This is a genomic window from Shewanella scandinavica (assembly GCF_031932065.1).
GTDB lineage: Bacteria > Pseudomonadota > Gammaproteobacteria > Enterobacterales > Shewanellaceae > Shewanella > Shewanella baltica.
Genome location: NZ_JAUOES010000013.1, coordinates 1 through 115343, shown reverse-complemented (window position 1 = coordinate 115343; position 115343 = coordinate 1). Strand labels below are relative to the sequence as shown.

Annotated in this window: 93 protein-coding genes (1 of these 93 running past the window's edge); 56 read left to right on the top strand and 37 right to left on the bottom strand. The window is 45.9% G+C overall.

The genetic code is table 11. The features are described 5' to 3' along the window. Positions 1–528, top strand: the 3' portion of a protein-coding gene (locus Q4Q50_RS13070) for a M23 family metallopeptidase (protein WP_311899664.1). 336 nt of this gene lie to the left of the window's left edge; 528 of the gene's 864 nt are visible here — the last part of the coding sequence; the start codon falls outside the window, past its left edge; the stop codon is at positions 526–528. A 152-nt stretch (positions 529–680) separates the two neighbouring features. Here the strand turns inward: Q4Q50_RS13070 and Q4Q50_RS13065 are convergent, their stop codons facing one another. The 3 genes from Q4Q50_RS13065 to Q4Q50_RS13055 form a co-directional block, all read right to left on the bottom strand. Then, positions 681–941 (bottom strand): DUF5062 family protein, encoded by a 261-nt coding sequence (locus tag Q4Q50_RS13065; RefSeq protein ID WP_106650770.1) that lies wholly within the window; start codon positions 939–941, stop codon positions 681–683. 353 nt (positions 942–1294) lie between these two features. Then, entirely contained in the window at positions 1295–1960 is a 666-nt protein-coding gene (locus tag Q4Q50_RS13060) for a VOC family protein (protein ID WP_311899650.1), read from the bottom strand. A gap of 173 nt (positions 1961–2133) precedes the next feature. Continuing rightward, positions 2134–2646: a L,D-transpeptidase family protein gene (locus Q4Q50_RS13055; protein ID WP_106651838.1), complete on the bottom strand. Its 513-nt coding sequence runs from the start codon at positions 2644–2646 to the stop codon at positions 2134–2136. A 172-nt stretch (positions 2647–2818) separates the two neighbouring features. Between Q4Q50_RS13055 and Q4Q50_RS13050 the strand changes: the two genes are divergently transcribed. After that, positions 2819–3673 carry an ion transporter gene (locus tag Q4Q50_RS13050; protein WP_311899649.1) on the top strand — a complete coding sequence of 285 codons (855 nt, stop codon included), beginning with the start codon at positions 2819–2821 and terminating at the stop codon, positions 3671–3673. A 47-nt stretch (positions 3674–3720) separates the two neighbouring features. Further along, positions 3721–5268, top strand: coding sequence for an MATE family efflux transporter (locus Q4Q50_RS13045; RefSeq protein WP_311899648.1), 1548 nt, complete (start codon positions 3721–3723; stop codon positions 5266–5268). Positions 5269–5517: 249 nt separating this feature from the next. On the opposite strand, the gene Q4Q50_RS13040 is transcribed toward Q4Q50_RS13045, so the two are convergent. After that, positions 5518–5715 (bottom strand): DUF2986 domain-containing protein, encoded by a 198-nt coding sequence (locus tag Q4Q50_RS13040; protein WP_311890368.1) that lies wholly within the window; start codon positions 5713–5715, stop codon positions 5518–5520. A 352-nt stretch (positions 5716–6067) separates the two neighbouring features. Between Q4Q50_RS13040 and yqfB the strand changes: the two genes are divergently transcribed. Beyond that, positions 6068–6385, top strand: a complete 318-nt coding sequence (gene yqfB, locus Q4Q50_RS13035; protein ID WP_311899647.1) for a N(4)-acetylcytidine aminohydrolase — start codon at positions 6068–6070, stop codon at positions 6383–6385. A 142-nt stretch (positions 6386–6527) separates the two neighbouring features. On the opposite strand, the gene Q4Q50_RS13030 is transcribed toward yqfB, so the two are convergent. From Q4Q50_RS13030 to Q4Q50_RS13015, 4 genes are all read right to left on the bottom strand, one after another. Beyond that, the gene (locus tag Q4Q50_RS13030; protein WP_311899646.1) at positions 6528–9575 is read right to left on the bottom strand and encodes an efflux RND transporter permease subunit; all 3048 of its coding nucleotides are present in this window, start codon (positions 9573–9575) and stop codon (positions 6528–6530) included. Next, positions 9572–12829, bottom strand: coding sequence for an efflux RND transporter permease subunit (locus Q4Q50_RS13025; RefSeq protein WP_311899645.1), 3258 nt, complete (start codon positions 12827–12829; stop codon positions 9572–9574). Before Q4Q50_RS13025 ends, Q4Q50_RS13030 begins: the two co-directional genes overlap by 4 nt. A 12-nt stretch (positions 12830–12841) precedes the next feature. Beyond that, positions 12842–13906, bottom strand: coding sequence for an efflux RND transporter periplasmic adaptor subunit (locus tag Q4Q50_RS13020; RefSeq protein ID WP_259570304.1), 1065 nt, complete (start codon positions 13904–13906; stop codon positions 12842–12844). 298 nt (positions 13907–14204) lie between these two features. Further along, complete coding sequence (locus Q4Q50_RS13015) at positions 14205–15491, bottom strand: citrate synthase (RefSeq protein WP_006081983.1); 1287 nt, start codon at positions 15489–15491, stop codon at positions 14205–14207. 415 nt (positions 15492–15906) lie between these two features. On the opposite strand from Q4Q50_RS13015, the gene sdhC reads away from it, so the two are divergent. The 10 genes from sdhC to Q4Q50_RS12965 all read left to right on the top strand — a co-directional run bounded on the left by sdhC (position 15907) and on the right by Q4Q50_RS12965 (position 26924). Further along, positions 15907–16302: a succinate dehydrogenase cytochrome b556 subunit gene (gene sdhC / locus Q4Q50_RS13010; RefSeq protein WP_006081982.1), complete on the top strand. Its 396-nt coding sequence runs from the start codon at positions 15907–15909 to the stop codon at positions 16300–16302. Further along, positions 16296–16643: a succinate dehydrogenase, hydrophobic membrane anchor protein gene (gene sdhD / locus Q4Q50_RS13005; RefSeq protein ID WP_006081981.1), complete on the top strand. Its 348-nt coding sequence runs from the start codon at positions 16296–16298 to the stop codon at positions 16641–16643. The genes sdhC and sdhD overlap by 7 nt, the downstream gene beginning before the upstream one ends. Continuing rightward, complete coding sequence (sdhA, locus tag Q4Q50_RS13000) at positions 16644–18410, top strand: succinate dehydrogenase flavoprotein subunit (protein ID WP_106650760.1); 1767 nt, start codon at positions 16644–16646, stop codon at positions 18408–18410. A gap of 11 nt (positions 18411–18421) precedes the next feature. Beyond that, positions 18422–19129: a succinate dehydrogenase iron-sulfur subunit gene (locus tag Q4Q50_RS12995; protein ID WP_106650759.1), complete on the top strand. Its 708-nt coding sequence runs from the start codon at positions 18422–18424 to the stop codon at positions 19127–19129. 214 nt (positions 19130–19343) lie between these two features. Then, a complete protein-coding gene (locus Q4Q50_RS12990) occupies positions 19344–22175 on the top strand; it encodes a 2-oxoglutarate dehydrogenase E1 component (RefSeq protein WP_220590443.1) in 2832 nt (943 codons plus the stop codon). Between the two features lie 31 nt (positions 22176–22206). Further along, complete coding sequence (gene odhB, locus Q4Q50_RS12985) at positions 22207–23397, top strand: 2-oxoglutarate dehydrogenase complex dihydrolipoyllysine-residue succinyltransferase (RefSeq protein WP_106650757.1); 1191 nt, start codon at positions 22207–22209, stop codon at positions 23395–23397. 105 nt (positions 23398–23502) lie between these two features. After that, the gene (sucC, locus tag Q4Q50_RS12980) at positions 23503–24669 is read left to right on the top strand and encodes an ADP-forming succinate--CoA ligase subunit beta (protein WP_107947894.1); all 1167 of its coding nucleotides are present in this window, start codon (positions 23503–23505) and stop codon (positions 24667–24669) included. Further along, positions 24669–25541, top strand: a complete 873-nt coding sequence (gene sucD / locus Q4Q50_RS12975) for a succinate--CoA ligase subunit alpha (RefSeq protein ID WP_220590441.1) — start codon at positions 24669–24671, stop codon at positions 25539–25541. Before sucC ends, sucD begins: the two co-directional genes overlap by 1 nt. Positions 25542–25921: 380 nt before the next feature. Then, positions 25922–26329, top strand: a complete 408-nt coding sequence (gene rnk, locus Q4Q50_RS12970; RefSeq protein ID WP_220590440.1) for a nucleoside diphosphate kinase regulator — start codon at positions 25922–25924, stop codon at positions 26327–26329. A gap of 97 nt (positions 26330–26426) precedes the next feature. Then, a complete protein-coding gene (locus Q4Q50_RS12965) occupies positions 26427–26924 on the top strand; it encodes a GNAT family N-acetyltransferase (RefSeq protein ID WP_106650753.1) in 498 nt (165 codons plus the stop codon). A gap of 82 nt (positions 26925–27006) precedes the next feature. Here the strand turns inward: Q4Q50_RS12965 and fur are convergent, their stop codons facing one another. Continuing rightward, a complete protein-coding gene (gene fur, locus Q4Q50_RS12960) occupies positions 27007–27438 on the bottom strand; it encodes a ferric iron uptake transcriptional regulator (protein WP_106650752.1) in 432 nt (143 codons plus the stop codon). Between the two features lie 257 nt (positions 27439–27695). On the opposite strand from fur, the gene cobB reads away from it, so the two are divergent. From cobB to corA, 4 genes are all read left to right on the top strand, one after another. Further along, complete coding sequence (gene cobB / locus Q4Q50_RS12955) at positions 27696–28427, top strand: Sir2 family NAD+-dependent deacetylase (protein WP_220590439.1); 732 nt, start codon at positions 27696–27698, stop codon at positions 28425–28427. Beyond that, entirely contained in the window at positions 28424–28873 is a 450-nt protein-coding gene (locus tag Q4Q50_RS12950) for an ATP-binding protein (RefSeq protein ID WP_220590438.1), read from the top strand. The genes cobB and Q4Q50_RS12950 overlap by 4 nt, the downstream gene beginning before the upstream one ends. A 364-nt stretch (positions 28874–29237) precedes the next feature. Continuing rightward, on the top strand, positions 29238–29609 hold the full coding sequence (locus Q4Q50_RS12945; RefSeq protein WP_261273131.1) for a hypothetical protein: 372 nt from the start codon (positions 29238–29240) through the stop codon (positions 29607–29609). A 126-nt stretch (positions 29610–29735) separates the two neighbouring features. Then, positions 29736–30683: a magnesium/cobalt transporter CorA gene (gene corA / locus Q4Q50_RS12940; RefSeq protein WP_106650748.1), complete on the top strand. Its 948-nt coding sequence runs from the start codon at positions 29736–29738 to the stop codon at positions 30681–30683. A gap of 210 nt (positions 30684–30893) precedes the next feature. On the opposite strand, the gene Q4Q50_RS12935 is transcribed toward corA, so the two are convergent. After that, entirely contained in the window at positions 30894–32156 is a 1263-nt protein-coding gene (locus Q4Q50_RS12935; RefSeq protein WP_311899642.1) for an HD-GYP domain-containing protein, read from the bottom strand. Positions 32157–32274: 118 nt separating this feature from the next. On the opposite strand from Q4Q50_RS12935, the gene Q4Q50_RS12930 reads away from it, so the two are divergent. Next, on the top strand, positions 32275–32970 hold the full coding sequence (locus tag Q4Q50_RS12930; protein WP_311899640.1) for a 2OG-Fe(II) oxygenase: 696 nt from the start codon (positions 32275–32277) through the stop codon (positions 32968–32970). A gap of 60 nt (positions 32971–33030) precedes the next feature. On the opposite strand, the gene Q4Q50_RS12925 is transcribed toward Q4Q50_RS12930, so the two are convergent. The 3 genes from Q4Q50_RS12925 to Q4Q50_RS12915 form a co-directional block, all read right to left on the bottom strand. Further along, on the bottom strand, positions 33031–34380 hold the full coding sequence (locus tag Q4Q50_RS12925) for an ATP-binding protein (protein WP_106650746.1): 1350 nt from the start codon (positions 34378–34380) through the stop codon (positions 33031–33033). Then, entirely contained in the window at positions 34371–35045 is a 675-nt protein-coding gene (locus Q4Q50_RS12920; protein ID WP_106650745.1) for a response regulator, read from the bottom strand. Before Q4Q50_RS12920 ends, Q4Q50_RS12925 begins: the two co-directional genes overlap by 10 nt. Before the next feature lie 246 nt (positions 35046–35291). Continuing rightward, positions 35292–36614 (bottom strand): dicarboxylate/amino acid:cation symporter, encoded by a 1323-nt coding sequence (locus Q4Q50_RS12915; RefSeq protein WP_311899639.1) that lies wholly within the window; start codon positions 36612–36614, stop codon positions 35292–35294. Between the two features lie 222 nt (positions 36615–36836). Here Q4Q50_RS12915 and Q4Q50_RS12910 point away from each other — a divergent pair, with 222 nt between their 5' ends. Continuing rightward, entirely contained in the window at positions 36837–40466 is a 3630-nt protein-coding gene (locus Q4Q50_RS12910; RefSeq protein ID WP_311899637.1) for an invasin, read from the top strand. A 100-nt stretch (positions 40467–40566) separates the two neighbouring features. Here Q4Q50_RS12910 and astB read toward each other — a convergent pair whose 3' ends face one another. Continuing rightward, complete coding sequence (gene astB, locus Q4Q50_RS12905; RefSeq protein ID WP_311899635.1) at positions 40567–41901, bottom strand: N-succinylarginine dihydrolase; 1335 nt, start codon at positions 41899–41901, stop codon at positions 40567–40569. Between the two features lie 330 nt (positions 41902–42231). Here astB and topA point away from each other — a divergent pair, with 330 nt between their 5' ends. Beyond that, positions 42232–44874, top strand: coding sequence for a type I DNA topoisomerase (gene topA, locus Q4Q50_RS12900; RefSeq protein ID WP_311899633.1), 2643 nt, complete (start codon positions 42232–42234; stop codon positions 44872–44874). A 224-nt stretch (positions 44875–45098) separates the two neighbouring features. Here the strand turns inward: topA and zomB are convergent, their stop codons facing one another. Continuing rightward, a complete protein-coding gene (gene zomB, locus Q4Q50_RS12895; RefSeq protein ID WP_311899631.1) occupies positions 45099–45878 on the bottom strand; it encodes a flagellar motor control protein ZomB in 780 nt (259 codons plus the stop codon). 228 nt (positions 45879–46106) lie between these two features. Here zomB and cysB point away from each other — a divergent pair, with 228 nt between their 5' ends. Continuing rightward, positions 46107–47090: an HTH-type transcriptional regulator CysB gene (gene cysB, locus Q4Q50_RS12890; protein WP_106650738.1), complete on the top strand. Its 984-nt coding sequence runs from the start codon at positions 46107–46109 to the stop codon at positions 47088–47090. 64 nt (positions 47091–47154) lie between these two features. On the opposite strand, the gene Q4Q50_RS12885 is transcribed toward cysB, so the two are convergent. The 4 genes from Q4Q50_RS12885 to ppsR form a co-directional block, all read right to left on the bottom strand. Further along, the gene (locus tag Q4Q50_RS12885; protein WP_106650737.1) at positions 47155–47817 is read right to left on the bottom strand and encodes a response regulator transcription factor; all 663 of its coding nucleotides are present in this window, start codon (positions 47815–47817) and stop codon (positions 47155–47157) included. A 219-nt stretch (positions 47818–48036) separates the two neighbouring features. Continuing rightward, complete coding sequence (locus Q4Q50_RS12880; protein ID WP_006081955.1) at positions 48037–48501, bottom strand: acyl-CoA thioesterase; 465 nt, start codon at positions 48499–48501, stop codon at positions 48037–48039. A 199-nt stretch (positions 48502–48700) separates the two neighbouring features. Beyond that, complete coding sequence (locus tag Q4Q50_RS12875; RefSeq protein ID WP_311899627.1) at positions 48701–49765, bottom strand: 3-deoxy-7-phosphoheptulonate synthase; 1065 nt, start codon at positions 49763–49765, stop codon at positions 48701–48703. Between the two features lie 182 nt (positions 49766–49947). Beyond that, positions 49948–50760 (bottom strand): posphoenolpyruvate synthetase regulatory kinase/phosphorylase PpsR, encoded by an 813-nt coding sequence (gene ppsR / locus Q4Q50_RS12870; protein ID WP_106650736.1) that lies wholly within the window; start codon positions 50758–50760, stop codon positions 49948–49950. Between the two features lie 124 nt (positions 50761–50884). On the opposite strand from ppsR, the gene ppsA reads away from it, so the two are divergent. From ppsA to Q4Q50_RS12850, 4 genes are all read left to right on the top strand, one after another. After that, positions 50885–53254, top strand: a complete 2370-nt coding sequence (gene ppsA / locus Q4Q50_RS12865) for a phosphoenolpyruvate synthase (RefSeq protein WP_311899625.1) — start codon at positions 50885–50887, stop codon at positions 53252–53254. A 98-nt stretch (positions 53255–53352) separates the two neighbouring features. Beyond that, positions 53353–56394, top strand: coding sequence for a D-2-hydroxyglutarate dehydrogenase YdiJ (gene ydiJ / locus Q4Q50_RS12860; protein ID WP_311899624.1), 3042 nt, complete (start codon positions 53353–53355; stop codon positions 56392–56394). Positions 56395–56512: 118 nt separating this feature from the next. Continuing rightward, a complete protein-coding gene (locus Q4Q50_RS12855; RefSeq protein WP_311899623.1) occupies positions 56513–56986 on the top strand; it encodes a DUF1285 domain-containing protein in 474 nt (157 codons plus the stop codon). Between the two features lie 145 nt (positions 56987–57131). Beyond that, entirely contained in the window at positions 57132–57548 is a 417-nt protein-coding gene (locus tag Q4Q50_RS12850; RefSeq protein WP_006081948.1) for a MarR family winged helix-turn-helix transcriptional regulator, read from the top strand. 138 nt (positions 57549–57686) lie between these two features. Here the strand turns inward: Q4Q50_RS12850 and Q4Q50_RS12845 are convergent, their stop codons facing one another. Together Q4Q50_RS12845 and Q4Q50_RS12840 are read right to left on the bottom strand one after the other, a co-directional pair. Continuing rightward, positions 57687–58031: a hypothetical protein gene (locus Q4Q50_RS12845; RefSeq protein ID WP_006081947.1), complete on the bottom strand. Its 345-nt coding sequence runs from the start codon at positions 58029–58031 to the stop codon at positions 57687–57689. Positions 58032–58223: 192 nt separating this feature from the next. Next, positions 58224–59258, bottom strand: a complete 1035-nt coding sequence (locus Q4Q50_RS12840; RefSeq protein WP_311899622.1) for a Glu/Leu/Phe/Val dehydrogenase dimerization domain-containing protein — start codon at positions 59256–59258, stop codon at positions 58224–58226. A 280-nt stretch (positions 59259–59538) separates the two neighbouring features. Here Q4Q50_RS12840 and Q4Q50_RS12835 point away from each other — a divergent pair, with 280 nt between their 5' ends. Further along, complete coding sequence (locus tag Q4Q50_RS12835) at positions 59539–59988, top strand: DUF4826 family protein (protein WP_106650731.1); 450 nt, start codon at positions 59539–59541, stop codon at positions 59986–59988. 151 nt (positions 59989–60139) lie between these two features. Here the strand turns inward: Q4Q50_RS12835 and Q4Q50_RS12830 are convergent, their stop codons facing one another. From Q4Q50_RS12830 to Q4Q50_RS12805, 6 genes are all read right to left on the bottom strand, one after another. After that, complete coding sequence (locus Q4Q50_RS12830) at positions 60140–61279, bottom strand: ribosomal protein uL16 3-hydroxylase (protein ID WP_311899620.1); 1140 nt, start codon at positions 61277–61279, stop codon at positions 60140–60142. 134 nt (positions 61280–61413) lie between these two features. After that, complete coding sequence (gene purB, locus Q4Q50_RS12825) at positions 61414–62784, bottom strand: adenylosuccinate lyase (protein ID WP_311899618.1); 1371 nt, start codon at positions 62782–62784, stop codon at positions 61414–61416. A 29-nt stretch (positions 62785–62813) separates the two neighbouring features. Then, positions 62814–63431 (bottom strand): high frequency lysogenization protein HflD, encoded by a 618-nt coding sequence (gene hflD / locus Q4Q50_RS12820; RefSeq protein ID WP_311899617.1) that lies wholly within the window; start codon positions 63429–63431, stop codon positions 62814–62816. A gap of 3 nt (positions 63432–63434) precedes the next feature. After that, entirely contained in the window at positions 63435–64553 is a 1119-nt protein-coding gene (mnmA, locus tag Q4Q50_RS12815) for a tRNA 2-thiouridine(34) synthase MnmA (RefSeq protein WP_311899615.1), read from the bottom strand. 281 nt (positions 64554–64834) lie between these two features. Then, complete coding sequence (locus Q4Q50_RS12810; protein ID WP_311899613.1) at positions 64835–65329, bottom strand: NUDIX hydrolase; 495 nt, start codon at positions 65327–65329, stop codon at positions 64835–64837. A 67-nt stretch (positions 65330–65396) separates the two neighbouring features. After that, positions 65397–66182 (bottom strand): rRNA large subunit pseudouridine synthase E, encoded by a 786-nt coding sequence (locus Q4Q50_RS12805; RefSeq protein ID WP_311899611.1) that lies wholly within the window; start codon positions 66180–66182, stop codon positions 65397–65399. 343 nt (positions 66183–66525) lie between these two features. Here Q4Q50_RS12805 and Q4Q50_RS12800 point away from each other — a divergent pair, with 343 nt between their 5' ends. After that, complete coding sequence (locus tag Q4Q50_RS12800) at positions 66526–68751, top strand: NADP-dependent isocitrate dehydrogenase (protein ID WP_311899609.1); 2226 nt, start codon at positions 66526–66528, stop codon at positions 68749–68751. A gap of 322 nt (positions 68752–69073) precedes the next feature. Here Q4Q50_RS12800 and cspD read toward each other — a convergent pair whose 3' ends face one another. Further along, the gene (gene cspD / locus Q4Q50_RS12795) at positions 69074–69280 is read right to left on the bottom strand and encodes a cold shock domain-containing protein CspD (RefSeq protein ID WP_006081937.1); all 207 of its coding nucleotides are present in this window, start codon (positions 69278–69280) and stop codon (positions 69074–69076) included. A 194-nt stretch (positions 69281–69474) separates the two neighbouring features. Here cspD and clpS point away from each other — a divergent pair, with 194 nt between their 5' ends. Both clpS and clpA read left to right on the top strand, forming a co-directional pair. Next, a complete protein-coding gene (clpS, locus tag Q4Q50_RS12790) occupies positions 69475–69783 on the top strand; it encodes an ATP-dependent Clp protease adapter ClpS (RefSeq protein ID WP_006081936.1) in 309 nt (102 codons plus the stop codon). A 43-nt stretch (positions 69784–69826) separates the two neighbouring features. Next, a complete protein-coding gene (gene clpA / locus Q4Q50_RS12785; protein WP_259482253.1) occupies positions 69827–72094 on the top strand; it encodes an ATP-dependent Clp protease ATP-binding subunit ClpA in 2268 nt (755 codons plus the stop codon). Positions 72095–72210: 116 nt separating this feature from the next. Here the strand turns inward: clpA and infA are convergent, their stop codons facing one another. The 3 genes from infA to aat form a co-directional block, all read right to left on the bottom strand. Next, complete coding sequence (infA, locus tag Q4Q50_RS12780) at positions 72211–72429, bottom strand: translation initiation factor IF-1 (RefSeq protein ID WP_006081934.1); 219 nt, start codon at positions 72427–72429, stop codon at positions 72211–72213. An 82-nt stretch (positions 72430–72511) separates the two neighbouring features. Next, positions 72512–73222 (bottom strand): arginyltransferase, encoded by a 711-nt coding sequence (locus tag Q4Q50_RS12775; protein WP_006081933.1) that lies wholly within the window; start codon positions 73220–73222, stop codon positions 72512–72514. Beyond that, positions 73209–73922 (bottom strand): leucyl/phenylalanyl-tRNA--protein transferase, encoded by a 714-nt coding sequence (aat, locus tag Q4Q50_RS12770; protein WP_259561226.1) that lies wholly within the window; start codon positions 73920–73922, stop codon positions 73209–73211. Before aat ends, Q4Q50_RS12775 begins: the two co-directional genes overlap by 14 nt. 54 nt (positions 73923–73976) lie before the next feature. Here aat and Q4Q50_RS12765 point away from each other — a divergent pair, with 54 nt between their 5' ends. Together Q4Q50_RS12765 and Q4Q50_RS12760 are read left to right on the top strand one after the other, a co-directional pair. Beyond that, positions 73977–74447: an outer membrane lipoprotein gene (locus tag Q4Q50_RS12765; RefSeq protein ID WP_006081931.1), complete on the top strand. Its 471-nt coding sequence runs from the start codon at positions 73977–73979 to the stop codon at positions 74445–74447. A gap of 70 nt (positions 74448–74517) precedes the next feature. Then, complete coding sequence (locus Q4Q50_RS12760; protein WP_107404397.1) at positions 74518–75270, top strand: Nif3-like dinuclear metal center hexameric protein; 753 nt, start codon at positions 74518–74520, stop codon at positions 75268–75270. Positions 75271–75421: 151 nt separating this feature from the next. Here Q4Q50_RS12760 and Q4Q50_RS12755 read toward each other — a convergent pair whose 3' ends face one another. Together Q4Q50_RS12755 and metG are read right to left on the bottom strand one after the other, a co-directional pair. Continuing rightward, on the bottom strand, positions 75422–76378 hold the full coding sequence (locus tag Q4Q50_RS12755; protein ID WP_311899606.1) for an AEC family transporter: 957 nt from the start codon (positions 76376–76378) through the stop codon (positions 75422–75424). Between the two features lie 322 nt (positions 76379–76700). Next, entirely contained in the window at positions 76701–78770 is a 2070-nt protein-coding gene (gene metG / locus Q4Q50_RS12750; protein WP_311899605.1) for a methionine--tRNA ligase, read from the bottom strand. Positions 78771–78930: 160 nt separating this feature from the next. Here metG and apbC point away from each other — a divergent pair, with 160 nt between their 5' ends. From apbC to Q4Q50_RS12705, 9 genes are all read left to right on the top strand, one after another. Beyond that, positions 78931–80046 carry an iron-sulfur cluster carrier protein ApbC gene (gene apbC, locus Q4Q50_RS12745; RefSeq protein WP_012089389.1) on the top strand — a complete coding sequence of 372 codons (1116 nt, stop codon included), beginning with the start codon at positions 78931–78933 and terminating at the stop codon, positions 80044–80046. 11 nt (positions 80047–80057) lie between these two features. Beyond that, entirely contained in the window at positions 80058–80696 is a 639-nt protein-coding gene (gene udk, locus Q4Q50_RS12740; RefSeq protein ID WP_006081926.1) for a uridine kinase, read from the top strand. A gap of 31 nt (positions 80697–80727) precedes the next feature. Continuing rightward, positions 80728–81309: a dCTP deaminase gene (dcd, locus tag Q4Q50_RS12735; RefSeq protein ID WP_006081925.1), complete on the top strand. Its 582-nt coding sequence runs from the start codon at positions 80728–80730 to the stop codon at positions 81307–81309. Between the two features lie 5 nt (positions 81310–81314). Then, the gene (gene pabC / locus Q4Q50_RS12730) at positions 81315–82124 is read left to right on the top strand and encodes an aminodeoxychorismate lyase (RefSeq protein ID WP_311899602.1); all 810 of its coding nucleotides are present in this window, start codon (positions 81315–81317) and stop codon (positions 82122–82124) included. Beyond that, on the top strand, positions 82121–83158 hold the full coding sequence (gene mltG / locus Q4Q50_RS12725; protein WP_259514201.1) for an endolytic transglycosylase MltG: 1038 nt from the start codon (positions 82121–82123) through the stop codon (positions 83156–83158). The genes pabC and mltG overlap by 4 nt, the downstream gene beginning before the upstream one ends. A 22-nt stretch (positions 83159–83180) precedes the next feature. Beyond that, a complete protein-coding gene (gene tmk / locus Q4Q50_RS12720; RefSeq protein ID WP_311899599.1) occupies positions 83181–83807 on the top strand; it encodes a dTMP kinase in 627 nt (208 codons plus the stop codon). After that, entirely contained in the window at positions 83801–84757 is a 957-nt protein-coding gene (holB, locus tag Q4Q50_RS12715) for a DNA polymerase III subunit delta' (RefSeq protein WP_311899598.1), read from the top strand. The genes tmk and holB overlap by 7 nt, the downstream gene beginning before the upstream one ends. A 6-nt stretch (positions 84758–84763) precedes the next feature. Further along, positions 84764–85090 (top strand): PilZ domain-containing protein, encoded by a 327-nt coding sequence (locus tag Q4Q50_RS12710; RefSeq protein WP_006081920.1) that lies wholly within the window; start codon positions 84764–84766, stop codon positions 85088–85090. Positions 85091–85227: 137 nt separating this feature from the next. After that, complete coding sequence (locus Q4Q50_RS12705; protein ID WP_311899597.1) at positions 85228–86016, top strand: TatD family hydrolase; 789 nt, start codon at positions 85228–85230, stop codon at positions 86014–86016. Between the two features lie 242 nt (positions 86017–86258). Here Q4Q50_RS12705 and rsmF read toward each other — a convergent pair whose 3' ends face one another. Further along, positions 86259–87719, bottom strand: coding sequence for a 16S rRNA (cytosine(1407)-C(5))-methyltransferase RsmF (rsmF, locus tag Q4Q50_RS12700; RefSeq protein ID WP_311899595.1), 1461 nt, complete (start codon positions 87717–87719; stop codon positions 86259–86261). 223 nt (positions 87720–87942) lie between these two features. Between rsmF and Q4Q50_RS12695 the strand changes: the two genes are divergently transcribed. Then, positions 87943–89169: a spore maturation protein gene (locus Q4Q50_RS12695; protein ID WP_259528833.1), complete on the top strand. Its 1227-nt coding sequence runs from the start codon at positions 87943–87945 to the stop codon at positions 89167–89169. Positions 89170–89310: 141 nt separating this feature from the next. Here Q4Q50_RS12695 and Q4Q50_RS12690 read toward each other — a convergent pair whose 3' ends face one another. Genes Q4Q50_RS12690 through Q4Q50_RS12680 form a run of 3 tightly spaced genes read right to left on the bottom strand, consistent with a single transcriptional unit; the run spans position 89311 to position 93188 of the window. Further along, on the bottom strand, positions 89311–91950 hold the full coding sequence (locus tag Q4Q50_RS12690) for a PqiB family protein (RefSeq protein WP_311899594.1): 2640 nt from the start codon (positions 91948–91950) through the stop codon (positions 89311–89313). Further along, complete coding sequence (locus Q4Q50_RS12685; RefSeq protein ID WP_311899593.1) at positions 91937–92554, bottom strand: paraquat-inducible protein A; 618 nt, start codon at positions 92552–92554, stop codon at positions 91937–91939. Before Q4Q50_RS12685 ends, Q4Q50_RS12690 begins: the two co-directional genes overlap by 14 nt. Before the next feature lies 1 nt (position 92555). Beyond that, positions 92556–93188 carry a paraquat-inducible protein A gene (locus Q4Q50_RS12680; protein WP_006081914.1) on the bottom strand — a complete coding sequence of 211 codons (633 nt, stop codon included), beginning with the start codon at positions 93186–93188 and terminating at the stop codon, positions 92556–92558. Positions 93189–93395: 207 nt separating this feature from the next. Here Q4Q50_RS12680 and Q4Q50_RS12675 point away from each other — a divergent pair, with 207 nt between their 5' ends. From Q4Q50_RS12675 to Q4Q50_RS12610, 14 genes are all read left to right on the top strand, one after another. Next, positions 93396–93695, top strand: a complete 300-nt coding sequence (locus Q4Q50_RS12675) for a YebG family protein (RefSeq protein WP_006081913.1) — start codon at positions 93396–93398, stop codon at positions 93693–93695. Positions 93696–93712: 17 nt separating this feature from the next. After that, entirely contained in the window at positions 93713–94171 is a 459-nt protein-coding gene (gene msrC / locus Q4Q50_RS12670; protein ID WP_311899590.1) for a free L-methionine (R)-S-oxide reductase MsrC, read from the top strand. A 282-nt stretch (positions 94172–94453) separates the two neighbouring features. After that, positions 94454–95080, top strand: a complete 627-nt coding sequence (gene proQ / locus Q4Q50_RS12665; protein ID WP_311899589.1) for an RNA chaperone ProQ — start codon at positions 94454–94456, stop codon at positions 95078–95080. Positions 95081–95108: 28 nt separating this feature from the next. Further along, positions 95109–97154 carry a carboxy terminal-processing peptidase gene (gene prc / locus Q4Q50_RS12660; protein WP_311899587.1) on the top strand — a complete coding sequence of 682 codons (2046 nt, stop codon included), beginning with the start codon at positions 95109–95111 and terminating at the stop codon, positions 97152–97154. Positions 97155–97238: 84 nt separating this feature from the next. Continuing rightward, positions 97239–99788, top strand: coding sequence for an aminopeptidase N (pepN, locus tag Q4Q50_RS12655; protein ID WP_311899585.1), 2550 nt, complete (start codon positions 97239–97241; stop codon positions 99786–99788). A gap of 43 nt (positions 99789–99831) precedes the next feature. Beyond that, on the top strand, positions 99832–100047 hold the full coding sequence (locus tag Q4Q50_RS12650) for a DUF2835 domain-containing protein (RefSeq protein ID WP_006086278.1): 216 nt from the start codon (positions 99832–99834) through the stop codon (positions 100045–100047). Between the two features lie 338 nt (positions 100048–100385). Then, positions 100386–102428 (top strand): DUF1302 domain-containing protein, encoded by a 2043-nt coding sequence (locus Q4Q50_RS12645; protein ID WP_006086279.1) that lies wholly within the window; start codon positions 100386–100388, stop codon positions 102426–102428. Positions 102429–102441: 13 nt separating this feature from the next. Continuing rightward, on the top strand, positions 102442–103806 hold the full coding sequence (locus Q4Q50_RS12640) for a DUF1329 domain-containing protein (RefSeq protein WP_006081906.1): 1365 nt from the start codon (positions 102442–102444) through the stop codon (positions 103804–103806). A 54-nt stretch (positions 103807–103860) separates the two neighbouring features. Beyond that, positions 103861–104877 (top strand): YCF48-related protein, encoded by a 1017-nt coding sequence (locus tag Q4Q50_RS12635; RefSeq protein WP_006081905.1) that lies wholly within the window; start codon positions 103861–103863, stop codon positions 104875–104877. 32 nt (positions 104878–104909) lie between these two features. Beyond that, entirely contained in the window at positions 104910–107225 is a 2316-nt protein-coding gene (locus tag Q4Q50_RS12630) for an efflux RND transporter permease subunit (RefSeq protein ID WP_006081904.1), read from the top strand. A gap of 264 nt (positions 107226–107489) precedes the next feature. Further along, positions 107490–112334 (top strand): NAD-glutamate dehydrogenase, encoded by a 4845-nt coding sequence (locus Q4Q50_RS12625; protein ID WP_311899582.1) that lies wholly within the window; start codon positions 107490–107492, stop codon positions 112332–112334. Between the two features lie 63 nt (positions 112335–112397). Then, a complete protein-coding gene (gene pyrD / locus Q4Q50_RS12620) occupies positions 112398–113417 on the top strand; it encodes a quinone-dependent dihydroorotate dehydrogenase (RefSeq protein WP_311899580.1) in 1020 nt (339 codons plus the stop codon). Between the two features lie 200 nt (positions 113418–113617). Beyond that, positions 113618–114151 carry a cell division protein ZapC gene (locus tag Q4Q50_RS12615; protein ID WP_006081901.1) on the top strand — a complete coding sequence of 178 codons (534 nt, stop codon included), beginning with the start codon at positions 113618–113620 and terminating at the stop codon, positions 114149–114151. A 730-nt stretch (positions 114152–114881) separates the two neighbouring features. Continuing rightward, positions 114882–115343, top strand: a 462-nt coding sequence (locus tag Q4Q50_RS12610; RefSeq protein ID WP_311899578.1) for a hypothetical protein, incomplete at its 3' end; no start/stop codon positions are given.

Here is a 115343-nt window from a genome sequence, read left to right as displayed (position 1 = left end):
GATCCCGTCGCGCAGGAAAGAGCGGCGAAAGACACGGCGCAGGTCAAAGCGGCACGGGCCACATTTAGCGAGCAAACGGCCTTTTTACAGGAGTTTATTTGGCCTCTGACTGGGCGTATTTCCGGTGTTTACGGCAGCCAACGTATTTATAATGACGTACCCGGTAATCCGCACTTTGGTGTGGATGTGGCGGCAAAAACGGGCACTGTAGTGGTCGCCCCTGCCGATGGTGTGATCAGCCTGTCTGTTCCCGACATGTTTTATTCGGGTGGAACTATGGTGATCGATCATGGTTACGGCGTGAGCTCAAGCTTTTTGCACTTGAGTAAGCTGTACGTCAACGCGGGTGAAGCGGTTAAGCAAGGTCAAGCCGTGGCAGAGGTGGGTTCGACAGGCCGTGCTAATGGCCCGCATTTAGATTGGCGAGTGAACTGGTATCAAATGCGCCTCGATCCCACAACCATAGTGCCACCCATGGCAACAGTGTTAGCGAATGAGAAAGCCAGTAAAGCGGCTAAAAAGGGCTAGGTTCGATATCCAGCACTGGCTCAATTAAATGGCGCTATGATGCGCCATTTTTTATGATTCTTATCCTTAGCACTCAGTGAGTTGGATTGTTCTAGACTCGTTTCAACTGTCCGCTTGCAGATGATCTGTTTCAACCGCTTAGCTTAAAAAGATTACTTCAACAATGGATGATCGGCGGGGAGCTGGCGGGTGATCCACAAAATCAGTTTGTGTTTCATGTTTGGCCCATCTTCTTTATCTTTGGCCAGTGGCTGGATTAAGTTGTCGGTGACCAGTAAACGGTAAATACATTCCACTTTGTCTTTGGGCGAGATGCCCTTGTCGAAGTCCGCATATCCGCGTTTTTTGGCATAGCCAATACCGATTTCCATGGCGAACTTCAATATTTGCGCTTCGTTCTTGTGTGGCTTCATTGGCGATCCTCTGTTTGCACATCGAATCCATCAAGTGGACTCGATAATGTATGCCTGATGGCATCTGCGAGTTATACGTCCTAAGTTACGCTAAATATGCTGTTTTCGAGATTTAATTTTGGCAATTTTTGACAAAACCACCAAAAAACGGGCCTAAAAATAGTCTGAACACTGAGTCTGATTAAATAGTCATCAGCTCAGGTCATCACTTAGGCATTATCTTCGGTTTTAACTTAGTTTTTGACTAAGTTTTTAATTCAGGTATTCGCTAAGGCGAGTGCGGCAAGTGCCAATGGAAATCTAAGCTCAGTGTTCTCTTCTTTCAGATTTTAAGCCTGCCTAAAACATTCCCGCTACGTTTGCTCGCTGGCGATCACTGCCTTTATGCCATGGGGATGCACTTTAATGCACACATCATCGCGTTTAAAGGCGATAGTCGGATTGGCTAAACGCTCTTTATCCCCTTTGGGCGAGCTCATCTTAATTTTTATCCCAGCAAGGGATGCTAAGCCTTGTGAACTTAAGCCTAGTGAGCTTGACGGAACAGGCTCAGCAGCCTGTTCTGATGGTAGCAAAGCGCTGAGTTTGGGACACAGGGCGAGCAAGTCTCGGCTCAGGGTATCGCACTCTGTCGCTTTTGAATCAATAACTAGCTCAATGTGTTCCCAGCCTTCCTGCGGATAGACTTTGTCGCTGGGGTAGGGAAGTTCGACACAGGCAATGCTAAATTGACCCAGCGTAAGTGGGATATCCAGTTCGATAATCAGAATCGTACGACCATTGATGATATTGTCTGAAATGATCTTACCGACGCGGCTAAAGGCATAGCGCAGCGCATCGGCACTGGCGATGGAATTGACGCGCAGCGCGACATGATCGCAAACCAGTGCTTTATCCGCTAAGTCTAAGGTTTCAAGCAAGGCTAAAATTTGTGCTTCGAAGGCGGGCCAGCTTTGGGTTAATTGCTCATAGCTGATGCTTGTGCTCTGCGGCGTGGCAGCTTCATTGGATGATGACATATAGGCTCCAAGGCATGTGTATTACCGTTAGTTTTTATCCCTTACACAATCACGGGGATAATACAGCTAACGATATGATGTAAATGGCTAAATAAAAACGCCCATTAAGCTGGGCGTGTTTGATGTTGTGACATTATCTAATCGGCGTGTTGCCATGGCTAAGTAGGCTAAGGTTACGGCCAAATCTCAATTGGTGTTCCTTCATCGACCACTTTCCACACTTCATCCATTTCGGCGTTGGTTATCGCAATACAACCGTCGGTCCAGTTGTATTGCTGAGCTTGTTCTGGCGGCAGCGGCGACTTAGGGTTCTGACCGTGGATCATGATCATGCCTCCGGGTCTAATGCCTAAGGCTTTGGCTCTGAGTTTATCTTCTTCATTGGGATAGGAAATATGGATCGATTTATAATAGGCACTGTCGGGCTTTTTATAATCTAGGGTATAACGCCCCTGTGGTGTGCGTTGATCGCCTTCCTTTAATTTATGTCCTGCGGGCAAGTCGCCCATAGCAATGCGATATTGTTTGAGTATTTTGCCATCGCGCAATAAAGCCATACTGGATTCGGATTTTGTGATCACCACAAGATCCACTTTACCCATGCCTGAGGCATGTAATCCGGGTGAAACGAGTGCCGCGATAGTCACAGTGAGGGTGGTCAATGTGGAAAGTAGGGTGGCGCGCATGAATTCCTCGAAAATTAACACTAGTTGTTGGCTTTTTTCGGCATCATACCGCAATTTTATCCTGCTGTGAGTAGATAATTTTGAGCTGAATGCAATTGCATGGCAGACTCGTGGGATATTTATGATGTAATCCCTGAGTTACTCAGTTTGTTGCAAGGAAGTCAAAGTTTGTATGTCTGAAAATATCGAATCCGAAAGCCCACTGAAACGTCAATTACGCACCATTATTTTTGGTACTGATACTCCCGCTGGCCGCTATTTTGATATCGCCTTAATGGTGTGCATTGTGCTGAGTGTCGCTCTAGTGTTTCTCGATACGGTAGAAGTGTTTCATCGTGAATACGGGCAGATTATTCGCGTCTTGGAGTGGGTCTTTACGATTATATTCACCCTTGAATATGGCCTACGTTTGTATTGTGCGACTCATCCCGTGTTATATGCCCGCAGCTTTTATGGCATAGTCGATTTGTTATCTGTATTGCCAAGTTATCTGGCGTTACTGATCCCTGGCGCTAACTTTACCTTAGTCATCCGAATTCTCAGGTTATTCAGGATTTTCCGCGTACTCAAATTACTGCGTTATTTGAGTGAAGGGAATGTGTTGCTTAGAGCCATGATGCAGTCGAGTCGTAAGGTCTTTATATTTTTCTTCTCGGTCAGTTTGATCGTTATGGTGCTCAGTGCGGTAATGTATGTGGTTGAAGGGCCTGATAATGGATTTAGTTCAATTCCTAAATCTGTCTACTGGACAATTGTGACTATTACCACTGTCGGTTACGGCGACATTACCCCTAAAACGGGATTAGGTCAGGCGATTGCCGCTTTTACTATGTTGATTGGTTACTCGATTATCGCGATCCCTACGGGGATTTTAACCGCGGAGATATCCCAAGAAGTGGGGCGCCATCGAGATTTACGCTCGTGCAATCAATGTCATAAAACCGGCCACGATCTTGATGCCATGTACTGTAGCCGCTGCGGATGCGAGTTAGATAGCTTAGATGTCCCCGTTGAAAATGACGCTTAGTCATTGTTTTAGCAAACACTTATTATTTTTGCAGGTAACACACACGTATGACGCAAGCCAAGTTTGTTGAAGGCCCCATATTACGTCACATCTTAGTGATGAGTTCGACTGCTGCTGTGGGGATTTCTGCCTTATTTGTGGTGGATTTACTGGATATCTTTTTCCTGAGTTTATTGGGGGAGCATGAGCTTGCAGCGGCTGTGGGTTATGCTGGCAGCATCTCCTTTTTCACGACATCCATTGGGATAGGCTTATCAATTGCTTTAGGCGCTTTAGTGTCTCGCTCGATTGGCGCAAAAGATGTGGTGTTAGCAAAGCGGCTATTGCTCAATAGCGCTGTTGTGACAACGCTGATTAGCGTGCTGGTGGCCGGCGTGGTCACTACTTTCATCCCTGAGTTGGTTGCCTTAGTGGGCGCAAGTGGCCATACGGCTGAGCTCGCTGCCAGCTACTTGTATATCTTAGTGCCTTCCTTGCCCTTTATTTGTCTTGCGATGGCGCTCGGCGGGGCTTTGCGCGCCGTGGGTGATGCTAAGTTATCCATGATGTCGACCTTAGCGGGCGGCGGCGTTAATGCTGTACTCGACCCGATTTTTATCTTCTTGTTCGCCATGGGGATAGAAGGTGCGGCATTGGCATCCGTTTTAGCGCGGGTGGCGGTATTTTTAATTGCTGGCCGCGGCGTTGTGGTTAAGCATAAGTTGTTAGGTCATTTCGATAAGGCGCACTTTATCGCCGATCTAAAACCTATCTTTGCCATTGCGGGACCCGCGATGTTAACTAATGTGGCAACGCCTATCGGTAATGCCTTTGTGACCCGAGCCATTGCCGATTTCGGTGACGCTTATGTGGCGGGCTGGGCGGTATTAGGGCGTTTGATCCCTGTGACCTTTGGGATGATCTTTGCGCTCTCGGGCGCGATTGGCCCTATTGTTGGGCAAAACTTTGGTGCGGGGCAGTTTGACCGAGTGCGCGAGAGTTTAACCCGCGCCATCCAGTTTTGTGCTGTGTATGTGCTGGTAATGTCTCTGTTGCTGTTTGCGCTTAAGTCACATTTGGTCAATGTGTTTGATATGAAGGGCGATAGCGCCGACCTTATCCACTTTTTCTGTAGTTATATTGCGGTTTTCTTTATCTTTTCGGGGATTTTATTCGTGGCTAATGCGTCCTTTAATAACCTCGGTAAGGCTAAATATTCCACCTTGTTTAATGTTGGTAAAGCCACCTTAGGCACAGTGCCCTTTGTGTATTTGGGTGCACTTTGGGGCGGGGTTTATGGCGTGTTGATTGGGCAAGTTTTAGGGTCTATTTTGTTTGGTACTTTAGGTGTGTGGGTTGCCTACCGTTTAGTGGATAAAGTGGCGGCGCAGGCCCAGTTGTCCGCGATGGCGAATGTTGGCGGCATCAATGCCGCTCCCCGTAATGTTGCGCTGACTGAGGAAGAAGAAATCGCGAACTGTGTGGCGGAGAACCTGCCGAGTGCGACCAATCCACTTTCATCTTCTTGCGTGCAGATGGCGCAATTAACCGAGGAGCAAGAGAGTGAGTCGGTATTGCCAATAACGTATTTAGAAGAAGGCAAAAAGCCGAACTGACTTTATCAGTTAATAGTTCACTTGTTTTAGTGACGCTCCAAACTGTCAAATAACGTTATTGAATCAAACATAAATACTCCAGCTGCTTCACCGCGCACCGTTAGGAATACTGAAAAACAAAATGCCACAAGTTTGCTTGTGGCATTTTTGTTTTAAGCGGCGTTTGCAGTTAATCGAGTCGGGTTAACAATGCAAAAATAGGCCGCTAGAAAGCGTTATTCTGCGGTACTGCTTATTCTTCAGTACTACTTATTCTTCAATAATTGGCGCGTCTTGTTGGCCTTCGACTTGTTCAGTCGTGGCTTCTAATGCCGCCATTTTTGCGCGTTCGGCCTTAGAGATGTAACCTGATTTTGCTGGCGAGCCGATAGTCACTGGGTCGACTTTATTCAGTCTGGCCTTAGCGCGTTTAGCAATTTTCTTGATGATCTTTTGTTTCTTGTTCATGACGTCTCTAATTTCGTTTCGCACCCGCTATGCGCAGGAATATGAGGCCAAGGGCTCAATTGAGGGCGGATTCTAACTCAATCTGAGCGAACTGACCATGTTTTACTGAAAGCTGTCGAAAAGAACTGCAACTTTTGGGCGTCTAATAATTGGTAGTCAATTCGGCAATAGCGCGTTTGTACGGGAGTTTGACTCAATGGGCAGTACAGGGATGAGTGCAATCGATGCCGAGTATTTACCGCTATATGCTGTCAGTAGGCGTTAAAAGCCATTATATTGCCCCGCATGATTCGTTCGATAAACTGACGCCAATGTCATTTTTTATTGCTTATGTACAATCTGAGGAAAAGCTGTGTTACTCACTAAAATCACTTTTTTCGAGCGTTTTGAACACGATATCCTAAGTGGTTCGAAAACCATTACCCTGCGCGATGAAGCCGAGTCCCATGTGATAGCGGGGCAAATTCTACCTGTGTCCACCTTCGAAACGGACCGCTGGTTTTGTGATATCCAGATTATCGATGTCACGCCAGTAAAGTTAACTGAGCTCACCAAAGTGCATGCCAAACAAGAGAATATGACTCTGCCACAGTTACGCGATGTGATTGCCGAGATTTACCCCGGTCTTGAGCAATTGTTTATGATCCGTTTTAGGATTTTGCCGCAGTAATTTGTCGCCGTAGTATGTCGCAGCAATGAGTGTTGTAAGATATTCTGGTTCGATTCATAAATAGAAAAGGCTGCGCTGCAGCCTTTTGGTTCATTGTTTTAATGTCATTTGCTTCAAAAGCAAATTCAGTTGTGCCGGCTGACTACACTGTCCAAGGTAGCATTTTTTGAGCTACGCGGTCGGCTTGGCCTAAACGAATAGCGGCACGATGGCGCATTCGATACAAGGCTTGGTAGCACAAAGGCACTAAGTACAAGCTAGTCAATGTCGAGAACGACAAGCCACCAATAATGGCGATTGCCATGGGGTAATATGGCGGGCCGCCGCCACCAATTTGGGTATCACCCATCGCCAGTGGAACTAAGCCCAACACTGTGGTGCCCACTGTCATCAATACTGGGCGCAAACGCGTGATACACACATCTCGAATGGTGGCGGACAATTTGTCGAGATCCGGCGTCATCTGGTTAATTTGATCCACCAGAACTATGCCGTTATTCACCACAATTCCCATTAAAATCAAAATGCCTATCATGGCCATCACAGAAATAGGCGTGCCCGTGATAAACAGCGCCCAGAATACACCTGTGATCGAAAATAGGATTGAAGTGATAATCGCCGTCGGTAATAACAGCGATTCAAACAGCGCCGCCATGACGATATAAATCATCGCGACAGCCAATAGCATATTGGTTGCCATCACATTCTGATCTTCATCTTGACGCTCAAATCCACCGCGTAATGAATAGTCGTAACCATTAGGGAAATGGATATTTTCCATCACTTGCTTGATCTTAGTTTGCGCCTCTTCCGTGGTGAGGTTTTCTAAGTTAGCGCCAATCGACAAAGAGGTTTGGCGATTAAAGTGCTTGATCGTATCGAAGCGAGGTTGGATTTCAATCTTCGCTAAGTTATCCAAGGTGTACACCCTTTGGTCGATGCGCACTATTGGTAACTGCTTGAGTTTTTCGAGCGACTTTTGCCACTCTTTCTCATAGGCCATTTCGATGCGCAGTTCGCCATTAGGATCGTGACGGAACGATCGCAGCGGTGAACCGCGCAGTGCCATAGAGATACTCGAAGCGATTTCATTGAGTTTTAAATCTAACCGCGCCGCCATTTGCCTATCGATGCGGATAACCACTTCCTGTTGCGCACCGTTAAGCTCAGAGCGAACATCTTGCATTCCTTTGATATTTTGCAGTAAAGGGATTACTTGTTCGCTTAAGTTAATCAGCTCAGAGGTTGAGCGACCTGTGAGCGTCACGCGCACACCAGAGTTGTCATTACCCCAACCAAATTGCGGTTTGGCGATCGAATACTTAGGGAAGCCGCTGCGGATTTTCTTTTTCAACTCATCCAGTGGCATAGGCAAGTCTTTTTTCAGCAAGATCACCGATGAACCATCGTCGGATGAATAGTAGCTGTAGACAGAATCAATATGAAATTCCTCTTTATTTTTATAAAGATACTCTTCCATTTGATTGACCATTGCCTCAGTGACATTGAGATTATGCCGACCTTCCACTTGATAGTTGATGTAAATCCGTTCCTTGCTCTGGCTGTCTTCTTGATCTTGTTTGACCATAGACAGCGGCAGGGCGGTAGACGCGAGAATGGCCACCGCAATAAAGCCTGAACGCCAAGGCCTCAGCAATACCCAGTTAAGCGTATTGTTGTAGAAGCGCTGTAACTTACCGGCATCCTTCTCGGGCGCGATGTCAAAGTGGAACTTAGTCAACATCAAAGGGATCAAGGTTTTAGCAACCAGTAGCGATGCCGCAAGCGAGATACAAATCGCGATGGCAACATGCTCGAGGAAAATCGTCAGCTCCACTTTCACGCCAAAAATATTGGGTAAAAATACGATGGCAGTGGTCATAGTGCCCGCCAATACGGCGAGGGACACTTTATCGACCCCAGTCATCACTGACTCTTCATTATCCTTGGGTGATTTGCCTTGTTTCTCCTGCAGCACGCTCTCGGTCACCACCACAGCGTTATCAATTAACATACCAATGGCGAGCAAGAGTCCCATCATAGACAGGATATTCAAGCTGTAACCGAGTAAATACATGGCGGCGAGCGTCATACCGATGGAAATCGGCACAGACGACACGACCACTAAGGTCATTTTCAGATTACGCAGGAACAAGTACAGCACCACAAAGGACAGCAGGGCGCCGATTAAACCCGAAAACAGTAAGTCCATCAGGGATGATTTAACCCCAGAGGCTTGATCTTCCATGATAAACAGCCGAATACCTTGGAACTGTTGATCTTGCTTCGCTAGTTCGATGACTTTTAGTACACGTTCAGACACTTCGACTAAGTTAGCACCTGATTCCTTAAACACATCTAAACCGACAGCATAGTGCTGATCTAAATGGCGACCTTCGATACGCTCTGGCAAGGCAAACTGCACATCTGCAATATCGCCTAAGGTCAATCCTGGGATCAGCACCAGTGCTTTGATATCTTCAAGGTTTCTAAACTCGCCCTTAGGCGACACTTGGTAAACGATGTTACTGGCCCTGAGCGTGCCAGCGCTAATCACAAAGTTTTCTCTGCCGAGGCGGGCTTGCAAGTCGGTGGCTGAAAATCCACTGGCGGCAAGACGGTCGGCATTGATGCGCACTTCAATTTGCTTTTGTTCAACGCCGTACAGGCTGACCTTAGAGACACCTTCAACACGTTCAAGCGGACGCTTGAGCTGTTTATCGAGTAAATCGAATGCGCCAGACAGCTCGCGGTCGCTCGATATACGTATCGTGAGCACAGGCATGTCGGCGGTGGAGAATTGGCGGATAAAGACTCGCTCAACATCCTTGGGCAATAAATGCCGCACCGCATCGATTTTTTCCCGCGCTTCTAGGCTCTTAGTGGCAACGTTTTCACCCCACTTCATGTTGATTTCGATTTCAGAACCTTCCTGGGAAGATTCAGATTCGAGCTCATCAATCCCACCCATAGTGGCGAGGGATTCCTCCAGCACTTTAGTGATATCGCGCTCCACTTCAGCGGGGGTTGAGCCCTTGTAGGGCACTTGCACCACAATCTGCGGAATATCGATACCGGGGAACATTTCCAGCGGTAACAAACGACTCGAGGCGAGACCAAATAGCAAGATAGCAAAGAAGAACATGCTGGTGGTCACGGGACGCTTAATGGCTAAACGGGTGAGGTTCATGGGCGAGCCTCCTCAACGTCATGCGCGATATCTGTGGCTGCAACGTCATACACTTTACGGTCGAACAGGGCATAGAGCACTGGTAGCACAATTAAGGTCAGTAAAGTGGATAAACTCAGACCAAAGATCACCGTAATCGCCATAGGTGCACGCACCTCAGAACCATCGCCTAACCCCAGCGCCATCGGCAATAAGCCTAAGGTGGTGGTGAGCGTTGTCATCATAATCGGGCGTAGGCGCGATTTAGCGGCGGCGCGAATAGCATCGAGTTTTTCAACGCCTTCACTGCGCAGTTGGTTGATGCGATCCACAAGCACAATCGCGTTGTTCACCACTATACCCGCCAACATGATAAGGCCGATAAACACCACCACACTCAGATGGGTTTGGGTGATATACAGGCCCAGCACGCTACCCGCCAATGCCATGGGTACGGCAAAGAGGATAAGCAAGGGATGTAGCAGTGACTCAAACTGACTCGCCATCACTAAATACACTAAGAAAATCGCTAAGATAAGGGCAATTTTGAGTGACTGGAATGAGTGCTCCATTTCCTCATTTTGACCACCAAAGCGGGCTTGAACCGATGCCGGTAGCACCTGTTGCGACAGTATTTGCTGCGCCTGTGCCACCGCATCGCTTAAGTCACCGTAGGCGAGGTTAGCCGACACCAGTGCCACACGTTGCTGGCTGATACGGTTAATCGCCGAGGGGCCTAATTGTAATGACACTTCGGCAACCGCACTTAAAGCAATAGGTTGATTGCTGTTCGGGTTGATAATTAAGGCATCGATATCGCTGATTTGATCGCGCTCGGCGAGTTCACTGCGCACCAGAATATCAATCTTACGATCACGTACCGTGTATTGGCTGGCAATAGTACCGCCAACGCGCTGAGCAATGCGGTTCGCAACTGTTGGCGCATCCATTCCGAGCGCTGCTAACCTAGCATGATCGAAACGGATACTCAGCTCAGGTTGACCATCGCGCAGACTGGTATTTACGTCAGCAAAACGATCTGATGCGGATAATGCTTTGACTAGACTATCGGCACTGCGCTTGAGCAAGTTCAAATCGTAACCCGTGAGCTCAATCTCCAGTGGCGTTTTAAAGCTGAATAGCTCAGGTTGCTCAATTTTTGCTTCAAGTTCAGGAATGCGGCGTGCGGTATCACGCAGCACTTGAGTGATCGCGTTATAGGCACTGTGATCTGTCAGCACCACTTGTAAGCGGCCCCAGTTTTCACCACCGCGAGCAGTATCCGAGGTCATCAAACCACCGCTACCAGCTTGGCTATAGGCATGTTTAACTTCGGCTCTGTCCTTGATAGACAAAGCGAGTTGTTGCAATACCTTATCGGTTTCGCTCACTGCAGTACCCGGTGGCAGTAGGATTTCTACATAGAATTCGCCCTGATTCATCGGTGGAATAAGCTCCATACCTAGGCGAGGTAACAGGCTAATACACGCGCCCGTTATCGCAATGGTGAGCAGCAGCGTGGTCATTTGTTGACGCAGCGCCGAGGCCAGCAGCTTGTGATAAACCTTCTCGATACTGTGATAGACAAAGTTAAATCCAGAACTCAAAGGACGCATGATAAGACCGATGAGCCAGGAGAAAAAGCGACCTAAAATCAGCACTAAGGTCAACAATGCACTTGGTAAGTAACTAAAAATCAATAGAATAGGGAAGGAGAACACAGTCGCGCTATAGTGTTTAAACTTACCCATTTTAGTGGTGGGTTTATCTTTGGGCGTGGTTTTTATCAGTGCGGGTAAGGTTTTAAAGCCTTCGCGCGATGCCAGCATAGGGATAGAGGTTAAGGCGACTAATAGCGAGGCCAACAGGGCAAACGTGACTGTTAGCGCTTGGTCAGAGAACAGAGCGCCGGCAATCCCATCGACAAAGACTAAGGGCACAAACACCGCAAGGGTCGTCAGTGTGGAGGCGAAAATCGCGCCAGCTACTTCTTTTGTGCCTGTGACTGCGGCGTCTAACTTACTCATGCCTTCGCTGCGACAGCGGTCAATGTTCTCTAATACCACAATGGCGTTATCGACTAATAGACCAATGGCCAGCGCGATACCGCCTAATGACATGATGTTTAAGCTGATATCGGCAAAATACATCATGTTAAAGGTGGCGATAACCGAGAAGGGAATCGAGATGGAAATAATCAGCGTTGGGATGATGTTACGCAGGAACAGGTAAATCACTAGCATAGACAATAAGCTGCCCATAAGCGCCGAAGAGGTGACTTCACTGACCGCACTTTCGATAAACTCGGATTGATCGTAAATCACTTCGAGTTTGTTTTGCTTAGGATCTTGATTGATTTTGACAAGCTCATCGCGCAGTTTTTTGGCGACGGCGACAGTGTTAGCATCACCTTCTTTATAAATCGCCAGTTCAATCGATTCTTGGCTACCGATACGGGTGATATCACTGCGCTCTTTATAGGCATCCGTAATCGTAGCGACCTCGAACAAACGCACTAAGGTTTGCTCGTCGCGATAGACGATCACTTGGCCCAGTTCTTCCAATGAATTGAATTGGTTAAGTGTGCGCACTAAGTATTCGCGATCACCTTGGATCACTTTACCGGCAGAGAGGTTAATGTTTTCCTCATTAATGCGACGTTTAATGTCGTCGGCATTGAGGTTAAGTTGCGATAGTTTTTCTTGATTGAGCTGAATGTGTACTTCTTGCTCTAAACCACCGGATAAACGCACGGCGGCGACCCCAGAAAGCGCTTCTAAGCGACGCTTAAGCTCTTCTTCTGCGTAGGTGCGCATTTGCTTAAGATCGGCTTCTGAGGCATTGGGCACAGACAACGCGAGACGCATGATTGGGTCAAGGTTGGGGTTAAAGCGCAGTAATAATGGCTTTTTAACATCCAAAGGCAGGGCGATAGTGTCGAGTTTTTCGCGCACATCTAAACTCGCCATGTCCATTGTGGTGCCCCATTCAAACTCGAGCACTACATCTGACATGCCTGAGCGCGAAATAGAGCTGATTTTACGTAAGCCTTTGACCACGCCAACGGCTTCTTCAATCGGTTTAGAGACGAGCTGTTCAACTTCTACTGGCGCCGCACCGTCATACATAGTGCGAATGGTTAATGTGGGATAGCTTAAGTCTGGCAGTAACTTCACCGCTAAGCGGGAAAATCCCACCATACCGAATAAAATCACCGCCAGCATGAACATCCATACCGTGACTGGCCGTTTAACGGAAGTGCTGATAATTGACATGAAAGGCTCCTATCAGTTCTTAGCGGAAGCAAGATCGAGTGGGGTGATCACTTCGACTAAGGATTGGTCTTTCAAGTTTTGCTGGCCACGGGTCACGACTTGTTCACCTGGGTTAATGCCTGCAATCACTTCTACAGAGTCACCTTCACGGTAGCCAATTTCGACTTCACGGCGATTAGCATTAGTGCCATCGATAACATACAGAGCTTGCCTGTTATCTTGATTAATCAGGGCGCTATAGGGAACCGTAATCACGTTTTCATGGGTGTCATACTTAAGCTCAACACGGGTAAACATCCCTGCTTTTAGGCGCGCCTCTTGATTCGGTACGGCTAATGTCACTTTAAACGTGCCGCTTTGTGGGTCAACAATCGGGCTTATCCGCAGCACTTTGGCATGGATAGCAATTTTACTTTGTTGATTGCTGAACACTTGTGCTTCTTGGCCGAGTTTTAAGCTGGCAAGTTGTTGCTCTGGCAGATGGACTATACCGTGGAGTTCATCTTGATTAACGATATAAAACAAGTCGCCAAATTCCTTCGCCATGTTGCCTGCTTTCACATAACGTTTAGCGACGACACCGCTAATAGGGGACAGTACGCGGCTTTCTCTAACTTGTAGCTCGGCAAGATCTTTCTTAGCGATGGCGGCTTGCAAGTTATATTCAAGTTTGGCCATCGAATCTGCGCTGATAAATTCTTTGTTGCCCATTTTCTTCAGACGATTCAATTCCTGCTCAATGATTTTAACTTCGGCTTCTGAGCGGTCTAAATCGTATTGCTGTCTTTTGGCATCGATAACGGCGAGCACTTGGCCCTTTTGTACGCGGTCACCTTCTTCAACGGCCAATGATTCAATGAGTCCAGAAATGCGGCTGACGACATTGGCTTCTTGAGGTGCTTCTAAGGTGGCTGTTGTGCTGTAGAAAGATGAAACGTTTCCTTGCATCACTGTGGTGGTTTCGACGGGAATTGCATATTTTTCTTCTTTTTTAGCCACTTCTTCCTTACCACAGGCTGCTAGCATTGAAATCATTAGCAGGGGTAGGGCGAATTTAGCAATGTTTGACTTTTCCATAAGTGTGTTACCTGTTGTCTTTATTGTGATGCCATTTGATAGCAGAAACCGTGCCAACATTAAATATAGCTTAATTTCATATAGTTAAGCTATTCTTAAGTTAAGGCTAATGTGCAAATTTCACTAAATGTAGCTAAAAAGTTTAAAAAGTGATGAGAATAACTAAAGGCGGTTAACAGCGGTTACGCAAGTAGGCAATTGCAACAATGTATTTTGTCTAATAAGGGGAGTGTCAAAGGGGATTGTTTGATATGAAAAAAGCGCCCTCAGGCGCTTTTTAATGCGTAAGTCGTGGGACTTAGCGTTTGTCTTGTGCGACGAAATCACGCGCAGTTTCGCCAGTGTATAACTGACGTGGACGGCTGATTTTGTGGCCTGGTTGATCTAACATTTCTTTCCAGTGTGCAATCCAGCCTACAGTACGTGCCAGTGCGAACAGCACAGTGAACATACTGGTTGGAATACCAATGGCTTTCATGATGATGCCAGAGTAGAAGTCGACGTTTGGATACAGCTTCTTAGAAATGAAGTATTCGTCCTCAAGCGCAATGCGCTCAAGCTCCATTGCCACATCCAATAGTGGATCCTTAACTTTCAGTTCTTTCAGCACTTCGTGACAGGTTTCACGCATAACTTTGGCACGTGGGTCAAAGTTTTTGTAAACACGGTGTCCAAAGCCCATCAGACGGAATGGGTCGTTCTTGTCTTTAGCACGTTCAATGAATTCAGGAATGCGGTCAACTGAACCGATTTCTTCTAACATTTGCAAACAGGCTTCGTTAGCGCCGCCGTGTGCAGGGCCCCAAAGAGACGCGATACCCGCTGCGATACACGCAAATGGGTTAGCACCTGAAGAACCGGCTAAACGTACGGTTGAAGTCGATGCGTTTTGTTCATGATCCGCATGTAAAATGAAGATCCTGTCCATTGCACGTTCAACGATAGGGTTAACTATGTATTCTTCACATGGCACAGCAAACATCATGCTTAAGAAGTTGCCCGCATAGCTTAAGTCATTACGTGGGTACACGAATGGCTGGCCTGAAGAATACTTGTAGCACATGGCTGCTATCGTAGGCATTTTTGAGACTAAGCGATAAGCGGCGATTTCGCGGTGACGTGGATCGTTAACATCCAGAGAGTCTTGGTAAAATGCAGATAATGCACCCGTCACACCACATAACATGGCCATAGGATGAGCATCACGACGGAAACCTCTAAAGAAGAAGGCTAGCTGCTCGTGAACCATAGTGTGGGTTTTAACTGTATGTACAAACTCAGTATATTGCGCTTTTGTCGGCAGTTCACCGTAAAGCAGCAGATAACACAGGTCTAGGTAATCGGAGTCAACGGCGAGTTGATCGATTGGATAGCCACGGTGTAACAATATACCCAGATCACCATCAATATAGGTAATTGCAGATTCACAGGAGGCAGTCGCAAGAAAACCTGGATCAAAAGTGAAGTAACCTTTGCTGCCAAGTTTACTGATGTCGATTACGTCAAAACCAGCGGTTCCCTGCTTTACTGGCAATTCTATCGAGTCGTTCCCTGGTAATTCTAATTTGGCTTTTAAATCAGCCATACCCCGTTCTCCTTACTTAGTTCTTATCTGTGAGTGCGGCATGTCAAACCGCCATTACTTTACAGCCATTCTAGATCACATTTCAATTTAAATAAGCGTTTAAATTTGTTAGACCATGGTATAAATGCCTTTACTTTCCCATGCGGAACTGGCACTTACAGTAAAAATTCGTCAAAAAAACATAATTTGCATTCTGTGATGTTTGTATTTGACATTTGCCGCGAGTATACTTGCCTCGCCCAATAAGGGCCGCAAACAACGATTATAAAGCACCCTTTGTTTACATGTTAAATGAGTGCGTGCTCAGATAGTTAACTGTTTGTTTAAACTTTGCTTTTGTGTTTACTTTTGCCGTGATTCACATCCCAGTTTAAAGTTTGTACAAAAGCGGTTCACATAACAAAAAAAATGCTCAATGGAGCTGAGTGAGCAGAACGTGAAAAAGCAAAGACCTGTCCATTTAGATCTGCAGACCATTCGCTTTCCTGCAACAGCGATTGTGTCAATTCTTCACCGTGTTTCCGGTGTCATCATGCTGTTCGCAGTTGGCATTCTCATTTGGTTGCTAAATTCATCTTTAGCATCAGCTGAAAGTTTCGCTGGCGTACAATCTCTATTCGATAACTTCGTTATGAAGTTCATCATGTGGGGCATTATGACTGCACTGGCGTATCACTTGTTTGGTGGCCTGCGCCACTTAGTAATGGATACCGGTCGTTGGGAAGAATTGTCATCGGGTGCCGCATCAGCGAAAGCTGTATTTGCCTTAACGGTAGCCTTTTCAATCATAGCGGGGATTTGGGTATGGTAACCAATGCAGCAAGTTTTGGACGCAGTGGTGTTCATGACTATATTCTACTACGCGCTAGTGCAGTGATCCTCGCCTGTTACACCATTTTCTTGGTTGGCTTTATTGCATGTAGTTCCCCTCTCACCTACGACGTCTGGCATAGCCTTTTTAGCGCTCTGCCGATGAAAGTGTTTACACTTCTGGCGCTGGTAGCATTATTAGTACACGCTTGGATTGGTGTATGGCAAGTGCTGACAGATTACGTCAAGTGCACGTCGTTACGTGGTGTTTTACAGTTCACCTTTGTCGTTACCGTATTTTGTTATTTAGCGGCCGGCATTGTTATTGTGTGGGGTGTCTAAGTGAGTATTCCAGTACGCGAATTTGATGCTGTAGTGATCGGTGCCGGTGGCGCTGGTATGCGTGCAGCGCTGCAGATTTCCAAAGAAGGTAAAAGCTGTGCGCTTTTATCAAAAGTATTCCCAACTCGTTCTCATACCGTATCTGCGCAGGGTGGTATCACCGTTGCGTTAGGTAACGCCCATGAAGATCATTGGGAACAGCATATGTACGATACTGTGAAGGGTTCCGATTTTATCGGTGACCAAGAAGCGATTGAATTCATGTGTAAAACCGGTCCTGAAGCCGTTATTGAACTTGAGCAAATGGGTTTGCCTTTCTCTCGTTTCGAAAATGGCACGATTTACCAACGTCCGTTTGGTGGTCAATCTAAGAACTTTGGTGGCGAGCAGGCTGCACGTACTGCGGCAGCTGCCGACCGTACTGGTCATGCTTTGCTGCACTGTTTATACCAACAAAACGTTAAGCATAAGACGCAAGTATTCTCAGAATGGTATGCATTAGATCTCGTTAAAAACGATGATGGCGCCGTTGTGGGTTGTACTGCGATTGAAATTGAAACAGGCGATATCGTTTATTTCAAAGCCAAAGCAACGATTTTAGCGACAGGTGGAGCAGGGCGTATTTACGCTTCGACCACTAACGCACATATCAACACCGGTGACGGCGTCGGTATGGCAATGCGTGCTGGCGTGCAAATGCAAGACATGGAAATGTGGCAATTCCACCCAACTGGCATCGCCGGCGCGGGTGTACTTGTGACTGAAGGTTGTCGTGGTGAAGGCGGTTATCTGCTGAACAAAGACGGCGAGCGCTTCATGGAGCGTTATGCCCCTAACGCGAAAGATTTGGCATCACGCGACGTGGTAGCACGTTCAATGATGACTGAAATCCGCGAAGGTCGTGGTTTAGACGGTCCACTAGGTCCACACTGTTTACTCAAGCTTGATCACTTAGGTAAAGAAACATTAGAAGCACGTTTACCAGGCGTGTGTGAATTGTCTCGTACCTTTGCCCATATCGATCCGGCCGATGGTCCAATCCCAGTATTACCAACCTGTCACTACATGATGGGCGGTCTGCCAACTAAGGTCAGTGGTCAAGTTATTCGTAAGAATGAAGACGGCACTGAACAAGATGTGATCGGTCTGTTCGCTGTGGGTGAGATTGCCTGTGTATCTGTTCACGGTGCAAACCGCTTAGGTGGTAACTCATTGCTCGACTTAGTGGTCTTTGGCCGCGCAGCGGGTCAGCATTTAGGTAAAGCTTTGGATGAGACTGACGATCCAAAAGACGCAAGCGATGCGGATATTCAAGCATCTCTGGCGCGTCTGAATCGTTGGGAAAGCAACAAAGATGGCGAAGATCCAGCGCAAATCCGTAAGGATCTGCAACTGTGTATGCAATTAAACTTCTCTGTATTCCGTCGTGGCGATGCTATGGCTGAAGGTTTAGAGCAGTTGAAAGTCATCCGCGAACGTCTTGCAAAGGCGAAGTTGTCTGATAACTCTCGTGAATTCAACACTCAACGTATTGAATGTTTAGAGTTAGATAACCTAATGGCAACAGCAATCGCTACGGCCTATGCTGCTAACTTCCGTACTGAAAGTCGCGGTGCTCACTCACGTGAAGATTATTTAGAGCGTGATGATGAGAACTGGTTATGCCACAGCTTATTTGACCCTGTGACTGAAACGATGGATCGTCGTGCAGTGAACATGGCACCTAAGTTACGTGAAGCATTCCCACCGAAGAAACGTACCTACTAGGAGTTGCAAAGATGAAATTGACATTTGCAGTTTATCGCTACAATCCTGACGTAGATACTAAACCGTATATGCAGGATTACAGCTTAGAAGTAGCTGACGGCTCTGACATGATGGTGCTCGATGCACTGATTAAGTTGAAAGAGCAAGATCCGACTCTGTCATTCCGTCGCTCATGCCGTGAAGGTGTGTGTGGTTCTGACGGTGTGAACATGAATGGTAAAAATGGTCTGGCGTGTATTACCCCAATTTCAACCTTCAAAGGCAAGAAATTAGAAATACGCCCATTACCAGGTATGCCAGTTGTTCGTGACTTAGTTGTTGATTTAACTCAGTTCTATAAGCAGTATGAGAAGATCAAGCCTTACCTCATCAATGATGAGAAAGCACCAGCCCGTGAACACTTACAATCACCTGAAGAGCGTGCTCATTTAGATGGTCTGTACGAATGTATCATGTGTGCCTGTTGTTCTACGGCTTGCCCATCATTCTGGTGGAATCCTGATAAGTTTATCGGTCCAAGCGGTCTGCTTCACGCATATCGTTTCTTGATCGACAGTCGCGATACAGCAACAGAAGAACGTCTTTCTGAGCTGGACGACGCCTATAGCGTGTTCCGTTGCCACGGCATCATGAACTGCGTTGACGTGTGTCCAAAAGGTCTTAATCCGACTAAAGCAATTGGTCATATTAAGTCCATGCTGTTGAAGCGAGCAGTGTAATGCGAGAACCCGAGCTGAAACCAATAATAATATAGCTCTTGAAGAGTCACTTTCTGGTAGCAGAAGGTGACTCTTTTGCGTATGTAATGGAAGACAACGCGCCGTATATCTGGACATCTAGGGGCGGCAGAAATTATGCGTCGAAGGTAATCTCTACAGACTGCATATTTAATACTATGGCTAAGCACGTGTATAAAGTTTGAAAGGAATAGAAATGCACCAAGGCATCATGAAAGCCTGGCTCGAATCATCTCACTTAAGTGGTGCAAATTCGACCTACGTAGAAGAGATGTATGAAGCCTATCAAGAAAACCCACAGTCAGTCGCTGATGATTGGCGTGCGGTATTTGATAATCTCCCTCCTGTGAACGGTGCCTCTGTTGATGCGCCTGAAGCTGCTCACTCAAAAGTACGTGATTATTTTCGCAGTTTAGCGTTAGAAGGACGCCATAAGAGCTCTGCTCGTGTGACGGATCCTGAACTGGATGCTAAGCAAGTTAAAGTCCTGCAGTTAATTAACGCCCATCGTTTCCGTGGTCATCAAGGTGCTAACCTTGACCCCCTAGAACTGTGGAAACGCGAACCTGTGGCCGATTTAGATCCTGCCTTCCACGGCCTGACTAAAGAAGACATGGATCGTGAGTTTAATACTGGTTCTTTTGCTCATGGTGGCGAAACCATGAAGCTTGCGGATTTGGTAAAAGCACTGAAAGCCACTTATTGTGGTTCTATCGGTGCTGAATATATGCACATTACCGATACCGATGAGAAACGCTGGATCCAACAACGTCTCGAACCTTCCTTAGGTAAAGCTAACTACGATAAAAGTGTTAAGACACGCATTCTTGAAGGCTTAAACGCCGCAGAAGGCATTGAAAAATACTTAGGTGCTAAATTCCCTGGTGCGAAACGTTTCTCGTTAGAAGGCGGCGATGCGTTAGTGCCTATGATGCGCGAAATTATTTATCGTGCAGGTGAAGCGGGTACTAAAGAAATCGTCGTTGGTATGGCTCACCGTGGTCGTCTAAACGTACTGGTTAACGTATTAGGTAAGCGTCCTGCTGAACTGTTTGATGAGTTCGCGGGTAAGCATGCTGATACCCACGGTTCGGGTGACGTTAAGTACCACCAAGGTTTCTCCTCTGATTTCGAAACGCCGGGCGGCAATGTGCATTTAGCACTAGCCTTTAACCCATCGCACCTTGAAATCGTTAACCCTGTGGTCATTGGTTCGGTACGTGCCCGCCAAGACCGTCGCGGTTGTAAGGATGGCTTACAAGTCATGCCTATTACTATTCACGGTGACTCAGCCATTGCGGGTCAAGGGATAGTACAAGAGACATTCAACATGTCTCAAACCCGCGGTTTTAAAGTGGGCGGCAGTATTCGCATCGTAGTGAACAACCAAGTGGGTTTCACTACGTCTAACCATGCGGACGTGCGTTCAACTGAATATTGTACTGACATCGCTAAGATGGTTCAGGCGCCGATTTTCCACGTTAACTCTGACGATCCAGAAGCGGTTGCATTTGTATCGCAGTTAGCCGTTGACTATCGTAACGAGTTCAAACGTGATGTAGTGGTTGAATTAGTCTGTTATCGCCGTCATGGCCATAACGAAGCCGATGAGCCAAGTGCAACTCAACCGCTGATGTATGCCAAGATCAAGAAACACCCAACGCCACGTAAGATTTATGCAGACAAGTTAATCGCTGAAAACGTGATTGCTGCCGATGAGGTGACTGGTCTTATCAATAATTACCGTGACGCATTAGATCAGGGTGATTGTGTGGTGAAAGAATGGCGTCCAATGACGCTGCATTCTGTTGACTGGACACCTTATATTGGTCGTGAGTGGGACGAAGCGTTCGAATCTGCGATGTCGGCAGAACGTTTACAAAACCTTGCGGACAAATTGAGCTACGTTCCTGAAAGCCATCCATTACAATCCCGTGTTGCTAAGATCTATGGCGACCGTGTTGCTATGGCAAAAGGTGAGAAACCACTCGATTGGGGCTTTGCAGAAACTTTGGCTTATGCCTCGATTCTGGAAGACAACAAGCGCGTTCGTATCACAGGTCAAGATTCTGGCCGTGGCACTTTCTTCCATCGTCATGCTGTGTTGCACAATCAAAACGATGGCACGACTTACATGCCACTACGCAACATTGCCGATGAGCAAGGTCCGATTGATATTACTGACTCAGTGTTATCTGAAGCCTCAGTATTGGCATTTGAATACGGCTATGCGACGGCAGAACCTGGCGGCCTGACCATTTGGGAAGCCCAGTTTGGTGACTTTGCCAACTGTGCGCAAGTGGTTATTGATCAGTTCTTGTCATCGGGTGAACAAAAGTGGGGCCGTTTATGTGGTCTGACTATGTTGTTGCCCCATGGTTATGAAGGTCAAGGCCCAGAGCACTCAAGCGCCCGTTTAGAGCGTTTCTTGCAAATGTGTGCTAACCACAACATGCAAGTGTGTGTGCCTTCAACACCTGCACAGGTTTACCATATGTTGCGCCGTCAAGTGGTGCGCCCAATGCGTCGACCACTTATCGTGATGTCGCCTAAATCATTGCTGCGTCATCCATTAGCCGTGTCGAGTTTGGAAGAATTGGCCAATGGTAGTTTCCAAAATGTGATCGGTGAAATCGATACCTTGGAAGCAAGCAAAGTGGATCGCGTTGTTTTCTGTAGTGGTAAAGTTTACTTCGAACTACTGGAAAAACGTCGTAAAGAAAACATCACTAACGTAGCGTTAATTCGTGTTGAACAGTTATATCCGTTCCCACATGATGAAATGATCGTTGCTTTGGCTGATTACCAACATGTTAAAGATTTTGTTTGGTGTCAGGAAGAGCCACAGAACCAAGGTGCTTGGTACTCGAGTCAACACCATTTCTGGGCCGCGATTCCTGCAGGTGCACAGTTAACTTATGCCGGCCGTGAAGCGTCAGCTGCGCCAGCATGTGGTTACCCTGAGTTGCATACACATCAGCAAGAATCTTTAGTGAACAGTGCCCTGAAACTTACAATCACACTGTAGTAATAGACATTTTATAAAAGGATAGTTTTTCATGAGTATCGAAATCAAGGTACCTGTACTACCAGAATCTGTTGCCGATGCCACGATTGCCACTTGGCATGTGAAAGTGGGCGAGCAAGTTTCTCGTGATCAAAACCTGGTTGATATTGAAACCGATAAAGTGGTTCTTGAAGTGGTTGCGCCAGAAGATGGCCACATTGGCGAGTTTTTGTTTGAAGAAGGCGCCACTGTTCTAGGTGAACAAGTGATCGCTAAGTTCATCGCTGGTGCAGTGTCTGGCCAAGAAGTGACTAAAGCTGAAGCAGAAGCGGCAACGCCAGCAGCTGCGACAAGTGACGAATCTAACGATGCGTTAAGCCCATCAGTACGCCGTTTACTGGCCGAGCACAATGTTGATGCTAGCAAAGTAAAAGGCACGGGTGTGGGTGGTCGTATTACGAAAGAAGACGTTGAAGCTTTTGTTAAGTCTGCCCCTAAAGCAGCGGCGCCAGCAGCACCTGCTGTGGCTCCGTTAGCGGCTGGCCGTAGCGAGAAGCGCGTGCCAATGACACGTCTGCGTAAGACAATCGCTAACCGCTTGTTAGAAGCGAAAAACTCTACCGCTATGCTCACGACATTTAACGAAGTGAACATGAAGCCCATCATGGATATCCGTAAGCAATACCAAGATATCTTTGAAAAGCGCCACGGTATCCGTTTAGGCTTTATGTCTTTCTACATCAAAGCTGTGACTGAAGCACTGAAACGTTTCCCAGAAGTCAACGCGTCTATTGATGGCGATGATATCGTTTATCACAACTACTTCGACATCAGCATCGCAGTATCAACACCACGTGGTCTGGTAACACCAGTGTTACGTGACACAGATACCATGAACTTAGCTGAAATCGAAAAAGCAGTTCGTGACTTAGCCCTTAAAGGCCGTGACGGTAAGCTGACTGTGGCTGACATGACTGGCGGTAACTTCACTGTGACTAACGGTGGTGTTTTCGGTTCACTGATGTCTACACCGATCCTTAACCTGCCACAAAGTGCGATTTTAGGCATGCATGCCATTAAAGATCGCCCAATGGCAGTCAATGGTCAGGTTGAAATCCTGCCCATGATGTACCTAGCACTCTCATATGACCATCGTATTGTTGATGGCCGTGAGTCTGTTGGTTTCTTGGTTGCGATTAAAGACTTCCTAGAAGACCCAACTCGTCTGCTGCTTGATCTGTAACACAACTCGATAAGAGATTGCGCTTAAAGAAATAGCCAGACATACCCTCGTGACTGGCCCAAACGGGCCAGTTGGATTTGATTAGAAGTATACGGATAGATCATCATGAATTTGCATGAGTATCAGGCAAAATCCTTATTTGCCGAATATGGTTTACCAGTGTCAGAAGGTTTTGCATGTGATACAGCCCAAGAAGCTGTAGAAGCGGCAGGCCATATTGGCGGAAATTTATGGGTTGTTAAGTGTCAAGTGCACGCAGGCGGCCGCGGTAAAGCGGGTGGCGTTAAAGTCACTGGCGATAAAGAAGAAATCAGAGCCTTTGCCGAACACTGGTTAGGCAAAAATCTGGTGACTTATCAAACTGATGAGAAAGGTCAGCCAGTTGCTAAAATTTTAGTAGAAAGCTGTACCGACATCGCTAACGAACTGTACCTTGGTGCCGTTGTTGACCGCGCGACTCGTCGCGTTGTGTTCATGGCGTCGACTGAAGGTGGTGTTGAAATTGAGAAAGTGGCAGAAGAAACGCCAGAACTCATCCACACTGCAATCATCGATCCTTTGACTGGCCCACAAGGTTATCAAGCTCGCGATCTTGGCTTCAAGTTAGGTTTAAACCCAACGCAAATGAAGCAGTTCACTAAGATTTTTATGGGTCTGGCGACTATGTTCGTTGATCATGATTTCGCACTATTAGAAATCAACCCACTGGTTATTACCACTGAAGGCAACCTACACTGCCTAGATGGTAAAATCGGTATCGACGGTAACGCACTGTTCCGTCAACCAAAAATCAAAGGCATGCACGATCCATCACAGGATGACGCGCGTGAAGCTCACGCGGCTAAGTTCGAACTGAACTACGTAGCATTAGACGGTAACGTTGGCTGTATGGTGAACGGTGCTGGTCTGGCTATGGGTACTATGGATATCGTTAACTTGCACGGTGGCAAGCCAGCGAACTTCCTAGACGTAGGCGGCGGCGCGACTAAAGAACGTGTAGCAGAAGCGTTTAAAATCATTCTGTCTGACAGCAATGTGAAAGCGGTTCTGGTTAACATTTTCGGCGGTATCGTACGTTGTGACATGATCGCAGAAGGTATTATCGGCGCTGTTAAAGAAGTGGGCGTTAAAGTACCTGTTGTGGTTCGTTTAGAAGGTACTAACGCTGAACTTGGCCGTGAAGTATTAGCTAAATCAGGTCTTGATATCATTGCAGCTACCAGTCTGACTGACGCGGCTGAGCAAGTAGTTAAAGCTGCGGAGGGCAAATAATGTCTGTCTTAATCAATAAAGATACCAAGGTAATTTGCCAAGGTTTCACTGGCGGTCAAGGTACATTCCACTCACAACAAGCTATCGATTACGGTACGCAAATGGTGGGTGGTGTGTCTCCTGGTAAAGGTGGCCAAACTCACTTAGGTCTGCCAGTGTTTAACACGGTAAAAGACGCTGTTGCTGCAACTGGCGCAACGGCAACTGTGATCTATGTACCGGCACCATTTTGTAAAGACGCCATCCTTGAAGCTATCGACGGTGGCATCGAGCTTATCGTTTGTATCACTGAAGGCATTCCTACACTGGACATGCTGCAAGTTAAAGTGAAGCTTGAAGAAACTGGCGTTCGCATGATTGGCCCTAACTGCCCAGGTGTTATCACCCCAGGTGAATGTAAGATCGGCATCATGCCAGGTCACATCCACTTAAAAGGCAAAGTGGGTATCGTTTCACGTTCAGGTACTCTGACCTATGAAGCGGTTAAGCAAACGACTGATGAAGGTTTCGGCCAATCTACTTGCGTAGGTATCGGTGGTGACCCAATCCCAGGTACTAACTTCATCGACGTATTGGAAATGTTCCAAAACGATCCACAGACTGAAGCGATTGTAATGATCGGTGAAATCGGTGGTAACGCTGAAGAAGATGCGGCTGCTTACATCAAAGCACACGTAACTAAGCCTGTTGTGTCTTACATTGCTGGTGTAACTGCACCTGCTGGTAAGCGTATGGGCCACGCTGGCGCGATCATCGCTGGCGGTAAAGGTACTGCAGAAGACAAATTTGCTGCATTAGAAGCAGCTGGCGTGACAACTGTCCGCTCGCTAGCTGATATCGGCAAAGCGCTGCGTACTCGTACTGGTTGGTAAGCTAAACCGTTCGATACTAAAAGGCGCCTAAGGCGCCTTTTTTATTGGCTGTATAAGACAGGAATGGGATTGAGCTAACACCATGAAGACTAGATATTTTTTCTTCTACGGGTTAGATTGATGCTTCTCTACTCAGCAGTCGCCTGCGCCATGGGCGAGCATAGCGTGATGAGAGCCATTAACCATGAGCTAAGTGCTTATGGCTTCAGTGCTGTTTCTGCAAAATATCTTGAATTCAAATTTTTATCACACGGTTGCAGCCTATCGCTGCGAGCGTATTTGTATTATGGGGCTTACTGCATTGGGGGAGGGTAAGCCACTGAGTCGATGTTAGCCTGAGTCACGGCTTGAACATCACGTTTCTTTACGAGGGAAAGACTGTGAAAACACCTAAAATCATTATTTCGGAAATCGATTTAGAAAGACTAGAGCGATTATTGGAGTCACTGCCGGCAAATGCGTTTCCGGGCAAAGCGGCATTGGAGGCTGAATTAGACAGGGCCGATATCGTGCCTGCATCTCAGATGCCAGCAAATGTGGTGACCATGAATTCGGAAGTGAAGTTTAGCGTTTCATCCAGTAATGAAACCTTCTGTTTACGGTTAGTGTATCCAAAAGACATCAATGGCGCGGGCACGATTTCTATTTTGGCGCCGGTGGGGAGTGCATTATTAGGGTTGTCTCAAGGCGATGAGATTGAATGGCCAGGCCCTGGTGGTTCCATGGTAAAAGTGCGAATTGAAGAAATCCTGTATCAGCCTGAGCGCAGTGGTGATTACCACCGTTAAGCTTAAGGTTCTGGCGTAGTGTCGTTGACGTTACGCCAATAGTAACCATTTATCGATAGGCTGATGTATTAAGCGATCCATTTTTGAAGGAGTAAAGATGATAACCCAAACTGAACGATTAATTATTCGGCCATTTACTGAGCAAGATTGTGAAGCCCTGTATTTGATGAACAGTAATCCGGCGATGCTGAAATACATTCCCACTGCTGCTTTTACGTCTCGTGAGCAGGCGGTTGAGTTATTTCATCAGGTGATCCAAGCCGATTATCAGCAACATGGTTTTGGTCGCTGGGCGGTAGAGCATAAAGCCGATAAACGTGTGATCGGTTTTTGTGGCCCGAAATTCATTGCAGAATTTAATGAAGTCGAACTGGGTTATCGTTATTTCCCTGAGTATTGGGGCACAGGGATTGGCACTGAGGCCGCATCTGCTGCATTAGCCGAATTTAAGCGTTTTGGCATAGAGCAGACAATCGCACTTATCTTAGAAGGGAATCTCGGTTCAGAAGGCGTGGCTAAGCGAGTGGGGATGCACTGGCGCGAGCAAAATGAGTTTATGGGCCATAAAGTGAATATTTACGCCAAGCTATTATAACGATTTGCCGATTAACATCATCCAATAAAAAAACCAGCCTAAAGCTGGTTTTTTGTGTCTCTGCGATGGAAGCTGAAGTCGACTAAGCGTCGTTATGCTCACAGGTATCATTGGTGCAAGTGCCGTACAAATATAAGCTGTGATTCGTCAGCTTAATGTTGTGTTTCATGGCAATTTCATCTTGACGACGTTCGATAACTTCATCTGAAAACTCAATCACTTTGCCACATGACAGGCAAACTAAGTGATCATGGTGATGCTGAGTTGAGAGTTCGAAAACAGCTTTACCGCTTTCAAAATGGTGACGACTGACAATGCCAGCATCATCAAATTGGTTTAACACACGGTAGACGGTGGCTAGACCAATTTCTTCACCCAAATCCAGCAGCTTCTTGTACAAATCTTCTGCACTGATATGTTGGTTTTCAGGTCCTTGCATCAGTTCTAGGATCTTGACTCGTGGCAGGGTAATTTTCAAACCCGCTTTTTTTAGCGCTTGATTTCCATCTGTCATTGCTAATCTCTTGATTGCAGAACCAATAGGTTCATCCGTGGATAGTGTTTGCCATTATAGGGGCTCAGGTTGAAAACTTAAACCTTTGTTCTGGCTTTATAGCGCGATATGCAGATAAATTGTGTCAATAGGCGTTAAATCACAATATTTTGCGGCAATTCAAGCATAGTTTTTGTATGGTTATACCAAGGAATAATATTCACGGCTGCCAAAGTCAGTAAGAATAATTCAAATAAATAAAATAATAAGGAATCGGCATGTACCAGCAAATTGTGGTGTTAACCGGCGCGGGGATCTCTGCGGAATCGGGATTACGCACCTTTCGCGATCAAGATGGTTTGTGGGAAGAACATCATATTGAAGACGTTGCCACACCTGAAGGGTATGAACGTGATGCTGAACTTGTGGAACGCTTTTACAATAGTCGTTGGCAGCAATTGCATAGTGGTACGGTTGAGCCCAATGCCGCGCACCTTGCCTTGGCAAAGTTAGAGGCAGAATTTCAAGGTCAGTTATTGGTCGTGACCCAAAATATTGATGATCTGCATGAGCGTGCGGGTTCACGTCGATTGCTGCACATGCATGGCGAGCTATCCAAAGGTCGCTGCCCGCGCTCACGTCAGACCTTTATTCTGCGTGAGCCTTTTGGTGCCGATAACTGTTGTACCTGCTGTATTCCTGCCCAGCGTTTGCGCCCCCATGTGGTGTGGTTCGGTGAAATGCCCTTAGGAATGGATCGAATTCACGATGCGCTCGATAACTGCGACTTGTTTATTGCCATTGGCACCTCTGGTACTGTTTATCCTGCCGCAGGCTTTGTCGATACAGCTAATCATCACGGCGCGCAAACGGTTGAAGTGAATATGATGGCACCCGATAGACACAGTCAGTTCCAGTATCATCTGACGGGCAAAGCGGGGGAGTTAGTGCCTCAGTTGGTCGAGACTATTTTAGCGGGTAGAGTGATTGGCAGTGAGTCGAACGCATGAGTGATAAAATCGCGATTATTATGCGTGGCTTACCGGGCAGTGGTAAGTCACATTGGGTTGAAACTTATATTCTTTCCCTTGCTTTAGAAAAAGCCATTGGCGTGCGCCAACGCGGTGTCTTTTCGACCGATAGCTTTTTCTACCATCAAGATGAATACCGTTTTGATGCTAAGAGGTTGCCTGAGTATCATCAATGTAATCTGACGGGGTTTATTCAGGCACTGTCTTCAGGCGAGCCCGTGGTGATTTGCGACAACACTAATCTGTGCCGCTGGGAATACATGGCCTATGAAGCGGCGGCAAAAGCCTTAGGTTATCAAGTTAGAATTGTGCTTGTGGGCGAACCGAGTAATCCTGCCCATCAGTTGGAATGCGCCAAACGGAATCGCCATGGCGTACCTTTGGCGCAAATTCAACGAATGGCAAAGGTATTTGAGGATTTTTAATCTAAGTGGCTGAGTCATCATGAGTGTTGTGACGCTTTTGTCGCGGTAAATCTGATTAGGCCTTTGCCTTTTATTTTACCTATGGCCCGCGATGTTTTCGTCCTGTCATTTTTCGTCCTGTAACAAGGCTGTTGTACGCTGTTTCAAACCACTGCTTTTGCATACTGTTACTCGCCATTTTCCTTATCTCTTTAGCTGTGAGCTTTAAGCTTGATCCCAAAGACAGTTTATCCACTTAAGTCAGCGTATGATGGTCAATGTATAATGCGCGAACTTATGTGTGGCATTGACGAGTTAATACTCGATTGTAGTTGGCATTATATTAATTATTGCGCGCAGGCTAAGTACATCAAAGGAAGGGGCCATGCTCACTAAAATTTTACTGACAGTCTTAGTCATTGCTGGCGCTTGGTTTTTGCTGATGAAGCGCCAGCGACAAATTGTGCCTCAGGCCGCGAATATCAGCACTAAACGTTTAAATGAACCCCTGTGGCGTCGTTATTTACTCACAGGCGTGTTTGTGGTGCTCGGACTGAGTGTGCTCAGTTATAGTGTTTGGTATTGGCGCGATCAGCACAAAATAGTCACGGTAAGAATCGTGTCACCCAATGCTGACAACAATGGTGAGTATCGCGTGCGTAAGGGAGATATTTCAGATTCTAAAATGGTGACGCTCGATGGCATCCATATTCGCTTTTCGACCCAAGAACGGCTGACGATCATCGAGACCGATTAAGGCATATTTATTTTACTAAATTATCCTTCGCGCCTTTTCATTGCCAACTTATGCGGTAAACTAGCGACAATTTTTTAGCCTGCACTTAAGTGGGATCGTTAACTTAAGTTTTTTTCAGGAGGACAAATGATTACTGCTTATGTGTATGAAAATCGTCACCTTACTGTGACAGAGCTCGGCATACTGGACAGTATTCCCGCGTCGACCATTTGGTTAGATCTGTATAAACCCGATGATGCGGAGCGAGAATGGTTAAGTCATTTTTCTGTTGAAGAAGTGCCTGACGAAGAAGATATCAATGAAATTGAGGCCTCTGCACGTTTTTATCAAAACAGCGATGGCTTGCACATCAATTCGTTATTTCCCCAGCGTGTCGGCCAAGATGTGCGTGGTGTTAACGTGTCCTTCAACCTTCGGGCCAATTTTTTACTGACAATCCGTGAAGAAGACGTCGGTCTTATCCGCTTGCTACGTAACTATTTACGTCTGGGCCGGTTAGACGTGTCGACGCCGCAGGAATTATTTCTCGAATTATTTAATCTGAAAGTGGATTATCTGTCTGACTTAATCGAAGATGTTTACACAGTTCTCGAAAATGTCGGTGAGCAAGTGTTTGATAACGATGAGCTTGACGATGTATTTAAGCTCATCACTCTGCAAGAAGACTCCAATGGTAAAATCCGTTTGAGTTTGCTCGATACCCAGCGTTCACTGCGTTATATGCAGCGTTACTATCGTGGTCAGCTATCCGATGAGCACTTGAAGGATTTGCGGGAAATGTTATCGGATATCGAGTCGCTGATGCCCCACAGTCAATTTATTTTCGATAAATTAAACTTCTTGCTTGATGCGGCCATGGGTTTCAGTGGCCTGCAACAGAACAAAATCATTAAAATCTTCTCGGTTGCCGCTGTGGTGTTTCTGCCACCAACCTTGATTGCCAGTAGTTATGGGATGAACTTTACCAGTATGCCTGAGCTTGAGTGGCAATACGGTTACCCTATGGCGATTGTGATGATGTTAGCCAGTGCCGCCGGTACTTACTTCTTCTTTAAACGTAAACATTGGTTATAAGTTAGCCGCTAGACGCGTTGGTTTTGTCGAATAAAAAAATAAGGGTCGAATATAATATTCGACCCTTATTCTTATCACTGCGATTGTATCACTGTGATTTAATCACTTCACTTGATTTAATGAGCTTTATGCCACGACTCTAACTCTATGACTTTGATTAAATCAGTGCCGCTAGTTATGCACCAATTGTACGGCTACTTGACTCAGCCATTATTTACGACTGTCACCACCAAAGTAGTAACTCACTCGCTCGCGGGGATTCAAGTACTCGTGGACTTTTTCAGGAAGCGCCGCAGGGGGTAAGCAGCGCACTATGCTGATCCCTTCAATCTCTAAATCAACGATAGGCGCTTGATCTTTAGGCACTAACGCATCGTAAACCAATATCTTAGGGCATAGCAATTTAGTTAAGTTAACCGACATCACCATGGCATATTGACCGCTGGATAATTCCACCACACTGCCGGGAGGATAAATGCCGAGCATCTTGATCATCTTGCCAATGTATTCTTGATTGAGCTTAGTCTTGTATTGCTTGTACAAATGCCCCAGAGCGGCATAGGGCATTCTGGCTTTGCCCTGTTGGCTTGGGTAACACAGGGAATCATATTCGTTCACTACCGCAATCAGTTGCGATACTTTGTCTAACGCCTCTTCCTTTAAGCCTTTGGGATAACCACTGCCATCGAGACACTCGTGGTGATTGGTGATGGGAGCCAATGCCGCTTGGGGGAAATTATCGGCTAATTTGAGCAGTTCTATCCCAAGTAACGGATGCTGCTTGATGAAATTAAGCTCTGGCGCTGACCAAGGGGTCGATTTTTTAAGAATTTGTGGTGGGACTTTTAATTTACCCACGTCGTGGAATAGGGCACTGAGACCCACTGTTTCAATCTCACTTCTATCCCATTCGAGTTCTTTGGCGATTAACATAGAAAGAATCGCGACGTTCAAAGAATGGTAGTAAATGCTTTCATCTTGCTTAGCATCGCTCATTAAGTGCAGCACTAAGTTATCTGAGTTGAGCAGCTGCTCGACTATGGTATGGACCAAATCTTTGGCGTCATCGACTGCATTTAAGGGGCGATTACGCAGCTTAGAAATGAGGCTGCGCATCATGGCGACCGAGCGGGTAAAGTTTTGCTCGGTTTTATGAATGTCGCGGCGTAATTTCTTTTGCACTTCGATTTGTTCAGCTTTGTACTGATCCATGTCGTTTTTAAGCACATTGATCTCAGCACTTGGCGGTAGTTTGATTGGGTTGACCGCATCTGCATGTATCGGGGCGACGTCACTGCGCTCTAAATCGACAATGACATGCTCGATGCCCAGATTTTTAATCAACTCGATTTGCGCAGCTTGTTTAATATGAAAGCTACTGAATAAAAAGGGATGATCTTTCCAAGCCACGGGCAAACGCACAAAGTTGCCGACTTGAAGTTGATGGACTGAGACTTTACAGCTTTTTTTCATATTCTTGTTATCGTGAAGCCTAATGTGGGTTATTTTATCTCAATGATGCTGCTTTACAATTACTTAACTAACATGTCAGCATAGTAAGCCTAGAAAGTAGCCAATCCATTGAGGAAGTATGGACTTTATTGAAGTATACCCTAATGCGTTGCCAAACGACTTGTGTGACCGTCTCATTCTGGCATTTGAGCAACATGCTGGCGTTGTCGACGGACAAACGGGCAATGGCGTTGATCTGGAGAAGAAGGTCAGCCGCGATTTGACCTTAGATAGTTTCGCCGACCTGCAGCCCCTCAGAAACGAACTCTTAGGTTATACCTTAAAGGGCGCGGTAGATTATTTCACAAAGTATTCAATGGCGTTAATGGGCGCGGTCGCTGTGTCTGTGAGTGATGAACAAGGCCAACCTGTAACGCTAACCCCTGCTAATTTTGCAGCGCTGGGTGCGCCTAGAGCCGATGGTTTAGTCAAGTATTTGTATCGCAGTGGCAGTATTAATGTTCAAAAGTATCAGCAGAATAAAGGCGGTTATCCCCACTGGCATTCGGAGCAATTCCCGCAGAATGGCCACAATGAAGCCTTACATCGCGTCGTACTTTATATGTTTTATTTAAATGATGTGGAAGAGGGCGGTGAAACCGAATTTTATTATCAGCAGCGTAAAATTTCCCCGAAAAAAGGCACTATGGTGATAGCACCTGCGGGATTCACTCATACGCATAGGGGCAATAAACCCTTGAGTGGTGACAAATACATTGCTACCTCTTGGATCATGTTCAATCGAGCTGAGCAGTTATACGCTGTGATTGCCTGATAAAGTCCAGCATCCAGTCCAGATGCTTGTCAATATCTTTGTATTGAGCTATCCCTGTTGTTAAACAGGGATACGGATCCTGAAGAGTGCACCTTCTAAGTGGCTTTCTTCAATCTTTAAACTGCCACCGTAGCTGTGAACAATTTCATCACACACAGCTAATCCGATACCTTGTCCTGGTGACTGAGTATCTGCCCGAACGCCGCGTTGGATAATCTTTTGTCTTAGGTTTTCTTCAACACCCGGGCCATCATCCTCAACGATAAGTTCAAATTCGCCATGCGAATTAATTTGAGCTGAGACATGCACTTGACTGATACACAAGCGGAAAGCGTTTTCCATTAGGTTGCCACACAGTTCCATCAAGTCGCCCTTGTTGCCAGGGAACATTAAGGCGGGAGGAATGTTTGCTGAGAACTGCACTTGCTTGTCGCGATAAATTTTAAACAACATTTGCGCTAATTGATCGACTAAGGGCGCAATCACAGTCTGTTCTTGCTTCAGGCCTTGGCGGCCTAACATGGCGCGTTTTAATTGATATTTGACCAGCTGATCCATCTGACTGACCTGTTCCATGATCTTTTCGCTCGCCGATTGTTTACTCAAACTGGCGTCATCTGTGATGGCATGCACAGCCGCTAAGCGGGTCTTGAGACTGTGTGCTAAGTCGTTCATGGCATTTTGATAGCGCTGTTGTTGGGCGCTCGATTGTTGCAGCATTTGGTTGAGTGCTTGGGTTACCCCTTCGAGTTCAACAGGATAGCCTTCTGAAAGTGATTTACTCTTACCTTGGTTAATCGATTGCAGTTCATTCTGCATCCGTACTAAGGGTCGCATTCCCCAATAGGCGGCGCTGACCAATAGAATTAGCGCTAAGGCTAATACCATGGCGAGTCGAATATAAGTGCGTTTACTGAACTTACTGTATTCCTGCTCGAGTTTGGCGGCATCTTTGAGGACGAGCAAATTGTAATGTACGCTAGCAATTTCCACCGCGAGCAAATAGACGAAGTAACCTCTGTCATCGGCCATAGTAAGATAATAGGGCGGAGAATCGTTGCGAATTTCGTTAAAACGCTCGCAAGTATCAAATAAGCCACGGTCTACTGCGAGGGATGAAGTCCAAACTTGTTTGAATTTTTCATCACAACTCGCAATCACATAGCGTTCTTGCTTATTATTTTCCTCTAGCCACGCACTGGTATCTGGGATGAGATCGTGCTCCCGTAATTCGGCGGCGACTTGGGGAATTTCGGCAATGAGTTGTGCGGTTTCTTCGTTATAACTATTCTGCGCATGCAGGATATTGACCATCCATGCGAGCCCAAAACCCACTAAGGCAATAATCGATAGTGAGGTGAGAAACATCCGCGTCAGCAGACGTTTCTTAAATTTTAATCTTAATTGCATGGCAGGTTAAATTTATATCCTTGGCCGCGAATGGTGACGATGGGATTATCAATGCCATCGCGGGTCAGTTTTTTGCGCAGGCGGCTGACCATGACTTCAATGGTGTTTGGATCGCCTTCTTTATCGCCATATATCACATCGAGCAAACGTTGTTTGGCAACAACTTCGTGGCAATGACGCATTAAATATTCGAGGATTAAATATTCAAAGGCCGTGACTTCCATGATTTCATCACTCAAGGTGACTTGTTTGGCGGCGAGATCGAGCTTCAATTCCCCACTGCAAATTACCGGCTTAACAAATCCTGCACTGCGGCGCACTAAGGCATCTAACCTAGCGACGAGTTCTTCTTTTTGAAAGGGCTTAACTAAATAGTCATCGGCTCCGGCATTTAGGCCTTCGACCTTATCCTGCCAATTGACACGTGCGGTGAGGATTAATATCGGCGCTTTAAGATCGGCTTCTCTGAGTTGTTCAATTAAGCTAATGCCATCTTGATCGGGTAATCCTAAATCGACAATTGCGACATCGATCGGGTAATTTGTGGCCTGATAGAAACCTTCTTTGGCTGTGAGCGCCACTTGAACTTGATTGCCGAGATCGCTTAATTGCACTTTTAAGTGGTGGGATAAAATAGGATCGTCTTCAACAACCAAAATTCTCATAATATACATGCCTTAATGTGGATGATCTAAGCCTTAGCAAAGCAGTCTACGCAAAATCACACTGATAACCAAATAGAGTCTTAGCATATCTTAGTCGAACTTAACCTTTGCTGACCGAGCGGAACTTGTGGTCAAAATAAGAACTTATTTATTGTCATCCCAAAACCACCGCCAGAGGCGGTGGTTTTGGGATGACAATAAAAACGCCCAACACAGAGGCTGGGCGTGATGGGTATTTAACTAAGGCTAGTTAGATTTATCTGAATGATGAACTTGCTCATCAAAACTTCTAGCAGCCTTACCCGCTTGTGTGTTGTTAAACACTTGCTCGTTAAATTCACCTTCAGATTTCGCAATAATCACTGTTGCGACACAGTCACCCGTCACGTTAACTGCGGTACGTACCATGTCGAGTAGGCGATCAACACCGATAATCAATGCAATACCTTCAACCGGTAATCCAACTTGATTCAAAACCATGGCCAGCATGATAAGTCCTACACCCGGAACGCCAGCTGTACCAATGGATGCCAATGTTGCTGTCACAACAACAGCGGCATAATCGGTGAGCGAGAGTTCAATGCCAAAAACCTGGGCGATAAATACAGTGGCCACGCCTTGCATAATTGCAGTGCCATCCATGTTAATGGTCGCACCTAAGGGGAGCGTGAAGGCAGCAATCTTATTATCGACCCCTAATCTATGCTCAGAGGCTTCTATGGTAATAGGTAAAGTGGCATTTGAACTTGCTGTTGAGAAGGCAAACAATTGCACATCGCGCATTTTACGAATAAATATTAATGGATTGAGGCCTGAGAAGAGTTTTAGAAGTGTCGGATAAACAATAAACGCATGGACCAGTAATACACCGAGAACTACGAAGAAATATTTAACTACGCTACCAAAGGTCTCTAAACCAAGCGTTAATGCTAGTTTTGCCATCAGCGCAAACACACCATAAGGTGCCAATTGCATAATCAGTGTCACGACGCGCATGATGACTTCATTTAAATCTTCAAACAAAGCCGCAACTCGTTTACCTCGTTCACCAATATGGGCAATAGCAAAGCCAAAAATAACCGCAAAAATAATGATTTGCAGCATATTGCCTTCACTCAATGCCTGCATCGGATTGGTGGGGACTATATTGATAATCACGCTTGAAAGACTGGGCGCTTCTTTGGCAATGTATTCCATTTTTTCTGAAGCGAGTGAAGCGTTCCCTGGATGTATAAGTACGGCACTGACAATCGCAACTACGAGAGCAATTGCGGTGGTGAATAAATAGAAAGCAAGGGTTTTGCCCCCTAAACGGCCTAATTTTGAAGGCTCACTCAGTGAGCAAGTGCCACAAACTAATGAAATAAAGACTAAAGGAACAACTAACATTTTTAAGCTGGAGATGAAAATGGTACCGATAACATGTAAAAAACCTTCGGTAATATAGTCTTTTACGATATCGCTTTCTGGAAAGGCATTGCGGAGTATGAGACCTAAGACAATACCTGTTCCCATACCGATCAGAATTTTACTTGTAAGGCCGAGTTTATTTTTTATCGAAATTGCCATGGGGAGTCCTGTGTGTTTTTTATACATTCTATTTTTTGGCGCTCACAAGACTAGCAAGAAAACGGCGAAGATGAAATGACAAATAGCGTTAAAGTATTTGTGTTATTTGTGAAATAAAATAAGGTTGTAGCGAGTAAAATTGGTGAAAATTGTGTAATGTTAGCCTATAAGTAATAAGCGTCTAGCTTAAGTATCATCATCAGAGTAACAGGGAGCCTGACAATGAAGTCAGCGTATAAGGTTTTTCTCGCAGGATTGTGTTCACTTTTTTTAATTGCATGTGGTGGTGGAGGCAGTATCTCCGATGATGGAGGGACAACGCCTACACCGGGTGTTGTTACTGTCACTCTCAGTATTTCTAATAGCGATAGTGTTTCTGTCGCTACCCCTGCGGAAGTAAAAGCAACGGTTGTGGATTCTAAGACTGGACCTCTAGCAGGTGTAGTTGTTTCATTTAAATTAGATAACGACGCTTTAGGCTCATTTACTCCCTCAACTGGGACGCAATTAACGGACTCATCTGGCGTTGCAACGGTTAAGCTAGATACTGCAATTTTAGCTGGTGCTGGAAATGTAACGGCGAGTGTTGCGAGTGGGGCCTCCGTAACCAAGGGTTTTTATTCAAAAGGTGATGGTGTAGTTCAGCCTGGAACGGGCAATAAACTTAAACTATCATTACAAAATGCCCAAGGACAAACTATAACAAAAATTAGTTCTGCGGTACCTGGTACCGTTAGTGCCATATATACTAATGGTTTAGATGAACCATTAGTTGGGAAGGTGATAACTTTCACTTCAAACTTAGGTAAATTTTCACCGCTATCAGGCACTGCACTTACCAATGCTCAAGGACTTGCTAAAATAGAAATTACAGCTGGTTCAGTTGCTGGAGCTGGTAATATTATTGCTAAAGTTGATGAAAATACTGAATCGCTTGGATTTGAGACATCGGGTGATGAAGTTGTTATTAAGCCAATTGATGCGTATAGCATTGCGCTAACAATTTCTGATTCACAGGGCCAAGAGTTAAGAAATATCAGCCATGTTGTTCCAGGAACTGTAATTGCGACTTTATTGAAAGACGGTATTCCGACAAGCTATCAAACAGTCGTATTCAATTTGACTGGACAAGGTACATTAAATCCTTCTTCAGGAACGGCATTAACAGACCTAAATGGTCATGCATCTGTAACGTTAATTACTGGAACAAATGCTGGTGCTGGAACGGTTACAGCTAGCTTCTCCCTTGATAATGAAACAATAACGGATAGCTTTAACTTTGAAGTCGCTGGCGATGCACCTGGTGGAAATGGCGAGGCTAATTCCTTATCAATTCAATTGACAAATAGCCAGACGGGATTACCAACTACTAATGTCAGTGCGGCACAACCGAGCAAAGTAACAGTTACTTTAGTTGATAAAGATACCACTCCATTAGTTGGTAAAGTAGTGAGCTTTAGTAGTTCCTTGGGTAACTTCCTTCCAACGAAAGGAACTGCTTTAACAGATTCAATTGGCCGAGCTTCTATTACCTTAACTGCTGGTAGTGTTGAAGGTGCAGGTGAAGTCACTGCAAGTTATGGTACTGCGAAGGCTATTGTCGGTTTTGTAACCGCTGGTGATGATATAGACCCTATAGAAGCAAGCCCAGAAATCAGTTTTGATATATATGATTGTAATGGTGTGGTTGCATGGGATAAGGCACTAAAGAACTTTGAAGTTTGTAAGATAACAGACAATATTACAAACGATAAACCCGGTATTATTGGTGTTAAAGTTACGCGTTCTGGTAGTACGCAAGCTCTACAGCAAGTACTTGTTACTGCCGCAACAACCTTAGGAGCTATTAGCCCTAATTCGGGGACCGCCATCACGAATGCTGATGGTAAAGCTATTCTTGATTTGTACGCAAATGGTAACGTAGGGGCTGGCGAAGTCTCTTTAAAAGTGAAAGATGCTACCTCAACTAAAGCGTTTGAAATTGGTAGAGTAAATATTAGCCTCGATATAAAAACAAGTGTAGGCAATAACTCTTTACCAGCAGGTGGGTCTACCATTGTCGAAGTTACGGTTTTCAATCCTGATGGTTCATTATCGACAGGTCAACCTTTCACTCTAGAATTTTCATCAGAATGTGTTGCTGCTGGTAAAGCTGTCATTGATTCGCCTATAGTCACTAATGCTGGTAAAGGTTATTCGACTTATCGTTCAACAGGATGTAGTGGATTAGATACAATATCTGTTTCAGCTGTTACTGGTGGCGGCTCAGTGTCTAAGACAACTCAAATTACAGTTGATACAGTAAAAGTTGGAGCTATTGAGTTTATTTCTGCAACACCTAATCAGTTGGCACTGAGTGGCACTGGTGGAATTGCAGGAGTAGGCGCACGTAGTGAGACGTCTGTTGTTCAATTCAAGTTATTAAATGAAATTGGTCAACCTGCTAGCCAGCAAAGATTTTGTTTTGAATTGAGTACCGAAGTAGGAGGTATGACGTTATCACCATCACCTCTTGCTGAGGATTATTTGGCATGTAGCAATATGCCTCAACCTGGAGATGCTGAGTACCCTTCAGACCTGAGTTTACCTAATAAATATGCAGTGGCTTACACGGATGCATTTGGTCAAGTTTCTGTTACGGTAAAAGCTGGTGATATTCCTACACCTGTAAAAGTATTTGCTTTATGGTCTGGTAGTACTGGCAACGGTCATGATGCAACTATTTCTAATATTTCAGATGAGTTAGTTGTATCTACAGGACTTGCTGATAATGATAGTTTCTCTTTATCTGCAACTATTCTTAATCCTGAAGGATGGGATCACGACAATGAGCAATCAATAATTAATGTTTTAGCTGCAGATCATTTTAACAACCTTGTTCCTTCTGGTACTCGAATCAGTTTTAGAACGGAGGGAGGTGGTATTGATAGTTCATGTGTTACTGGCTCCAAGGATAATGGTGCAGGTATATTAATTCCTAATGGCGGTTGCTCTGTGACTTGGCGAAGTCAAGATTCACGTCCTTTCAAAGGGACTACAGTGATTTGCCCTAATGGTGGGTTTAATGGAATTATCACTCCCCCATGTACAGGTAATAGTTATGCTCGCTATCTTGACGGTACTAATTCAGTTATTGCAGAACCACGTCCGGGTAGAACGACAATTACGGCTTACGCGATTGGAGAAGAGAGTTTTGTTGATTTAAATGGAAATGGGTTATTTGATGAAGGTGAAGATTTTAGTGATTTATCTGAAGCGTTCACAGATCATAACGAAGATGGTAAATATCGAGGTTCACCATTACCTGCAGGTGCGGTTAAAGAAGAATTTGTTGATTATAATGTAAGCGGTTCTTTTGATGTTGCAGATGGTAAGTATACTGGTTTACTTTGTGCGCAAGGCTCTGAGGCAAAATGTACTGATACTGGGAGTGATAATTTTAAAGCTCAGTTGAATGTATTTAGAAATCTTCCATTAGTCATGTCTGGCAGTACTCCCTTCATGAGACTGGTGAATATAGATGCAGTAACTGGAAGTATTACCCCTGTGCAACCGATTGATTTAACTGTCGATGCACCACAAACTGTTTATTTATTCCTTTCAGATATAAATAATAATACGCTTCCATTTGGAACCACGATAACAGGGACTGCAGATAATGGTGTATTAAGTTCAGTAACCTCAACTTATACAATAGGAAATAATACCTCTAATAAACCATTGCTATATCCTTTTACTATTGGTTTAGAAACCTCTCCAAACAAGAAAACAATTGGACAATTAACTATTACGGTTAAAACCCCTTTGGGTGAACCATTAGCTGTGTCTGTAAACGTGATAGATGCTGGTTGATGATTTATTTTGGTTAGTACAGAGAAAACGCCCGACTATCATTCGGGCGTTTTTCTTCGTAATGTTTGCTTAGTGTGAAATATAAATTGCCAGCGTTATTCTAACGCTGGAACTGATAAACGCTACCTAGTTTCATGATTTGCGTGAGCTCATCTAATGCAGTGCGTGATTCGATGATTAGCTGAGGGTCAGCAAGATCTAGGGTGGTTAATCTGTCACGGTAATGTTTGTCTACCCAAAGGTTTAAACGCGCAAATAAGGCATCATTCATTAATGTGTGTTGATTTACTGCCGCGACTTCCATCTCATTCATCGCAACACGTAAACGCAGGCAGGCGGGACCGCCGCCGTTTTGCATACTTTGTTTTACGTCGAAGTAAAGCACTTGCTTAATGGGGGTGTTTAGTGTCAGTAGTTCATTCAAATAGGCAAATACGGCGGGATTTTCTTGGCAATCAGTTGGGGCAACAATGACCATTTCACCAGAGGGAAGCGTAATAATCTGGGTATTGAATAAATAGCTTTTGACTGCGTCGTTAATCGCCACTTTGGCGGTGGGCACTTCAATGAAATACAGTTCGGTATCGAGCTTACGTTTAATTTCATCAATTTTATGTTGGGTATTTAAGAAGGCTTGTTCATGATAGAACAGCACATTCTGGTTACCGACTGCGATAACATCGTTATGGAATACGCCTTGATCAATGACATCAGGATTCTGCTGGATGAAGACGCAATTATCCTCTTCCAGCTGATGTAAGCGTGCCACTGCCATCGATGCCTCTAAGGTTTGTCTTGCTGGATACTTTTGCGGTTTAGGGGCATTGGGATTGGTGGCTTCTTGTCCATAAACGAACAATTCTACACCGGCATGGCCGTACTCGATACATAGCCTAGTGTGGTTCGCCGCACCTTCATCACCGAAGCTATTATGCTCAGGTAAGTGACTATGGTGATGAAAATAGTGGGGATCACTGAAAGTTGCTGTTAATATGCGCCCCGTTGTGAGGGGCTCGATGCTGCGATGCAGTTTATCGACTAAATTTGCTGGGGTGAAATGCAGTTTGCCGTCACGCGTATCTGCACTTGGTGAGACAGTTGCGGCATTGGCAGTCCACATACTGGATGCACTGCAGCAGGCATTAAGCAGCATAGGCGCTTCTTTCGCTGCCTGTTTTAATACATTGGCGTCAGAGCCGGAAAATCCAATTCGGCGCAATGTGTAGAGGTCTGGACGCTCCTGAGGGGCTAACATGCCTTGAACCATGCCCATATCGGCAAGTGCTTTGGCTTTTTGGAGTCCTTGTTTCGCAGCAGCTTTGGGGTTGGAAACTAAGGCGGCATTGCTGAGAGAGGCGACATTGCCAAAAGACAACCCTGCGTAATTGTGTGTTGGTCCAACGAGTCCATCAAAATTCGCTTCAAAGTGCTTCATTGCTTATCCTTGTGATAGGGAAAGTTATTATTTGTTCATATGGTCCCTGAGGGAACCCAGTATACTGAAGCTTTTCGAGTGCACAAGCGGACGGTTTTGTGCTCAAAGCGACTTTTTCACGATAAATGCATAACTATTTCTTGCTTGCTGGCAAATAATGAAATATTAGTTTTTAATTACGCATATTATATTTTTACATTTTTTCAACTTTGATTAAAAAGTGACTCGCTGGTACATATAAAAGAGGGATTAACTTGAAACTATCAGTACAACCCTCTATATATGGTGCCAATTTCCACCTTCTTGAGATTTTTTGGCGCAAATTAAACTATGGGTAAATCGCTAGTTATTGTCGAATCACCGGCCAAAGCTAAGACTATTAATAAATATCTTGGCAAAGAATTCATCGTTAAATCGAGCGTAGGTCACATCCGTGATCTGCCGACATCATCGACTTCAGAAGGCAATGAAAAGGTTAAATCCGCTGCCGAAGTTAAGAAAATGTCGCCAGAAGAAAAAGCTCAATATAAAAAGGTGAAAGATCAGCAAGCGCTGGTGTCTCGCATGGGCGTAAACCCTGAAAAGGGCTGGGCGGCTAAGTATCAAATTTTGCCGGGTAAAGAAAAGGTCGTTAAAGAGTTACAGGCACTTGCCGATTCTGCCGACCAAATCTATCTCGCAACCGACTTAGACCGTGAGGGAGAAGCTATCGCCTGGCATTTGCAAGAGGTGATTGGCGGTGATCCTTCACGGTATCAACGTGTGGTTTTCAACGAAATTACTAAGTCTGCGATTCAAGACGCTTTTAGCAAGCCGTCGACACTCGACACTAACATGGTTAATGCCCAGCAAGCTCGTCGCTTCTTAGACAGAGTTGTCGGTTTTATGGTGTCGCCACTGCTGTGGAAAAAAGTCGCTCGCGGTTTATCCGCTGGACGAGTGCAGTCGGTTGCCGTTCGCTTAGTGGTTGAACGTGAAAGCGAAATTAAAGCCTTTGTGCCTGAAGAGTTCTGGGATGTACATGCAGAGCTCAATACGCCCGCTCAAGAAGCCTTGCGGATGGAAGTGGTTAAGCATTTAGATGCTGCCTTTAATCCTATCAATGAACAGCAAGCTATGGCGGCGGTTCAAGCGTTATCGGCGGTGAGTTTTACCGTGCTGGCCCGCGAAGACAAAGCGACCCAAAGCAAACCTTCTGCGCCCTTTATTACGTCGACATTACAACAGGCGGCGAGTACGCGCTTAGGTTTCGGTGTGAAGAAGACCATGATGATGGCTCAGCGACTTTATGAAGCAGGTCATATCACTTATATGCGTACCGACTCGACCAATTTGAGTCAAGAAGCCGTTGAAAACTTGCGTGATATGATTGCCAAAGAATTTGGTGATAAATATCTACCCGCAGAACCCATTCGTTATGGTTCTAAGGAAGGCGCACAAGAGGCTCACGAAGCGATTCGTCCGTCGAACGTCCATGTCCAAGCGGCGACCTTATCGGACATGGAGCGTGATGCTCAGCGCTTATATGAGCTGATTTGGCGACAGTTTGTTTCGTGTCAGATGACGCCTGCACAATATGATGCCACTAAGTTGACCGTCAAAGCGGGTGACTATGAGCTCAAGGCAACGGGACGTACTTTACGTTTTGATGGTTGGACTCGCGTGCAAACAGCACTCAAGAAGAAAAACGAAGAAGACAATACGTTGCCATTTGTGGCGCAAGGCGATGTATTAGCATTGAAAGAGTTGCAGCCTAAGCAACACTTTACTAAGCCGCCAGCGCGATACAGCGAAGCCTCTTTGGTTAAAGAATTAGAGAAACGTGGCATTGGCCGTCCATCGACCTACGCAACCATCATTTCAACGATTCAAGATCGAGGTTATGTAAAAGTTGAGAATCGTCGTTTCTATGCCGAAAAAATGGGTGAAATTGTCAGCGAGCGATTAGTCAGCAGTTTTGCTGATTTGATGAGCTATGACTTTACCGCCAGCATGGAGCAAACATTAGATGATGTGGCTCGCGGCGAGTTAGACTGGAAAAAAGTGCTCGATGGTTTCTATGCTGACTTTACTAAGCAATTAGAAAAAGCGGAGCTCGATCCCGAAGAAGGTGGTATGCGTCTGAACCAAATGGTGATGACGGATATCAAGTGCCCAACCTGCGGCCGTGCTATGGGGATACGCACGGGAACAACTGGGGTTTTCCTGGGTTGTTCTGGTTATGAATTACCGCCTAAAGAGCGTTGTAAGACAACGATGAACCTCACACCTGGCGTTGAGGCGATCAGTGAAAACAGTGAAGATGCTGAGACTGATGCGCTGCGTGCTAAGCATCGCTGTGGTATTTGCGGTACCGCAATGGACAGTTACCTCATTGATGAGAAGCGTAAGCTACACGTCTGTGGTAACAACCCGATTTGTGAAGGCTATGAAGTCGAAGAAGGCCAATTCAAGATCAAAGGCTATGAAGGTCCGCTGATTGAGTGTGATCGCTGTGGCCACGACATGGAACTGAAAAACGGCCGTTTTGGTAAGTATTTTGGTTGTACTAATAGCGAATGTAAAAATACCCGTAAATTACTGAAGAACGGTGAGGCTGCACCACCAAAAGAAGATCCTATCTATTTGCCTGATCTGAAATGCAGCAAATCGGATGCCCATTTCGTATTACGTGATGGTGCAGCAGGGATCTTCTTAGCGGCCAGTACTTTCCCTAAATCACGGGAAACCCGTGCACCTCTGGTTGAAGAGCTAGTTCAATACCGCGAGCTGCTGTGGCCTAAGTATCAATATTTAGCCGATGCGCCCGTCACTGATGACGAAGGCAATAAAGCAGCGGTGAAGTTTAGCCGTAAGACGAAAGAGCAATACGTTGCGACTGAAGTCGACGGTAAAGCCACTGGTTGGTCAGCGCATTACGTTAATGGCAAGTGGGTAAGTGAGACCACCAAGAAAGCCAAGAAAAGCGCATAGCGGCGGATTAAGCTAGCTTAACGCCAAGAATAACAAAAAAGCCAAGTCAATTATGACTTGGCTTTTTTGTTTCGATTGTCTTTAGAGACTGATTTGTTGCGGCAGATAATGAGCCAAAAATGTTGCTCGCTTTACTCGCACTCACTCACCACGCCTAATAACGCTGAAGAACGAGTGTAAGACGTGCCGCTAATTTAACTTAAAGGTAAGCACACAGTAACTGATCACCATTTCTTTTTCGGTTGAAACAGCATGTCGATATCATCTTCTTCATTTTTAGGTCTTGGTGCACTGGGTTCAGATTGTTTTTGCGCGCCCATAATCTCATCAAGCAATTGTTTAGCCTCATCCACTTTACGACCAATGAAAGGGTCATTAGGCGTTTGTGCCTTAATCGCGTGCAATGTCGATAGTGCTTTAGTCACCATTTGTTTTGATGAACCATACTGCTTCATAAAACTGGCCGCTCTGGCTCGGGAAAGCATGGAGTCAACATTGATCCTGAGCTGTAAACTGTCAATACGACTTTCTTCCTGAGCAAAAATGCTTGGGTCGACTTTCCCTTTATTATGTTCGGCTCTGAGTATCGCCTTGAGCTTTTTCAAGGTTTGCACTAGCGCTAAAATTTGTTTGTCGTTATCGGGTAATCTGAAATTCTCAATCGGTGGTGATTGAGGCTGGCCAGTCTGTAAGGTTGTTATTTGATTGTTGATATCGGCTAGGCGGCGCTGGTAATCAGACTGTTGCTGGCTATTACTAATAGCTGTCGCAGCCTGCAAGGCATCTTGCACGCGACGGTACAAAACCAACACAATATTCGTGCTACAAGGCATCATCCCTGTGTTTGATAACACAGCTTCGGTTTCATCGATAATTGCTCTTTGACGGGCAAATTCAATGCGCCGCTCAGCCTCTACGCGTTCTTTTTGTTGTTGTAATACGTTAATTCCGATAACAAGCAGTAAAAGCGCACCGATGAGGATCAGAACCAAGGTGAATGACATAGATGTTCCATTATTTATCCAATTGAGCTAATGCTACAATAAATCAATAAACTAGCATAGTTATCTTAGCCTAGGTTATCATTTCTGTCGTATGAATCTGCAGACTTGTGCTCTATATTCCTATTTGCTTTAAGTTTTACTATATACTATAACGATTGATTATAGCTGAGAGTGCTTTGAGGGCTCAGTTGTTAATGGCATTTTGCGTGTTTGAAACAAGGAAATAAGATGAAACTGCAACAACTCAGGTATATTGCTGAGGTCGTAAAACATAACCTCAATGTATCGGCGACAGCTGAAAACTTGTATACCTCTCAACCTGGGATCAGTAAACAAGTTCGCATGCTTGAAGATGAGTTGGGGATCCAAATATTTGGTCGTAGCGGTAAGCACTTAACCCATGTCACACCTGCGGGTTTGCAAGTGATCAGCATTGCCAATGATATATTGGGTAAAGTTGAGAGCATTAAGAAAGTTTCTGAGGAATATACTAAGCCCGATCAAGGCGAGTTGAATATTTCCACAACAGACACTCAGGCGCGCTATGCATTGCCGACGATCATTCGCCAGTTTATAGATCGTTACCCTAAAGTGAATTTACACATGCACCAAGGGACGCCGGCGCAGATCAGCGAACAGGCAGCGCGTGGTGATGCGGATTTCGCCATTGCGACCGAAGCAATGCATTTGTATTCCGACTTGATTATGCTGCCATGTTATCATTGGAATCGTTCAATCGTGGTGCCTAAAGATCATCCCCTTGCGACTCGTAGTTTAAATAATCCGATTAGCATCGAAGAGTTAGCGCGCTTCCCCTTAGTGACCTATGTATTCGGTTTTGACCGAGCCTCTGAAATTGAGAAAGCCTTTAATCGTGCCAATTTAGAGCCGCGTGTCGTCTTTAGTGCGACCAGCGCCGATGTTCTGAAGACCTATGTCCGTTTGGGATTAGGTGTGGGCGTTATCGCCTCTATGGCGATTGACCCTAATATTGATAAAGATCTAGTGGCGATTGATGCTGGTCATTTGTTTGCCCATAGTACGACTAAAATTGGCTTCAGGAAGGGCAGCTTCTTGCGTAGTTATATGTATGATTTTATTCAGCACTTTGCGCCGCATTTAACCCGTGACGTAGTAGAGAAAGCTGTCGCCTTAAGGGATCAACAGCTTATCGATGAAATGTTTGCTGATAAAAATTTGCCAATGCGTTAATTGGCGACGAGTTGCCGACATAAAAATGCCGCTAATTTAAGCGGCATTTTTGTGAGATGAGCGATTAAGATAAATCGACTTTATCCATTTCAAGTTGAGCAAGTGCTATAACAGCTTGGGTACGGTTGCGAACGCCCAGTTTTCTAAAAATGGCAGTCGCGTGCGCCTTGATGGTCGCTTCTGAAACGCCAAGATCGTAGGCAATTTGCTTATTTAACAAACCCTCGGCAAACATCTGCAGCACTTTATATTGCTGCGGCGTGAGATCGGATAATTTACTGGCCATTTTATCAACGGCATCGTCATCGATATCAATAATCTCAGTGCCTTTAGGTAACCAAATATCCCCGAATAACACTGCACTTAGCGCCTCTTTGAGGGTTTCCATCGAGGCCGATTTAGGGATAAAACCACTGCTGCCATAATGAATTGCACGGCTAATGGTATTGATATCCTCGTGGGCTGATATCACTACAACGGGTAGTTCGGGATAATGTGAGCGAAGATGGATAAGGGTGGAGTAGCCGTGTGATCCTGGCATCTGCAGATCCAACAGTACAAGATCGTAGTCGACACTACGGACATCCAATACAGATTGCAGTGCGTCAGCACTGTCGGCTTCAAACCATTGTGCATGTTCAAACGCTGTGGTCAGCGCTTGACGTAGTGCATTTCTGAACAATGGGTGATCGTCTGCGATAATAATATTTAAGTTTTCTAGCTTCATGGCTTTTATGATTATGTTCGGTGCGCGTGAAGATTGAACTCAATGTAACAGAAAAGTAATCAAGGATCCTATTGCTTTATTCATGAATTAGGACAAAATTTTGATATGTTTCTGGTTGTTAGACTTTGGTCGGTGTTATAAAAAACATATTTAAATTGCAAAGTCGCGATGAAAAGCCCGAGATGACGGGCGGTTTAGTGTCTTTCAATCGCCTAAAAACTATTCGTATGTCCACACTTGAGTGGGATTTCGTTGTTCGTCAACTGCGACAAAGGTGAACACACCACGTATGGCATGCTCTCGATGGTCTTGATACATGTCTTCGACATAGATGTTCACTTCAACTTTCAATGAAGTGTTACCGACATGGATCACTCGCGCGATCAGTTCGGCTAATGTGCCTGCGGGGATCGGTTTTTTAAAATCGATTCTATCGGAACTCACAGTTACTAAGGTTTTACGGCAAAAACGAGTCGCAGCGATAAAGGCTGTTTCATCCATCCACGCTAAAGCTTCACCACCAAATAAGGTATTGTGATGATTAGTGATGGATGGAAATACCGCCTTGATAACCCGCGCTTCTGAGGAATCGATTCGCGTTTGAATCGCTTCTGGGAATTGTGCTTCAGGGGTTTCGGTTCGGGAGGTATTTTCGGTGTTTGGAGAAATGGGCGTAAGCGACATACAGCAACCTAAGGTAATGCAGCAAAATAAGGCAGAATTATAGAGATTTTTAATTCTTAAAGATAGAAATGCACTGGCTTTAACGCTCATTATGAATGTGGCTGAAGATTCTTAAACCGCTCTTAATAAAAAACCGATCTAAGATCGGTTTTTAATTGGAAAATGTATATCGCTTCGGACATTTTTTCGAGCGTCAGGCTTATTTCGCTAACAGTACTTTTCGCTCGCGGGAAGCGGCTGCCAGTTTACGCAGCAGGACTTCTGAGTCATCCCAATGTAAGCAGGCATCGGTGATGCTTTGGCCATAACAGAGTGGTTGGTCTGCAACGACTTTCTGGTTGCCTTCCCGTAAGAAGCTTTCAGCCATAATACCGGCGATGGCAGTGCTGCCTGCCCGCATTTGCGCCATGATTTCATCGGCGACGTTAAGCTGTTTAAGGTGGTTTTTCTCACTATTACCGTGGCTGAAATCAATCACTATACGTTGAGTGACCCCAACAGAGGCAAGTTGTTGACGTGCTTTTTCGATGTATTCGGCGTGGTAATTAGGCGTTTTGCCGCCGCGCAGAATGATATGACCAAACGGATTACCATGGGTGCGATAGACCGCCATCGCGCCATCTTTATCCGGTGAATAGAAAATATGTGGAACTTGTGCGGCGCGCACTGCATCGACGGCGATATTGATATTGCCATCGGTACCATTTTTAAAACCAACAGGACAAGACAGTGCCGAGGCCATCTCACGGTGAACTTGGCTTTCAGTGGTGCGTGCGCCAATTGCGCCCCAAGTAATGAGATCGGCGATGTACTGACCGTTCACCATATCTAAGAATTCGGTGGCGATAGGTAATTTTAATTCAGTGATTTGTTGCAGCAACTCGCGAGCAATACGTAAGCCTTTGTTTGGCTCGAAACTGCCATCAAGATCGGGATCAGAAATTAATCCTTTCCAGCCGACAATCGTGCGAGGTTTCTCAAAATAGACCCGCATTAAGATACACAAATCATCTTTCAATTCTTGATGTAACGCGGCTAAGCGTTGCGCATAATCTAATGCCGCTTTGGTATCGTGTATTGAGCATGGGCCTATGATCACCAATAGACGTTGATCTTCACCCATAATAATGGCTTCGACTTCACGACGTTGCTGAACCAGATAATCGGCCGCAACTTGAGTTAATGGGAACTCAGATGCCAGTTGCGCAGGTGAGATGACTTTTGCTAATAAGGAAGTGCGTAGTTCGTCTGTTTTTATGGTCATTCAAAATACCGAGCTTGCGTGCGGCGCTTTTCGCCAGATTGCCTCGGATTATAACGAATCGAACCGAGTTGCACAGCGCCAATTGTGTTAATTGTCGGCAACTGTGCAATGAATTTGATTTAAGTTAGATTCATTTAAGCTAAATTCACTCGGTTTTTCTGGCTGCGTTTCACTCTGCAAGCTTAGAACATGTGGCGTTCTAGGCCCGTGACATCCAAGATTTTGGTGGCAATTTCTTCCACGGAATGATTCGTTGTATCTATATAAGGAATGCGTTCACGTTTAAATAGCATTTCCACTTCTTTGACTTCTAAGCGGCACTGTTTGAGTGACGAGTAGCGGCTATTCTCCATTCGACTTTGACGGATTTCATGTAAACGCACAGGATCAATCGTTAAACCAAACAGCTTTTTCTTATTGCGTTTCAACGCTTCAGGTAACTTGAGGTTATCCATATCATCTTCAGTGAAAGGGTAGTTTGCTGCTTTTATGCCGAACTGCATTGATAAATACAGGCTAGAGGGCGTTTTGCCACAGCGTGAGACCCCAAGTAGAACTAGATCGGCTTGATCCATGTGTTTCATGGTCTGGCCGTCATCATTATCCATGGCGAAATTAATGGCATCAATTCGCGCTTCATAGCCGTGATTGGCTTTTCCATGGGTGCGATGTAGCACCGGAGAAGCTGAAACCCCTAAATGTTGTTCGAGTGGTGCCACGAAAGTATTCAAAAAATCATAATCTAAGCCTTCACTCGAATAAATAATGTCGCGAATTTCTGGTTTGACGATGGAATGGAACACTAACGGCCGCTCACCTGTTGTAATAAAACAATCATTAATTTGTCGCTTAACTTGCTCCGCTTTCGTGAGAGTTTCAACGAATGGAATTGTAAGTGACTCAAATTCTAATGGAAATTGCGAGAGAACCGCATGACCAAAAACTTCAGCTGTGATCGCTGTCCCGTCGGAGATATAGAATACTTTTGGTGCCATACTGACCTCTTGTAGTAATAAAATTACAAATAAAATTATAGATTTACGCGTGTTCGACAGGAGTGTAAAATGCCGCTGCCCTCGTGTGAAGGGGCCACTGAAATAAACTTGCGGAGATAGAACTGTGCAGCAATACGTACTCTGGTATCAAGAATTAGGCATGGGTGACGTCAACTTGGTTGGCGGTAAAAATGCTTCTCTAGGCGAGATGATCAGCAATCTGGCCAATGCCGGTGTTCAAGTACCTGGCGGATTTGCGACAACTTCCCATGCGTTCAACGAGTTCCTTGAACAAAGCGGAGTTAACCAGAAGATTTATGACATTCTAGCCACACTGGATGTAGATGATGTCAATGCGCTGGCTAAAGTAGGTGCACAGATCAGGCAGTGGGTTATCGACACCCCATTTCAACCAGCATTAGAGCAAGCCATTCGTGAAGCTTACGATAAACTTGCCGCTGAAACTAGCGAAGCGTCATTCGCGGTACGTTCTTCTGCAACAGCTGAAGATATGCCAGATGCGTCTTTTGCGGGTCAGCAAGAAACTTTCTTAAACGTTAAAGGATTTGAATCTGTACTGACGGCTATCAAGCACGTTTACGCTTCACTCTTTAACGACCGCGCGATTTCTTACCGTGTTCACCAAGGTTACGAACACCACGGTGTTGCCTTGTCTGCTGGCGTGCAACGCATGGTTCGTTCAGACAAAGCGGCTTCAGGTGTGATGTTCACTATGGACACTGAATCTGGCAATAACGATGTCGTGTTTATCACTTCATCTTTTGGTCTGGGTGAAATGGTTGTTCAAGGCGCGGTAAACCCTGATGAATTTTATGTTCATAAACCTATTTTAGCCTTAGGTCACAAGGCTGTTGTGCGCCGTAATATCGGTAGCAAGCTCATCCAAATGGTGTATTCAGATGATGCTGCTCACGGCAAACAAGTGAAAATTGAAGACGTGAGTGCTGACAAGCGTCGCCAATTCTCAATCAATGACGCTGAAGTTGAAGAATTAGCTAAGCAAGCTATGGTTATCGAAAAACATTACGGTCGTCCAATGGACATCGAATGGGCGAAAGACGGTAACGACGGCAAGCTGTATATCGTTCAAGCACGTCCAGAAACGGTTCGTAGCCGTGAAGATGTGCAATTAATTGAGCGTTATCACTTAAAGAGCCGTGGCGCTGTGATCTGTGAAGGTCGCGCTATTGGTCATAAAGTGGGTACTGGTGTAGCCAAAGTATTAACCTCAATCGCCGATATGGATCAAATCCAACCTGGCGACGTGTTAGTGACTGACATGACAGATCCAGATTGGGAACCTATCATGAAGCGCGCAAGTGCTATCGTCACAAACCGTGGCGGCCGTACCTGTCACGCGGCGATTATCGCCCGCGAATTGGGTGTGCCAGCTGTCGTAGGTTGTGGTGACGTGACTGACCGTATCAAGAATGGTCAAATCGTGACTGTGTCTTGCGCCGAAGGTGACACTGGCTTTATCTACGAAGGTAAACAAGAGTTTGAAGTGATTTCAAACCGTGTTGATTCTCTGCCTACATTGCCAATGAAAATCATGATGAACGTGGGTAACCCTGATCGTGCATTTGATTTTGCCCGTTTGCCAAACGAAGGCGTGGGTCTAGCGCGTTTAGAATTCATCATCAACCGTATGATCGGTATTCATCCAAAGGCACTGCTTGAGTTCAATCAACAAGACGCTGCGCTGCAAACTGAAATCAACGAGATGATCGCAGGTTATGAATCTCCAGTTGAGTTCTATATTGCCCGTCTGGTTGAAGGTATTGCGACTATTGGTTCAGCTTTCTATCCGAAGAAAGTGATCGTACGTATGTCAGACTTTAAGTCTAACGAATACGCAAACTTGGTTGGTGGTGACAGATACGAGCCAGAAGAAGAGAACCCAATGCTGGGCTTCCGCGGTGCGAGCCGTTATATCTCTGAATCCTTCCGTGACTGTTTTGCCCTTGAGTGTGAAGCGATCAAACGCGTTCGTAATGACATGGGGCTGAAAAACGTTGAAGTTATGATCCCATTCGTTCGCACAGTGAAAGAAGCTGAGCAAGTGGTTGGTCTGCTCAAAGAGCAAGGTTTAGAGCGTGGTAAAGACGGTTTACGTGTCATCATGATGTGTGAAGTGCCTTCAAACGCCCTGTTAGCAGACCAATTCCTTGAGCATTTCGATGGCTTCTCTATCGGCTCAAACGATTTAACTCAGCTGACACTCGGCCTTGACCGTGACTCAGGTATCATTAGCCATTTATTCGATGAGCGTGATGAAGCCGTTAAAATGCTACTCTCATTAGCCATTAAAGCGGCTAAAGCGAAGGGCGCTTACATAGGTATTTGTGGTCAAGGTCCTTCAGATCACGCTGATTTTGCCGCTTGGTTGGTAGAACAAGGCATAGATACAGTGTCATTAAACCCTGATACTGTGATTGATACTTGGTTGTATTTAGCCGAAGCGCACGGTTGATCTAGATAGTAATTTTATAAACTTGTTAAAAAAGCCGCTTTTTAGCGGCTTTTTTTTGTTTATAATGGCGCCATAACGATAATTGACAGAAGCCATCTATGCTACCCCTGCTATCACATCAACAAACATTAGAGCCAGTGTATTTGGCATACCTTGATGCACTGGAGCAAAGTGAGTATTCCGGTGATATAGACAAACGTTACAGCGCCCGTTTAGTGCAAGCCACCGACAACTCTGTATATCAATTTTTGCCTCAAGCCGTGCTTTATCCTAAAAATCAGCAGGATATTCAAATTGCATTGACGCTGGCCGCCAGCGACGCATTTCGCAGCGTGACCTTTAGTGCGCGGGGCGGTGGTACGGGCACCAACGGACAATCTCTCACCCATGGTTTGATTTTAGATGTGTCGCGTTACATGAACCGCGTGCTCGAAGTGAATGCTGAGCAAGGTTGGGTGCGAGTTGAAGCTGGTGTCGTTAAAGATGCGCTCAACGATGTATTGCGTCCCCATGGATTCTTTTTTAGTCCCGATTTATCCACCTCAAACCGCGCCACAATTGGCGGCATGATTAATACCGATGCCTCGGGTGCGGGGTCACTGGTTTATGGTAAGACCTCAGATCACGTGCTGGCGCTACGCAGTGTGTTGATTGATGGCAGTGTGCTGGATACGCATCCCCTAGATGCGGGACTACTGTGTAACCCAGATAACGTCAGTGATAATCCGCTGGGGCAGAAACTGATTTCTGCTGTGGCGGCGGTATGCCGCGAAAAGCGCACTCAGATTGAAAACCAATTTCCTAATCTCAACCGTTTCCTTACTGGCTATGACTTAAAACATGTGTGGAACGACAAGCTGACACAATTCGATTTATCTCGGATTTTAACGGGCTCAGAGGGCACGCTTGCGGTAATAACCGAAGCTAAACTCAATCTCACCCCGCTGCCGACCGAGCGCGCTATGGTGAACATTAAGTACGATTCGTTCCAATCGGCATTGCGTCATGCGCCATCCTTAGTCGCCGCGCGGGCGACTGTGGTCGAAACCGTCGATTCAAAAGTGCTGAATTTAGCCCGTGAAGATATTGTCTGGCACTCGGTATCGGATCTGATCCAAGAAGTGCCTGGTAAAGTTATTGATGGCCTCAATATGGTCGAATTTGCCGGTGACACGGTCGAAGTTGAGCAAAAGCTGGCGAGTCTTGAAGCTGTCTTGACTGAGCAGATCAGTAAAGGCGAGTGCGGCGTATTGGGTTACCAAGTGACACAAGACAAGCCAAGTATCGAAAAAATCTACGGCATGCGCAAAAAAGCCGTTGGCTTACTCGGCGCCACTAAAGGACGTCGTAAACCTATCGCTTTTGCGGAAGATACTGCGGTGCCGCCCGAAAAACTCGCCGATTATATTATGGAGTTTCGCGCAGTACTCGATGGCCATAATCTGCAATACGGTATGTTCGGTCATGTAGATGCGGGCGTGTTGCATGTACGGCCAGCACTTGATATGTGCGATGTTGAAGATGAAAAACTATTGCGGGTCATTTCCGATCAAGTCGCTGCACTGACGCTTAAATATGGCGGCCTAATGTGGGGCGAGCACGGTAAAGGCGTGCGTGGTGAATACGGTCCTGCTGTCTTTGGTGATGAACTATACGGCGTTCTACAAGATATCAAAGGCTTGTTCGACCCCGACAATCGATTAAACCCCGGCAAGCTGGTGGCGCCTAAACAGACTGGCGCCCTCTATTACGATATCGACAGTGTTAAGCGCGGTAAATTTGACCGACAAATTCCCATCGAAGTACGTGATGCGTTCCCCGATGTGATGAATTGTAACGGCAACGGCCTGTGTTTTAATTACAGTAGCTATTCGCCCATGTGCCCATCGTTTAAGGTGACAGGCGATAGAGTACAGTCGCCTAAGGGACGTGCAGGACTCATGAGAGAGTGGCTAAGGCTACTTGAGGCTGAAGGGGTTGATGTTAATGCCCTCGCAAAAGCGAAACCTTTTGGTATATTGCAGCGCATTCAAAATACCATCAATGCCAAACGTGATTATGATTACTCCCACGAAGTGATGGAATCGCTCAAGGGCTGTTTGGCCTGTAAAGCCTGCTCTGGGCAATGTCCGGTCAAAGTGGATGTGCCTAAGTTTAGGGCGCAGTTCTTTAATATTTACTATCAACGCTATTTAAGACCGGCGAAGGACTATCTTGTTGCAGGTATCGAAGATAGCTTGCCATTAATGGCCGCGGCACCGCGTCTTACTAACTTTGCCGCGCAAAATCCATTGAGCCAATGGGTGATTAAAAAGGCGATTGGTTACGTGGACGCGCCTGCGTTATCTGTGCCGACCTTGAAGCAAAGACTCGATGGTCATGCAAGCCGCGGTTATGACTTAGCGGCACTACAGGCAATTCCAGAAGAGGCGCGCTCACAGTTTGTGTTGGTGGTACAAGATCCCTTTAACAGTTTCTATGACTCTGGCCTTGTGCTGCGCTTTATCCAGTTGATTGAAAAACTTGGGTTAAAACCCGTGTTGTTGCCTTATAAACCCAATGGTAAGCCAACGCATATCAAGGGATTTTTAGATAAGTTCGCTAAAACGGCGCAGTCGAGTGCAGATTTTTTGAATCAAGTTCATAAACTGGGCATGCCGATGGTCGGCATCGATCCTGCCTTAGTCTTATGTTATCGCGACGAATACCGCGAAGTCTTAGGGGCTAATCGCGGTACTTTTGAGGTCAAGTTAGCTAACGAATGGCTACTGAATGTCATCAAGGATTTACCCGCGAAAGCGCCACAAGATAAGCAATATACCTGGTTTAGTCATTGCACTGAATCGACGGCCAAGCCAAATACTGCCAACGAGTGGACTAAAATCTTCGCCCATTTTGGTGCTAAGTTAACCGCAGTCAATTTAGGTTGTTGTGGTATGGCCGGAACCTACGGCCATGAGGCGGAAAACCTAGAGCGCTCTAAAGCCTTGTTTGAGATGTCTTGGCAGCAAACGCTAGCAAAAATTGAACAGCCGCAAGTGCTAGTGTCGGGCTATTCTTGCCGTAGCCAGGTAAAACGTTTTGCCGGTTACAAGCCAAAACATCCACTGGAGGCCTTGCTTGAGTTAGCAAATATCTAGTGGTGTTTATCGCTTAGCTAGTGAGCTTGTTATTATCCTCACTAGCATATCCCAATGTTGAATGTCACACTAAAGCCAGCCGCAAGGCTGGTTTTTTTATGGATGATGGAGGCTGCAGATGGAAAAGATGACAGACAGTATTGAGCACACACTCAAACAATTCGCCGCTGATAGTAGGCTAACCTCGGTTGCGCCATTGTGCAGTGAAGTCCTATTGTTTGACATTAACGCCTTGGGTGATTGGACGTATTTAGGTACATCGCTACCAGCAAAGTTTGCTAAGTTGTTCGCCAGTATTTTGCATTGCATCGATGATGAGTATTTTTTAATTACCCCAGTGGAGAAGGTGCGAGTTAGGGTTGAAGATGCGCCGCTGCTGATTGTCGATTTCGAGCGAGCACAACCCCATTCTCTGCTTGATGTGAGAACTAGCATTGAAACGCTGCACCACGATGTGGATATAAGGCAGATGAAGATCACCGATGACAGTGTTTATTTGCCGCTTGAGCGCGGGTTATGGGGAAAATTAGGCCGTGCCTGTTACTATAATTTTGTGAATGAATTCAATTTATATGATCTAAATGAGCAGTGAGTTCGTAGGTTAATCGCATAATTAGCTGTGGTGTTAGCTAGTTTATTGCGGGTTAAGTGGTAGTATTAAAACTGACTCTGGGTTCTTATAATGGCGCACAGGGTAAGTGAAAACGCGTTAAAACCTTTGTTGTAGGAGGTGCTGTTTGAATCGTCATGAAAGCTTAGGCTATCTTGTTTCCCACTTAAATATCGAGCTGCAAAATGAGCTTGATCTGCATCTTAAGCGATATCAACTCGATATAAAACTGTGGCCTGTGCTGTTTGCTTTGTGGCAAGAGGAGGGCATCAGCCAAACTGAATTGTCTAAGCGTTGCGATGTGGCAAATTACACGATGACGCGTTTACTCGATCAGTTGCAGGTACAAGGTCTTATTACCCGCCATCAAGAAGCCGATAATCGGCGCGCCTTTCAAATTTTTTTGACCGATGAAGCCAAAGCGTTAGAGCAAGATCTGATTTGCGAAGCTGAGCGGGTCAACGAAAAATTCCTGTCTAACCTCAGTGATGAGGAGCAGCAGCAGTTCGTCTTACTGTTAAATAAGATCAATCGCTTGGCTTAATGATACGGATTCATTCGGTATGGAGGGAGACTGCGGTTTAGCCGTTTTCGTTGCTATCTGTATGTGGTTGTCTAAATTCATTTTCTCCAGTTTAATTCCGTCATTCATCCGTTACTTCGCGGGATTAAACTGGCTCAATCAATTCAAGTAAAGTGCAAAGACGCAGAGTAGGCTGACGGCTATTACTGAGTGTTGCAAGTAACGGCGGCTGGCTAACAAATTTTCTTTGCCTTGTTTTAGGCTGGCGACGAGTGTGTGCTGCTTATAAATTCGGCACATCAACTCATCGGTTTGGGGATCGATAAGCAGTTCGAACTTGCAAGGTGCGCCGTCTTTAAGTTGGATGGTATGTTCGCTCTGAGGCTTAAAATTCAACTTGTGCGACACCATCTGGCCGTTGACAAAGACCCGCTCTAAACCGCTCCAATTACTGGCTTGCAGTTCAACTACATCTTGGTTGAGATCATACTTAAAACGGATCATAGCGCTATCCTGTGCTGGGACCTGAGAGGCTAATTCAAGCAGACAAATATGACGTTTTCCAGCGTGATTTAATGAATATTCTGTGTCGAAATTAAAAGCGCGGCTAAACCATGAGCTTAGCGCTAGATTAAATTTTAGATAACAAAAAAGCGACCAGAGGTCGCTTTTGGGGATGTTACACGAGTAGGTAAATTACTTTTTAGCGGCTTCGATAATGGCTTTGGCCATTTCATCAGCCACAGCGCCGGTTGTACGGTTCTGTGCATCAGCTTGGCTGAAGATTTTCAGCAGGGTGTTGTAAATTTCTTCTACTTTAGCGGTCGATTTCTCCGCATCGTAATCTTTTTCGAATGACACATTGATAATGCCGCCTGCGTTGATCACATAGTCTGGCGCGTACAGTATGCCCATTTCTTTCAGCTGTTCACCGTGGCGTACTTCAGCTAATTGGTTGTTGGCACAGCCAGCAACAATTTTGGCTTTCAGCTGCGGTAAGGTCGCATCGTTTAAGGTTGCGCCAAGGGCACAAGGAGCATATACATCCACATCTTGTGAGTAGATTTCTTGTGGCGCGACCAGAATAGCGCCAAAGTCGGTAGCGACTTTGTCTAACGAGGCTTGATGAATGTCGGTAACAATCAGTTCGGCGCCTTCGTTATGTAAGTGTTTGCACAGGTAATAGCCAACGTGACCTACGCCTTGAACGGCGATTTTAAGGCCTTTTAGGCTGTCTAAACCGAGTCTATGTTTAACTGCAGCTTTGATGCCTAAATAAGTACCAAGGGCGGTGAACGGTGATGGATCGCCACTCTTGCCTTCAAGACCCGCCATATAAGGGGTTTCTTCATGGGCGATCATGATATCAGCCGTAGTAGTGCCAACATCTTCAGCGGAATAATAGCGGCCGCCGAGGCTATTGATGAAACGGCCAAAAGCGCGGAATAGCGCTTCGCGGTCTGGTCTTTTTGGATCGGCGATGATCACTGATTTGCCGCCGCCCATGGTTAAACCGGCAAGGGCGTTTTTGTAAGTCATGCCACGAGAGAGGCGTAATACGTCAGTCAGGGCTTCATCATCCGATTGGTAATTCCACATCCGGCAACCACCCACGGCAGGGCCAAGGTTGGTGTTATGGATGGCGACAATGGCCTTTAAGCCACTTTCTTTATCATGACAGAATACGACCTGTTCATGTTCGTCAAAGGATACATGATTAAATACAGCCACGTGAATTTCTCCGCTATACACAATGAAAAAGCCGACGAGGTGAGTCCCCATCGACTGCTTGTTATATTTATTGCAGAACCATAGCATTTAGCGATACTCTCAACCATGCATAATGACCGAATAAATACATTATTTGTGGCAATTTAGCTTTCCACTTTACGTAAACGTAAGCTTTGCGGTTGAAAATGGATTGTACTGAATTTAATGTAACGAATAGAATGAATCGCGTACTGATCCCAAGAATTAGGTTCGCGTTATAACAATAAGATAGGACGGAAGTATGACTGAACAAGCTGTCGACCAAACTCAACAGAATTTATCAGCGGAAGAAATAGAAAAGCTGCGTCAAGAGTGGGTCAGAACTCAATTTCAAAAAGCGAATCGTTTCCTCGCTGAAAAAGGCGTGATCCCAACTAAAGTCTTGGCCGATGAAAGTCGTTATCTTGCGCCTTACATGGCAATTTGGAAAATGGAATCCAAGCGTCCCAGCAACAAAACCTATTGGGTTATGTCGGGCGATTTACCCTCGGATTTCGTCGATGTGAAAGTGGCAGCAACGGCCCGTGATGCGGTACGTCATTTCTCTATGATGTGGCAAATGCAGGCGGAAAACTTAGTGCGTTCGGGTGCAACCCGTGATGCCACTCAGGCTAAATTTGCTCAACTATTAGTATCGCGCGCAGAGAGTTTATATCGTATGCACAACGACGATAAACTGTGGAATGCTTAAATTCAAATGAGTTTATACAACAGTCTCTTGTGTTGATTGATACTGATAATTGAAATAACAATAAGGCACTCAATTGAGTGCCTTTTTTATACTGACTTTTATGTTGATTTCCTATGTTAAGAACAAGGTCATCGAGCAAAGTCGATAAAGCTTATTCTTCGCTGTCGCTTAAGTAGAAGAAACCTTGATTGATGAGTTTCAATAGTAAGGCTTGAACTTCTTCATGCTGACATATTTCAGTCGCTTCATCGGCGCTTAAGCTCACGTTATCGCTCAACTGTGCGATAACGTCTATCGGTGTATTTAGCAATTCGTGCACATCACCATTGATGAATAATCGCGGCGTGGCGTCATTTTCAAGGCGCAATACTTTCAAACCGCCGATACGGCTGATGCCAGCACCTTGGGCGAAGGCATCTTGCAAATCTTCCATGCTGTAAGCTTCTTCGCCTTCACACAAATCAAGCTCGAAACGGTTTTGACTAAGCAACTTGCCCAACACGATTTGGTAGCTATTGGGATCTTGGCTTAGCTGACTCAAGAGTGACATTATGCCCACTTGATGATCTTGGCTGACGATACCCGCTGAACTCGGTTCAGTTTGCGACGTGAAACGCTGCTGACCTAAGTTATTGTCGAGCAGGTAATCGGCGACTTCACTGATCAGTTCTTGCTGGCTTGGTGCACGAAAACCAATTGAGTAACTCATTGCCACTGTTAGGGTTTCGCCGCAATGCGGGAAACCAGGTGGAATATAAAGCATGTCGCCTTTTTCTAGCACCACATCGATAATTGGGGTGAAGTCTTCTACCAGCGGCGAATTGGGATTGCCACCACGGCGTTGTTGCGGGGTATTGTCACCCACAGTCCAGCGACGCTCACCTTCGCCTTGAATGATAAACACATCGTAGTTATCGACGTGCGGGCCTACGCCGCCACTTGGCGTCGCAAATGAGGCCATCAAGTCATCGAAACGCCAGTCAGGTAAAAAGCGTAGCGCTTCAACTAATGGCTGCGAATCAGGATACCAATGGTTGACCGCTTGCACTAGCAATTGCCAATGGGTTTCACCATAGCTGTCGTAATCTTCAAACGGGCCTTGAACCACTTCCCAGTTATCATCTTTAGTGACGACGATACGCGAAGAGATTTCTTCTTCACAGGCAAGGCCTGCTAGTTCATCGGCGCTGATCGGATCTTCAAACTGTGGAAACGCTTTTTTGATCAGTAGGGGTTTCTTTTGCCAGTACTCACTAAGAAACTGGGCGATATCGAGATTGAGTGTATACATAGTGTTAAAAAAGGCGACCACATCGCGCAGATGTGAGTCGCCTTAATCCTTATTTTTGTTTATGAAAGAGTATTGTCCATCGCCAATTTCGGCTAATAACTAATTTCAGTTAAAAACTAAGTTCAGTTAAAAACTTACTTAAGTTCGTCGACAAACGTTTCTGCGCGACCAATGTAATTGGCTGGCGTCATTTTCTTCAGTTCAGCTTTCACTGAGTCTGGTAATTCAAGTCCGTCAATAAACACTGACAGTTGCTGCGCGTCGATACGTTTACCGCGCGTCAGTTCTTTTAACTTTTCGTATGGCTTTTCAATGCCATAACGACGCATCACAGTTTGTACTGGTTCTGCTAACACTTCCCAGTTGTGATCGAGTTCATCACGCAGGTGCGCTTCGTTAACTTCTAACTTGCTGATGCCTTTTAAGGTCGCTTGATATGCGATCAACGCATGGGCAATACCCACACCTAAGTTACGCAGCACAGTTGAGTCAGTTAAGTCACGTTGCCATCTTGATAACGGCAGCTTAGACGCTAAATGTTGCATCAGGGCGTTAGCGATACCTAAGTTACCTTCAGAGTTTTCAAAATCGATGGGATTAACTTTGTGCGGCATAGTCGATGAACCGATTTCACCAGCGATAGTGCGTTGCTTGAAGTGGCCTAGGGCGATGTAACCCCAAATATCACGGTCAAAGTCAATCAGTACAGTATTGAAACGGGCAACCGCATCAAACAGTTCGGCAATATAATCGTGTGGTTCGATTTGCGTCGTGTAGGCGTTCCAGTGCAGGCCAAGGCTAGTCACAAAACGCTCAGACAGTTCATGCCAGTTAACTTCAGGATAGGCTGACAGGTGAGCATTGTAGTTACCTACGGCACCGTTCAGTTTGCCCATGATTTCAACATTGGCGATTTGTTTGATTTGACGCTCAAGACGCATCGCCACGTTCGCCATCTCTTTACCGAGTGTCGAAGGTGAAGCAGGTTGGCCATGGGTGCGTGACATTAATGGCACTGAGCGATATTCAATCGCCAGCTTTTTAATCGCAGTCAGCAACTCGTTGCAGTAGGGCAGTAAGACTTGCTCACGGGCTTCAGTCAACATTAAACCGTGGCTTAAGTTATTGATATCTTCGGAAGTACAGGCAAAGTGAACAAACTCACCCACAGCGGCTAATTCGCTATTGCCGGCGATTTTTTCTTTGATGAAGTATTCAACCGCTTTCACATCGTGGTTAGTGGTGCTTTCGATAGCCTTAACACGCAGCGCATCATGTTCGTTGAAATTGTCTTTAATGCCATCGAGCACGGCGATAGCAGACGCGCTCAATGTTGGCACTTCGCTAATGTCTGGGCAGTCTGCTAACAGTTTTAGCCAATTGATTTCAACCTGAAAACGGTACTTGGTAAGACCGAACTCGCTGAAAATCCCTCTCAATGACGCGGTTTTACTACCATAACGACCGTCTACCGGAGAGATAGCAGTTAGTGCGGAAAGATCCATGTGAAGCTCCTTGATGAACGCTAATTTTATTATAGGGTAAGACTATTCTTGGCTGTATCGACTATGGCTTTGCGGGCGAAGACTAAGTGTCGACGCTTACCGCCGAGTTGGCGCCACAGTACAGCACTGCGCATGGCTGCAAGCAGCAGAGCGCGAATTTTTTGTTGTACGATAGGGCGTTGCAAACACACTGGATTACCAGAGATTTGGATTTTCGGCCCTAAATTACTGATGATGTCACTGTAAATGCTGGCAAGATTGGCAATCACTTGCTCATCGGTGATCGCAAAATGATGTAGCTGGCGATTCACTTGATTAATGCGCTCGGCCAACATGCCTAAACCGCTGTTTGAGCGAACTAATTTTCGCTCTAACGCCAACACGCCAACTAAATAGCGGGTGATTTCAACATCTTTTTGACTGCTGTCACCGAGCTGATTCAGGATCAGCTTATAGCCTTTTTGCAATACGATTTTGTCTTGGTAGACATCGGCCGTATTGTCAGGATTAGTGACAAGAATGGTGTTTAAGCTCGCCGCGAGCTCGGCATTATCTAATTCGCCATGGCGGGCTAAATGTTGAACTTGGGCAATGGCTTGCAGTATGCCCGCAAACGCCATGGTCCGATTAATGAGTTGCTCGTTCACGCTTTACCCTCGGATCAATTGATCTATGATGCCGCCACCTAAGCAGACTTCACCATCATAAAATACCGCAGACTGTCCTGGCGTCACCGCCGCAACAGGCTCATCGAAGACCACGCGCAAGGTGTGTTCATCTGTGTAGGTCAAAGTACAAGGCACATCTTGTTGGCGATAACGGGTTTTCACTGCGATATTACAGCCAGCGACAGGCCCGATTCTATCCACCCAATGCAGTTGGTTAACTGTCATGCCGGTCGACATCAAACGAGGATGGTGTCCGCCTTGTCCAACGATCAACACGTTACGCTCAAGATCTTTATCGACGACATACCAAGGATCGTCATTGCTGTTTTTCATGCCGCCAATGCCTAAGCCTTTACGCTGGCCTAAGGTGTGGTACATCAGCCCTTGGTGTGTGCCTATGACTTCGCCTTCTGGGGTTTCGATATTGCCAGGCTGTGCTGGTAAATAAGTGCCCAGGAATTCAGTGAACTTGCGCTCACCGATAAAGCAGATGCCGGTGCTGTCTTTTTTATCATGGGTGATTAGGCCCATTTCTTTTGCGATTTCACGTACTTCATGTTTTTCCAATTCACCGACAGGGAACAGACTTCGGGCCACTTGCTCGTGGCTAAGGGTGTAGAGGAAATAACTTTGATCTTTATTGCCATCGACGCCACGGAGCATTTGTGTGCTGCCATCGCTATTATCGCGGCGGCGCACATAGTGGCCCATGGCGATGTAATCGGCGTCGAGGATTTCGTCGGCAAATTCTAAAAATGCCTTAAATTTGATTTCTTTGTTGCACATGATATCGGGATTTGGCGTGCGGCCGGCTTTGTATTCGGCGAGGAAATACTCAAATACATTGTCCCAATATTCGGCTGCAAAGTTAACTGTGTGTAGCTTGATCCCGAGCTTGTCGCACACGGCTTGGGCATCTTTTAAATCTTCTGCGGCAGCGCAGTACTCGTTGTTGTCATCTTCTTCCCAGTTCTTCATGAAAAGGCCTTCAACCTGATAGCCTTGCTGCATAAGCAAATAGGCTGAAACAGATGAATCTACACCGCCGGACATGCCGACAATGACTTTTTTTCCTGTATGAGTGGGTTCGATTGATGTCATAGATCCTAAAAACCATTGAGTATGTGTGTTGGCTAGGTTGTTGAAGTTAAGCCGCGACATTGAGCGCGTAACAAAAGTGCCTAACCTAGCTTAAAAAATATGGGCTAGCTTTAAATCCAAGCTAACTTAAGAGCTAACTTAAAAATCTGGGTGTAGTGCGATCGGTCAGTAAAACTCGTATTTACGGTTTACTGTAAAGTCTGCTATTTAGCCACGTAGAGGCCGATAGGCACTAGCACATGCATAAGTTTAACCAGCAGTTTATGCGGGGCGGTATTCTATCACGCCTTACTCGCTTGGGCTATCGCGAGGCGGTCACTATTGAGTAAGGAGAGGGCATAAGTTTGGCCCTGTTGTGCGTTATTAAGATAGTCTTTTAGGCAATCGAGCACTAAGGGGCTGCGCAGTAAAGATGACTTGGCTTCTATCTGTGCAAAACTCAGCCAGTGCGCACTGTGGATAGCCTTGTCCTGCGGCGCAGGTGAGGGCATATCATCTAACTGCACGAAGAAGGTGAAGCGCACAAAGGCTAAGTATTCACTGGCGCTAAATTGATAGATGCCGACGAGTCCTTGGGGGTTAAGTGATAACCCCGTTTCCTCAAACACTTCACGCTCACAGGCTTGGATTAAGCTTTCATTCGCTTCTAAGTGACCCGCTGGCTGATTAAAGCGCTGCTCGCCATCAATCCACTCTTCCACCATCAGATACTTATCCTGTGAAGTCGCATGAATAATACAAGCGACGGTCACATTGGGTTTATATCGTTGACTCATAGTGCCTCCTTTGAGTGGACATGGTGCCACTTATTAGTGGCGTTGAGCGCAGAAACTTGGCTGAAAGTTAGACTTCATCACCGAGGCGAATGCATTTATGCTCACCCGATGGCAAATTATCTAGACTCCATTGGCCTATTTTATAACGGATTAATCTTAAGGTCGGGAAACCAATATGCGCTGTCATGCGTCTGACTTGGCGGTTACGGCCTTCATGAATTTGGATTTCTAGCCAAGTCGTCGGGATATTTTTGCGTTCTCTCACTGGCGGATTACGCGGCCCAATATCGGGTGAGTCCATGATTTTGACTTTAGCAGGCAGCGTCATACCATCATTTAATTCAACACCTTGGCGCAGTTTTGTCAGTGCATCTTCCGTCGGCACGCCTTCTACTTGCACCCAATAGGTTTTAAATGTTTTCTTTTTTGGTTCTGTCAGTCTTGCCTGTAATTGACCGTCATTGGTCAGCAGCAACAAGCCCTCACTGTCTCTGTCTAAGCGGCCTGCGGCATACACGTCAGCAATGGGAATATAGTCTTTTAGGGTTTTACGACCTTGTTCATCGGTAAACTGGCAAAGTACATCAAAAGGCTTATTAAACAGCACGATAATCGGTGCGAGCGTTTGGCTCTGCACCGGTTTTGCCGCCGCAATTGCGCGTCGATTAGGATTTTTAAAGGGTTCTTTCTTTAAACTGCCATTGGCATTACGTGCTGGCGCCACTTTGCTATCTACGGCGGTAGCGCGGTTGGCAGGGCCTCTGCTCGCGGGCTTAGCGGGTTTAATCGTGCTCTTGGCTGGGGAACTAGTACTGGAATTGGCACGTTTAGGTGGAAATTTTTTTTTGTTCATACTTTTGCTAACAGGAGGTTGAGACACGCTTACCTGACTTGATTGAGTCGTTAATGTGGTCATAGTGTACTTGGCATTCGCCGTTAGTGGAATTTGAATATTATTGCGAATGCTCTATGATGTCGGCCAGAAAATGTGATCTGTGCCTAAATGTTTATTAGGTTTTAATGAGTCGTTGTAACAAATTTTAGCTTGCGCGCAAAGGCAGAAGGGCATTGAGAATGTGAAAGGTTAAGGCGGATTCGATTGCCTTGATTGATATTTTCACTGTGCTCAGATTTGTTCGCCATGCTATAAAATTATTATAAAAAATATTAAATTTTACAATAATGTAGGATGTAACATGAAAGATAACTCATCAACAATTATTTACACTGAAACAGACGAAGCGCCAGCACTGGCCACCCTCTCACTCTTACCTATTATCAGAACGTTTACCGACGCCGCGGGCGTTGCGGTTGAAACCCGTGATATCTCGTTATCGGGCCGTATTATTGCCAGTTTCCCTGAGCAACTGACCGAAGCACAAAAGATTGGCGATCATCTGACTGAGCTTGGCGAGTTAGCGAATCAGCCAGAAGCGAACATCATCAAGTTACCGAATATCAGTGCTTCGATTCCACAATTAAAAGCCTGTATCCTTGAACTGCAGCAAAAAGGTTACGACATCCCTCACTATCCGGATGAGCCAAAAACCGACGCTGAAAAGTCAATTAAAACACGTTACGACAAGATTAAAGGCAGTGCGGTAAACCCAGTACTGCGTGAAGGTAACTCAGATCGCCGTGCCCCATTATCGGTGAAAAACTTCGCCAAGAAAAACCCGCATTCAATGGGTAAATGGGCTACAGATTCTAAGTCTCACGTTGCTCACATGACCGACGGCGATTTTTACGGCAGCGAGCAGTCAGTGACTTTATCTGATGCGGGCAGCGTGAATATCGTGCTGGCGCAAAAAGATGGCCAAGAAGTGGTGCTCAAGTCCGGTCTTAAGCTGCTGGCTGGCGAAATTATCGATGCTGCGGTATTGAGTAAAAAAGCCTTAGTGAGCTTCTATGAGCGTGAAATCGAAAACGCCAAAGCAGAAAATGTGCTGTTATCGCTGCATCTGAAAGCCACTATGATGAAAGTGTCTGATCCTATTATGTTTGGTCACGCTGTGAAGGTATTCTTCAAGCCAGTATTTGACAAACATGCGGCGCTTTTCGCTGAATTAGGTGTAGATGTTAACAACGGTTTTGGTGATGTTTATGCCAAGATCGCGACATTACCTGCCGATAGCCGCGCCGAAGTCGAAGCCGATATCGCCGCCGTTTACGCTGCACGTCCCGCATTGGCTATGGTTGATTCTGACAAAGGTATCACCAATTTACACGTGCCAAGCGACATCATTATTGATGCATCTATGCCTGCTGCGATTCGTTCATCTGGCCAAATGTGGGGACCAGATGGTCAACTGCATGACACTAAAGCTATGATCCCAGATCGTTGCTATGCCGGTATCTACCAAGAAACGATTGCTTTCTGTAAAGAGCACGGCGCTTTTGATCCTAAAACCATGGGCAGCGTGCCAAACGTGGGCTTGATGGCGCAAAAAGCCGAAGAATACGGCAGCCACGATAAGACCTTTGAAATGCCTGCTGATGGTGTGGTGAACGTTGTCGATGCCAGCGGTAAGGTATTGATGAGCCACAATGTGGAAGCGGGCGATATCTGGAGAATGTGCCAAGTTAAAGACGCACCTATCCGTGATTGGGTCAAACTGGCCGTGCGCCGTGCCCGTTTAAGCAATACACCTGCGGTATTCTGGTTAGATAGCAAACGTGCCCACGATGCTCAAATCATTGCAAAAGTGCAGCAATATCTGCCAGAGCATGATACTGATGGCTTAGAGATCAGCATTATGTCTCCAGAAGAAGCGACTCGCTTCTCGTTGGCTCGCATCAAAGAAGGCAAAGATACCATTTCAGTCACGGGTAACGTTTTACGCGATTACCTGACTGACTTGTTCCCCATCCTAGAGCTGGGCACCAGTGCCAAAATGCTGTCAATCGTTCCGTTAATGAACGGCGGCGGTCTATTTGAAACAGGTGCGGGCGGTAGTGCGCCTAAGCACGTGCAACAGGTTGAGAAAGAAGGTCACTTACGTTGGGATTCTCTCGGTGAATTCTTGGCTCTGGCGGCGTCTCTTGAGCATTTAAGCCAAACTGTCGGTAATCAAAAAGCCCAAGTGTTAGCAGATACCTTAGATCAAGCCATTGGCCAATTCTTAGATAGCAACAAATCGCCATCAAGAAGAGTCGGTGAGTTAGATAACCGTGGCAGCCATTTCTACTTAGCCATGTACTGGGCACAAGCCTTAGCCGCGCAAACGGGCGATGAGCAGTTACAAGCCCACTTCATTCCGTTAGCGCATGCGTTGGCCGCAAATGAGCAAGTGATTGTGGCTGAATTAGCGACGGCACAAGGTGCACCAGTCGATTTAGGCGGTTACTACCGTTTAGATGCGGCTAAGGCTGAAAAAGCTATGCGCCCAAGCGAGACGTTAAACAAGCTGTTGATTGCTTAATCTCGTGAGTGTTAGCTTTTGGATGGTGTGCGCGTCAGTGTGGGCCATCAAAGTTGAAGTAAATTTGTAAGTCATTAGACTGATTTTAAAAAGGGATCTGCATGGCAGATCCCTTTTTTATGCCCTAAATTTACTGTCGAGACTGGTGATGAAATCTTTTTGTGGGGATGCTATGGGTGAGGGGTTGCGATTGATCTTGAATTAAATTCATGCGTAATGCTGACAAGCGATGGAGCATTAAGTGCCGAGGATTAATAAAACACGCAGCAATAAAAAGGCAGGGACAAGTCCCTGCCTTTTAGATCATTGGCCTCACCAAACGTTATTTTGTTGGTGAAATGGCTGAAGCGTGCATCCCTTTTGGACCGGCTTCTACTTCAAATTGAACGGGTTGGCCTGCTTTTAGAGTTCGATAGCCTTCCATTTCAATGGTAGAATAGTGTGCAAAAACGTCCTCACCACCTTGATCAGGGCAAATAAACCCGAATCCTTTGGCGTTGTTGAACCATTTAACAGTTCCGCTTGCCATACTTCCACTTCCTTCTGTTGTCTACTTACCAGTAAGATAGTAAAACCTGTATAGACGGGTATTCGTTCACCGTCTGCACAACAGAATGTAAGGAGTAAAAGCGGAAGTCAAGCTAAAATTAACAAAGGGGTAACAACTGATTAATTTGAACGGATCAATTGGAAGAGGCCAACACGAGAGGCTAGTATTAAAAAATGGCAAAGATAGGAAATATTGAACACGTTGAAGAACGTGTCGAATCAGAGTTAATGCCGCCTTCGATGTATAAGGTGGTACTCAATAATGATGATTACACCCCAATGGATTTTGTGATTGAAGTTTTGCAGGTTTTCTTTCGCAAGAACGAGCAGGAAGCGACCGATATCATGTTGACGATCCATCACCAAGGAAAAGGTATTTGCGGTATTTTCCCGTTTGGGATTGCAGAAACCAAGGTGATACAAGTAAATCAATTTGCAAGACAAAACCAACATCCGTTACTGTGTTCGTTAGAGAAAGCATAAAACCGCTTTACTCTGTAGTCTGTTGTTAATTTTGGGGGTGCTTATGCTGAACAAAGACCTGGAAGTCACCTTAAATCTGGCGTTTCAGCAAGCCAGAGACGCGCGTCACGAGTATATGACAGTGGAACATCTGTTATTAGCTCTGATCGACAATCCTGCGGCTCAAGAAGCGTTAATCGCCTGTGGAGCGAATCTAGATAAACTCAGAGATGAAGTGGCAAGCTTTATCCAACAAACAACCCCAATCATTGCCGATATTGATGATGACAAAGAAACTCAGCCGACGCTGGGGTTCCAACGAGTGCTGCAACGTGCAGTATTCCATGTGCAGTCATCGGGTCGCAATGAAGTGAACGGCGCTAACGTGTTAGTCGCCATTTTCAGTGAGCAAGAATCCCAAGCCGTGTATTTACTGCGCCGCTGCGACATTAGTCGCCTGGACGTTGTGAATTTTATTTCCCATGGTTTCGCTAAAAACGATGATGCTGAGTCACATCAAGATCAAGAACGGGTTGAAGATCAGGGCGAAAGCAGCGAAGAGCGCAGCATGTTGTCGCAATTTGCATCCAACTTAAACCAACTTGCTAAGCAAGGGATCATCGACCCACTGATTGGTCGCGATCAAGAAATTGAGCGCGCGATTCAAACCCTGTGCCGTCGCCGTAAAAATAATCCACTGCTAGTGGGTGAGGCGGGCGTAGGTAAAACGGCGATTGCCGAAGGGCTGGCGTATCGGATCGTCAATAAACAAGTGCCCGATGTGATGCTTGAAGCGACAGTGTATTCCTTGGATTTAGGTTCACTGCTGGCGGGAACTAAGTATCGCGGCGACTTTGAAAAGCGCTTTAAGAACCTGTTGAAAGAACTGGCTGCCGATAAGCATGCCATTCTATTCATCGATGAGATCCACACCATTATCGGTGCGGGCGCGGCCTCTGGCGGCGTAATGGATGCCTCTAATCTGCTGAAACCTTTACTATCTAGCGGCAACTTGCGCTGCATGGGCTCGACAACTTTCCAAGAATATCAAAGTATTTTTGAGAAAGACCGCGCACTTGCACGTCGTTTCCAAAAGGTGGATATCAATGAGCCTTCAGTGGAAGAAACCACTAAGATTTTGATGGGACTTAAGTCTAAATACGAAGAATATCATGGGGTTCGTTATACACAGGCTGCGATCAGCAGCGCTGCGGTATTATCGGCCAAGCATATCAATGACAGACATTTACCCGATAAAGCCATCGATGTGATCGATGAAGCGGGTGCGCGTATGGTGATGTTGCCTATGAGCAAACGTAAAAAGACTATAGGCCAAGCTGAGATTGAGTCGATAGTGGCGAAAATGGCACGTATCCCTGAGAAGTCGGTATCCGCCACTGATAAGGACTTACTGCGTAATCTTGAGCGTAACCTTAAGATGGTGGTCTTTGGCCAAGACAAGGCCATTGAGAGTCTGAGTTCGGCCATTCGTTTATCACGCAGTGGCTTAGGCACAGACAGGAAACCTGTGGGGAGCTTCTTATTTGCGGGTCCCACCGGTGTGGGTAAAACCGAAGTCACTAACCAACTGGCCAACTGTTTAGGGATGAAACTGGTGCGCTTTGACATGTCTGAGTACATGGAAAGCCACACAGTGTCACGCTTGATTGGTGCGCCTCCTGGATATGTGGGTTATGACCAAGGTGGCTTGCTCACCGATGCTGTGATTAAAAATCCGCACTGCGTGGTGCTACTGGATGAAATCGAGAAGGCCCACCGCGATGTCTATAACTTGCTGTTGCAGGTGATGGATCACGGTACTTTGACCGACAATAATGGTCGTAAGGCTGACTTCAGACACGTGACTTTGGTGATGACAACGAACGCGGGTGTTCAGGAGACTATTCGTAAGTCGATTGGCTTTACCCAACAAGATCACACCCAAGATGCGTTATCTGAAATTAATCGGGTATTTTCGCCAGAATTTCGAAATCGTCTCGATTCCATCATTTGGTTCAACCATTTGGATATGACGATTATCGCCAAAGTGGTCGATAAGTTCTTGGTGGAATTACAGGCTCAATTGGATGCAAAACACGTTACTTTGGAAGTCAGCGACGAAGCCAGAACCTTGTTGGCCGAGAAAGGCTACGACAAGAACATGGGCGCGCGTCCAATGGCTCGGGTCGTGACCGAATTGATCAAACGTCCATTGGCAGACGAGATCTTATTTGGTGTCTTAGAGTCAGGCGGTGTGGCGCATGTGGATGTGAAGGAAGGCGAGATTGTCATTCGTACCGAACGTCACGAAAAAGCGACAACAAAAGCTTAACGCTTGATTATCCATTAGTTTTAGACATAAAAATGGCTGCAATTGCAGCCATTTTTTTCATCTTTCGCAAACAAAAAAACCCGGCCTTGCCGGGTTTTTAAATCTAAGAGGCTATATCAGCGTGCGCGGAAGACAATGCGACCTTTGGTCAGATCATAAGGAGTCAGCTGGACGGTAACTTTATCGCCAGTAAGGATCCGGATGTAGTTTTTGCGCATTTTGCCTGAAATGTGGGCTATCACCACATGACCATTTTCAAGCTCTACACGAAACATTGTGTTTGGCAAGGTTTCAAGGATAGTGCCTTGCATTTCAATGTTGTCTTCTTTCGCCATTAATTAATTATCCCATTAGCCTTCGAATATAAAAAACGGGCGTATCATGCCCCAAATTCACCCTGCTGTAAAGGGGAAGTACTTAGCAAACTTGGGAATACTCCCAGCCCGTCGGTGTGAGAATTTGATATGGGCGATATAAACGCTTGTAGGACATCTTACGGTTTTCATCTATTTGATATCCGAGATAAACAAATTCTTTGTCCATGAGTTTTGCCAATCGGCACTGAATTAAAATTAACAGGGCGCCGAGGGAACGCTGTTCTTCATCGGGGTCAAAATAGCTGTAAATCGCCGACAGACTATTGGGTAAGGTATCTGTGACCGCGACGGCTAATAATTTATCGCCGTTATAGACTTCGATAAACGTCGGCGGCAACCAATGGCAAAAAAGAAAGTGATTATATTGATCTTCACTCGGGGGGAACATAGGGCCATCAAAATGCCGCTCACGAATGTAATGTTCATACAGGGCATATTGTTCGGCGGTTTGTTCCGATGTAATTCGCCAGGTCAGATCTTGGTTTTTTGCTAAAGTCCGTTTTTGACGTTTCGATGGCACAAATTCATGCGCTGGCACACGAATAGGCTGGCACGCGCTGCACCTTGGGCAACGGGGTTTATAGATGGAGCCGCCACTGCGGCGAAAACCCACCGCGAGTAAACGCTCAAATAAAATGGGATCGAGCGTATCTTCTTGGATGACTAGTAGCTGCTCCTGCTGGCCATCGAGGTAGCTGCAGGGAAATATTTGACTGATACCGATAGCAATCGATGCTTTACTCGAGTTCAAGGATGACCTCTTTAGTGGTCCAAGTCGCTGGGTCCACGGGATTGTTTCTCAGTTCGCTCAGTAACGTTATAAAATCAATGCGTTTAATGGCTTTGGCTCCCAAACTTTCTAGGTGAGGATTCATCACTTGTGCATCGATGAGTTTGAATCCCATTTTGAGTAAATGCTGTTGCAGCGCTGCAACGGCGGCCTTGGACGCATTAGTTTTACGGTGAAACATGGATTCGCCGCAAAACACTTGGCCGATTGCTAAGCCGTAAAGCCCACCGATTAAACGTTCACCTTCCCAGACTTCAATGGAATGGGCGTGACCTGTGTGATGCAGTTCGCGATAGGCCATTTGAATTTCTTGGGTGATCCAAGTGCCGCTCTGTTTTTCTCTTGGCTGCGCGCATCCCGCCATTACATCGGTGAAAGCGTGATTGATTGTGATCCGCCAAGGTTGTTTTTTTAAGTATTTCCGCAAACTTGTGCTGATGTGTACGTCACCGGGAATAAACACAGCGCGGGGATCGGGCGACCACCACAAAATAGGATCATCTGAGTTAAACCAAGGAAAAATACCGTTGTAGTAAGCCGAGAGTAAGCGTTCAGGACGTAAGTCGCCGCCGATAGCCAATAACCCATTAGGATCGGTTAAGGCGAGTTCGGGCGAAGGAAAAGCTTCAAATTCGTGATTCAGAAAAGACAGTGACTTCACAATTGAGTATGATTTAGTTATAGACCTTATTATTAAGTTAGCGGAAATTCAGATATGTGGAAACCTACTCTAGCAAGCTTTATGTTTATTTTTGCGTTTATCCTCAGCCCCGCGAGTGCGGGTTATGACCGTAATCAAGCCGTGCCTGTCGAGAAAGTGCTCTATGGCGATATCACTTCGGTACGTAATATCACTGAAACCCAGCTCATTGAAGACCGTAATCGAGGTTGGAAAACCTTTGGTGGCGCCTTAGCGGGTGGGGTGATTGGTAATCAGTTTGGTGGCGGTTCTGGCCGTGATGTGGCGACCATTTTAGGCGCCTTGATTGGTGGCGGAATCGGCAATCGTTATGGCAGTGGTACGAGTGTGCAGTCATTGAAGCTGGTGGAATTGATGATCAATCAAGAAGATGGCACCCAAGTTATGGTGATCCAAGACTATGATGCTGGCATGGTATTCAATGCGGGTGACAGAGTACGTGTCGTCTACCTACAAGGTGGTGTGCGTGTTGATGTCGCGATGTAAGCGACTGTCTTATCTTGAATAAGTCGTCATCTTCAGTAAATGATCATCTCGAGTAAAGGACGGTAAAGCAATGACACGGACAGAATTAACCCAATATTTAGCCGATTTTTTACATGTATCGGCGTTTAAAGATTACGCGCCCAATGGGCTGCAGGTAGAAGGCAAGGATGAGATCCGCACCATAGTGACGGGCGTGACTGCGTGTCAGGCTTTGATCGATGAAGCGATTCGATTAAACGCCGATGCGATTTTGGTCCATCACGGCTTTTTTTGGAAGAATGAGCCTGAAGTGATCACTGGCATGAAACAACGCCGGATTAAGGCACTGCTCAAGCATGATATAAATTTATTTGGCTATCATTTACCCTTAGATGCCCACCCAATGCTGGGTAATAACGCGACGTTGGGCAGGCAGCTTGGGATCGTCGACGCAGAAGCCATCGAAGAGGTGGCTCAGGGGCTGCTGTGGCGTGGAAAACTTGATCTTGCGGTTAGTGCTAGCGAATTTTCTCACACCCTTGAGGATGCGTTAGGCAGAGCCCCACTGCACATTGGTGATGGCGATGCCAAGATCCAACATTTAGCTTGGTGTACTGGCGGCGCGCAGGACTATATCGATGTTGCGGCGAGTTTAGGTGTGGATGCGTTTATCAGTGGTGAAGTGTCCGAACGCACTTTCCACAGTGCGGTGGAGCAGGGCATACATTATTTTGCGGCGGGGCACCATGCGACCGAACGTTTCGGTATTCAAGCCTTAGGCCGTCATCTCGCCCGCGAGTTTGATTTAGTGCATCATTTTGTGGATATCACTAATCCGGTCTAATCCAGTCTTAAAGCGGTTTATGATGACCATCTAACCGTTTTATCCCTAATCGAAAGGCTCGCCTTTTTTATTGTGAGTTATGGTGACTTATCAGCACTCAAACTTGTTCCTCTAGCTGATTTAGCAATCAGCTCTTAGCCTTTAGCTGTAACTAGATCAGCTCCAAAGTTGACAATACAAAGATGCCTAAGGTGCACGTGAGCAACGAGCAGACTGTGGTCAGCGCGATAATATTGGCTGCAAGGGGGGCGTTGCCACCCATGGCGCGTGCCATCACATAGCTTGCGGCTGCGGTGGGGGCAGAACTCATTAAAAAGACCAGCGCTAACTCAATCCCTCGATAGCCCAACAGCAAGGCCCCAATCGTGATAAAAAGCGGGGCAAAGATCAGTTTCAATGCGGTCGAGAACCAAGTTGAATGCTTTTCATGTTTGAGTGAACCAATACCGAGCGAACCGCCAGTGCACAGTAACGCTAGTGGCAGGGTCATATTAGCAAAGTATTGGCCCGCATCAAGCACCATTTTCGGTACTGGAATAGCAAGTAAATAGAACAACATGCCGACCATAATGGCAATGATCAGCGGGTTTTTAGTGATGGTCTTGATAATCACGCCAAATGCGCGTTGGCTGGATTCTTCGCCTTTAGGGCTTAGGCAAATAACCGCTTGAATATTGTAGAGCAGCGTCATTGAGGCGACATAAACCGCAGCTAAGGCAACGCCTGAACTGCCGTAGGCGTTGGAAACATAAGCTAAGCCGATAATGGCGGTATTGGCCCTGAATCCTCCTTGAATAATCACACCTTGGTCTTTGTGCTTGGGAAATAGCCGCCCAGTTGCATAGGTGGAGAGTATAAAAAACAGCAGATTGGCCGCTAAACCATAGCCAATTAAGGGCGCACTGGAGGCGAGATCGTGATTTGAGCTAATAATGCTTAGGAACAGCAAGGCTGGCAGCGTCACGTTAAAGACTAATTTTGATGCGACATCAATAAAGTTTTCATTGATGATTTGGGTGCGTTTTAGGATCACACCGAGCGCTAACATCAAACAGATTGGACCCGTAATCGAGGCAGAAAACAGCAACTGCTCAACGATATTTCCCATAATTACTCCTCGAATGATTCACTGAACACTGCGTCGATTTTAGACCTGTCACAGATATGAATATCACACTGCAGCAAATGCCTTGTCGATAAAAATACGAGCATTAACTCGTTTTCTGCAACCTGTCACTTAAAGCAGTCGCTTAAACCTGTCAGTTAAACTAGTCGCTTAAACCTGTCTGCTAAACTTAGTGGCGTAAACTCAGTCTTTTAAAAGACAAAGTGACACTCGAAGCTACAAATAGGCTCAAACAATCGATACCAACAAATAAGGCCACATAAATGCGGCCTTATTGATTTTTTTGAGCGTTAGCTAGCGCAGATTACTTAACACGCATGCCAGGCTGTGCGCCTTCATGGGGTTCTAAAATCCACAGGTCGCTGCCACCAGGGCCAGCAGCCAGTACCATACCTTCAGACATACCAAAACGCATCTTACGTGGCGCTAAGTTAGCCACCATCACAGTCAACTTGCCTTCGAGATCTTCTGGCGAATAGGCCGATTTGATCCCAGCAAACACTTGGCGCGTTTCACCACCGATGTCGAGTTGTAACTTGAGTAACTTGTCGGCGTCAGCAACATGCTCTGCTTTGACGATGCGAGCGATACGCAGGTCGATTTTCGCAAAATCATCAAAGTTGATGGTCTCACTGATCGGATCGTCAACCAGCGGTTCACTGCTACCCGATGAAGCTTCAGCGGTTTTTTCAGGCGCTGCCGTCTTTGGTGCATCGGCTGTGACTTGCAGGTTATCCTTGGAATCAGCAACCATAGCGTTAACTTTATCTAGCTCAACACGTTGCATCATTGCCTTGAATGGGGCGATTTCATGACCCGCTAAATCTTGGCTCAATGCATCCCAAGTGAGTGGCAATTGGAAGAATGCTTCCACATCTTGGGCTAAACGTGGCAATACAGGTTTTAGATACGTCACGAGAATACGGAACAGATTCAAGGCGTTTGAACACACTTGATGGGCCGCTTCCTGTTGATCGTCATGTTTGACCATTTGCCAAGGTGCAGCATCGGCCACAAAACCGTTGGCAATATCTGCCAATGCCATGATTTCGCGCATCGCTTTACCGTATTCGCGCGACTCGTAAAAATCGGCAATCACGTCTTGCTTGGCTAAAAACGCCTCAGTCAGGGTGGTGTCGTTAATTTTCGCGAGCTTGCCATCGAAGCGTTTAGTGATAAAACCTGCGGTGCGCGAGGCTAAGTTCACTAGTTTACCGACTAAATCTGAGTTCACGCGCTGGGCGAAATCTTCCAGATTTAAATCTAAATCGTCGATACGGCTGCTGAGTTTGGCGGCGTAGTAGTAACGTAAATATTCAGGATCTAAATGATCTAAATAGGTACGCGCCTTAATGAACGTGCCTTTCGATTTTGACATCTTCGCGCCATTGACCGTCACATAACCGTGGGCATAGACGCTGTTTGGCTGACGATAACCTGAGCCGTGCAGCATGGCTGGCCAGAAGAGGCTGTGGAAGTAGACTATGTCTTTACCGATGAAGTGATAAACCTCAGCGGTTGAATCTTTACTCCAGAATTCATCAAAGCTCAGTTCTGGGCGTTTGTCGCACAGATTTTTGAATGAACCCATATAGCCGATAGGCGCATCTAACCACACGTAGAAATATTTGCCCGGTGCATCGGGGATTTCGAAACCAAAGTAAGGTGCATCACGGGTAATATCCCATTGCTGCAGACCTTGCTCGAACCATTCGTCGAGTTTATTGGCCATTTCTGTTTGCAGTGCACCCGAGCGAGTCCACTCTTTTAGCATGCCTTCAAAGGCAGGCAGGTCGAAGAAGAAGTGTTCAGTGTCTTTCATCACTGGGGTTGCGCCAGAGACCGCCGATTTGGGGTTAATCAGTTCGGTTGGGCTGTAAGTCGCGCCGCAGGAATCACAGTTGTCACCGTATTGATCGGGCGATTTACACTTAGGACAAGTACCTTTTACGAAGCGGTCAGGTAGGAACATGGATTTCTCAGGATCGAACAGCTGAGAAATGCTCTTGCTCTTGATATAGCCATTCGCCCGCAGTTTTAAGTAAATATCACTCGCCAGCACGCGATTTTCTTCACTGTGGGTGCTGTGATAATTATCGAAGGCGATATTAAAATCGGCGAAATCCTGCTGATGTTCTTTATTCACTTGGGCGATCATATCTTCAGGCGCTATGCCTAATTGCTGCGCTTTAAGCATGATCGGCGTGCCATGGGCATCATCGGCACAAATATAGTGGCACTCATGTCCACGAAGCTTTTGATAACGCGACCAGATATCTGTCTGGATGTATTCCAACATGTGACCTAAATGTATCGGTCCGTTTGCGTAGGGAAGTGCGCTGGTCACGAGAATTTTACGTTGTGAAGTTGCCATCTTGTCTCAAATATCGTGGTGGGCCAAAAATATTGGTAGAGATACTAACCGATTACAGGATGATTTTCATCAAAAGCTGAGCCGATTGAGCTAAATCTGCGCTAATGTTTTCTGCATTATCTGGTACACTTGGGCAAATTTATTGGTGGGGGTAATTCTTTTGTCTTCAACTCAAACTGATTATCGTCTAAATGACGATCTTCTCGGGCCAGTTCTGGCTATTCTCGATTCATTTATTGACCCATATCTCGCGAAAGGGTTAGTGAGCGCAGGATGCGTAAATAAACTGGCGTTGGAAGGTAAGCGTTTGCAGCTTGGCTTAGTCTATCCATACCCTTGTATGACTCAGTATCGCGACACTGTTATGGCGCTGACGAATAAGTTAGCGGTGCTCGATGCTATTGATGAAGTCGAATGTGAAATCGATTTTCAACCTAAAGCCTACTCAGCGTTATCTTCTATCGCACCGATTGCCAATGTGAAGCAAGTGATTGCCGTAGCCTCAGGTAAGGGCGGCGTGGGTAAGTCAACCACAGCGGTGAACTTAGCTTTGGCCCTCGCGGCTGAAGGCGCGCAGGTGGGTATTCTTGATGCGGATATTTACGGCCCGTCAGTGCCTATGATGCTAGGTATTCCTAATTTCAGACCGCTTTCCCCCGATGGCAAACACATGACCGCCGCCAGTGCCCATGGTATTGCTGCGCAATCGATTGGGTTTATGCTCAGCGGTGATGAAGCGGCCGTGTGGCGCGGCCCAATGGCAGCGGGCGCGTTAGCGCAACTACTCAATGAAACCCAATGGCCAGAGCTGGATTATTTAGTCGTCGATATGCCGCCGGGTACGGGTGATATTCAATTAACTCTGTCGCAAAAAGTGCCGGTGAGTGGTGCTGTTATCGTGACTACGCCGCAGGATATCGCGCTGGCGGATGCCAAGAAGGGCATCAATATGTTCCAGAAAGTGAACATTCCTGTGCTGGGTATCGTCGAAAACATGAGTTTCCATTTATGTCCCGAGTGTGGCCATAAGGAACATCCATTTGGAACACACGGTGGCAGTAAAATCGCCGAGCGTTATCAAGTTCCACTGTTAGGCGCCTTGCCGCTGCACATCAATATCCGTGAAGCCATGGATAACGGTGCACCGACCGTCGTTGCCGATCCAGACAGTGAAGTAGCCGCACTTTATCGGGAAATTGCCCGTAAAGTGGGCGCAGAATTGGCTTTAAAGCAAAGCCAGAAAACAGTTTCTATTAGTGTTTCAGATGACGAGTAAGGTTTAAGGGTATGAATTCTCAGCAGTGTGTCATTATTGCAATTGCTGGCGCGTCAGCATCGGGCAAAAGTTTAATTGCCAAAACGATTTTTGACGAATTACGCCGCGATTTAGGCACAGATCAAATTGGGGTAATTAATGAAGACGCGTACTATCGCGATCAGAGTCATTTATCCATGGATGAACGGGTATTAACGAATTACGATCATCCAAAAGCGTTGGACCATCAACTGTTGTGCACCCATTTACAGTTGCTGAAGTCTGGCGAAGCTGTTGATATCCCTTGTTATAGCTACACAGAACACACTCGTATAGCAGAAACCCTGACGATGACACCGAAAAAGGTGATCATTTTAGAAGGTATCTTACTGCTGACCGATCCTAAATTACGTGCGCTGATGGACGCGAGTGTGTTTATGGACACACCGCTGGACATTTGTTTCCTACGTCGCCTAACCCGTGATGTGGCGGAACGCGGTCGTACGATGGAATCTGTGATTTCTCAGTACAAGAAAACCGTGCGTCCTATGTTCTTACAGTTTATCGAACCGTCGAAACAATACGCCGATATTATCGTTCCCCGTGGCGGTAAGAATCGTATTGCGACCGATATTTTAAAAACTCGTATCCAACATTTACTGGCAAAATAACGACATAAAAACTCAAGGAGTAATAGGCAAGATGCGCTTAACCGATATCGAAATTGAACAGGCCCTTGATAACGGCACTATCGTAATAGAACCTCGCCCAGGCATAGAAGCTATTTCAGGCGTCAGTGTTGATGTGCGCTTAGGTGGACAGTTTCGCGTCTTTAAAGATCATACTGCGCCTTATATCGACTTGAGTGGCCCAAGCGTCGAGATGCAAGCTGCGCTTGATCGGGTGATGAGTGAAATTATCGAAATCCCTGATGGCGAAGCGTTTTTCCTGCATCCTGGCGAATTGGCCTTGGCGGTGACTTACGAGAGCGTGACGCTGCCCGCCGATATCGTCGGTTGGCTCGATGGTCGTTCATCATTGGCGCGTTTAGGCCTGATGGTGCACGTGACGGCGCACCGTATCGATCCGGGTTGGCAGGGTAAAATCGTGCTCGAGTTCTATAACAGCGGCAAGTTACCTTTGGCCCTGCGTCCACGTATGACCATAGGCGCGCTTAACTTTGAACGCCTCAATCATGCGGTTGCACGTCCTTATAACACCCGTAAAAGTGCCAAGTATAAAGATCAGCAAGAAGCGGTCGCCAGCCGTATCAGTCAGGACTAACACAAGTGTTTTGGGTGAATGGCGCATCGCAGGCGAGTGTCGACCCTTCCGATCGAGGGCTTGCCTACGGTGATGGCCTGTTTGCGACTATGCGGACAGGCGCTGAGGGTATTTTGTTTTTCAACGCCCATCAAGCTCGTTTAACCGCAGGCGCCGCAAGGCTTGGGTTTCAATGGCAAATGAGTGAAGCACTGCAACAGCAGCTTCATGCCTTAGCCATTGAATATCCACATCATTGCATTAAGTTAATCGTTTCCCGTGGTGTCGGTGGCCGTGGTTACACACCACCAGAAACGGTTAATCCTACCGAAATCGTCTCAGTTCATGCTATCCCAAGCTATTATGCAAAGTGGCAGCAAGCGGGCATTTGCCTTAAAACCTCGTCGATACGATTGGGTTTGCAGCCCTTGTTGGCTGGGATGAAGCATTTAAATCGACTCGAACAAGTCTTAATAAAATCCCACCCTTTACCTCAGGGGTTTGATGACTGGTTAGTTAACGATATCGAAGACAATGTGATTGAATCTTCGATGGCGAATGTGTTTTTTATCAAAGGCAATCGCGTTATAACCCCTTCATTAGCCCAGTGCGGCGTGGCGGGTGTGATGCGCGAACAGGTTATGATAGCCTTGCTTGAACAGAACATGAATATCGAATGTTTGCCCGTTGGCGCCGAGCGTTTAATTGAATTTGACTCAGCGTTTATCACTAACAGCGTTTTAGGAATTGTGGATGTGCTGGCGATAGACTCGCTCAAGTTCAGCCGTGCTCCGATTACCGCGCAACTTAGACAGACACTTTCACTCACCCTATGAAAAAACTCATTCTTATCGCCAGTTCAACCCTGTTGACCTTGCTGACATTAGTCTGTTTGGGCGCCTTTTGGGGCTATCAAACCGTCATCGAATACAGTCAAACACCGCTGAGTCTCAGCGAGCCTAAAGAGCTGACCGTTGAACGCGGTACCAGCGTTAACCAGCTTGCTCAGCAACTTGCCGACGATGGTGTGATTCAAGACACGTGGAAACTCAAGTGGTTACTTAAGTTCCGCCCTGAGCTTGCTAAGATCCGCTCGGGCCTTTACGAAATCTCACCTTCACAAACCATTACCGATTTGCTGAATGATTTGATTGCCGGAAAAGTGAAAACCTTCAGTTTAACCTTAGTTGAAGGCAAAACCATCGTTGAATGGGAACAACAACTTGCCAGTGCGCCGCATTTACAGATGTCACCAGAGGTGTTTGCCGCGGTATTGATGGCGCAGGGCGATGATTCAGGTTTGCCAGAGGGTAAATTCTTCCCCGACACCTATCATTATACTGCTGAGGCGGATGTTAAAGTCCTGCTGACTCAAAGCTATAAGATGATGGAGCAAGAGCTTGCCAAAGCGTGGGCAGAACGGTCGCCAAATTTGCCGTTAAAATCCCCCTATGAAATGCTGATCTTGGCATCGATAGTCGAGAAGGAAACCGGCCAAGCCCATGAGCGTGACCAAATCGCTGGGGTATTTGTTAATCGTCTTAATCAAGGCATGCGTCTGCAAACCGACCCGACGGTGATTTATGGCATGGGTGAACGCTATAAGGGCAATATCACCCGTAAAGATTTAGTCGAAGAGACACCTTTTAACACTTACCGTATTTTTGGATTACCGCCAACGCCGATTGCAGCACCGAGTAAAGCCTCACTGATGGCCGTGTCTAAACCTGCCAGTGTGAGTTATCTCTATTTTGTGTCACGCAATGATGGCACCCATGTGTTTTCAAGCACACTTGAAGCACACAACCAAGCTGTAGATGTGTATCAGCGTAAGAAAAAACCGGCGACGCCAGAAAAATCACCAAAGTAAAAATGCAGAGAAAGAAAATCCAATGTCAGTTTTTGCAAAATTTATCGTTATTGAAGGTTTAGAAGGCGCGGGTAAGTCGAGTGCGATTAACCTTATTCGCGACTTTATTGAGAAACATACGGGTAAAGCGCCGATCTGCACCCGCGAGCCGGGTGGCACGCCACTGGCTGAACGTATCCGTGATTTGGTCAAAATTGCCGATGCGACCGATCCCCTGTGTGACGAGGCCGAGTGTTTACTCATCTATGCCGCCAGAGCTCAATTGGTTGCCAATGTCATTAAGCCCGCGCTTGCGCAGGGTCAATGGGTATTGGGTGACAGGCACAATTTATCGTCACTGGCCTATCAAGGTGGTGGCAGGGGCTTAATGCCGTTAGTGGAAGCGGTGAGCACTGCCACCCTTAAAGGCTTTAAACCCGATCTCACCTTATACTTAGATTTAGATCCTAAGCTTGGGCTAACCCGCGCAGCTAAACGCGGTGAGCTTGATAGAATCGAGCAACAAGCGATTGGTTTCTTTGAACGGGCTCGCGCGACTTACCTTAAACTTGCCAGCGAAGATGACAGCATAGTGGTTATCGATGCGAGTCAAACCATGGCCGAAGTGCATAAAGATATCTTAGCCGTGCTACAGGCGATGGCATGGTAGTTGAGTCTGGGTTTACAGCTGCGCAATTGCCTTGGCTCGAAGGGCCAAGACAGGCATTTTTAGCGCAACTCACGCGGCAAAAAATGCCCCATGCACAGCTTGTCGGCATTGATTCTGCCTATGGTGGTGAGCTGCTGAGCGTATTTATGGCGCGTGCGGCCATGTGTTTGCAGCCAACTTCAGCGGGGGCCTGCGGTTTTTGTAAGTCTTGTCAGCTCTTTGATGCGGGAAATCATCCCGATTTTTACCATATTGCTGCCGATGGCAATCAAATTAAAGTCGATCAAATTCGTGAGCTTTGCACGCGTCTGACGGCGACTGCCCAGCAAAGCGGTATGCGAGTGGCGATTATTCATCATAGCGAGCGGCTTAACTCCGCTGCCGCCAACGCACTCCTTAAAACCCTTGAGGAGCCGGGTAAAGACACTTTACTGATATTGCAGTCGGATACGCCTGCACGTCTAATGGCGACGGTTAGCAGCCGCTGTCAACGCATTCCCTTCGTAGTGCCAAGCCGAGAGATCATTAAAAACTGGTTAGCGCAGCAATGTAATATCCAAGAGGATGTCACTTGGTGCTTGAGTGTGGTGGGTGGACCGCTAAAGTTGGCAGAGAGCTTGCAGTCTGAAGGTAGTCAACAGAGCCGTTATCAATCCTTGCTACAGTTTCGCAAAGATTGGGCCCAAAGTTTGTCGTCTGGTCATCTGTGTGCTAGTTTGTTAACTATAAGTGAACAACAAATAATTGATGTTCTTAAGGTTTTATACCTGCTTATACGACAGGTGTTACTGAAAAATAGCCATCAAGATGCGTTTATCCATGCGCAGCTCGGGAACTTGGCGGCCAAGATCATGGGAATGTGTCATAGCTTAAGTACAATGCCGAGCGTCAATTATCTGGCCTTGTGTCAAAGTTATGTCTTAGAATATAGAGAGATAACAAATAAGTAATATGCCATGGTAGATCTCGTCGTTAATTTTGATACCTTACATCAGCTATATCGTGCCTATATGCCTTTTATTAAGCCGGCAGGATTATTCATTGCCACCAGTGAAGGGCATTACCTTGGCCAGCCGCTGACGATTGCGTATCGCTTACCGGGCGCGACCATAACGAATGAATTTCGCGGTGTCGTGGTATGGATCAATCCCTTAGGTGCTTCGGGCGGCCGTCCTGTAGGCATTGGCATTAAAATTGTTTCTGAGCCCGATAGTCATAAACACCACATCGAAAAATTACTGTCCCGCGAACTTGCCTCCGGCGATCTAACCTGCACTATGTAAGCGTTACTCTCGCTTAACTGTTCTAGTTTTAACATTGGCCCGCACTCTAAACTGACTCTTTACCTCCGCGGAATTTGACCTCGATCCCTTGGCTGGGTATCCTTGTCGTCCTTTTGTTATTCAGCTTGGAAATCCCTGTGCTTATTGATTCACACTGCCATCTCGATCGCCTTAAAGCGGCGCCTGATCAACAAACCCTCGAACATATTCTGGCCAGCGCGAAAGCCCGTGGCGTGGACTATATGCTATGCGTCAACGTGCGCCAGCAGGGATTTGAATCGATGCGAGATAAAGTTGCAGCCTTCGATCAGGTATTTTTATCATCGGGCGTGCATCCATTAGACGTTAAAGAAGGGCTTGATGTTGAGCAAATCCGCCGCTTTGCCACCGATCCTAAAGTGGTCGCGATTGGTGAAACTGGCCTAGATTATTTTTATGCCGACGAAACTAAATTGCTGCAACAACAATGTTTTGAGCAGCAGATCGCCCTTGCGGTCGAAGTGAATAAACCTTTGATTGTCCATACCCGTGATGCACGTGAAGACACGATCACTATGCTTAAGCAGGGCAACGCGGATAAAGTCGGCGGCGTACTGCATTGCTTTACCGAGAACTGGGAAATGGCGAAAGCGGCGATTGACCTTGGCTTTTACATTTCAGTATCAGGCATAGTCACCTTTAAAAATGCCGGTGAACTTCGCACTGTTATCCGTAAAGTGCCACATGATCGCCTGCTGGTTGAAACTGACTCGCCTTATTTGGCGCCTATTCCACACCGTGGACAAGAAAACCAGCCCGCCTATGTGCGCGATGTGGCTGAGTTTGTGGCCGAGCTTAGAGGTGAGCGCTACGAGGATCTTGCTGAGTACACCAGCAATAACTTCTTTAATTTATTCAAAGATGCGGCGCGTTTAGTCGGCCGTTAGTTTTAAGTGCTTTGATCCAGATTATGCGATTGCGTGATTGTTAGCGTGCAGGCATAAAAAAAGGCCCAAAACGATGAAAGCTGTTTGGGCCTAGGGGAATGGCTCGTTGAAGAGCCGTGCGCTACAGGTGAAAGCGCCATGCAGTGCGCTTTGCAATAGACTCATTGTAGTCGAGCTTTTGCCCTAGAGTCGCGTTCACCTTCCCCCTTTTTTAGGTTATTTATCGCTAAAAAACAGCAGAACTATAACGATTTTGTCTGTTCTGGTAGCAATAACACTTTATCTTTCACTAAGTCTCTGGGCAGGTTGTTTTTTAACTTATTGCCTAAATGTTTCGCCATGCCTAACGGCGCGCCGCCATAACAGACGATCACTTCACCTTGGGCTTTGCCTGCGGTCGCGAAGGGAATATCTCGCCCCATCAAATACTCTTTGGCTTCAACATCGCTCACATCGACCGTTTTTGCCGTTGGGCTAAGTTGTTTTCCCGCTAAAGCAATAATCGCTTCATGGCGGACTTTAAAACCGTGCTTACTGTTATCGGCGAGTTTAATGCCAATACGCTGAAAGCGCATACGGCCGATAAAAGCGTTGAATTCATGTGGAAATAGCCAGAATTCATCATCGCGAACCATGATGAGTTCGTCTGGTAAGCTGATGCCTAAATCCTGCTGAAAATAGTCTTTGATCCCTTGGGCTTGTTTCGCTGATGCGGTCGTGAAGGGGAAGTTTTTCTGCAGTTTAGGCTCAGGCTGTAACCGCGGCACAGAGGCAGTTTTTGTCAATTTAGCGACAAAGAAACCTTCACTGTCGTAAATCTGCGGCCAGACATGCAAGAAGCCTTCGGCAGTCGTGGCTCGCTCAGCGCCATCAAATAAATCACTTAAGGATTCAAATTGCACGGCATCGCCGTAGACTTGTTTTAAATACTCGCACACGCCTTGGTTTTCGAGACGGTTTAAGGTGCAGGTCGAGTAGACCAAACTGCCGCCGGGTTTCAGGGCGAGAAACGCCGATTCGATTAAGGCTTTTTGGGTTTCGCTAATCGCCAACACATCGTCAAGGCTCCAGTGCTTTAGCGCATCGGCGTCTTTACGCACTGTGCCTTCGCCGCCACAGGGCGCATCAATGAGCACGGCATCGAAACTTTCATACAGGTATTCGCCAAACACGCGGCCATCGAAATGGGTGAGAGCGCAGTGGCTCGCGCCCATGCGCAGCACATTGGCGTGCAATACTTTCACGCGGCTCGCCGAATACTCATTCGCCACCAATAAACCTTGGTTTTGCATCAATGCGGCCATTTGCGTGGTTTTTGAACCCGGCGCAGAGGCGAGATCGAGTACGTACTGCCACTTTGCACTAGTCGTAAATGCACTAGGCGTAAAAAGTGCGGTCGGCGGCAACATAGAGCTGGCTTCTTGAATGTAGAATAAGCCCTGAATGTGCTCTAAGGCATTGCCGAGTTGTTCTTCTTCATCGTAACTGATCCAAAATCCGTCTTCACACCAAGGAATAGGATCAAACGTCCAGCCCTTAGGTTGCATCAGAGTCTTAAAGTCGTCGCTGCTGATTTTTAAGGTATTGACCCGAATTGAACGTCTAAGCGGCCTGTCGCAGGCGGCAATAAACTCGTCCATGGATAAATGGGCGGGGAGTTCTTGGGTGATTGTATCGATAAAATTTTGATTTAATTGAACCATTGATTTCATTGAACCATAGGAAAATAGACTGTGTATCAACTGGCGTGAGTATATCATAATCCCTTATTGGGTCTGAGATTTTATGCCAAGTGCCTCAGTCGTTATGGTGATTTGAGGTTTATGCACTGACGATTACCGTAATATTGCAATGAGTCGCCATAAAGCTAGCACTCAGTAGTCATGAGCTAATAGAATAAAAACAAATAAAAATAAGGGGATTAGCGTGCTGAATCGCGTGTGGTTAGCTTTTTTTATCACGGCATTGCTAGCAATAGCGGTGCAACTGTTCAATGGGCACATAGAAGTCCTATCGGCTTCGGTCGCCGCATTATTTGCGAGCGCTAAGCTTGCCGCCGAAATTTCCCTTGGCCTGATTGGTGTACTTTCCCTGTGGATGGGGTTAATGCAGGTGGGCGAGAAGGCCGGAGTGGTCAGCGCTATCGCCTTTGTGTTTGAGCCCTTACTGCGCCGTTTGATGCCAGAAGTGCCCAAGGGCCATCCCGCCTTTGGCAGTATCACGATGAATTTAACGGCGAATATCTTCGGTTTAGATAATGCCGCCACGCCGCTTGGTTTAAGGGCAATGCATGATTTGCAGAGTTTAAATCCGCTAAAAACCGTGGCGACTAATGCACAAATCTTATTTTTAGTGCTCAATACTTCCTCTGTGACCTTAGTGCCTGTGACAGTATTCCTTTACCGTGCCCAGCAAGGTGCAGCTGCGCCTGCGGATATTTTCCTGCCGATTTTACTGGCAACCTCGGCCTCGACATTGGCGGGCTTACTGGTTGTGGCGTTAGTGCAGCGGATTTCGTTATTAAACTCTGTGGTGCTCGGTTATGGCGCCTTGATGCTCTCTGGCCTAGTGGCGAGTGGTTTTTATCTGATGACCTTAAGTGCTGAAGCCATTGGCACAGTGTCGACGGCAATGGGTAACGGCATTTTATTGTTATTAGTGTTTACCTTCGTCATTGTTGCAGGCATCCGTAAGGTGGCGGTTTATGATGAGTTTATTGAAGGGGCGAAGGCGGGTTTTGCCCAATCTATCCAACTGATCCCTTATTTGCTCGCCATGCTATTAGCGATCGGTTTACTGCGCGCATCCGGCGCCTTGGATTATCTGTTGCACTTGATTGCCAGTGGCGTGCGGATATTGGGTTTTGATACGCGTTTTGTCGATGCTATGCCGACCGCGCTGATGAAGCCTTTTAGTGGTTCAGGCGCCAGAGCCATGATGCTCGAGACAATGGATCATCACGGCGTCGATTCTTTTGCTGGCCGATTAGCGGCGATTTTTCAGGGCAGCACTGAAACTACTTTTTATGTTCTCGCCGTGTATTTTGGTTCTGTGGGTATTCGCCATGGCCGCCACGCCTTAGCCTGTGGGTTAACCGCGGATTTTGCAGGGATCAGCGCTGCGATTGCCGTTTGTTATTGGTTTTATGGATAAGGGGTTAGAGTGTTGAGCGACCTAGAATGTCTCAATAGAATTGCAAGGGAAGCTAAAAATAAATCAGGCGCATAATGCGCCTGATTGACTTTTAAGAGCTTTAATATTAGTGCGTTGGTGTAAGTATTTTGAAGAAAAGAATTACTGGGCGGGTGCCCATTCCTGCCATTCGTTTTCGGCTTTGTGTTGCAATCTTAATACTGTTCCTGCTGCTAAACGATTAACCTCTTGAGTCGTGTCCTTAGTCGCGACATTAATACCGCCAGCGAGTAAGGTTTCCAGCGAGCCCGCTTCGATTTGCGCACCTGAAAAGAGGCCAACATCGACTTTAATTCCAGAAGCATCCCAGAACTGACTGCTTTGATTCACTAAGTGACTGTACTGCGGCTCAATATGGGCTTGCATCAGCACGCTATTGCCCTGTGTCGACAGGTGATAACCATCGATTTGACCGACTTTGATACCACGGAAGAAGATAGGTGTACCGACTTTCATCGAGCCTAAGTTGTTATCTTCTAAGACGAATTTAAGCGCATCTTCGTCAACGTTGGCATAACTGCTGGCAGCGAGGTTGGCAACAAACTGGGTCGCTTTTTGACTGCTTGTACCCGGCAGTACACCGATATAAGGGCCAGTGATCAAGGTTTCTGGCGCTTTAATTCCCGCCAGAGAAATTTGCGCATCCACTAGATGATATTCACAGTCGCTGCGGCTGAAATGTTCGGCGTATTCGCCGTAGAGATAGGCCGTTGCAGTGAGTGTATTGAGATCGGCATTGAGCTTCACCTGCGACACTTCACCCACTTGATGACCTTGATAACGAATCGCTGCCTTGGCCGCCAGTTTGCTTGAGGCGGGTAGGGTGAGGCGAATCGCCTGCGCCTGAGTTAATGCCAACTGCTTGCTCTCATAGAGTTTTAAGTTAGCTGCATTGCTGGCTTTGTCATTGCTATCAAGCAATCCCAGACTGATGCTGCCCTTTAATGCTCCTTGAAGCGGCGCGACCGCAACATCAATACCCGCAAGACTGGCGCTGATATCGACAGCGCTGTTACGCCAGAACACATGAGGCTTTTTCAGCAAGGGCTGGAACTGTTTGTCGATAGCGAGCTTGATAGCAAAGTCTTCGGTCTTACTTTGCCAGTTCACTGAGTCAACTGTCCCAATTTGCATCTTTTTATAGTAAATCGGTGAGCCTTGGCTGACATCGGCGCCATCTTGACTGATTAAGGTCAGATGCACTTGCTGCTGACGATCATAGAAGGCTGTCGCAGCATCCACTGAGCTAAACAAGGTGAGGGTGCTGTTGGCGGCGAGTGGCGTATCGCTGTGGCCTTGGATCAAGCTAACCGCACCTTGAGTGAGCGTCGTAAAGTCCCTTGCTTTGACTGAGACACCGTCTAACGACGCGTTTACCGTTAATGCTGACTCAGGCACAAAATAGCTGTCACTGCGAATTAGGCTAGCAAACTCAGGTTGTAACTCGAGTTGGTATTCCACCGCCGATAAATCTTTGGTTAACTTAACCGCAAGCACTGAGCCAATGGGGATTTGCTTGAAGCGAACTTCGGCGCCCGCTGAAATGCCCATGTTTTCGGCTGAGGTTAAGGTCAAGAAACGCTTCTTCGATTGCAGTAAATCAGGTGCTTTGGCTTGTAAGGCAAAACTGCTTGGCATCGCCGTTTTAGTATTAATACCCGGCAGGAAGTTGATCACGCTGCCCGTTAGTAAACGCTCTGGATTTTTAATGCCTGAGAGGGAAATATCGGCACCTTCAAGCCAAAACACGCAGTCGTTAGTTAACAGTGAACCGTATTGAGGTTCAAACTTAGCCACGGCTATTACGCCATTCGCGGTGAGTTGCTTGCTTAAAATGCTGCCGATATTGATGCCGCGATAAACGATGCGAGTGCCTTTGTCGACACCGTTAGCATCAGCCATGGTCAGGTTTATTTCTATGCCGCCAAGGGCTGTGGTTTCTGAATCATAAAGCGAAAAAACGTCGCCGTTTTTGGCAATATCCGCGTTATCGTCAGAGCTGAAACTCACGCCGCCAGCCAGAATGGAGGCCAAACTCTCAGAGCTGACTTTAACCCCAGTCAGCGAAGCATCAATTTTAACACCGGAGACATTCCAAAAGTGAGAGTTTTTCTTCACTAATCGCGCGTATTGCTCTTGAATAAAGGCGCTGATGATGACCCTTTGATTACCATCTAGACGATAGCTGACCACGCTTCCAACCGGAATTTGGCGGAAAAATATCGGCGAGCCAACATCGAGCGAACCGAGTTTGTCTGAGGTCAATTCGATCATCACACCTTCTGAGCCGATTTGCATCGGCGGTGGTTGGCGTTCTGCTTCAAAAAAGGTCGAGGCATTACCTTTACCCGGTTGAATCGCAATGTAGTTACCCGAAAACAGTGCATCTAAGCCTTCAACACCTGTGATGCTGGCCTTAGGGGTGACAAGCCAGAAGAGGGTCTCTTTATTTAAGAAAGGCTTAGCACGGTAGTCCATCATGACTTTAACGTTTACGCCCTTGAGATCTTCATCTATGCCAATGTCTTTGACTTTACCGACAGTCAAGCCTTGGTATTTGACTAAAGTTTTACCTACGTCAATCCCAGTGGCGCTCGGAAAGTGAATTTGAATTTCAACGCCCGATTCTTTAATGCTCTTGATGCCCAGCCACGCCCCCAATGCCAACGCGACAATAGGCAGTAGCCAAATGGGCGAAAAGAGTTTTTTCTTTACAACTTTCGGCGATTCAATTTGTGTCATCTTGAGGTTCCAATCGATCCCAGAGTAAACGAGTGTCTAACACTTTTGCGGCTAACTGAGTTAACAGAATAACCAAGGCAAATGCGGTCGCGGCAGGCGCGGGTTTAGCATCGAGTAGTTGTCCCATATTCACTAATGCCACTGTGATTGAGATGACAAATAAATCGAGCATAGACCAACGACCAATCCATTCGATGATGTGAAAACCCACCATCAATTTTTTTTTTGAAATCGGAATATCAAAGCTGATCGCACACAGATAAATGGATAAGCCGATGATTTTAATCCATGGCACTAAAATACTGGCAGTAAACACTATCACGGCAATGGGCAACATATCTGAATGCACTAGATGCAAAATGCCCGAAAAAATCGTGTCGTGCCGTACTTGCCCTTGGTTGGTCAGCATAGTGATAGGGTAAATGTTGGCAGGTACCAGTAAGATGGCAGCGGTAATCAACAAAGCCCAACTTTTTTGCAGGCTAGAATAGTCCCTTACATGAAGTTCGGCTTCACAGCGTTGGCAGTGGCTGAGGTCACTACTATTGAGCTGGCGGCAGACCTTACACAGACACAGGCCGATATCTTTACCTTGTTGCTTCATATCAGCGATGACCTTCCAATAACGTCCACATGTGCTCTAAGTCGTACTCTCGTTGCAGAAACAAAGTCACGAGAAACAACATAGTGAAGCAAAATGTGCCCATACCAAAATAAATATCGGAAAAATCAGAAAGCTGGAACGATGAAACCAAAAAGCTGATCACATAAATTTCTAGCATAGTGAGCTGTGATAATACCCCATGAAACTTCAATAATTGCTTTAATGAGTTACGCCAAAAAAGACGACTCAGTCCCCATTTCACAATCAAAATCTGCGTCAGTATCGATAACAGTAATAAGCCTGGGCCAATCACAGCGGCGGCAAGCACGGCTAAACCAACGACCCAATAACCTTGGTCAAATACCGCAAACGCGCCCTGAAAAACCGTGGTGGTGCGAATGCTGCCGAAAAAGTGAATTTCTAGTACGGGTAAAAAATTGGCTGGAAAATAAAACACTAGTGCCGAGATACATAGGGCGAGCATGCCATTTACAGAGCAGTAGGGAGTGTCATAAAGTGCAGTACTGCAACGGGGGCAAAGGGCTCTGACACCGCTTGGCAAGGCACGTTTGCGGACTGCTAAATCGCAGGAACGGCAAAGGATTACTGAATTTTCTGCTGCGTTTTCATGCATATAAAAATATATATTAGCCTAAATAGGAGTAATAACAGCGAGATCGGTGCAAAGTGTAGTGCTAATCAGCCGTTCTGCACAGTCTAGCGCTTTATAATCTTGGCAACGAAAGTACGCTAATAATATCAGATTAATCAGAACACTTGCATCACAAGTTCAATCTATGTCACTCTAGTTACTGTATATAAAAACAGTGCGAGGGCAGTCATGGCAGTAATAACACAGTTTGTCGTGGTCAGAGAAGGGGTTGAAAAGATGACATTCACATCTAAGAAGGAGGCTGATGCCTACGATAAGATGCTCGATATCGCCGATAACCTTATCCCCTTCATTCAAAAAGCTGATTTAGGTATAGATGAAAGCGTGGGCGAAAAGCTCGCATTCTATTTTGCTAACAATAAAGATGAGCTGACGAACTTGCTTAAAGGTGTCGTTCAGGTTAATAGTACGCCAACGAATCCACCTGCTGCGAAAAAAGCGGCTAAAAAGACCGAAGCAGCAGAATAAAATTGTTAGGAAATGTAATGAAATCGAAATTTTATGAGTCACTTAACCGTCAAGCCTTGGCCTTATTGGAAGGGGAATACGACCTTGTTGCGGCAATGGCGAATTTTTCAGCCTTACTCAATGATAATTTGACTGATCTGAACTGGGTGGGATTCTACGTTATGCGTGGCGAACAACTCGTATTAGGCCCGTTTCAAGGTAAAGTGGCTTGTACACGCATTCCGTTAGGAAAAGGCGTGTGTGGTACGGCGGCATTCACCAATCAAACCCAGCGAGTGGCCGATGTTCATCAATTTGATGGCCATATTGCCTGTGATTCTGCCAGTAATTCTGAAATCGTTGTGCCAGTTCGTGCCCAAGGTAACGTGGTTGCCGTGCTCGATATTGACAGCCCAATCTTCGATCGTTTCGATGAAGAAGACCAAAAGGGGCTGGAATTACTGGTTAAAAGTTTTGAAAACTGCCTATTTGATTAATTTGCGTACAATAACGCATAATTCATAGTCGCAATCGGTGGCGTGCGCCTTATAATATGCGCCTGCACGCATTAAGCTGGTTTGATCGGCATGCAATGAATAAGCTTAGTGTTTTGAGCTGTAAAAATTTGTTAAGGTATATTTTTTTTAACTTTAGTAAACGCGGCTAGGATGCTAATTTGTACGTTGACTCAATATTGAGTTTAACGAAGATAAACGACACGTAAGAAGTTGATATATATCACCTCGAATCGATGTCCCTTTTTGACTGTGGAAGTAATGATGGAATCAACAGAAAAGTTGACCGACACCAATGCAATTTTGGCGTATTTGTATGAAACATTTCCTTTGTGCTTTATTGCTGAAGGTGAAACTAAGCCATTAAAAATCGGATTGTTTCAAGATTTGGCTGAAAGGTTGGCTGATGATTCTAAAGTCAGTAAAACTCAGCTCAGAGTTGCCTTAAGACGTTACACCAGCAGCTGGCGCTATTTAAAGTGCGTTAAAGCGGGCGCACAACGCGTTAATCTGGATGGCGAACCTTGCGGCGAGTTAGAGCAAGAGCACATTGACCATGCTCAAGCCATGTTGAAAGAGAGTCAGGATAAAGCGAAAGCGAAACGTGCAGCACTCGCACCTAAGCCTGCGTCGAAGAAAGCACCTAAAAAGGTGGCTGTTCCTCAACGTGCTAAAACTGAGCGTCCTGCTAAGCCTGCGCCTAAAGCAGCGCCAGTCGTAAATTATGTCCAAGCACAATTGACTGATTTAACGAAAAAACAACGCGTCAATGTTAAGTTAGGTATGACACCCGTAGCCGGTGTGATTACTGATATTAACAAGGAAGATATTCATGTTCAGCTTGATAGTGGCCTAACGATTAAAGTTAGAGCAGAACATATCCTGCTGTAATCATTTTTTAAAACGGAGTAACTTGTTGATGCGAAAACTCACTTTGGCTACCTCGATCGCCACTGTTTTTGTCGGATTCTCGGCTTGGGCCGTACCACCCACGATTCAAATCAGCGAGTTACCCACTCTCAAGCAGGAAGCGCAACATAAGGTCGCGAGCAAAAGGGTAACGGACTTATACACTCGTTCGCACTATCATAGATTTAATCTTGATGATGCCTTTTCTACGCAAATTTTTGACCGTTATCTACAGCAGTTAGACTATCGCCGCAATGTGTTAACCCAAGCGGATGTCGATAGTTTTAAACCTTATGCTACCCAATTCGATGACATGCTCAGTTCTGGTGAACTTGAGCCTGCCTATAAAATGTTTGATATCGTCCAAAAGCGTCGTTATGAAGGCTTTGTCTATGCTTTATCCCTACTGGATAAAGAGATGGACTTCTCCGCCCCTGGCGATGCCTATGAGTACGACCGTGACGATGCGGCATGGCCAAAAGATCAATCCGAGATCAACGAGTTATGGCGTCAACGTGTTAAATACGATGCGCTAAATCTAAAACTCACAGGTAAAAAATGGCCTGAGATTGTTGAGATCCTGCAAAAGCGTTACAACAACGCCATCAAACGTTTGACTCAAACCAACAGTGAAGACGTGTTCCAAGGCGTGATGAATGCCTTCTCACGCAGCATTGAGCCGCATACGAGTTACCTGTCACCACGCAATGCTGAACGTTTCCAAATGGAAATGAATTTAAGCCTTGAAGGGATTGGTGCTCAACTGCAACTTGAAGACGATTACACTGTTATTAAAAGCTTAATTGCTGGCGGCCCTGCGGCTGGCAGCGAAAAACTGTCGCCGGAAGACAAGATTGTCGGCGTCGGTCAAGAAGGCGGTGAAATTGTTGATGTGATCGGCTGGCGTTTAGACGACGTGGTTGATCTGATAAAGGGGCCTAAGGGCAGTAAAGTCGTACTGCAAATTTTACCGAAGAAAGGCGGTTCGAATGCTAAGCCATTCGACGTTACCTTAGTACGCGATAAAATTCGTCTTGAAGACAGAGCGGCAACCTCTAAGGTGATTGAACCTAAAGACGGCGAGTACGCTAATCGCAAAGTCGGCGTGATCCATATTCCTGGTTTCTACATGAACCTGTCACAGGACGTTGAAAAAGAGCTAGTGAAGTTAAACGAAGCCAAAGTTGAAGGCATAGTCATCGACCTTAGAGGTAACGGTGGTGGTGCATTAACAGAAGCCGTGTTGCTGACGGGACTCTTTATCGATATGGGCCCTGTGGTGCAAATTCGTGATGCTGATGGCCGTGTGTCTGCGCACCGTGATAACGATGGCAAAACCAGTTATGCGGGCCCGTTGACTGTGATGGTTGACCGTTACAGTGCTTCAGCCTCTGAGATTTTTGCTGCCGCATTGCAAGATTATGACCGCGCGCTAATTGTCGGTGAATCTAGCTTTGGTAAAGGTACAGTGCAGCAGCATAAGAGCTTAGGCCGTATCTACGACATGTATGAAAAACCAATTGGTCATGTGCAATACACAATTCAAAAGTTTTATCGGATCAATGGTGGCAGCACTCAGCTTAAAGGTGTGACACCAAACATTGCTTACCCAAGTGCGTTAGAGCCAGGTGAGTACGGCGAAGCTGAAGAGAAAAATGCATTGCCTTGGGATAAAGTGCCAATGGCACAATATGGCACGCTCAATGATGTGACGCCTGAGTTAGTGACTAGCCTTGAGGCCAAGCACCTTAACCGCATCAAAAGCAATGTAGAGTTTGCTTATATCAATCAAGATATTGCCGACTTTAAAAAGCACCACAAAGAGAAGACAGTTTCTCTGGTTGAAAGTGAGCGCATTGCCTCCCGCGAAGCCGATGAGAAGAAAGTCCTCGATAGAACGAACGAGCGCCGAGTCGCCAATAGTTTAGCACCAGTTAAATCAATGGAAGACATTAAAGACGAAGCCGAATTGCCAGACGCATTTTTAGATGAAACGGCTTATATCACTTTAGATATGGCTGATGCGCAAAAACTGGCTAAAACTAGTGCTAAGTAGGCGCTAGTCGAGTCGATTTATCCAATATCAAAACGCGCTTATGGCGCGTTTTTTCTTATTTAGATCAGCGTTAAAGGGATCGAAATGACACAAGCTCAAGCAAAATATTTAAAAGATTATCAAGCGCCACTCTTCACGATAGACACGATCGACTTAGCCTTTAATCTGGCGGGCAATGAGACTCAAGTGCAGGCGATAAGTCGGGTAAAACGCACTTCTAAGCATACCCAAGCCCTAGTGTTGGATGGTGAAGACTTAACTGTGATCTCGTTGACGGTTGACGGCGAGGCAGTGCCTTACCATGTTAGCGCGGGTCAATTAGTCTTAGAAACTGCGCTTGATGAGTTTGAGCTGAACATCGTCACTAAGCTCGATCCCGAGGCCAATTCGAGCCTTGAAGGCCTGTATATGTCAGATGGTGCCTACTGCACGCAATGTGAGGCTGAGGGCTTTAGACGGATCACTTATTTCCTCGACCGTCCTGATGTTTTAGCCAAATATACTGTGCGCATCGAAGCCGATAGAGCCGCATTCCCGTTTTTACTGAGTAACGGGAATTTGATTGATCAAGGCGAATTAGAGGGCGGTCGCCATTATGTTTGCTGGCAAGATCCGTTTCCAAAACCGGCTTACTTGTTTGCCTTAGTCGCTGGCGATTTTGATCTGTTGCAAGATGAGTTCATTACCCGCAGTCGCCGTAAAGTGATCCTGCAAGTGTTCGTCGATAAAGGTAATTTACATAAAGCACACCATGCGATGGCATCGCTGAAAAAATCCATGGCATGGGATGAGAGTCGTTTTGACCTCGAGTACGATTTAGATATTTACATGATAGTTGCCGTCGACTTTTTCAATATGGGAGCGATGGAAAACAAAGGCTTAAATATCTTCAACACTAAATATGTGCTTGCAGATACGTTAACGGCTACCGACGAGGATTATCACGGTATTGAATCGGTGGTAGGCCATGAGTATTTCCATAATTGGACCGGAAACCGCGTGACGTGCCGTGATTGGTTCCAGCTAAGTTTAAAAGAAGGCTTAACGGTTTTTCGCGATCAAGAATTCAGCTCCGATTTAGGCTCACGCGCTGTGAATCGAATTCACGCAATCAAAGTGATCAAGAATCAGCAATTTGCCGAAGATTCTGGCCCAATGTCCCATCCCATTCGTCCAGAATCTGTGATTGAGATGAATAATTTCTATACAGTCACTGTGTATAACAAGGGCGCTGAAGTGATCCGCATGATGCACACTTTGCTCGGCGAAGAAAAGTTTCAAGCGGGGATGAAACTGTATTTTAATCGCCACGATGGCCAAGCGGTCACCTGCGATGATTTTGTGGCGGCAATGGAAGATGCCAGTGGCGTGGATTTAACCCAATTCCGTTTATGGTATAGCCAAGCGGGCACGCCGATTGTGACTGCGATGGACAGTTTCGATGCGCTAACGGGCATTTACCAATTAACCCTTAAACAAAGTTTAGCGAACTGTGCATCACCCTTGCATATCCCGTTTAGCATCGAACTCTTAGATGCCAAGGGCCACTCTTTAGTGAATGAAGTTCTCGACTTTACTCAGGCTGAACAAGTGTTTAGTTTTGAGGGATTAAGTCATAAACCGGTGGTTTCGTTACTACAAAACTTCTCCTCGCCCGTTAAATTGCAATATCGATTCAATGTGGATCAACTGGTTCACTTGATGCGTTTTGCTAGCAGCGAAGTGGCGCGCTGGGAAGCCTCAGTGACCTTAGTGAGCCAAGCGATTTGGCAGAATGTTGCGAGTTTACAGCAGCAACAAGCCATGACACTCGATCCCCGCGTGCGCGATAGTTTTAAAGGCGTGTTGTTAGACACTGAACTTGACCCAGCATTGATTGCCGAAATCTTAGCCATACCTACGGCATCTGCTTTGATTGAGCAAACTGACAGCGTTGATCTCGATGCGTTAGCCTTAGCCCGTGAATTTGTGTTAACAGAGCTTGCTTCACACTCTGAAGATGAATTGATCGCGCTCTATCGCTCTTTGGTATCAGTCGATAGCACGCAGGCAAGAGCGCTTAAAAATCAGTGTTTAACTTGGTTAGCACGGGTGTCGGATGAGGCAGAAGCGTTAGTGATTGCTCAGTTTGATAAAGCCAGCAATATGACTGATTCCCTCGGCGCACTGACTGCGGCGAACGTGGGTGATTTGCCTTGTCGCGATGAGTTGATGACCGCATTTGAGTTGCGTTGGCAGGACACGCCATTGGTAATGGATAAATGGTTTATGTTGCAAGCGACTCGTAATGCGCAAGATGTGATTGAATGTCTGCGTCAATTACAGCAGCACAAGCGTTTTAGTATGAGTAATCCAAACCGAGTGCGCGCGTTAGTGGGCAGTTTTGCGGCGGGGAATATTTACCAATTCCACCGTCAAGACGGTAAGGGTTATGCTTTCTTAACCGAATGCTTAATGACCCTTAATAAGCTCAATCCGCAGGTCGCGGCACGCATGGTGACGCCATTGATCCAGTTCAATAAATTCGACTTAGGCCGTCAAACCTTAATAAAAGCCTGTTTAGGGCAACTTTTGGCTTTACCTGACTTATCTAAGGATATGTACGAAAAAGTCTCTAAGGCATTGGCAAAATAGCGGTTTGTAGGAGGAGGGCGGCAATCGATGCCGCCCTTATATTATGGAATTGTATTTCAAACTAACGATCAGCTATCGAGATTTCTTACCCTACTATCAAGGGCTTGCTGATAAAATTGAGGTCCGCGAAACGCAAGGACGTATTTTGTGGATTAATGGCCGTCATTTCAGACGTTTTTTAACCGAAAATGGCATTCAAGGCTATTTCAAATTGGTTTTAGATGACAAGGGACAATTTGTTTCATTAAATCGAGTCTAGTCTGAATTTGTTTATTTGCGCTTAGAGTAATTACTTTAAACGGTCGGCTGATTATCAGGCTCGGTTTGTGATATTTATTTTTTAAATATGTTAATGAATTATATGATTTTTTGATATCTTTTTCCGCTTCATTTCTATCCTGCTTTTCTCTAATTTAAATCCCACCTTTTCAACTGCTGGCACAAATGTGTCTACATGCTTAATTCTTTAGAAAATTTTCTCTAACTGCGCCTTGCCCAAGGGGATTAATTGCTGTAACAATGATGTTACCTGTGAGCTAACAAGATGTTGGTTGTAATTCCTAAAACAAAGAATCCAGCAGGGTACGGAGAGCTAAAATGAAAATTGTTAAAAATAGTTTTAACAAATCGGCGCTTGCTTTGGGGGTGGCGTCGGCATTGAGTTTGTTAATGATCCCAAGCGTTAATGCAATATCTTTTGATTGGGGAGAGGTTGAGGGGACATTTGACTCAACTTGGACTGCTGGTGCGAGCTGGCGTGTTGGCGCGCGCGATTGGGAAGGTCAAATTGGTAAGGTGAATCAACCCCAATTCGATTGGTCTAATTACAGCGCATTTGGCAATACAAAATATACTTCAGCTGAGATTTGGGCCCAGCCCGGGTCGTATTCCAGTAACAATGACTTAAGTAACTTACTTTATTCTCAAGGCGATACTACGTCTGAGATCGTCAAAGGTTTGCATGAATTATCGTTGAAATACAAAAACTACGGTTTGTTCGCCCGCGGTATGTATTTTTATGATCGTAAACTGAACGATGGCAATTATGACTACAACGATCCGATCACGGGTAAAGAATTTGACCCTTGCGAAGATAGCCGCGCTTCAGAAGTACAATGTAAAGATATCCGTTTATTAGATGCGTTTGTCTATGCCAACTTCGATTTGAATGAGGGTGCGAATCCATTATCTATTCGTGTTGGTAATCAAGTGGTGTCATGGGGTGAAAGTACACTGATTGCCCATGGGATCAGTGAAATTAACGCCGTGGATTTGAACATTCTTAACGCACCTGGTGCTGAGTTAAAAGAAGCGTTTAGACCGCAAGGTATGGTGTGGGCATCCCTTGGCCTGACAGATTCGCTAACGGTTGAAGCATTCTATCAATATGATTGGCAACCTATTTGGGTCCCAACTCCGGGCTCCATTTTTGCGACTAACGATTTTGCCGGTTTTGGTGGTTATGCTCAAAACGCTCAGCTTGGGTTTAACGCTAACCCTGACATCAACTTAGATTTTGTGATGCAAGAATATGAGCGTTTAGCGGGCATGATCGCCAGCGGCCAATCTATTCCGACGCAGCAATTGGTTTCTATGGCTTTAGCCTACCCAACGAAAGTGACCCTAGTGCAGGATGAAGAAGAACCAAGCAATGATGGCCAATACGGTATCAAGCTGGGTTATTACGCGCCTGAGCTAGGTGAAACGGAATTTGGTTTCTATTTCATGAATTACCATAGTCGTCGTCCACTTATCAGTGGTACTGCTGCCGACTTTAGCACGGGTGCATTGTTATCTGATTTGGCGACGGTAGGCCAAAACTCGGGCAACATCAACCGTGAATTGCTGCTTAGTCTGAAGAGCTTCTCTAAGGCGCAAATCGTCTATCCAGAGGATATTAAACTCTACGGTTTCAGCTTCAACACCTTGATTGGTGATACGTCTGTCGCGGGTGAGATTGCCCATCGTCAAGATGAGCCACTGCAGATTGATGACGTTGAATTGCTGTTCGCCGGTATGCCACAACAGTTAGCCAATGCGGGGCTTCGTCCCGATCTTGATGGTATTTCACAGATTAAAGACGTTCAACCGGGTGAAACCGTCGATGGCTTTATTCGCGTGGATACCACACAGGCGCAGATGACTTTCACCCATCTATTTGGCCCAACCTTAGGTTTAGATAACTTAACTATGTTGGCCGAGGTTGGCGGTGTGTGGATCCACGATATGCCAGGTTTCGATGAGTTACGTCTCAATGGTCCCGGTACGTCACGTTCTGGCGGCAACCCAGATATGCCTGGCATCATTCAAGCCTTGCACAATGGTCCTGAAACTAACCCGTTCCCAACTGACTTTGCTTGGGGCTACCGTTTAGTGGCAAAAGCGGATTTCAACAACGTCTTTGCTGGGGTCAATATGTCGCCACGGGTCATTTTCTCCCATGACGTTGACGGTATTACTCCGGATCCTATGTTCCTGTTCACGGAAGGACGCAAGTCTGTCGCGCTAGGCGTTAACTTCGACTATCAAAACCGTTGGGGTGCAGATATCTCCTATAACAATTTCTTTGGCGGTGTCGGTACGACGAATGCGATGGCAGATCGTGATTATGTTTCATTCAATATCAAGTATTCGATCTAAAAGGACTCAAACAATGAAGAAACTGACGATATTGGCGAGTGCAGTGATGTTCGCACTCGTAGCGCCAGTCGCTATGGCTAAGGTATCAGAGGCTGACGCGGCTAAACTTGGCAATGAGCTCACCCCTTTAGGTGCTGAAAAAGCAGGTAATGCTGACGGTTCTATTCCTGCTTGGGATGGTGGTATCACTAAGCCTGTAGCGGGTTATACCAAAGGGATGCATCACCCAGATCCTTTCCCTGAGGATAAGATTGAATTCACCATTACCAATGCTAACAAAGCGCAATATAAAGACTTTTTAACGCCGGGTCAGATGAAGTTGTTCGAACTTTATCCTGATACTTACAAGATGAATGTGTATAAGACTCGCCGTAGCGCATCAGTGCCGCAGTTTGTCTATGATGCGACCAAAGCTAACGCGACACGTGCAGAATTGATTGCACAGGGCAATGGTATTTCTGGCGCTGCTATTGGTATTCCATTCCCGATCCCAGCAAATGGGTTAGAAGCGATTTGGAACCACATTTTGCGTTTTCGCGGGGTCGATATCGAGACTTCCCGTAGCCAAGCTGCACCAACGGCCGATGGTAGCTATAGCTTAGTGGAAACCTCAGAGGAAATTCGCTTCGAATATTCTCGTCCAGAAATGACCTTAGATCTGCTTAAAGCCAGCAATACGTTGTTCTACTTTAAGCAAGTGGTGACTCAACCAGCCCGTTTAGCGGGAACTGCGTTATTGGTGAAAGAGACCATGGATCAAGAGGCGTTGCCACGTCAAGCTTGGACCTATAACACAGGACAACGTCGTGTCCGTAAAGCGCCAAACGTCGCTTTCGATACACCGGGTACAGTGTCTGACGGTCTGCGTACGACGGATGATTTCGACATGTTTAACGGCTCTCCAGTGCGTTATAACTGGGAACTGGTTGGCAAGAAAGAAATTTACATTCCGTACAACGATTACAAACTGCACTCAGACAAGCTGAAATATGACCAAATCTTAAAACCTGGGCATGTTAATCCTGAGTATGTTCGTTGGGAAAAACACCGCGTATGGCAAGTGAAGGCGACGTTGAAAGACGGTATGCGCCACATTTACAAAGTGCGCGATATGTACCTTGACGAAGATTCATGGCAAGTGTCGATAGCCGATCTCTACGATAACCGTGATCAGCTGTATCGTGTGGCTGTTGCACATGGCTTGAACTACTACGAAGTGCCAACTCAATGGGACACGCTGGAAGTCTTCCATGATTTGCAATCCCGTCGTTATCTCGCCATGGGTTTAGACAACCAAAGTGGTATGTATAACTTCGATGCCAAACTGACTGAAGCTAACTTTACCCCCGATGCATTGCGTCGCGAAGGTATCCGTTAATACGCCACAAATAAAGGGGCGCTCTGCGCCCCTCATTAGTTTAAGGAAGTTTGTATGTCGTTTCGCATCCTTCAGTGTGTTGCTGCATTAAGTTTCGGTGGCGCTTTTTTCCCTTCTACGTTATCTGCAACCCCCTCTGATCCGATTTTTTCTCAAATTCAACCACTTGCGGCTTCATCCCTGATTTTAGATATTGCCAACGTGGGCAAAGGGTTAGTGGCTGTGGGTGAACGCGGTCATGTTCTGGTTTATGACGGCAGTTGGCATCAAGTGGCGACACCCGTGAGCTCGCAGCTGACCAAAGTGTTTTTCCTTAATGACAAACTCGGCTGGGCCGTGGGCCATGATGCGACCATTTTACATACTCAGGATGGCGGTCAAACTTGGCAGCAGCAGATGCATTCGCCCGAGATTGAAAAGCCATTCCTTGATGTGGTCTTTTTAGATGAAAACAAGGGGTTCGCCATTGGGGCTTACGGTTTGTTTTATCGTACTAATGATGGTGGTGCCCATTGGAGCGACGAGTTCCATGAGGAGCTGTTAGCCGAAGAAGATGTGTCCTATTTAGCGGAGTTGAAAGGCAGCGATCAATCAGCCTATGTGAGCGCACGCGCTTCATTATTGCCGCACTTTAATCGTATTTTAACCTTGACTGACGGACGTTTATTACTGGTCGGCGAGTTAGGTCTAGTGGCCGTTTCAAGCGATCAAGGCCAAACGTTTGCGCGTACCAGTTTTGATTACGATGGCTCTATGTTTAATGCCATTGAAACGAGAGATGCCGTGTATGTGATGGGCCTTCGCGGTCATATATTCAAAGCTGACGTGAGTTTAAGCCAGTGGAATGAAATCGAACTTCCAGTGCAATCTTCAATCAATGGGGCGATGTCAGTATCGGACGATGCGGTTTATCTCGTGGGCAATGCAGGGATAGTGATTAAGCTCAATGGGGATGATACCAGCAGTATTGTCACTCGTCGCCAAGGGGAAAACTTAGTCTCTATTGCGAAGGATAATCAAGGGAATATGTGGTTATCCGGCAGCCAAGGGCTGTTTATTCTTAAGCCATAAAATTTTAAAACTACAATAACAGGGCCGAGAAGATGTTAGAAAAACTGGTCAACGGATTTGAGTCATTTTTATTTCGCAATCGTGCGTGGGTCGTCGGCATTTTTGTGTTTTTGACGTTGTTTTTAGGCTTTCAAGCCAGTCAACTCAAAATGGATGCGGCCTTCATCAAAAATATTCCACTGCATCACAGTTATATGCAGACCTACCTGAAACACCAAAAAGATTTTGGTGGCGCCAACAGCATCATGGTGGCGGTGGAAGACACCAGCGGCAATATTTTTAATGCGAACTATTTTGATACCTTAAAAAATGTGCACGATCAGCTGTTTTTTATACCTGGGGTTGATCGCGCGCAGGTGAAATCGATTTTTTCGCCTTCCACTCGTTTTACCGAAGTCGTTGAAGATGGTTTTGCTGGCGGGCCCGTTATTCCTGCGGATTTTTCGACCTCAGTATCTGGGCTCGAAACCGTGCGCGATAATATTGAAAAAGCGGGCATCGTTGGCCGATTAATTGCCAACGATTACAGTGCGGCCATGGTGTCGGCGCAGTTAATGGACTTTGACCCACAAACAGGTAAACCCTTAGATACCATTGCCTTTGCGGCGCAGCTCGAAAATGAGCTTAGGGGCAAGTTTGAAACTGACAAGGTTAAAATTCACATCATAGGTTTCGCCAAAATGGCCGGGGATGTGGCCGATGGTGCTAAGGGTGTATTACTGTTCTTTGTGATCGCAATTTTAATCACCGCCGTCATGGTTTACCTCTTCTCTAAATCGATCATTCTGACCGTTTTACCCCTCGTCTGCAGTTTAACCGCTGTGGTTTGGCAGCTTGGTTTATTGACTGTGATTGGTTTTGGTCTTGATCCCATGTCGATTCTGGTGCCGTTTTTGGTATTTGCCATCGGGGTCAGCCACGGGGTGCAGATGATCAACGCGGTAAGGCGCCGCGTGATGGACGGACAAACCACCAAAGCGGCGGCGGCTTCGGCATTTCGCAGTTTATTAGTACCGGGCGGTGTCGCGTTACTGTCTGATACTGTTGGTTTTATTACCCTGTTGTCGATTGATATCGGAATTATTCGCGAGCTTGCGATTTCGGCGTCACTCGGTGTGGGCGTGATCATTTTCACTAACCTTATCCTGTTGCCTTTGGTGATTTCTTTTACTGAAATTAAAGTCAATAAAACCGCAGAGCCGACGGCTGAAGAAGTCCGCACTGAAGCGATTTGGCGTTTCTTAGCACGTTTCGCGACGCCTAAATACGCTGTGGTGGTGATTATTGCCACTGTGGTGTTGTATTTTGCCGGTCTGCAACAAGCCAATCAGATGAAGATTGGTGACTTACAGGGCGGGGCGCCAGCGTTACACCAAGATTCGCGCTATAACCTCGATACCTTCTTCATCACAGATCATTTCTCCATCACTACCGACGTGATGACTGTGATTGTTGAGGCGGCGCCCGAGGCTTGTACTTACCATGATGTGCTGACTCAAATTGATGAGTTTGAATGGTTAGTGCGTAATACGCCTGGGGTCGAGTCGACTGTGAGTCTGGCGTCGGTTGCTAAAAAAGTGAACGCAGGCTTTAACGAAGGTAATCCAAGGTGGGAAGTGCTGCCGCGCACGACCGCGAGTTTAGTGCAGGCCATTGGCCAAATTCCGACGACCTCTGGTTTGTTAAATGGCGATTGTTCTGTCATGCCTGTGTATTTGTTTATGAAAGATCACAAGGCAGAAACCATAGAAACTGTGGTCGCTAAGGTGAAAGCCGTCGCCGCGAAAATGGATAACGACAAGCTGCAGTTTAAACTGGCATCGGGTCCTGTAGGCGTGATGGCTGCGACCAACGAAGCGGTAGCTGAAGCGCAATTACCTATGATGTTATACGTCTATGGTGCCGTGTTTGTACTGTGCTTAATCAGCTTTAAATCCTTGAAAGCGACTGTGGCGGTAATTATCCCGCTGTATGTGGTGTCGACATTGGCGCAAGCCTTGATGACGCAACTGGATATTGGCTTAGCAGTCAGTACCTTACCAGTTATTGCGCTGGGTGTCGGTATCGGTGTGGATTACGGTATTTATATCCTCTCGACCATGTCGTCTAAGCTCTCGAACGGTATGCCAGTGCAACAGGCATACTATGAGGCGTTGGTCGAACGGGGCAGTGCGGTGATCTTTACTGGCCTCACATTGGCGATTGGTGTCAGCACTTGGTTCTTCTCGGCACTTAAATTCCAAATGGACATGGGAATATTGTTAACATTCATGTTTGTGGTAAATATGCTCGGTGCCATAATTATCCTTCCTGCATTGGCCGCCGTTTTCTGGCGCCAACCTAAGTAGGGTCTACGAATGGGGAGCTTAGCTCCCCATTTGTTTTTGAATACTTAGTCTGCTTTATCGATTGTTTGGTCATTTGTCATTCATTGTTTACGCGAATACTGGATTTCAAGAGGATGTACCACTAAAATTTTCCTCGAAATACAGCGGTTTTAGTAATAAACTTCGCGCGATGATCCAGATCACATTAATTTATCTGAGATCGTTAAGCCGAAGCATCCAAATAATGAAAAAAGCGCTGCCATAGACGCTTAAGGAAACAGCAACATGGCCTTGAAAGATGCAATGCCTTCAGTACTACTTGAAAATGTAGTCAGTTTAATTCACGCTAAAGTCCCTAATTCACAAGCCAAGCAAGTTGAACAGTTCGCCACCTGCCTTTATGCCCACATGTCGAAAGACGATCTCAATGCGCGTAATGACAGTGATTTATACGGTGCGGTTCTCAGTTTATGGAACGCCCTGAACAAAACGCCAAAAGGTAACACTCACTTACGAGTGTTCAACCCTAGCCAGGCCAAACACGGCTGGCAATCTACCCACTCGATCATTGAAGTTATCCAGCCTGACATGCCATTCTTGGTAGATTCAGTTGGTATGGCATTGAATCGTATGGGTATTACTGCTCACATGATGTTACACACTCCGCTGGCCATTGAGCGTTCAGATAGCGGTGTGACCAATGTCACTTATCTTAATCAGAGCCCAGAAAGCACTGAACATGTCGCCGTATTCTTGATTGAAATTGACCGCCAAAGCAGCACTGTCGATATCAAAGCATTAGAGCGCGAAATTCAGTCTGTGCTTGCCGATGTTGCTTCATCAGTCAATGACTGGGAAGCCATGTCTGCCAAGTTGGGGGAGATGATCAAGGAATTGCCAAAACGTCCGTTCCCTGGCGATAAGCAAGAGTTAGAAGAAGCCATTAACTTCCTGACTTACTTGAATAATCATCACTTTACGCTTTTAGGTTACCGCCAATACGATTTGAATCGTGTCGAAGGTGATGTTGAGTTAGTGCCTAATATCGCCTCTAGTTTAGGTTTGATGAACAAGCACACTAAAGCGCAACCTGAGCAAGGTTTGTTGCTATCTAGCTTCTCCGATAGCGCCCGCAAAGAAGCCTTAGATCACAGCTTGTTGATCCTCACTAAGAGCAGTGCCAAGAGCCGCGTACATCGCCCAGCTTATGTCGATTATATCGGCATCAAGCGTTTCGATAAGAAAGGCAATGTGGTTGGTGAAGATAGATTTATCGGTTTATATGCGTCAAACCTGTATAACCGCAGCCCACGTGAAATCCCACTGCTGAACGAAAAAGTCCAGCGTGTGTTAGATCGTTCAGGCTTAACCCCACGTTCACACGACTATAAAGCCCTGCTAAACATTCTTGAGAATTTACCTCGTGACGAGCTAATTCAAGCCAATGTTGATGATTTATCGCACATGGCCCATGGCGTGTTAGAAATGCAAGACAGAGACAAGCTGAAACTCTTTGTGCGCAAAGATGGCTTTGGCCGTTTCTTATCCTGTTTAGTGTACGTTTCTAAGGATCGTTACAACACTAAACTCCGCCAAGATACTCAACGTATTCTGGCCCAGCATTTTAACAGCAAAGAAGATGTAGAGTTTACGACTTATTTCTCCGAGTCGACGCTAGCCCGCACTCACTACATAGTCAAAGTTGATAACAATAATATGGATGTAGATGTGGCTGCCATAGAGAACAACTTAATAGAAGCGGCTCGTTCGTGGGAAGATAAGTTAAGCACTGCGCTTAACAGTGCACTCGGTGAAGAAGCCGGCACTCATCTGACAAAGCGTTATTTCAATGCGTTTGAGCAAAGCTATAAAGAAGATGTATTGCCAAGCTCTGCCGTCGTTGACATGCAACAGCTCGAAGCACTGGATGACGAACACAAGCTCGGCATGTTGTTCTATCAACCGCAGGAAGCTGCGCTGAACGACAATAAAGTGCGTTTAAAGCTATTCCATAAAGATGAGCCAATTCATCTTTCTGATGTGCTGCCAATGCTGGAAAACTTTGGTCTGCGCGTGATCAACGAGCGCCCCTATGAAGTCACGACCTCAGACGGTTCTACCTTCTGGATCTTAGACTTCTTGATGACAGTTAAAGTCGTCAACACAGACAACATCGCCGATAGCCAAGACAGATTCCAAACTGCACTGTCACAAGTGTGGCAAAAGAAGTTAGAAGATGACGGTTTCAACCGCATTATTCTGGCGTCAGGCTTAACGGGCCGTGAAGTCTCGGTACTGCGCGCGTATGCCAAATACATGCGTCAAATCGATGCGACGTTCAGTCAGTCTTATATCGAAGAAACCTTCGGTCGTTACCCACAAATCGCTGATTTGTTGGTGAAGATGTTCATCCGTAAATTTAACCCTAAACTGAAAACCCGTACTCTGGGCAAGTTTATGGAACAAATCAATTTACGTTTAGACGAAGTGTCTAGCTTAGATGATGACCGTATTATTCGTCGTTATTTAGACCTGATTAACGCTACTCTGCGTACCAACTTCTACCAACAGGATGCTAAAGGCGAATCTAAGAGTTATATCTCGTTTAAATTCATGCCTTCACTGATCCCTGAAATGCCACGCCCACTGCCGAAATTCGAAATCTTCGTTTATTCGCCTCGGGTTGAAGGTGTGCATTTACGTTACGGTAAAGTGGCCCGTGGTGGTCTGCGTTGGTCAGATCGTCGTGAAGACTTCCGTACTGAAGTATTAGGTCTGGTAAAAGCACAGCAAGTGAAAAACACTGTGATCGTGCCTGTGGGTGCTAAAGGTGGCTTTGTTTGTAAACAATTGCCAACCGAAGGCGGCCGTGAAGCTTTCTTCACTGAAGGTCAAGAATGCTACCGCATCTTTATCCGTGCCTTGCTCGATATTACCGATAACATTTTGAACGGTGAAATCGTCCATCCATTGGATGTGGTTCGTCACGATGAAGATGACCCATATTTAGTGGTTGCAGCCGATAAAGGCACTGCGACATTCTCTGATATCGCGAACTCGATTTCTCTTGAATACAACTTCTGGCTCGGTGATGCATTCGCATCGGGTGGCAGTAACGGTTATGACCATAAGAAAATGGGTATCACGGCCAAAGGCGGCTGGGAATCTGTTAAGCGTCATTTCCGCGAAGTCGGTATTGATTGCCAAACCACAGACTTTACCTGTTTAGGTATAGGTGACATGGCGGGCGACGTATTCGGTAACGGTATGTTGTTGTCTAACCACACTAAACTGGTTGCAGCCTTTAACCACATGCATATCTTTATCGATCCAAATCCGGATACGGCATTAAGTTATGATGAACGGGCGCGTTTATTCGCTCTGCCACGTTCAAGCTGGGAAGATTACAACAGCAAGTTGATTTCTAAAGGTGGCGGTATTTTCCTACGTTCATCTAAATCCATTCCATTATCGGCAGAAATTAAGCAAATGTTGGCCACAGAGAAAACCTCTATGACCCCAACTGAGCTGATGAAAGAACTGCTGAAAATGCCAGTTGATTTGATCTGGAACGGCGGTATCGGTACCTATGTGAAATCTGCACGCGAAACCCATGCTGAAGTCGGCGATCGTGCCAACGATGCATTGCGTGTCAACGGTGGCGAACTGCGTGCTAAGATAGTCGGCGAGGGCGGTAACTTAGGTTGCACTCAGTTAGGTCGTATCGAATATGCGTCTAACGGCGGCCGTATCAACACTGACTTCGTGGATAACGTTGGTGGTGTGGACTGTTCAGATAACGAAGTGAACATCAAGATTTTGCTGAACGCTATGGTAACTGAAGGTGAACTGACGTTGAAACAACGTAACCGTTTACTGGAAGAAATGACTGAAGAAGTCGGCCACATTGTACTGCAAGACTGTAAAGATCAAACGCGTACTATCTCTGTTACCCAAGTGCGTGGTGCTGAGCAGTTAAAAGAGCAGATCCGCTTTATCCAGTATCTGGAAAAAGAAGGCAAGTTAGACAGAGCCTTAGAGTTCTTACCGTCTGACGACGAATTGGCTGAGCGTTTAGCCAGTGGTCGTGCATTAACACGTCCTGAGCTATCAGTACTGGTTGCCTATGCGAAGATGGTGCTGAAAGAGCAATTAGTGACCCCAGAAATCACTGAAGATACGCTGTTAAGCCAATTGCTTATTGCCTATTTCCCGAAAAAACTTCAGGAAAAATACAGCGACAAAATGGCAACCCATCCACTGCGTGGCGAAATCATTGCGACCTCACTCGCCAATGAACTCGTTAACGACATGGGCTTGAATTTTGTTCAACGTATGCAAGATGAGACAGGTGCCTCAGTTGCTGACGCGGCAATTTGCTACACTATGGCCCGCGAAGTATTTGGTTTAGCTGAATTAACTAAATCGATCACTGACTTAAACGGCATAGTTCCTGCTGTGGTTCAAGGTGAAATGCTGCATCAGTTACGCCGCAATATGCGTCGTGCTAGCCGCTGGTTCCTCCGTCACCGTAACCGCACTGGTAGCATCGAACAGACAGTTGCTTTCTTCAAACCTGTATTTGAACAAATTAAAGATAATGTTCATTTATATCTGGTCGAAGAAGAAGCGAAGGGTATCCAATCTGAGATCAATGCTTTGGTCAAAGAAAACGTACCACAAGCTGTGGCAACCATTGTGGCTAACATGAGCACCTTGTTCTCTGCCTTAGACATTGCCCAAATTGCCCAAACAGAAGATAAGACAGTTGCGCTAGTGGCTGAAACTTACTTCAAACTCGGCGCCCGCGTTGAGCTGCACTGGTTCTTAGAACAGATCAGCGCTCAACCTGTGGCTAACCATTGGCAAGCACTGGCTCGTGCCGCCTTTAGGGAAGAGTTGGATTGGCAACAACGTGCATTAAGTTCAGTGGTACTAAGAACCTGCAGTGCAACCTGTGATGCCGAAAGCGTGATTTCTCAGTGGATTGAGATCAATCAAGGCTTATTGGAAAGATGGTTCCACATGCTAGCTGACTTCAAAACGTCGCAAAGCCATGAGTTTGCTAAGTTCTCTGTCGCCCTACGTGAACTTAACCTTCTGATCCTTCACTGCGAAGGCCAAAAGTAAACTTATTATAACAATCAGAAGCCCTGGCGATCGCCGGGGCTTTTTTTAGGTCGAGGAAAGTACATGTTTTATAAAATCGCACAGAAAGTCATGTTTCAGATGGATCCTGAGCGAGCTCACCATCTTGCTATAGGCAGTCTAAAAATGACCGCCAATAGCCCGCTAATGTGTCTATACGGACAAACGATTGCACCGGCTCCCGTGAGTGTTATGGGACTGACTTTTCCTAACCCAGTGGGACTCGCTGCGGGTATGGACAAGGACGGCGAATCGATTGATGCCTTTCATGCGATGGGATTTGGTCATGTTGAAGTGGGCACTGTGACCCCAAGGCCACAACCTGGTAATGATTTACCCCGTCTATTTAGATTAAAGCCTGCCAAAGGCATTATTAATCGCATGGGGTTTAATAATAAAGGTGTCGATAATCTGGTCAAAAATTTGATTGCTAAAAAGACCGACATTATGGTTGGCGTCAATATTGGTAAAAATAAAGACACCCCAGTAGAACAAGGTAAAGACGATTATTTGATCTGCATGGATAAAGTTTATCTCCATGCGGCTTATATTGCGGTGAATATTTCATCACCTAATACCCCAGGATTACGATCGCTACAATATGGCGATCTATTAGATGAATTATTGAGCGCAATTAAAACTAAGCAACTTGAACTGGCCGAAAAGCATAAAAAATACGTGCCCATCGCGCTTAAAATTGCTCCAGATTTAACCATCGAAGAAATTGAAAATATCGCGCAAGCTTTGATTAAAAACAAATTTGATGGCGCAATTGCGACTAATACTACTTTAACGCGTGATGGTGTTAGCGGTCTTGCCAACGCCAATGAAAGCGGCGGCTTAAGCGGTAAACCGTTGACAGAGCTGTCTACCAAAGTGATCAAACAGTTAGCGATATGTTTGAAAGGGCAGATCCCGATCATCGGTGTGGGCGGCATCAATAGTGCCGAAGATGCCTTGGCTAAATTTGATGCGGGCGCCACTATGGTGCAGATTTATTCGGGTTTTATTTATCAAGGTCCGAAGTTAATTAAAGAAATTGTGAATGCATACCGCTTAAAATAATGATCTTAAAATCAATATAACGATCTAAAATAAGATCTTATTCTTTAACAGCGATCTAAAAGGATCCCTAGATCGCTGTTAAGATCCTATATTAGATCGACTAAGTAACTGTTAAATAATTTGTATTTTATTATTTTTATTTTGATATTGGATAAAATATCTACTATTATGTCCCAGTGTTCAAATATTGGGTCACCGTTATGTTATTAATGCCACAAAAAGATTGGCAATGGAAATATAACGATTCGTATGGTGTTTTAGGCGTATCGTTAGGTTCCGAGATAGAATTTCTGACGTCTTATAAAGCAAAATTACTCATTCCAGATGCCTTATCAAGCATGGAATTTAATATTGCGCACGCCAAATTCTATATGAGCTTACTCGATAGATTACCTAAAACTCTGTCTTTGTCCGATGCTGCAATTGTTCAAATTGCCCTCAATGCCACCGCAGCCCATTTTATGCTGACACCGCAAATGCCAAAATCATGGTTTTTTGATACCAGTGATGTCTGTGTTTATAGCGATGTGGGTAAAGTCTTTGAGCTTAAATGCCAAAAGCAAAGAGTACTCGCCCTCGTGGTTGAAAATACCCTACAGTCCGCGCTAGTGATGTTATTGTCACCTGAATGTGTCTTGTCGGGCGCGAAAACTATGGTGCAGTTTGAAACCATCAAAGTGATGCATAATCGCTTACACCCACTGCGCGCGCAGCGCCACGTGGTTGCGGCATAACGGGGTTGTAGATCAATAGTCATCATTGGTTTTTAATATCTACCATTAGCCATACATCACGATTGCTTTTGATATTAACCACTTGCCGATAATTCGCTCAAATCCCCATGGCGTTAGTGCGTTATCCGTACTCTTTTCTGCTAAGAAAGCCTTTTTCCTAAAATTAGTCACGTGAATCTTCAACACCTTTCTATCTAATGCTACCCAATGATAATTTGTAAGTCTTATTACTCTTTATTGGCTCTGCTTTTAGTATCAAACTCACTACGCAGTCTGGTTTGCCATGGTATTGACTCATCGACTCGCAGCGAGTCCATCCTTGGATGCTCGACCGCCCCGTCCATGGGGCGGACGGTCGTCTCGCTAATCACCATGGCGCACCTTTTTGGCATTTGCGTAGCCTGCAGGTTCAAAAGGCGAGAGTTTGCATTTAATGATGATATGCCCAGATTTTTTGTGTTGCTTGTATATCTCTAAAAGCAAAAAGAGTTTCGGGTGTCCAGAATTTTTTACTTTATGCCTATCAAATCTTCCACATCTAACAATGCTCAGTGAGCGATTTTAAACACGTGTTAGTCTCGATTGCTTATCATGTGCACTTTTTAGTTGAATGCTCTCAGAAAGATTTAAACGGGATTTAGGCTACAAACCGCAACTATTTTAGTGGTGGCAAATGAAAAATTTACGCATAGTTGTTACTTGACTCTACTTAAAACCTAAAGGACTAGATATGCCATATTCTCAAATCCCAAACTTTGCTTTACCAACATTAGCGATGTGCCCTCAGCCTTGGTATGAACTCAATGGCACATTTATGATGTATGAATACAAGCTTAAGAAAACTGGGGAATTGAAATGGTATATAAGATTTATACGTCAAGGGAATGATATTGGTAGAGCCGATTTATATAATGATTTAAAAAGTGCATTTGAAGTTGCAACTGCATATAACTCGCAAATAATTGATAATATTGCAATTCTCGATATTACAGATGAAGAAAAAAACTCATTATTTTTAAAAGTGGAGAAAGCCGTTATGGTTCAAAGTCGGCTTATTAATGAAGAACAACTAATGCTCCAAGAAGCAATTAAAAGATATGGTTTAGTCGCTGGTATTAAAAGCGCAAGTGAAATATTAGTACCTAATAACAATGAGAATCTTAGATTTGCACTTAATGAAGAATTACAGATG

What these genes read in the sequence shown, in the direction of transcription:
- Q4Q50_RS13065 (WP_106650770.1), bottom strand. Translation starts at nt 941, where the DNA reads ATGAAGCCACACAAGAACGAAGCGCAAATATTGAAGTTCGCCATGGAA.
- Q4Q50_RS13060 (WP_311899650.1), bottom strand. Translation starts at nt 1,960, where the DNA reads ATGTCATCATCCAATGAAGCTGCCACGCCGCAGAGCACAAGCATCAGC.
- Q4Q50_RS13055 (WP_106651838.1), bottom strand. Translation starts at nt 2,646, where the DNA reads ATGCGCGCCACCCTACTTTCCACATTGACCACCCTCACTGTGACTATC.
- Q4Q50_RS13050 (WP_311899649.1), top strand. Translation starts at nt 2,819, where the DNA reads ATGTCTGAAAATATCGAATCCGAAAGCCCACTGAAACGTCAATTACGC.
- Q4Q50_RS13045 (WP_311899648.1), top strand. Translation starts at nt 3,721, where the DNA reads ATGACGCAAGCCAAGTTTGTTGAAGGCCCCATATTACGTCACATCTTA.
- Q4Q50_RS13040 (WP_311890368.1), bottom strand. Translation starts at nt 5,715, where the DNA reads ATGAACAAGAAACAAAAGATCATCAAGAAAATTGCTAAACGCGCTAAG.
- Q4Q50_RS13030 (WP_311899646.1), bottom strand. Translation starts at nt 9,575, where the DNA reads ATGAACCTCACCCGTTTAGCCATTAAGCGTCCCGTGACCACCAGCATG.
- Q4Q50_RS13025 (WP_311899645.1), bottom strand. Translation starts at nt 12,829, where the DNA reads ATGTCAATTATCAGCACTTCCGTTAAACGGCCAGTCACGGTATGGATG.
- Q4Q50_RS13020 (WP_259570304.1), bottom strand. Translation starts at nt 13,906, where the DNA reads ATGGAAAAGTCAAACATTGCTAAATTCGCCCTACCCCTGCTAATGATT.
- Q4Q50_RS13015 (WP_006081983.1), bottom strand. Translation starts at nt 15,491, where the DNA reads ATGGCTGATTTAAAAGCCAAATTAGAATTACCAGGGAACGACTCGATA.
- sdhC (WP_006081982.1), top strand. Translation starts at nt 15,907, where the DNA reads ATGGAGCTGAGTGAGCAGAACGTGAAAAAGCAAAGACCTGTCCATTTA.
- sdhD (WP_006081981.1), top strand. Translation starts at nt 16,296, where the DNA reads ATGGTAACCAATGCAGCAAGTTTTGGACGCAGTGGTGTTCATGACTAT.
- Q4Q50_RS12995 (WP_106650759.1), top strand. Translation starts at nt 18,422, where the DNA reads ATGAAATTGACATTTGCAGTTTATCGCTACAATCCTGACGTAGATACT.
- Q4Q50_RS12990 (WP_220590443.1), top strand. Translation starts at nt 19,344, where the DNA reads ATGCACCAAGGCATCATGAAAGCCTGGCTCGAATCATCTCACTTAAGT.
- odhB (WP_106650757.1), top strand. Translation starts at nt 22,207, where the DNA reads ATGAGTATCGAAATCAAGGTACCTGTACTACCAGAATCTGTTGCCGAT.
- sucC (WP_107947894.1), top strand. Translation starts at nt 23,503, where the DNA reads ATGAATTTGCATGAGTATCAGGCAAAATCCTTATTTGCCGAATATGGT.
- sucD (WP_220590441.1), top strand. Translation starts at nt 24,669, where the DNA reads ATGTCTGTCTTAATCAATAAAGATACCAAGGTAATTTGCCAAGGTTTC.
- Q4Q50_RS12965 (WP_106650753.1), top strand. Translation starts at nt 26,427, where the DNA reads ATGATAACCCAAACTGAACGATTAATTATTCGGCCATTTACTGAGCAA.
- fur (WP_106650752.1), bottom strand. Translation starts at nt 27,438, where the DNA reads ATGACAGATGGAAATCAAGCGCTAAAAAAAGCGGGTTTGAAAATTACC.
- cobB (WP_220590439.1), top strand. Translation starts at nt 27,696, where the DNA reads ATGTACCAGCAAATTGTGGTGTTAACCGGCGCGGGGATCTCTGCGGAA.
- Q4Q50_RS12950 (WP_220590438.1), top strand. Translation starts at nt 28,424, where the DNA reads ATGAGTGATAAAATCGCGATTATTATGCGTGGCTTACCGGGCAGTGGT.
- Q4Q50_RS12945 (WP_261273131.1), top strand. Translation starts at nt 29,238, where the DNA reads ATGCTCACTAAAATTTTACTGACAGTCTTAGTCATTGCTGGCGCTTGG.
- corA (WP_106650748.1), top strand. Translation starts at nt 29,736, where the DNA reads ATGATTACTGCTTATGTGTATGAAAATCGTCACCTTACTGTGACAGAG.
- Q4Q50_RS12935 (WP_311899642.1), bottom strand. Translation starts at nt 32,156, where the DNA reads ATGAAAAAAAGCTGTAAAGTCTCAGTCCATCAACTTCAAGTCGGCAAC.
- Q4Q50_RS12930 (WP_311899640.1), top strand. Translation starts at nt 32,275, where the DNA reads ATGGACTTTATTGAAGTATACCCTAATGCGTTGCCAAACGACTTGTGT.
- Q4Q50_RS12925 (WP_106650746.1), bottom strand. Translation starts at nt 34,380, where the DNA reads ATGCAATTAAGATTAAAATTTAAGAAACGTCTGCTGACGCGGATGTTT.
- Q4Q50_RS12920 (WP_106650745.1), bottom strand. Translation starts at nt 35,045, where the DNA reads ATGAGAATTTTGGTTGTTGAAGACGATCCTATTTTATCCCACCACTTA.
- Q4Q50_RS12915 (WP_311899639.1), bottom strand. Translation starts at nt 36,614, where the DNA reads ATGGCAATTTCGATAAAAAATAAACTCGGCCTTACAAGTAAAATTCTG.
- Q4Q50_RS12910 (WP_311899637.1), top strand. Translation starts at nt 36,837, where the DNA reads ATGAAGTCAGCGTATAAGGTTTTTCTCGCAGGATTGTGTTCACTTTTT.
- astB (WP_311899635.1), bottom strand. Translation starts at nt 41,901, where the DNA reads ATGAAGCACTTTGAAGCGAATTTTGATGGACTCGTTGGACCAACACAC.
- topA (WP_311899633.1), top strand. Translation starts at nt 42,232, where the DNA reads ATGGGTAAATCGCTAGTTATTGTCGAATCACCGGCCAAAGCTAAGACT.
- zomB (WP_311899631.1), bottom strand. Translation starts at nt 45,878, where the DNA reads ATGTCATTCACCTTGGTTCTGATCCTCATCGGTGCGCTTTTACTGCTT.
- cysB (WP_106650738.1), top strand. Translation starts at nt 46,107, where the DNA reads ATGAAACTGCAACAACTCAGGTATATTGCTGAGGTCGTAAAACATAAC.
- Q4Q50_RS12885 (WP_106650737.1), bottom strand. Translation starts at nt 47,817, where the DNA reads ATGAAGCTAGAAAACTTAAATATTATTATCGCAGACGATCACCCATTG.
- Q4Q50_RS12880 (WP_006081955.1), bottom strand. Translation starts at nt 48,501, where the DNA reads ATGTCGCTTACGCCCATTTCTCCAAACACCGAAAATACCTCCCGAACC.
- Q4Q50_RS12875 (WP_311899627.1), bottom strand. Translation starts at nt 49,765, where the DNA reads ATGACCATAAAAACAGACGAACTACGCACTTCCTTATTAGCAAAAGTC.
- ppsR (WP_106650736.1), bottom strand. Translation starts at nt 50,760, where the DNA reads ATGGCACCAAAAGTATTCTATATCTCCGACGGGACAGCGATCACAGCT.
- ydiJ (WP_311899624.1), top strand. Translation starts at nt 53,353, where the DNA reads ATGCTACCCCTGCTATCACATCAACAAACATTAGAGCCAGTGTATTTG.
- Q4Q50_RS12855 (WP_311899623.1), top strand. Translation starts at nt 56,513, where the DNA reads ATGGAAAAGATGACAGACAGTATTGAGCACACACTCAAACAATTCGCC.
- Q4Q50_RS12845 (WP_006081947.1), bottom strand. Translation starts at nt 58,031, where the DNA reads ATGATCCGTTTTAAGTATGATCTCAACCAAGATGTAGTTGAACTGCAA.
- Q4Q50_RS12835 (WP_106650731.1), top strand. Translation starts at nt 59,539, where the DNA reads ATGACTGAACAAGCTGTCGACCAAACTCAACAGAATTTATCAGCGGAA.
- Q4Q50_RS12830 (WP_311899620.1), bottom strand. Translation starts at nt 61,279, where the DNA reads ATGTATACACTCAATCTCGATATCGCCCAGTTTCTTAGTGAGTACTGG.
- purB (WP_311899618.1), bottom strand. Translation starts at nt 62,784, where the DNA reads ATGGATCTTTCCGCACTAACTGCTATCTCTCCGGTAGACGGTCGTTAT.
- mnmA (WP_311899615.1), bottom strand. Translation starts at nt 64,553, where the DNA reads ATGACATCAATCGAACCCACTCATACAGGAAAAAAAGTCATTGTCGGC.
- Q4Q50_RS12810 (WP_311899613.1), bottom strand. Translation starts at nt 65,329, where the DNA reads ATGAGTCAACGATATAAACCCAATGTGACCGTCGCTTGTATTATTCAT.
- Q4Q50_RS12805 (WP_311899611.1), bottom strand. Translation starts at nt 66,182, where the DNA reads ATGAACAAAAAAAAATTTCCACCTAAACGTGCCAATTCCAGTACTAGT.
- Q4Q50_RS12800 (WP_311899609.1), top strand. Translation starts at nt 66,526, where the DNA reads ATGAAAGATAACTCATCAACAATTATTTACACTGAAACAGACGAAGCG.
- cspD (WP_006081937.1), bottom strand. Translation starts at nt 69,280, where the DNA reads ATGGCAAGCGGAACTGTTAAATGGTTCAACAACGCCAAAGGATTCGGG.
- clpS (WP_006081936.1), top strand. Translation starts at nt 69,475, where the DNA reads ATGGCAAAGATAGGAAATATTGAACACGTTGAAGAACGTGTCGAATCA.
- clpA (WP_259482253.1), top strand. Translation starts at nt 69,827, where the DNA reads ATGCTGAACAAAGACCTGGAAGTCACCTTAAATCTGGCGTTTCAGCAA.
- infA (WP_006081934.1), bottom strand. Translation starts at nt 72,429, where the DNA reads ATGGCGAAAGAAGACAACATTGAAATGCAAGGCACTATCCTTGAAACC.
- Q4Q50_RS12765 (WP_006081931.1), top strand. Translation starts at nt 73,977, where the DNA reads ATGTGGAAACCTACTCTAGCAAGCTTTATGTTTATTTTTGCGTTTATC.
- Q4Q50_RS12760 (WP_107404397.1), top strand. Translation starts at nt 74,518, where the DNA reads ATGACACGGACAGAATTAACCCAATATTTAGCCGATTTTTTACATGTA.
- Q4Q50_RS12755 (WP_311899606.1), bottom strand. Translation starts at nt 76,378, where the DNA reads ATGGGAAATATCGTTGAGCAGTTGCTGTTTTCTGCCTCGATTACGGGT.
- metG (WP_311899605.1), bottom strand. Translation starts at nt 78,770, where the DNA reads ATGGCAACTTCACAACGTAAAATTCTCGTGACCAGCGCACTTCCCTAC.
- udk (WP_006081926.1), top strand. Translation starts at nt 80,058, where the DNA reads ATGAATTCTCAGCAGTGTGTCATTATTGCAATTGCTGGCGCGTCAGCA.
- dcd (WP_006081925.1), top strand. Translation starts at nt 80,728, where the DNA reads ATGCGCTTAACCGATATCGAAATTGAACAGGCCCTTGATAACGGCACT.
- mltG (WP_259514201.1), top strand. Translation starts at nt 82,121, where the DNA reads ATGAAAAAACTCATTCTTATCGCCAGTTCAACCCTGTTGACCTTGCTG.
- tmk (WP_311899599.1), top strand. Translation starts at nt 83,181, where the DNA reads ATGTCAGTTTTTGCAAAATTTATCGTTATTGAAGGTTTAGAAGGCGCG.
- holB (WP_311899598.1), top strand. Translation starts at nt 83,801, where the DNA reads ATGGTAGTTGAGTCTGGGTTTACAGCTGCGCAATTGCCTTGGCTCGAA.
- Q4Q50_RS12710 (WP_006081920.1), top strand. Translation starts at nt 84,764, where the DNA reads ATGGTAGATCTCGTCGTTAATTTTGATACCTTACATCAGCTATATCGT.
- rsmF (WP_311899595.1), bottom strand. Translation starts at nt 87,719, where the DNA reads ATGGTTCAATTAAATCAAAATTTTATCGATACAATCACCCAAGAACTC.
- Q4Q50_RS12690 (WP_311899594.1), bottom strand. Translation starts at nt 91,950, where the DNA reads ATGACACAAATTGAATCGCCGAAAGTTGTAAAGAAAAAACTCTTTTCG.
- Q4Q50_RS12685 (WP_311899593.1), bottom strand. Translation starts at nt 92,554, where the DNA reads ATGAAGCAACAAGGTAAAGATATCGGCCTGTGTCTGTGTAAGGTCTGC.
- Q4Q50_RS12680 (WP_006081914.1), bottom strand. Translation starts at nt 93,188, where the DNA reads ATGCATGAAAACGCAGCAGAAAATTCAGTAATCCTTTGCCGTTCCTGC.
- Q4Q50_RS12675 (WP_006081913.1), top strand. Translation starts at nt 93,396, where the DNA reads ATGGCAGTAATAACACAGTTTGTCGTGGTCAGAGAAGGGGTTGAAAAG.
- msrC (WP_311899590.1), top strand. Translation starts at nt 93,713, where the DNA reads ATGAAATCGAAATTTTATGAGTCACTTAACCGTCAAGCCTTGGCCTTA.
- proQ (WP_311899589.1), top strand. Translation starts at nt 94,454, where the DNA reads ATGGAATCAACAGAAAAGTTGACCGACACCAATGCAATTTTGGCGTAT.
- prc (WP_311899587.1), top strand. Translation starts at nt 95,109, where the DNA reads ATGCGAAAACTCACTTTGGCTACCTCGATCGCCACTGTTTTTGTCGGA.
- pepN (WP_311899585.1), top strand. Translation starts at nt 97,239, where the DNA reads ATGACACAAGCTCAAGCAAAATATTTAAAAGATTATCAAGCGCCACTC.
- Q4Q50_RS12650 (WP_006086278.1), top strand. Translation starts at nt 99,832, where the DNA reads ATGGAATTGTATTTCAAACTAACGATCAGCTATCGAGATTTCTTACCC.
- Q4Q50_RS12645 (WP_006086279.1), top strand. Translation starts at nt 100,386, where the DNA reads ATGAAAATTGTTAAAAATAGTTTTAACAAATCGGCGCTTGCTTTGGGG.
- Q4Q50_RS12640 (WP_006081906.1), top strand. Translation starts at nt 102,442, where the DNA reads ATGAAGAAACTGACGATATTGGCGAGTGCAGTGATGTTCGCACTCGTA.
- Q4Q50_RS12635 (WP_006081905.1), top strand. Translation starts at nt 103,861, where the DNA reads ATGTCGTTTCGCATCCTTCAGTGTGTTGCTGCATTAAGTTTCGGTGGC.
- Q4Q50_RS12630 (WP_006081904.1), top strand. Translation starts at nt 104,910, where the DNA reads ATGTTAGAAAAACTGGTCAACGGATTTGAGTCATTTTTATTTCGCAAT.
- Q4Q50_RS12625 (WP_311899582.1), top strand. Translation starts at nt 107,490, where the DNA reads ATGGCCTTGAAAGATGCAATGCCTTCAGTACTACTTGAAAATGTAGTC.
- pyrD (WP_311899580.1), top strand. Translation starts at nt 112,398, where the DNA reads ATGTTTTATAAAATCGCACAGAAAGTCATGTTTCAGATGGATCCTGAG.
- Q4Q50_RS12615 (WP_006081901.1), top strand. Translation starts at nt 113,618, where the DNA reads ATGTTATTAATGCCACAAAAAGATTGGCAATGGAAATATAACGATTCG.